This window comes from Aminobacter sp. J44 (assembly GCF_007829415.1).
Taxonomy (GTDB): Bacteria; Pseudomonadota; Alphaproteobacteria; order Rhizobiales; family Rhizobiaceae; genus Aerobium.
On sequence record NZ_VLJG01000067.1, the window covers coordinates 57,672 to 145,772 of the forward strand.

General features: G+C 63.4%; 88 protein-coding genes, 2 tRNA genes and 1 other RNA gene (1 of these 91 cut by a window edge). 38 read left to right on the forward strand and 53 right to left on the reverse strand.

All coding sequences use genetic code 11. The annotated features are described in order from the left end of the window. Positions 1 to 371: the 3' end of a peptidase domain-containing ABC transporter gene (locus tag L610_RS17990; RefSeq protein ID WP_034329660.1), read on the forward strand. Its footprint begins 1,762 nt before the window's first position; the window shows 371 of its 2,133 coding nt (coding positions 1,763-2,133); its start codon lies off the left edge, out of view; it ends in the stop codon at positions 369 to 371. Then, positions 368 to 1,732, forward strand: a complete 1,365-nt coding sequence (locus L610_RS17995; RefSeq protein WP_024847709.1) for an HlyD family type I secretion periplasmic adaptor subunit — start codon at positions 368 to 370, stop codon at positions 1,730 to 1,732. Before L610_RS17990 ends, L610_RS17995 begins: the two co-directional genes overlap by 4 nt. A gap of 375 nt (positions 1,733 to 2,107) precedes the next feature. Here L610_RS17995 and L610_RS18000 read toward each other — a convergent pair whose 3' ends face one another. Continuing rightward, positions 2,108 to 3,136, reverse strand: coding sequence for a PAS domain S-box protein (locus L610_RS18000; protein WP_144706762.1), 1,029 nt, complete (start codon positions 3,134 to 3,136; stop codon positions 2,108 to 2,110). A 327-nt stretch (positions 3,137 to 3,463) separates the two neighbouring features. Between L610_RS18000 and L610_RS18005 the strand changes: the two genes are divergently transcribed. From L610_RS18005 to L610_RS18015, 3 genes are read left to right on the forward strand one after another with little or no spacing between them, the layout of a single operon-like run. Continuing rightward, positions 3,464 to 4,882, forward strand: coding sequence for an efflux RND transporter periplasmic adaptor subunit (locus tag L610_RS18005; RefSeq protein WP_024847711.1), 1,419 nt, complete (start codon positions 3,464 to 3,466; stop codon positions 4,880 to 4,882). 4 nt (positions 4,883 to 4,886) lie between these two features. Continuing rightward, positions 4,887 to 5,600, forward strand: a complete 714-nt coding sequence (locus L610_RS18010; RefSeq protein ID WP_144706764.1) for an ABC transporter ATP-binding protein — start codon at positions 4,887 to 4,889, stop codon at positions 5,598 to 5,600. Continuing rightward, positions 5,600 to 6,808 carry an ABC transporter permease gene (locus L610_RS18015; RefSeq protein ID WP_024847713.1) on the forward strand — a complete coding sequence of 403 codons (1,209 nt, stop codon included), beginning with the start codon at positions 5,600 to 5,602 and terminating at the stop codon, positions 6,806 to 6,808. The genes L610_RS18010 and L610_RS18015 overlap by 1 nt, the downstream gene beginning before the upstream one ends. Here L610_RS18015 and L610_RS18020 read toward each other — a convergent pair. Both L610_RS18020 and L610_RS18025 read right to left on the reverse strand, forming a co-directional pair. Further along, complete coding sequence (locus tag L610_RS18020) at positions 6,794 to 7,531, reverse strand: NUDIX hydrolase (RefSeq protein ID WP_144706766.1); 738 nt, start codon at positions 7,529 to 7,531, stop codon at positions 6,794 to 6,796. The two genes, L610_RS18015 and L610_RS18020, sit on opposite strands and share 15 nt — an antisense overlap. Continuing rightward, the gene (locus L610_RS18025; protein WP_024847715.1) at positions 7,528 to 8,643 is read right to left on the reverse strand and encodes an endonuclease/exonuclease/phosphatase family protein; all 1,116 of its coding nucleotides are present in this window, start codon (positions 8,641 to 8,643) and stop codon (positions 7,528 to 7,530) included. The genes L610_RS18020 and L610_RS18025 overlap by 4 nt, the downstream gene beginning before the upstream one ends. Before the next feature lie 151 nt (positions 8,644 to 8,794). Here L610_RS18025 and L610_RS18030 point away from each other — a divergent pair, with 151 nt between their 5' ends. Continuing rightward, positions 8,795 to 9,235, forward strand: a complete 441-nt coding sequence (locus tag L610_RS18030) for a BA14K family protein (RefSeq protein WP_024847716.1) — start codon at positions 8,795 to 8,797, stop codon at positions 9,233 to 9,235. 62 nt (positions 9,236 to 9,297) lie between these two features. Here L610_RS18030 and ilvC read toward each other — a convergent pair whose 3' ends face one another. The 4 genes from ilvC to L610_RS18050 form a co-directional block, all read right to left on the reverse strand. Then, positions 9,298 to 10,317, reverse strand: a complete 1,020-nt coding sequence (ilvC, locus tag L610_RS18035; RefSeq protein WP_024847717.1) for a ketol-acid reductoisomerase — start codon at positions 10,315 to 10,317, stop codon at positions 9,298 to 9,300. Between the two features lie 26 nt (positions 10,318 to 10,343). Then, complete coding sequence (locus L610_RS18040) at positions 10,344 to 10,997, reverse strand: TetR/AcrR family transcriptional regulator C-terminal domain-containing protein (protein ID WP_024847718.1); 654 nt, start codon at positions 10,995 to 10,997, stop codon at positions 10,344 to 10,346. A 96-nt stretch (positions 10,998 to 11,093) separates the two neighbouring features. Next, positions 11,094 to 13,004, reverse strand: coding sequence for a potassium transporter Kup (locus tag L610_RS18045; protein ID WP_144706768.1), 1,911 nt, complete (start codon positions 13,002 to 13,004; stop codon positions 11,094 to 11,096). A gap of 70 nt (positions 13,005 to 13,074) precedes the next feature. Then, entirely contained in the window at positions 13,075 to 13,815 is a 741-nt protein-coding gene (locus tag L610_RS18050; RefSeq protein WP_144706769.1) for a pyridoxine 5'-phosphate synthase, read from the reverse strand. Positions 13,816 to 13,926: 111 nt separating this feature from the next. Between L610_RS18050 and L610_RS18055 the strand changes: the two genes are divergently transcribed. After that, the gene (locus tag L610_RS18055) at positions 13,927 to 14,328 is read left to right on the forward strand and encodes an STAS/SEC14 domain-containing protein (protein ID WP_024847721.1); all 402 of its coding nucleotides are present in this window, start codon (positions 13,927 to 13,929) and stop codon (positions 14,326 to 14,328) included. On the opposite strand, the gene L610_RS18060 is transcribed toward L610_RS18055, so the two are convergent. From L610_RS18060 to L610_RS18080, 5 genes are all read right to left on the reverse strand, one after another. Then, on the reverse strand, positions 14,325 to 15,452 hold the full coding sequence (locus tag L610_RS18060; protein WP_024847722.1) for an ATP-dependent RecD-like DNA helicase: 1,128 nt from the start codon (positions 15,450 to 15,452) through the stop codon (positions 14,325 to 14,327). The genes L610_RS18055 and L610_RS18060 overlap by 4 nt on opposite strands. Positions 15,453 to 15,508: 56 nt before the next feature. Beyond that, the gene (locus tag L610_RS18065) at positions 15,509 to 16,006 is read right to left on the reverse strand and encodes a hypothetical protein (protein ID WP_034329710.1); all 498 of its coding nucleotides are present in this window, start codon (positions 16,004 to 16,006) and stop codon (positions 15,509 to 15,511) included. Positions 16,007 to 16,052: 46 nt separating this feature from the next. Then, the gene (locus L610_RS18070) at positions 16,053 to 16,649 is read right to left on the reverse strand and encodes a LysE family translocator (RefSeq protein WP_024847724.1); all 597 of its coding nucleotides are present in this window, start codon (positions 16,647 to 16,649) and stop codon (positions 16,053 to 16,055) included. A 67-nt stretch (positions 16,650 to 16,716) separates the two neighbouring features. Next, positions 16,717 to 17,295, reverse strand: a complete 579-nt coding sequence (gene ilvN, locus L610_RS18075; protein ID WP_024847725.1) for an acetolactate synthase small subunit — start codon at positions 17,293 to 17,295, stop codon at positions 16,717 to 16,719. Positions 17,296 to 17,342: 47 nt separating this feature from the next. Continuing rightward, a complete protein-coding gene (locus tag L610_RS18080) occupies positions 17,343 to 19,133 on the reverse strand; it encodes an acetolactate synthase 3 large subunit (RefSeq protein ID WP_245263681.1) in 1,791 nt (596 codons plus the stop codon). A gap of 327 nt (positions 19,134 to 19,460) precedes the next feature. Between L610_RS18080 and L610_RS18085 the strand changes: the two genes are divergently transcribed. Further along, complete coding sequence (locus L610_RS18085; RefSeq protein ID WP_024847727.1) at positions 19,461 to 21,305, forward strand: ATP-binding protein; 1,845 nt, start codon at positions 19,461 to 19,463, stop codon at positions 21,303 to 21,305. 9 nt (positions 21,306 to 21,314) lie between these two features. On the opposite strand, the gene miaA is transcribed toward L610_RS18085, so the two are convergent. Beyond that, positions 21,315 to 22,244, reverse strand: coding sequence for a tRNA (adenosine(37)-N6)-dimethylallyltransferase MiaA (miaA, locus tag L610_RS18090; RefSeq protein ID WP_144706850.1), 930 nt, complete (start codon positions 22,242 to 22,244; stop codon positions 21,315 to 21,317). Between miaA and serB the strand changes: the two genes are divergently transcribed. Continuing rightward, the gene (gene serB, locus L610_RS18095) at positions 22,243 to 23,130 is read left to right on the forward strand and encodes a phosphoserine phosphatase SerB (protein WP_144706771.1); all 888 of its coding nucleotides are present in this window, start codon (positions 22,243 to 22,245) and stop codon (positions 23,128 to 23,130) included. The genes miaA and serB overlap by 2 nt on opposite strands. Next, complete coding sequence (locus L610_RS18100; RefSeq protein WP_024847730.1) at positions 23,127 to 23,696, forward strand: GNAT family N-acetyltransferase; 570 nt, start codon at positions 23,127 to 23,129, stop codon at positions 23,694 to 23,696. The genes serB and L610_RS18100 overlap by 4 nt, the downstream gene beginning before the upstream one ends. 7 nt (positions 23,697 to 23,703) lie before the next feature. Here the strand turns inward: L610_RS18100 and L610_RS18105 are convergent, their stop codons facing one another. The 7 genes from L610_RS18105 to L610_RS18135 all read right to left on the reverse strand — a co-directional run bounded on the left by L610_RS18105 (position 23,704) and on the right by L610_RS18135 (position 30,115). Beyond that, positions 23,704 to 25,167: a DegQ family serine endoprotease gene (locus L610_RS18105; protein ID WP_144706852.1), complete on the reverse strand. Its 1,464-nt coding sequence runs from the start codon at positions 25,165 to 25,167 to the stop codon at positions 23,704 to 23,706. A 207-nt stretch (positions 25,168 to 25,374) separates the two neighbouring features. Continuing rightward, positions 25,375 to 25,560 carry a DUF2065 family protein gene (locus L610_RS18110; RefSeq protein WP_024847732.1) on the reverse strand — a complete coding sequence of 62 codons (186 nt, stop codon included), beginning with the start codon at positions 25,558 to 25,560 and terminating at the stop codon, positions 25,375 to 25,377. Beyond that, positions 25,557 to 26,516: a protease modulator HflC gene (gene hflC / locus L610_RS18115; RefSeq protein WP_024847733.1), complete on the reverse strand. Its 960-nt coding sequence runs from the start codon at positions 26,514 to 26,516 to the stop codon at positions 25,557 to 25,559. Before hflC ends, L610_RS18110 begins: the two co-directional genes overlap by 4 nt. Continuing rightward, the gene (gene hflK / locus L610_RS18120; protein ID WP_024847734.1) at positions 26,516 to 27,610 is read right to left on the reverse strand and encodes an FtsH protease activity modulator HflK; all 1,095 of its coding nucleotides are present in this window, start codon (positions 27,608 to 27,610) and stop codon (positions 26,516 to 26,518) included. The genes hflC and hflK overlap by 1 nt, the downstream gene beginning before the upstream one ends. Positions 27,611 to 27,767: 157 nt before the next feature. Continuing rightward, the gene (locus tag L610_RS18125) at positions 27,768 to 28,271 is read right to left on the reverse strand and encodes a dihydrofolate reductase (protein ID WP_144706773.1); all 504 of its coding nucleotides are present in this window, start codon (positions 28,269 to 28,271) and stop codon (positions 27,768 to 27,770) included. Positions 28,272 to 28,284: 13 nt separating this feature from the next. Beyond that, complete coding sequence (locus L610_RS18130) at positions 28,285 to 29,289, reverse strand: DUF4424 domain-containing protein (protein ID WP_246659054.1); 1,005 nt, start codon at positions 29,287 to 29,289, stop codon at positions 28,285 to 28,287. A gap of 31 nt (positions 29,290 to 29,320) precedes the next feature. Continuing rightward, on the reverse strand, positions 29,321 to 30,115 hold the full coding sequence (locus L610_RS18135; RefSeq protein ID WP_144706778.1) for a thymidylate synthase: 795 nt from the start codon (positions 30,113 to 30,115) through the stop codon (positions 29,321 to 29,323). Between the two features lie 226 nt (positions 30,116 to 30,341). On the opposite strand from L610_RS18135, the gene L610_RS18140 reads away from it, so the two are divergent. The 5 genes from L610_RS18140 to L610_RS18160 all read left to right on the forward strand — a co-directional run bounded on the left by L610_RS18140 (position 30,342) and on the right by L610_RS18160 (position 32,133). Next, on the forward strand, positions 30,342 to 30,557 hold the full coding sequence (locus L610_RS18140) for a hypothetical protein (protein WP_144706780.1): 216 nt from the start codon (positions 30,342 to 30,344) through the stop codon (positions 30,555 to 30,557). A gap of 122 nt (positions 30,558 to 30,679) precedes the next feature. Next, positions 30,680 to 31,036, forward strand: a transfer-messenger RNA (tmRNA) gene (gene ssrA / locus L610_RS18145). Positions 31,037 to 31,173: 137 nt separating this feature from the next. Then, entirely contained in the window at positions 31,174 to 31,710 is a 537-nt protein-coding gene (locus L610_RS18150; protein ID WP_144706782.1) for an SspB family protein, read from the forward strand. 7 nt (positions 31,711 to 31,717) lie between these two features. Next, positions 31,718 to 31,915 (forward strand): DUF4169 family protein, encoded by a 198-nt coding sequence (locus tag L610_RS18155; protein ID WP_144706784.1) that lies wholly within the window; start codon positions 31,718 to 31,720, stop codon positions 31,913 to 31,915. After that, positions 31,912 to 32,133 carry a ribbon-helix-helix domain-containing protein gene (locus tag L610_RS18160; protein ID WP_024847741.1) on the forward strand — a complete coding sequence of 74 codons (222 nt, stop codon included), beginning with the start codon at positions 31,912 to 31,914 and terminating at the stop codon, positions 32,131 to 32,133. The genes L610_RS18155 and L610_RS18160 overlap by 4 nt, the downstream gene beginning before the upstream one ends. A gap of 19 nt (positions 32,134 to 32,152) precedes the next feature. On the opposite strand, the gene L610_RS18165 is transcribed toward L610_RS18160, so the two are convergent. The 3 genes from L610_RS18165 to L610_RS18175 all read right to left on the reverse strand — a co-directional run bounded on the left by L610_RS18165 (position 32,153) and on the right by L610_RS18175 (position 37,272). Then, positions 32,153 to 34,720 carry an EAL domain-containing protein gene (locus tag L610_RS18165; protein ID WP_144706786.1) on the reverse strand — a complete coding sequence of 856 codons (2,568 nt, stop codon included), beginning with the start codon at positions 34,718 to 34,720 and terminating at the stop codon, positions 32,153 to 32,155. A 330-nt stretch (positions 34,721 to 35,050) separates the two neighbouring features. Continuing rightward, positions 35,051 to 35,125, reverse strand: a tRNA-Val gene (locus tag L610_RS18170). A 101-nt stretch (positions 35,126 to 35,226) separates the two neighbouring features. Continuing rightward, positions 35,227 to 37,272: a murein L,D-transpeptidase gene (locus L610_RS18175; RefSeq protein ID WP_144706788.1), complete on the reverse strand. Its 2,046-nt coding sequence runs from the start codon at positions 37,270 to 37,272 to the stop codon at positions 35,227 to 35,229. Positions 37,273 to 37,528: 256 nt separating this feature from the next. On the opposite strand from L610_RS18175, the gene L610_RS18180 reads away from it, so the two are divergent. Genes L610_RS18180 through L610_RS18190 form a run of 3 tightly spaced genes read left to right on the forward strand, consistent with a single transcriptional unit; the run spans position 37,529 to position 40,020 of the window. Then, the gene (locus tag L610_RS18180) at positions 37,529 to 39,148 is read left to right on the forward strand and encodes a fumarate hydratase (protein WP_144706790.1); all 1,620 of its coding nucleotides are present in this window, start codon (positions 37,529 to 37,531) and stop codon (positions 39,146 to 39,148) included. An 18-nt stretch (positions 39,149 to 39,166) separates the two neighbouring features. Continuing rightward, complete coding sequence (locus L610_RS18185; protein ID WP_144706854.1) at positions 39,167 to 39,565, forward strand: rhodanese-like domain-containing protein; 399 nt, start codon at positions 39,167 to 39,169, stop codon at positions 39,563 to 39,565. Further along, positions 39,562 to 40,020 carry a MarR family winged helix-turn-helix transcriptional regulator gene (locus L610_RS18190; protein WP_144706792.1) on the forward strand — a complete coding sequence of 153 codons (459 nt, stop codon included), beginning with the start codon at positions 39,562 to 39,564 and terminating at the stop codon, positions 40,018 to 40,020. Before L610_RS18185 ends, L610_RS18190 begins: the two co-directional genes overlap by 4 nt. On the opposite strand, the gene L610_RS18195 is transcribed toward L610_RS18190, so the two are convergent. Beyond that, entirely contained in the window at positions 40,021 to 40,473 is a 453-nt protein-coding gene (locus L610_RS18195; RefSeq protein WP_144706794.1) for an Rrf2 family transcriptional regulator, read from the reverse strand. A 617-nt stretch (positions 40,474 to 41,090) separates the two neighbouring features. Here L610_RS18195 and L610_RS18205 point away from each other — a divergent pair. The 3 genes from L610_RS18205 to radC all read left to right on the forward strand — a co-directional run bounded on the left by L610_RS18205 (position 41,091) and on the right by radC (position 44,223). Beyond that, the gene (locus L610_RS18205; RefSeq protein ID WP_144706798.1) at positions 41,091 to 42,530 is read left to right on the forward strand and encodes an aldehyde dehydrogenase family protein; all 1,440 of its coding nucleotides are present in this window, start codon (positions 41,091 to 41,093) and stop codon (positions 42,528 to 42,530) included. Between the two features lie 90 nt (positions 42,531 to 42,620). Beyond that, positions 42,621 to 43,454, forward strand: a complete 834-nt coding sequence (map, locus tag L610_RS18210; protein ID WP_144706800.1) for a type I methionyl aminopeptidase — start codon at positions 42,621 to 42,623, stop codon at positions 43,452 to 43,454. Between the two features lies 1 nt (position 43,455). Next, positions 43,456 to 44,223: a DNA repair protein RadC gene (gene radC, locus L610_RS18215; protein ID WP_144706802.1), complete on the forward strand. Its 768-nt coding sequence runs from the start codon at positions 43,456 to 43,458 to the stop codon at positions 44,221 to 44,223. Between the two features lie 76 nt (positions 44,224 to 44,299). Here the strand turns inward: radC and tig are convergent, their stop codons facing one another. Beyond that, positions 44,300 to 45,784, reverse strand: a complete 1,485-nt coding sequence (tig, locus tag L610_RS18220) for a trigger factor (protein ID WP_144706804.1) — start codon at positions 45,782 to 45,784, stop codon at positions 44,300 to 44,302. 911 nt (positions 45,785 to 46,695) lie between these two features. On the opposite strand from tig, the gene L610_RS18225 reads away from it, so the two are divergent. The 5 genes from L610_RS18225 (at position 46,696) to L610_RS20770 (ending at position 49,966) form a co-directional block, all read left to right on the forward strand. Next, the gene (locus tag L610_RS18225; RefSeq protein WP_144706806.1) at positions 46,696 to 48,795 is read left to right on the forward strand and encodes a hypothetical protein; all 2,100 of its coding nucleotides are present in this window, start codon (positions 46,696 to 46,698) and stop codon (positions 48,793 to 48,795) included. Positions 48,796 to 48,798: 3 nt separating this feature from the next. Continuing rightward, complete coding sequence (locus L610_RS18230) at positions 48,799 to 49,044, forward strand: hypothetical protein (RefSeq protein WP_144706808.1); 246 nt, start codon at positions 48,799 to 48,801, stop codon at positions 49,042 to 49,044. Further along, positions 49,041 to 49,280: a hypothetical protein gene (locus L610_RS18235; protein ID WP_144706810.1), complete on the forward strand. Its 240-nt coding sequence runs from the start codon at positions 49,041 to 49,043 to the stop codon at positions 49,278 to 49,280. The genes L610_RS18230 and L610_RS18235 overlap by 4 nt, the downstream gene beginning before the upstream one ends. 108 nt (positions 49,281 to 49,388) lie before the next feature. Further along, positions 49,389 to 49,835, forward strand: a complete 447-nt coding sequence (gene terL / locus L610_RS18240; RefSeq protein ID WP_186441604.1) for a phage terminase large subunit — start codon at positions 49,389 to 49,391, stop codon at positions 49,833 to 49,835. Then, positions 49,832 to 49,966 carry a hypothetical protein gene (locus tag L610_RS20770; protein ID WP_256366567.1) on the forward strand — a complete coding sequence of 45 codons (135 nt, stop codon included), beginning with the start codon at positions 49,832 to 49,834 and terminating at the stop codon, positions 49,964 to 49,966. Before terL ends, L610_RS20770 begins: the two co-directional genes overlap by 4 nt. A 543-nt stretch (positions 49,967 to 50,509) precedes the next feature. Here L610_RS20770 and L610_RS18245 read toward each other — a convergent pair. The 6 genes from L610_RS18245 to L610_RS18270 all read right to left on the reverse strand — a co-directional run bounded on the left by L610_RS18245 (position 50,510) and on the right by L610_RS18270 (position 55,089). Further along, the gene (locus tag L610_RS18245; protein WP_144704471.1) at positions 50,510 to 51,154 is read right to left on the reverse strand and encodes a plasmid pRiA4b ORF-3 family protein; all 645 of its coding nucleotides are present in this window, start codon (positions 51,152 to 51,154) and stop codon (positions 50,510 to 50,512) included. After that, positions 51,151 to 52,734 carry an IS66 family transposase gene (locus tag L610_RS18250; RefSeq protein WP_244650305.1) on the reverse strand — a complete coding sequence of 528 codons (1,584 nt, stop codon included), beginning with the start codon at positions 52,732 to 52,734 and terminating at the stop codon, positions 51,151 to 51,153. Before L610_RS18250 ends, L610_RS18245 begins: the two co-directional genes overlap by 4 nt. A 92-nt stretch (positions 52,735 to 52,826) precedes the next feature. Then, a complete protein-coding gene (gene tnpB, locus L610_RS18255; RefSeq protein ID WP_144704475.1) occupies positions 52,827 to 53,174 on the reverse strand; it encodes an IS66 family insertion sequence element accessory protein TnpB in 348 nt (115 codons plus the stop codon). Beyond that, a complete protein-coding gene (locus tag L610_RS18260) occupies positions 53,171 to 53,572 on the reverse strand; it encodes a transposase (protein ID WP_024850032.1) in 402 nt (133 codons plus the stop codon). Before L610_RS18260 ends, tnpB begins: the two co-directional genes overlap by 4 nt. 220 nt (positions 53,573 to 53,792) lie before the next feature. Then, a tRNA-Arg gene (locus L610_RS18265) sits at positions 53,793 to 53,869 on the reverse strand. A 56-nt stretch (positions 53,870 to 53,925) separates the two neighbouring features. Continuing rightward, positions 53,926 to 55,089, reverse strand: coding sequence for a M20 aminoacylase family protein (locus L610_RS18270; RefSeq protein ID WP_144706812.1), 1,164 nt, complete (start codon positions 55,087 to 55,089; stop codon positions 53,926 to 53,928). Positions 55,090 to 55,282: 193 nt separating this feature from the next. Between L610_RS18270 and L610_RS18275 the strand changes: the two genes are divergently transcribed. Next, complete coding sequence (locus L610_RS18275) at positions 55,283 to 56,368, forward strand: D-alanyl-D-alanine carboxypeptidase family protein (RefSeq protein WP_024848841.1); 1,086 nt, start codon at positions 55,283 to 55,285, stop codon at positions 56,366 to 56,368. A 3-nt stretch (positions 56,369 to 56,371) separates the two neighbouring features. Further along, complete coding sequence (locus L610_RS18280) at positions 56,372 to 57,511, forward strand: GTP-binding protein (protein WP_144706814.1); 1,140 nt, start codon at positions 56,372 to 56,374, stop codon at positions 57,509 to 57,511. 43 nt (positions 57,512 to 57,554) lie between these two features. On the opposite strand, the gene L610_RS18285 is transcribed toward L610_RS18280, so the two are convergent. The 4 genes from L610_RS18285 to L610_RS18300 all read right to left on the reverse strand — a co-directional run bounded on the left by L610_RS18285 (position 57,555) and on the right by L610_RS18300 (position 61,123). Beyond that, positions 57,555 to 57,791, reverse strand: a complete 237-nt coding sequence (locus tag L610_RS18285) for a sulfurtransferase TusA family protein (RefSeq protein WP_371713070.1) — start codon at positions 57,789 to 57,791, stop codon at positions 57,555 to 57,557. Between the two features lie 4 nt (positions 57,792 to 57,795). Next, the gene (locus L610_RS18290) at positions 57,796 to 58,968 is read right to left on the reverse strand and encodes a murein L,D-transpeptidase family protein (protein ID WP_024848838.1); all 1,173 of its coding nucleotides are present in this window, start codon (positions 58,966 to 58,968) and stop codon (positions 57,796 to 57,798) included. Between the two features lie 192 nt (positions 58,969 to 59,160). Beyond that, positions 59,161 to 60,111, reverse strand: a complete 951-nt coding sequence (locus L610_RS18295; protein WP_024848837.1) for an acetyl-CoA carboxylase carboxyltransferase subunit alpha — start codon at positions 60,109 to 60,111, stop codon at positions 59,161 to 59,163. A gap of 97 nt (positions 60,112 to 60,208) precedes the next feature. Continuing rightward, complete coding sequence (locus tag L610_RS18300; protein WP_024848836.1) at positions 60,209 to 61,123, reverse strand: site-specific tyrosine recombinase XerD; 915 nt, start codon at positions 61,121 to 61,123, stop codon at positions 60,209 to 60,211. Positions 61,124 to 61,238: 115 nt separating this feature from the next. On the opposite strand from L610_RS18300, the gene L610_RS18305 reads away from it, so the two are divergent. Next, positions 61,239 to 61,571 carry a hypothetical protein gene (locus L610_RS18305; RefSeq protein WP_144706816.1) on the forward strand — a complete coding sequence of 111 codons (333 nt, stop codon included), beginning with the start codon at positions 61,239 to 61,241 and terminating at the stop codon, positions 61,569 to 61,571. A 78-nt stretch (positions 61,572 to 61,649) separates the two neighbouring features. Further along, complete coding sequence (locus tag L610_RS18310) at positions 61,650 to 61,904, forward strand: hypothetical protein (protein ID WP_024848834.1); 255 nt, start codon at positions 61,650 to 61,652, stop codon at positions 61,902 to 61,904. A gap of 67 nt (positions 61,905 to 61,971) precedes the next feature. Here the strand turns inward: L610_RS18310 and L610_RS18315 are convergent, their stop codons facing one another. From L610_RS18315 to xylF, 3 genes are all read right to left on the reverse strand, one after another. Then, on the reverse strand, positions 61,972 to 62,772 hold the full coding sequence (locus tag L610_RS18315; RefSeq protein ID WP_024848833.1) for an ATP-binding cassette domain-containing protein: 801 nt from the start codon (positions 62,770 to 62,772) through the stop codon (positions 61,972 to 61,974). Between the two features lie 10 nt (positions 62,773 to 62,782). Next, a complete protein-coding gene (locus L610_RS18320) occupies positions 62,783 to 64,093 on the reverse strand; it encodes a sugar ABC transporter permease (protein ID WP_144706818.1) in 1,311 nt (436 codons plus the stop codon). Positions 64,094 to 64,201: 108 nt separating this feature from the next. Next, positions 64,202 to 65,245 carry a D-xylose ABC transporter substrate-binding protein gene (gene xylF, locus L610_RS18325; protein WP_144706820.1) on the reverse strand — a complete coding sequence of 348 codons (1,044 nt, stop codon included), beginning with the start codon at positions 65,243 to 65,245 and terminating at the stop codon, positions 64,202 to 64,204. 171 nt (positions 65,246 to 65,416) lie between these two features. Here xylF and L610_RS18330 point away from each other — a divergent pair, with 171 nt between their 5' ends. Continuing rightward, positions 65,417 to 66,682, forward strand: coding sequence for an ROK family protein (locus L610_RS18330; protein WP_144706822.1), 1,266 nt, complete (start codon positions 65,417 to 65,419; stop codon positions 66,680 to 66,682). Here L610_RS18330 and L610_RS18335 read toward each other — a convergent pair. Together L610_RS18335 and betI are read right to left on the reverse strand one after the other, a co-directional pair. Next, positions 66,676 to 67,719 carry an extracellular solute-binding protein gene (locus L610_RS18335; RefSeq protein ID WP_144706824.1) on the reverse strand — a complete coding sequence of 348 codons (1,044 nt, stop codon included), beginning with the start codon at positions 67,717 to 67,719 and terminating at the stop codon, positions 66,676 to 66,678. The two genes, L610_RS18330 and L610_RS18335, sit on opposite strands and share 7 nt — an antisense overlap. A gap of 93 nt (positions 67,720 to 67,812) precedes the next feature. Then, on the reverse strand, positions 67,813 to 68,493 hold the full coding sequence (gene betI / locus L610_RS18340; RefSeq protein ID WP_144706826.1) for a transcriptional regulator BetI: 681 nt from the start codon (positions 68,491 to 68,493) through the stop codon (positions 67,813 to 67,815). Between the two features lie 405 nt (positions 68,494 to 68,898). Here betI and L610_RS18345 point away from each other — a divergent pair, with 405 nt between their 5' ends. The 4 genes from L610_RS18345 to L610_RS18360 all read left to right on the forward strand — a co-directional run bounded on the left by L610_RS18345 (position 68,899) and on the right by L610_RS18360 (position 73,850). Beyond that, on the forward strand, positions 68,899 to 70,518 hold the full coding sequence (locus L610_RS18345) for an NAD(P)/FAD-dependent oxidoreductase (RefSeq protein WP_144706828.1): 1,620 nt from the start codon (positions 68,899 to 68,901) through the stop codon (positions 70,516 to 70,518). Further along, on the forward strand, positions 70,505 to 72,070 hold the full coding sequence (locus L610_RS18350; protein ID WP_144706830.1) for an NAD(P)/FAD-dependent oxidoreductase: 1,566 nt from the start codon (positions 70,505 to 70,507) through the stop codon (positions 72,068 to 72,070). Before L610_RS18345 ends, L610_RS18350 begins: the two co-directional genes overlap by 14 nt. Before the next feature lie 312 nt (positions 72,071 to 72,382). Beyond that, positions 72,383 to 73,603, forward strand: a complete 1,221-nt coding sequence (locus tag L610_RS18355; protein ID WP_144706832.1) for an aminomethyltransferase family protein — start codon at positions 72,383 to 72,385, stop codon at positions 73,601 to 73,603. Between the two features lies 1 nt (position 73,604). Next, positions 73,605 to 73,850, forward strand: coding sequence for a hypothetical protein (locus L610_RS18360; protein WP_144706834.1), 246 nt, complete (start codon positions 73,605 to 73,607; stop codon positions 73,848 to 73,850). Here L610_RS18360 and L610_RS18365 read toward each other — a convergent pair. The 8 genes from L610_RS18365 to L610_RS18400 all read right to left on the reverse strand — a co-directional run bounded on the left by L610_RS18365 (position 73,847) and on the right by L610_RS18400 (position 82,190). Next, positions 73,847 to 75,352 (reverse strand): tripartite tricarboxylate transporter permease, encoded by a 1,506-nt coding sequence (locus tag L610_RS18365; RefSeq protein WP_144706836.1) that lies wholly within the window; start codon positions 75,350 to 75,352, stop codon positions 73,847 to 73,849. The genes L610_RS18360 and L610_RS18365 overlap by 4 nt on opposite strands. A gap of 1 nt (position 75,353) precedes the next feature. Beyond that, entirely contained in the window at positions 75,354 to 75,836 is a 483-nt protein-coding gene (locus L610_RS18370) for a tripartite tricarboxylate transporter TctB family protein (RefSeq protein ID WP_144706838.1), read from the reverse strand. Between the two features lie 74 nt (positions 75,837 to 75,910). Continuing rightward, the gene (locus L610_RS18375; protein ID WP_144706840.1) at positions 75,911 to 76,888 is read right to left on the reverse strand and encodes a tripartite tricarboxylate transporter substrate-binding protein; all 978 of its coding nucleotides are present in this window, start codon (positions 76,886 to 76,888) and stop codon (positions 75,911 to 75,913) included. A gap of 202 nt (positions 76,889 to 77,090) precedes the next feature. Next, a complete protein-coding gene (locus L610_RS18380) occupies positions 77,091 to 78,428 on the reverse strand; it encodes a sigma-54 dependent transcriptional regulator (RefSeq protein ID WP_024848821.1) in 1,338 nt (445 codons plus the stop codon). Next, positions 78,425 to 80,272, reverse strand: a complete 1,848-nt coding sequence (locus tag L610_RS18385) for a sensor histidine kinase (protein ID WP_051473267.1) — start codon at positions 80,270 to 80,272, stop codon at positions 78,425 to 78,427. Before L610_RS18385 ends, L610_RS18380 begins: the two co-directional genes overlap by 4 nt. A 60-nt stretch (positions 80,273 to 80,332) precedes the next feature. Next, a complete protein-coding gene (locus L610_RS18390) occupies positions 80,333 to 80,629 on the reverse strand; it encodes a GNAT family N-acetyltransferase (protein WP_024848819.1) in 297 nt (98 codons plus the stop codon). Continuing rightward, positions 80,626 to 81,252, reverse strand: coding sequence for an alpha/beta hydrolase (locus L610_RS18395; protein WP_024848818.1), 627 nt, complete (start codon positions 81,250 to 81,252; stop codon positions 80,626 to 80,628). Before L610_RS18395 ends, L610_RS18390 begins: the two co-directional genes overlap by 4 nt. 2 nt (positions 81,253 to 81,254) lie before the next feature. After that, positions 81,255 to 82,190 (reverse strand): ring-cleaving dioxygenase, encoded by a 936-nt coding sequence (locus L610_RS18400; RefSeq protein ID WP_024848817.1) that lies wholly within the window; start codon positions 82,188 to 82,190, stop codon positions 81,255 to 81,257. Positions 82,191 to 82,397: 207 nt separating this feature from the next. Between L610_RS18400 and L610_RS18405 the strand changes: the two genes are divergently transcribed. Further along, on the forward strand, positions 82,398 to 83,951 hold the full coding sequence (locus L610_RS18405; RefSeq protein WP_144706842.1) for an alkaline phosphatase family protein: 1,554 nt from the start codon (positions 82,398 to 82,400) through the stop codon (positions 83,949 to 83,951). 63 nt (positions 83,952 to 84,014) lie between these two features. Here L610_RS18405 and L610_RS18410 read toward each other — a convergent pair whose 3' ends face one another. After that, positions 84,015 to 85,043 carry a PRC-barrel domain-containing protein gene (locus L610_RS18410; protein ID WP_144706844.1) on the reverse strand — a complete coding sequence of 343 codons (1,029 nt, stop codon included), beginning with the start codon at positions 85,041 to 85,043 and terminating at the stop codon, positions 84,015 to 84,017. Between the two features lie 186 nt (positions 85,044 to 85,229). Between L610_RS18410 and L610_RS18415 the strand changes: the two genes are divergently transcribed. Then, positions 85,230 to 86,141 carry a diacylglycerol kinase family protein gene (locus L610_RS18415; protein WP_144705121.1) on the forward strand — a complete coding sequence of 304 codons (912 nt, stop codon included), beginning with the start codon at positions 85,230 to 85,232 and terminating at the stop codon, positions 86,139 to 86,141. On the opposite strand, the gene L610_RS18420 is transcribed toward L610_RS18415, so the two are convergent. From L610_RS18420 to L610_RS18430, 3 genes are all read right to left on the reverse strand, one after another. Then, positions 86,138 to 86,335 (reverse strand): hypothetical protein, encoded by a 198-nt coding sequence (locus L610_RS18420; protein ID WP_024848813.1) that lies wholly within the window; start codon positions 86,333 to 86,335, stop codon positions 86,138 to 86,140. The two genes, L610_RS18415 and L610_RS18420, sit on opposite strands and share 4 nt — an antisense overlap. Positions 86,336 to 86,400: 65 nt before the next feature. Then, entirely contained in the window at positions 86,401 to 86,856 is a 456-nt protein-coding gene (locus L610_RS18425) for a hypothetical protein (RefSeq protein ID WP_024848812.1), read from the reverse strand. A gap of 9 nt (positions 86,857 to 86,865) precedes the next feature. After that, entirely contained in the window at positions 86,866 to 87,204 is a 339-nt protein-coding gene (locus L610_RS18430; RefSeq protein WP_024848811.1) for a YqjD family protein, read from the reverse strand. Between the two features lie 259 nt (positions 87,205 to 87,463). Here L610_RS18430 and L610_RS18435 point away from each other — a divergent pair, with 259 nt between their 5' ends. Continuing rightward, positions 87,464 to 87,853, forward strand: a complete 390-nt coding sequence (locus L610_RS18435) for a response regulator (protein ID WP_024848810.1) — start codon at positions 87,464 to 87,466, stop codon at positions 87,851 to 87,853. On the opposite strand, the gene L610_RS18440 is transcribed toward L610_RS18435, so the two are convergent. After that, positions 87,831 to 88,101, reverse strand: a 271-nt coding sequence (locus L610_RS18440; RefSeq protein WP_246659055.1) for a sigma factor-like helix-turn-helix DNA-binding protein, incomplete at its 5' end; no start/stop codon positions are given. The two genes, L610_RS18435 and L610_RS18440, sit on opposite strands and share 23 nt — an antisense overlap.

The following is an 88,101-nucleotide window of genomic DNA, read 5'->3' on the forward strand; positions in this document are numbered from 1 at the left end:
TCATCTCGCGTCTGCCCCGCGGGCTGGATACGGTGCTGGAGGAAGGCGCCACGAATCTTTCCGGCGGGCAGCGCCAGCGCATCTCGATCGCCCGCGCGCTGATCACCAATCCTAAGATCCTCATTCTCGACGAGGCGACCAGCGCGCTCGACCCGGACAGCGAGGCGATCGTCCGCGAGAACCTGCGCCAGATCGCGGAAGGCCGAACACTGATCATCGTCTCGCACCGGCTCTCCACGCTGGTCGACGCCGACGCGATCATGGTGATTGACCGCGGCCGCATCGCCGAGATCGGCAAGCACGAGCATCTCGTCACCAACTGCGTGCCCTACCGGCACCTGTGGAACCAGCAGATGAGGATCGTCGCATGAGCCATCAGGTCGAGCCCAATGCTGGTAAGGAACAACGGGAAATTCCGGTCGCCACCGAGTTTCAGAGCGACTCGATCGAGATCGAACGCAGGCCACCGCCGGTGGTGTCGCGGGTCACGCTTTACGGCCTCACTCTGCTTATCATCAGCGCGGTCACCTGGGCCTCGCTGTCGCAGATGGACGAGATTGTCACCGCGCAAGGCGAGCTGGTCACCACGCAGCCGACGATCATCATCCAGCCGCTCGAGACCTCGATCATTCGCTCGCTCGACGTGAAGCCCGGAGATCTCGTGCGCAAAGGCCAGACGCTGGCGACGCTCGACCCCACCTTCAGCGAAGCCGACTTCAACCAGAAGCGCGCTCGGCACGCTACGCTCAACGCACAGATCGCGCGGCTCGAGGCGGAACTAAGCGGCACGGACTACGCGGGGATTGCGGAAAACAGCACGGAGGCGCAGCATGAAGTCGAGCTTTTTCGCCAGCGCCGCGCCTTCTACGACGCGCAGATGCGCAATTTCGACGAGCAGATCGCGACCCAGCAGGCGGCGCTCGAAAGCAGCAGGAATGAGGAAGCAGTTCTCGTTGCTCGCCGGGACAATCTCGGCCGCATCGAGGACGCGCGCAAGGCGCTCTACGAGCGCGAGACGGGCTCGCTCCTCAACCTTCTCGGCTCGCGCGACGCGCGGCTTGATGTGGACGCAAACCTGTCACGTGTGACGGGCGCTGCAATGGTGGCATCGCGGACGCTGGCCAAGCTGCAGGCCGACCGGCAGGTGTTCATCGAGGACTACCGCCGTGCGACAATGGAACAGCTCAGCGAATTGCGCAGCGAGCGCGAAGGCGTCCGCGAGGAATTGAAGAAAATGGAGCTGCGGCACAATATGGTTGCGCTGAGCTCCCCAGCCGACGCGGTAGTGCTGCAGACGGCGGACCGGTCGATAGGGTCAGTGGTCAAGGATGCGGAACCGCTGATGACGCTGGTGCCGCTCGATGTGCCGCTTGAGGCGGAGGTCTACATTCATCCCCGCGACATCGCCCGCGTCGACAAAGGAAGCCTCGCCCGGATCAAGTTCGATGCCTTCCCGTTCCAAAAGTATGGTGCGGCCCATGGCAGTGTGCGCACGGTCAGCCACGGCACCTTCGCCAAGCCGGGGGCTCAGCCGGCCGAAAGTGCCCCCCACCAGTTCCGCGCGCATGTGGAAGTCGACTCCTCGCTGCTGAAGAGCCCGGGCGGCGACGCGCCGGTTCTGCTGCCGGGTATGACCGTCACTACCGAAATCAAGGTCGGGCAGCGCAGTGTGATCAGCTATTTCCTCTATCCGCTGATCAAGGGTCTCGACGAGAGTATTCGCGAGCCCTGACTTCAAAGGAGTGCAGGCGGCTCCCATGGCAGCCGCCTGCACCTTCCAAAAGCCCCCCGCGGTTGGCTTCTCACACGCTTGTGATCCCAGGAGGTTCGTCAGGGGCCGCTTCCACCCTATGCGTCGCAACGAAGATGGCCGGAGGCCGAAAAGGGAACTTCTGCCTCATCCGTGCATTGTTCTGCAACAACAGTATTAGAGCGAGAACAACATGCTTCGTGGCGGACTACTCTGGTTGATCGGCATCCCGATTCCCGTAATCATCGTGCTGTGGCTGCTCGGTTTCCTGTCGTAGGACGATAGCAAACTAATCTGGCGCCCCTTCCCTGGCGAAGGGGCGCTTTTTATTTGCGCTCAGCGGAAGCACGACGAGATCTATGATCTCGGGTTGATGACGTTCTTGGCCGGGGCGGTCAGGGTCCAGGCCACGCGCGAAGCACCGGACTCGTAAGTTGCCGATCCGCCCAGCGCCTGGGGCGTTACCCGCTTGAGGATTACGGTTCCGAATCCCTGTCCTTGCGCGCCCTCGATGATGCCTTCGAGGAAGGGCTCGGAGAAAGTCTCGATCCATTCCAGGCGAAACTCTGCTTCCTCGTTCGGACGCAGCGCTATCGCCCACTGGATGACGATGCTTCCGGCTCCTGACGCCAGCACGCCATGCTTGGCCGAGTTGGTCGCAAGCTCATGAAACGCCATTGCGAGATGCTGAACGGCATTGGGCGAGACCGTGACGATCGGGCCGTTGATAAAGATGCGGTTCTCGTTCGGAAACGCGCGCAGCTGGTCGGCGGCGAGTTGCGCCAGCTCGGCCCCTACCCAGTCGCCCAGAACCAGCAGGTCATGGGCATTCGACAGCGACATGATGCGCTCGCGCAGGCGCGCCTCATAGTCACCAATGCTCTTCGAGCGCTTTCCCGTCTCGCGGATGATCGACAGGATCACCGCATACTGGTTCTTCACCCGGTGGTTCACCTCGCGCAGCAAAAGGCGGATCTGCCGCTCGGCGTCCTTGGCCTGCGATATGTCTCGGGCGATCTTGGAGGCACCAACGATCTGGCCCTGGCTGTTGCGAATGGGAGAAACGGTGAGCGATACAGGGACGTACGAACCGTCTTTGCGTACCCGCACGGTCTCGAAGGTGTCTACCCGCACACCCGCCTTGATGCGGTTGATGATCGAGGTTTCTTCGCCGCGCCGGCTTTCCGGAATCAGCATCAGGATCGACTTGCCGATTGCTTCTTCAGCGCTGTAGCCGAACAGCGTTTCGGCCGCCGCATTCCAACTAACGATGATGCTGTTGAGGTCCTTGCTGATGATCGCGTCGAAGGATGAATCAACGATAGCGGCGAGCCGGGCATCGGAGATGCCGTCGCTTTCGGGCCGCTGATAGATCTTGCTGCTCATCTGTGTTCCATGGGACGCGCACCAACTCCCGGGCAGCCTCAAGGTTCCGATGACAGGAGAAGGATTTTTTGGTGGTCCCGCTGCCCAAAAGCAGCGGGACCTGTTGCCCGAGACGCCACCCGCCCTAAGAGGGCAGAGGCGCGTAACAATGTTTTAGAAGAAGATGAAGTTGCGTTTACGCAACGGCAACTTTTTTAACGAATCGCAACGGATTACGGTGCCCGAGCACTTTCGCCCGCAAAACATGGCCAAACTTTAATTTGAAATCCCCTCCCCGTTTCACGATTTGTGCGCCGAAGGGATTCTTTTTCAGGACTGGACGAACGCATGGACCAGATCGTCGAGCGCGCGGAAAGTGCGCGGGAGACCGGTGCAGAATCGATAGAGCAGGTTCTTGATCTCAACGACAAGGGCAAGCCTCGCTTCCGGTTCAGGCGTTGGCGGGGTGCAGCCGTCGTGCTTGCAGCGGTCGGCGGACTTGCCTGGTGGCAGCTCGGCGGATCCCAGCAGCAGCAAACGGTCTTCTATCGCACCGTCGAGGCACAGCGCGGGCCGATTACGGTCGAGGTGTCGGCCACCGGTACGTTGGAGCCGCTGACGCAGGTCGAGGTATCGAGCGAGCTTTCGGGCATCGTGCGCGCTGTCGCCGTCGAGGAGAACCAGCGCGTCGCCAAGGGCGACGTGCTGGCGGAGCTCGACACGGTGCGTATCCTGGCACAGATCGAACGCGCGGAAGCCAACGTCGCCGCCGCCAGGGCAAAGCTCATGGATGCGCAGGTAACCGTGCGCGAAACCGAACAGACGCTCGCCCGCACGCGCCAGCTCAAGGCCCGCGGCAACGCGACGGACCAGTCGGTCGAGACGGCGGAGGCCGCCTACGACCGCGCCGTCAGCGCGGTGGCCAGCGCGGAAGCCTCGCTTGCTGTCGCTGAAGCCGATCTCAAGCTGCAGCAGGCTGACCTTGCCAAGAGCACCATCTACGCACCGATCGACGGCACGGTGCTGAGCCGCTCGGTCAACCCCGGCCAGACGGTCGCCTCATCCATGCAGGCGCCGGTGCTATTCGTGATTGCCGAGAACCTCGAGAGGATGGAGCTCAAGGCTGCCGTCGACGAGGCTGACATTGGCGCCGTTCAGGCGGGCCAGAACGCGCGCTTCACCGTCGATGCCTTTCCTGACCGCACGTTCAACGCGACGATCCGCGACGTCTCCTATGCCTCGACCGTTACCGACGGCGTGGTGACCTATCAGGCACGCCTCGATGTCGACAATCGCGAACTGCTGCTGCGCCCCGGCATGACGGCAACGGTTGAGATCGTCACCCGCGAGGACGACGGCGTCCTCCTCATTCCGTCGGCTGCATTCCGGTTCAGCCCGCCGCAGGAGACCGCGAGCCAGAGCAGCTGGTCGATCCAGCAGCTTTTCATGCCGCGCCCGCCGATGCGCCAGCAGCGTGGGCAGGGCACGCGCGGCAGCGTTGGCGAGGGTCGCCCTCTCTACGTCCTGCGAGATGGCAAGCCCGAACAGGTGCGTGTCGTTACCGGCGCGACCGACGGCGAAAAGACAGAAATCCTGTCCGGTCTCGAGGAAGGTGACCGCGTCATCATCGGCACCGGTGCGGGCCCACAGCGAGCCGGACGGGGCAACGGCGAGGGCCGTGGCCCGGGCAGCGGCCCCGGTGAGACTGCCGGGCCCAGCAACAACGCACGGTCCGACGCGCCGCCCCCTCCGCCTCCCGGAGAATAAGCAGATGAACGTGCACAGCGAACCGCCTCTCCTGCGCTTCGAGAGCGTGTGGAAGACCTACGGCACGGGCGAGGCGCGGGTGAACGCGCTGGCGGGCGTGAACGTCACCATCACTCGCGGCGAGTTCGTGGCGATCATGGGCCCCTCCGGCTCGGGCAAGTCGACGTCGATGAACATCATCGGCTGCCTCGACACGCCAACCGATGGCACCTACCGCTTCCTCGGCGCGGATGCCGGCCGGCTTGACCGGACGCGCCGCGCGACGCTGCGCAACCGCTACATCGGCTTCGTCTTCCAGGGCTACAACCTACTGCCGCGCACCACCGCGGTCGAAAACGTCGAGCTGCCGCTGATCTATCGCGGCGTGCCGGGGCGCGAGCGCCGGGCGCTGGCAATGCAGGCGCTGGCCGAAGTCGGGTTGAAGGGCCGAGAGCACCACACGCCGGCGGAACTGTCCGGCGGCCAGCAGCAGCGTGTCGCGATCGCCCGCGCGATCGTGGCCCGCCCCACCCTGCTCGTCGCTGACGAGCCCACCGGCAACCTCGACACGGCGCGCAGCCACGAAATCATGAATCTGATGACCCGCCTCAACAAGGAACAGGGCCTGACGATCGTCCTCGTCACCCATGAGGCTGACATCGCAGCCTATGCCAGCCGCGTCATTACCTTCGTCGATGGCAAAATCGCTGCCGACGAGCTTAACCGGGAGGCTGCGTGATGCTCTGGGAGACGATCAAGCTCGCCCTGCGCTCCGTGCGACGCAACGCTCTGCGCTCATTCCTGACGCTGCTCGGCATCGTCATCGGCGTCGCAGCGGTGATCGCGATGCTGACCATCGGCTCGGGCACGACCGAGAAGGTGAAGCAGGACATTTCCAAGCTCGGCAGCAACCTGCTGACGGTCCAGGCGATGCGCCCCCAGCGCGGCGGCGACACCAACTTCACTCCACGCCCGCTGAGCAACATCGACGTCCAGGCGCTGGTTGCCGAACTCGAGAACGTCGATGCGATCTCGGCGGCCGCCCAGCGTACGGTGCGCGTCGTCTACGGCTCCGACAACATGTCCCTACAGGTCACCGGTACCGACAACGAGTTTTTCGTTGCCCGCAACTGGTCGATCGTGTCGGGACGCGAATTTACTGAATCGGAATTGCGCGGGGGTGCCAATGTTTGCGTCATCGGCCAGACGGTCCGCAGCCGTTTCTTTGGCGACGGCGACCCGACGGACGCCGCGATCCGCGTCGGCCGCATGAGCTGCCGCATCATCGGCATTCTCGAAGCGAAGGGCACGTCCGGCTTCGGCCAAGACCAGGACGCCGTGGTGATGATGCCGCTGACGACGTTCCAGCGCCGCATTGCCGGCAACCGCGACATCGGCCAGATCTACATCGCCGTAAAGGACGGTGCCTCGACCACGCAGGCAGTGGCCAACGTGCAGAATATCCTGCGGGATTCGCGCCGCATCGGCCCCGACCAAGAAGACAATTTCGACGTCCGCGACATGACCCAGATCGCCGACGCGATGACCAGCACAACCCAGGTCATGACCGGCATGCTGGGCGCGCTCGCCGGCGTGTCTCTCCTGGTCGGCGGCATCGGCATCATGAACATCATGCTGGTGTCGGTGACCGAGCGTACCCGCGAGATCGGCATCCGCCTTGCCATCGGCGCTCACGAAAGGCACATCCTCGTCCAGTTTCTGGTGGAGGCGACGGTGCTATCGCTGCTCGGCGGCCTGATCGGGATCATCATCGGCCTGAGCCTCGCAGGCGTCGCCTCCCTGGCGCTGTCGATCCCGTTCGTGCCGAGCGTGTCGGTGATGCTTCTCGCCGTCGGATTCTCTGCCCTGATCGGCATGGTGTTTGGCTTCTTCCCGGCGCTGCGCGGTGCCCGGCTCGACCCGATCGAAGCTCTACGTCACGAGTGACGAGACATCCGCTGGCGTCGCAAAGTGCCAGCGGACAAGCTCGTGCATGTGGTCGGCCATGTTGGTTGGCACGTCGTCGGCCGAGCGGATCACGACCGGCCCCTCTATCTCTGGCTCGTCTTCCGCCGCCACATGGGCGCGGATCGCTTCCTCGATTTCCTCTGCGGTGCGATCGAGGAAATAGCGCCGAAACAGGACGGTGCCACTCACCTTCGACAGGAGATGGTAGCGGGGTTCGCGCGGCGTGCCGTCAAGCTCCAGCCCAGTCTCCTCCTTCACCTCGCGATGCATGTTTGCGAGCGGGTCCACATAACCATCGCGGAAATCGGAGGTATCGAAGGTGCCGGATGCGAAGTAGACCCTGCCCGGATTCGCGGTTTTCAGCCCCATGCGCGCGGCAATAAGCGCGTTGTCGGAGCTGACCAGCATCGCGCTGGCATACGCGTGGCCGGCATGCGGGATCGGCCGCAGCGAGCGCCAGTAGAGGAAGGTCGCATAGCGGACAAGATGGCAGCGCCCATCGAGCAAGCCGTCGCGCAATGACAGGCGCGCCAACAGCGCGACCCTACCGTCGAACAACGCCGGATTGGCTGCGGCGGTCTTTGCCCAGAATTCCTCGATCGTCGGAAGGTTTTGCAGCTCGAACGGGTGCGGACCTTCGTCAAGCGCGATCCTCAGGTCTCGGAGCGGGATGATCGCGTCCGCAGGAAGGTCGAAGCTCATATGATCGCGATCTCCACCACGACGGGGCAGTGATCCGACGCCTTTGGCCGATCCCAGCCGACCCGGGGAAAATGCGGGACCTCCTGCCCGGGCGGGAACGGCGTGCGCATCGGCTGGCCGTTTCGGACGATTTCCGGGACAGCCATGGAATTGGACTGCGCCCAGGACTTCGACAGCAGGATGTAGTCGAGCTGGCACAGATGCCGCTCGGCAGGTCCGCGCGTGTGGTAGAGCGTCCAGCGGTCGAGTTCCGGCCGCCGCTCCACCACGTTCTCGCAGAAATCTCCCGCAGTCAGGACATCGACGCAGGAAATACCCTCCTGCACCGGCCTGAAGTCGAAGTTCGAAAAGATGTCGCCCTCGACGAGGACCCTTTCGCGGTAGTCGTTGAGGTCGCCACAGATCGCCCAGCGCTTGTCCGGCGCATGCTCGCGCCCGAACCGGTTCTCGATGATCTTTCGCACGGCCGCAGCTTCCGCCATGCGGATCGGCATGGTCGACATGCGGCTGTCCTTGCCGTTGCGCGGCGGGCCGCCCATCGACTTGAAGTGAACGCTGTAGATCGTGATCGGCTTGCCGCCGACCTTTAGGTCGAGCTCAAGGCAGTCGCGGCGAAAGATGCGCTCGTGCGGCTTCTCGCCGAGCTGGGCAAGATCGTCGTCGTAGAGATCGAGATCGTCGTAAGTCAGATGCGCGTGGCTCTGCATGCGCACGAACTCGATCGGCTGGCCGTGCGAGGTCTCCGCGCGCACCATGACGGCAACGTCGATGCCGCGGCCATCATTGCCGGGCGTCGTGTACTTGTCGCGGTAGCCTTGCCCGACCATCTTGAACAGGTATCCATATTCGAAGGCACGTAGCGCCTCCATGTTGTCGACCTCCTGCAGGCAGAGGATGTCCGCGCGCGTCGCGGCAATTGCGAGTGCACTGAGTTGCCGGGCATCGTCCGTGTGCGCGATCGTGCGGGCAGCCTCGTATTGCCTGTACTCCGCCTCGTCCTTGATCTGGTACAGCGACAGCACCCGATCCTGGTTGAGCGCGTTGCGGAAGCCGGAGAAGTCGAACCTGTTCATCAGGTTCTCGACGTTGAAGGTGGCGAGGCGAAGGGACATGCGCGGCATGTGACCAACATGGCCGCCAAAACGCAAGCGCCGCCGCATGCATTGTCACGTTCATCCCACATTCATGCGCAGTTTCGCAGAATGGGACCATCAGACATGGGGGCTTCGGTCTGAGGCAAGGTACTGGACGAAGGAGCACGTCATGAAAAGCACATTGTCAGCCCTCGCCGTTCTGGCTTCGCTCGCAGTGGGCGTGGTGTCGCAGACCTCCACTGCGTCGGCTGCGGGGCCGGCCGGAATGAGCTTTGCGCAACCCTCAGTCAGCACGGCCAGCGACGTTCAGCTGGTCGAAAACCGCTGGGGCGATCGCCGCTGGCACCGGCGCCACTGGGATCGTCACGACAGAAGGTGGGACCGCTGGGATCGTCACCGGCCGCCGCGGTTCTTTGGTCCGCGCTCGGGCTTCTACTTCGAGTTCGGAACGGCCCCGCGCGTCTATCGCACGCTGCCGCGCCGCCACTACGGCCTGTCGCAGGCGCACGTGAACTGGTGCTACAACCGCTACCGGTCCTACGACGCTTACACGAACACATTCCAGCCCTACAACGGCCCGCGCCGGGCGTGCATCTCGCCCTACAGCTGAGGGCAAAAAATAAAGGCCGGCGGATCGCTCCGCCGGCCTCATCATTTCAGCCTCGCGGCTGATTAGTTGCGGGCCTTGTCGACCAGCTTGTTCTTGGCGATCCACGGCATCATGCCGCGCAGCTTCTCGCCGACTTCCTCGATCTGGTGAGCGTCGTTCATGCGGCGGATACCCTTGAAGCGGGCTGCACCCGACTTCCACTCCTGCATCCATTCCGAGGTGAACTTGCCGGTCTGGATGTCGTTCAGGACGCGCTTCATCTCGGCCTTGGTCTCGGCGGTGATGATGCGCGGGCCAGTGACGTACTCGCCCCACTCAGCGGTGTTCGAGATCGAGTAGTTCATGTTGGCGATGCCGCCCTCGTAGATGAGGTCGACGATCAGCTTCACTTCGTGCAGGCACTCGAAGTAGGCCATCTCCGGAGCATAGCCAGCCTCAACCAGCGTCTCGAAGCCGGCGCGGATCAGCTCGACCAGACCGCCGCAGAGAACGACCTGCTCGCCGAACAGGTCGGTCTCGCACTCTTCCTTGAAGGTGGTCTCGATGATGCCCGAACGGCCGCCGCCGACGCCGCAGGCGTACGACAAAGCGAGGTCAAGGGCGTTGCCCGAAGCGTCCTGGTGGACAGCGACCAGGCACGGCACGCCGCCGCCCTTCTGGTACTCGCCGCGCACGGTGTGGCCCGGGCCCTTCGGCGCGATCATGACGACGTCGATGGTCGACTTCGGCTCGATCAGGCCGAAGTGGACGTTCAGGCCGTGCGCGAAGGCGATCGCAGCGCCGTCACGGATGTTCGCAGCGATCTCGTTCTTGTAGATGTCAGCCTGCAGCTCGTCCGGTGCAGCCATCATGATGAGGTCGGCCCAGGCAGCAGCCTCGGCAACCGACATCACTCGCAGGCCGTCGGCCTCGGCCTTCTTCACGGTCGGGGAGCCCGGACGCAGCGCGACGACGAGTTCCTGCGCACCCGAGTCCTTCAGGTTGAGCGTGTGAGCGCGGCCCTGCGAGCCGTAGCCAACGATGGCAACCTTCTTGCCCTTGATCAGATTGAGATCGGCGTCGCGATCATAGTAAACGCGCATTTTGGGGTCCTTCCCTTCCGTTGATCCTAACCGGCTTCCGCCGGCAGCTGACTTGCTCCATAAAGAGCGAAGAACTGACGCGTCGCCTCGGCGGCATCGCGCTCGATATCCTGTTTGCTGAGATTCAGCGTTGTGTCGCCAAGCAGGAGGCGGATCTGCACGTCGCGACCTGCCAGGCCGAAAAAGGTGCGAAACGCCTCTTCGGCGTCGTTAAACCGGAGCAGCCCCGCCTCACGCGCATCTTCCAGCAGCGGCTTCAGGCGCTCGCCGATGGCGAAGCGGCCGTTCTCCAGCACGATGGCACCGAGATTGCTCTTCCCGGAGCCGGCGTCGGCAATGGCGACGCGATTGAGCGCAATCGAAGTGCGGGACGAAATGACGGCGAGCCAGTTGGCGGCGAACTGCTCGAGGCTCTCGCGCAGCGCCGCGGTGTCCAGCTTCTGGCGCTCGTAGTTGCCGGCGCGCACGCGCGATGCCTGCCACTGCACGGTGGCGCGCAGGAGGCCGTCGCGGTCGCCGAACCACTTGTAGAGCGTCTCCTTCGAGCAGCTGGCGCGCCGGGCAACCGCGTTCATGGTCAGCGCGCTGCCCTCCACCAGCAGGTCAAGCACGGCATCAAGGACCTCACCCTGACGGGTGGTCACGTCCTCTCCTGCCTCTATGCGAGCTGCGGTGTTCATCCTGCGGGGTCGCCGTACCGTACGTTACGGTTCGGCTTATCGCGCACATTCATCATCCGCGCAAGAGCGCGTTGAGAAAAACCTTCTGACGAACGGTCAGATGATGACTTGGGTGCCGATTTCGACCACCCGACCCGTCGGGATCTGGAAGTAGGCGGTCGCTTCCGACGCATTTCGTGCCATCAGTATGAAGAGCCTGTCCTGCCAGATCGGCATTCCGGAGGCAGCGGACGCCTTCAGCGTGCGGCGCGACAGGAAGAACGACGTGGTCATGATGTCGAACTTCAGCCCCTTCTTGCGCAGCTGCGCCAGCGCCTTCGGCACATTCGGCTGCTCCATGAAGCCGAACTTCAGGATCACCTTGGAGAAGAGTTCGTTGATCTCCTCGATTTCGGCGCGCTCCGACTCAGGTACGCGCGGGCGGTCCTCGGTCACCAGCGAAAGGATGATGTTGCTCTTGTGAAGCACCTTGTAGTGCTTGAGGCTGTGCAGCAGCGCCGTCGGCGCGCTCTCCGGATCGCCGGTCAGGAACACCGCGGTGCCGTCAACGAGATACATCTCCTTCTTGGCAAGGCTCGTCGTCAGCACGGTGAGCGGCACTTCGCTCTTGCGTGTCTTCTCGAACAGGTACCGGCTGCCTTGGCGCCAAGTGTAGATGATGACAAACGCGGCGGTGGCGATAGCGATAGTTGCCCAACCGCCATCCTTCACCTTGAGCAGGTTCGAGCCGAAGAATGACAGCTCGATGAACAGGAAGGGAAGCATGCCGCAAATAGCGAGCCAGAGCGGCTTATGCCAAACCTTCCAGATCACGAAGAACAGCAGCAGGCCGGTCACAACCATCGCACCGGACAGCGCAATGCCGTAGGCGGCCGTAAGGGCGCTTGAGGAGCGGAACGCGAGGGCCAGGATGACGACGCCGATCAGCAGGAACATGTTGATCTGCGGCACATAGATCTGGCCGGACTGCTCGGCGGACGTGTGCTGGACATCGAGACGCGGCAGGAGGCTCAGCTGAATCGCCTGGCGGGTCAGCGAGAAGGCGCCGGTAATGGCCGCCTGCCCCGCGATCACGGTCGCAAGCATGGCGAGGAGCACGAACGGCAGCGCCCCCCACTCGGGCAGCATCTCGAACAGAGGCTGGCGGGAGTCGTGGTTGTGAAGGACGTAGGCGCCCTGCCCAAAATAGTTCAGTAGCAGCGCCGGGAAGACCAGGATGAACCAGGCCAGCATGATCGGCCGGCGGCCGAAATGGCCGAGGTCAGCGTAAAGCGTTTCGGCACCGGTGATTGCGAGAAAGATCGCTCCGAAGACGGCCATCGCGACCCCGGAATGTTGAAACAGGAAGTAGAAGGCGTAGTACGGATTGATCGCGATGAGGACGTAGGGGTTGAGGATGACGTGATACAGGCCGATCACCGCCAGAACCACGAACCAGACCGCAGTGATTGGGCCGAAGACTATCGCCACCCGCCCGGTGCCGTACTTCTGGACGAAGAAGAGGCCTATCAGGATCGCGACGGCGATCGGCACGATCCAGTTACTGAGCGCCGGAGTGACGACCTCCAGGCCCTCGACCGCCGACAGCACCGAGATTGCCGGAGACACCACGGCGTCGCCATAGAACAGGGCGGCACCAGCCATGCCGAGCATGACGATCAGCCCGGTGAAGCGGCCCGCATCATGGCGGGCCAAGGCCATCAGGGAGAGAACACCGCCCTCGCCGCGGTTGTCGGCACGCAGAACGATGAGCATGTACTTCACGGCCACGATCAGGATCAGCGACCACAGGATCAGCGACAGGATGCCGAGGATGTCGTAGTCGGTGTTCGGACCATCGCCGGCTGCGGCGCGGACGGCCTCCCGGAAGGCGTAGATCGGGCTGGTACCGATATCGCCGTAGACCACGCCGAGTGCGCCCAGCGTTAGCGCAGCTGTGCTGGAAGCCGGCGGTTCGCACTCCTGCTCCGGTGGTGTTTCAGCCGCGTCGTGCCGCTTTTCGTCCATGCGCCGCTCTCCTGCGCCAAATGGACGGCGCTAATACACGCTCCCTTGCGTCACTGGCAATGGCCTGCGGTTACCATCCGCAGGCTTTGAGGAAGCGCGTCACTGTAGTCGCCATACCATATTCCAGCGCATCGGCAGTCAGGCCATGGCCAATCGACACTTCAGCGAGGTGAGGAATATGCCGAGTCAGTGCCGGAAGATTGGCCACCGTCAGATCGTGCCCGGCGTTGACATCAAGCCCTGCCGCGCGTGCGGCCTCAGTCGCGACAGCAAGCTTCTTCAGCTCGCGCTCGGCAGCGACGGGATCGCTATGGGTGGATCCATAAGGCCCGGTGTAGAACTCGACCCTGTCCGCCCCTGTTGCCTTTGCTTCGGCCATTCCTGCCGGGTCCGGCTCCGCAAACAGCGACACCCGGAATCCGCCCTTCTTCAACCTCTTGACGATTGGTGTCAGGAACGTCTGCTGCTCGACAAAGTTCCAGCCGTGGTCCGAGGTAGGCTGTGCCGGGTCGTCCGGAACGAGGGTGACCTGATCCGGCTGGTGTTCCTCGACGAGGTTGAGGAAGGCCTCGTCCGGATAGCCCTCGATGTTGAACTCTGCCTGCGGGAACTCATCATCGATCAGCGCGCGAAGTGGAGCCAAGTCGCTGCGGCGGGTGTGACGCTGATCCGGACGAGGGTGCACCGTCAAGCCATGCGCACCGGCCTGCAGCGCAATACGACCGAGGTGGATCACGCTCGGCCACGGCAAATCGCGGCGATTGCGCAGAAGAGCCACGGCATTGAGATTTACGGAGAGCTTGGCAGGCATGGTCGCGACGGTCCGATTCTTGTATCCTGACCGATATATCGCCTCCGGCGGGAACAGGCACCGCCTTTCATGTGTTCCAGGAACTGGACTGAAGCAACTGGAGGGACACACTTGCTTCCGCTGGATCGCATCCCGGCCGTCAAGCGCGTTGGCACGAGCACGCTGCAGGTCTTTGCACTCGAGATCTCCGACGATTTTTCTTCCGCTGACGCGGAGAACATGCTCGGGCTTCTGGAAGGTGCCTACACCATCAGGGACCGCATCAATCTGCTGATCCGCATCGTCGGGTTGCAGAGCTTCGACGTCTCGGACCTTTCGGGCGACACGGCGCGGCTCCTCCGGGAAGAGACGTCAGAGCACGTCGCCCGCTGCGCGATAATCGGAGAAAGTGGCTGGGCGAGCGACATCGCCTCGCTGCTCAGCCCGAGAATCGAGATCGAGACGTTCGACCCCGATGACGAAGAACGCGCCTGGGCGTTCGTCGGGGCAGTCGAGGCCGCCGGAAAGGCCTAGCGGACGACGGTAAGCCGCTCGGCCGCACGGGTGATGGCGGTATAAAGCCATCGCTGGCGCGTTTCGCGGAAAGCGAAGCTTTCGTCGAACAGCACCACCTCGTTCCACTGCGAGCCCTGCGCCTTATGGACGGTCAGGGCATAGCCGTAGTCAAAGTCGTCAAAGCGCTTCTTCTGCTGCCACGGAATTTCCTCGTCCGGGTTCTCGAACGCGGCCTTCAGCAGCTTGATCTTGGCAACGCCGCGATCCGGATCATCCTCTTCCGGCGACACCAGCAGGTTTATGCCCGGCTTCACCGTCTCGCGTGATGAGGTCATGACCTTCCACAGCGAGCCGTTCAGCAAGCCCTTGGCCGGATCGTTGCGCAGGCACACCAGCTTGTCGCCCGCCTGCGGATAGGACGCATCGAAACCCTTCAGCTGGCGCAGGCGCTGGTTGTAGCGGCGGCGGGTACGATTAGTGCCCACAAGCACCTGGTCGGCCGACAGGACGAGATCCTGGTTGACCTCGTCGCGGCCAATCACTCTTGCGGCACCGTATTCGCCGTACTCAATCTCCCTGCCCTCGCGCACCTCAAGTGCAAGACGAATGATCGGATTGTCACGCGCCTGGCGATGGATTTCGGTCAGCAGGTGATCCGGTTCGTGCTCGGTAAAGAAGCCGCCACCGCTGATCGGCGGCAACTGGGCAGGATCGCCGAGAACGAGGATCGGGGTGCCGAAGCTCATGAGGTCACGGCCGAGCTGCTCGTCAACCATCGAGCACTCGTCGACGACGACGAGCTTGGCCTTGGCGACCGGGCTCTGGCGGTTCAGCGAGAAGGTCGGCGCAATTGAGGTCTTGCCGGTGGTCTCGTCCTCGACCGCTTCCTCGCCGCGCGGGCGATAGATCAGCGAGTGGAGTGTGCGGGCATTGGTCGCGCCCTTCGAGCGCAGCACCTGAGCCGCCTTGCCGGTGAAAGCGGCGAACTGGACAGAACCGTCGACATGCTCGGCGAAATGGCGCGCGAGCGTCGTTTTGCCAGTGCCGGCATAGCCAAACAGCCGGAAGATCGGCTTGCGGCCTTCCTTCAGCCACCGATCGACCGCCTTCAGCGCCGCGTCCTGTTGGGGAGAAAACTGCATGCGCTTTCAGTGGGGGATTCGGAGGCGAGTTACAAGACCCAGCCCTGCATGGCTGCTCAGTCGTCAAGTTCGGGGTTCTTCGTGTAACCCGGACCGATCGTCAGCGGCTTCTCGGGCACGAACGAGCCATCCAGCTGGCTGGTGAAGTGCGTCTTGTACTCCCAGATCGTCTGCGTCTCCTCGCGGTCGAGGATGCGAAGCGAAACCTCGTAAGGCTGCTTCGCCTTGACGCCGTGTACGGTGGGCGAGCGCATCGAGAATCGCGTCATGTCCGGCCCGCCCATGCGCTGGCGTACGACGAACGGCTCGCCCCCTTCGGGATTTTCGAATTTCGCCTCTACGATCGTGCCAGTAGGCAGCGGCCGCTGTACGATCGCCGTGAAGCCATAATACATGTCGGCGACGCGGTAGTTGATAATGAAGCCACCGCCCATGACCCGCAGATAAGGCTTATCTGCAGGATCCTCACGGGTGTACCACCCCACAGCAAATAACAGCGCCAGAAGAATGCATGCAGCGCCAATTATCCGCTTGATGGAAATACGCTCCAACATGAGCGCCATCCAACATTACTTTACGTCACCCGGCTTGAACCAAGGACTACTGAAGCATCGGCCACAGACTTGCGGCGAGCGCGATGCCCATGGCGATGTTGAACCACTTCAGCCGGGTGGGTTCAGACAGGAAGCCGCGCAACGCAACGCCGAACGCCGCCCAGGTCGAGACGCACGGAAGGTTCACCAGCGCGAAGGCAACCGCCACCAGGATCACCGACAGAAACGGCGAGGTCGACGAGGAGTAAACGGAGATGCCGGTGATCGCCATCACCCAGGCCTTGACGTTCACCCATTGGAACGCCGCGGCCTCAAGGAAGGTCATGGGGCGGGCCGAGCCGCCCTTCCCTTCACTGATCGACCGCGTCATCGCCACACGCCAGGCGAGGTAAAGCAGGTAGGCTCCGCCCGCGATCTTCAGCGCGACATGCGCGGCCGGAAACGCGGTCAGCAAGGCGCCAAGGCCGAAGCCCACGCCCAGCAGCAGGCTGAGGAAGCCGATGCCGATGCCAAAGATATGCGGAAGGGTACGCCGGAACCCGAAGTTCACGCCGGACGCCATCAGCATCACATTGTTCGGGCCGGGCGTGATCGACGTGACAAACGCGAAGACGACCAGCGCGAAAAAGACATCCCACGTCACGAACTTCACCCGCGCCGGGAGCGCCTGGCTCCCGGTCCTGTCTCAGATGATGAAAAAAGGATCGGTTTTAGCGATCCATGCCCTGCGGTCCACGGTTGAGCGCGGCGATACCGGTACGGCATACCTCGATCAGGCCGAGCGGCTCCATGATCGCGATGAACTGGTCGATCTTCGAGCTCTTGCCGGTGATCTCAAAAATGAAGTGTTCGGTCGTCGCGTCGGCCACCTTCGCCTTGAACGCTTCCGCGAGACGCAGCGCCTCGACGCGAGCTTCGCCGCTTCCAGCCACCTTCACCAGCGCCAACTCGCGCTCCAGCGGATGGTCCTGTCCCATCTCCTTGGCGTTTACTGTCAGGTCGTTGACCTTGTGGACCGGCACGATGCGCTCCAGCTGGGTCTTGATCTGCTGCAGCACGTGCGGCGTGCCGCGCGTCACGATGGTGATGCGCGACAGGTGTTTCTCGTGCTCCGTCTCGGAGACCGTAAGGCTGTCGATGTTGTAGCCTCGACCGGAAAACAGACCGATGACGCGGGCCAGGACACCCGGTTCGTTGCTTACAAGGACTGCTAGCGTGTGACGCTCAGCGGCCGCCGTTTCCTTCGACATAAAGTAAGCGGAGCCAGTGGGTTGCAGTTGGGCGTTCATGTCAAATCTCTTCCTAGGAATGATGCTCGCGAGCGCTTTTGCACGTCTTAGACAAGCTGGCGCCCAGCTGCGTCGATCGCATTCGCAACCGCCTCGTCTGTGGCCTCGTCAGGCAGCAGCATTTCGTTGTGCGCCTTGCCGGACGGGATCATCGGGAAGCAGTTGGTGAGGTTCGCCACGCGGCAGTCGAACAGGACCGGCTTCTTCACGTCGATCATCTCCTGGATCGCCTCGTCGAGGTCGGCCGGCTTGTCGCAACGGATGCCGTGCGCGCCGAACGCCTGAGCCATCAGCACGAAGTCGGGCATCGCCTCGGTGTACGAATGCGACAGGCGGTTGCCGTGCAGCAGCTGCTGCCACTGGCGCACCATGCCCATGTACTGGTTGTTCAGGATGAAGATCTTGATCGGCGCGTTGTACTGAACGGCCGTCGCCATCTCCTGCATCGTCATCTGCACCGAAGCATCGCCGGCGATGTCGATGACCAGCGAGTTCGGATGCGCGATCTGAACGCCCAGCGCCGCCGGCAGGCCATAGCCCATCGTCCCGAGACCGCCGGAGGTCATCCAGCGGTTCGGCTTCTCGAAGCCGTAGTACTGCGCCGCCCACATCTGGTGCTGGCCGACTTCCGTCGTGATGAAGGTGTCGCGGTCCTTGGTCAGCTCATAGAGCCGCTGGATCGCATACTGCGGCATGATCACGTCGTCGTTAGGCTTAAACGCAAGCGAATTGCGCGCACGCCAGCGATCGATCTGGTCCCACCACGGCTTCAGCGCGGCCTTGTCGCCCTTCACGCTCGCGCGCCACAGGCGCACCATGTCTTCCAGCACGCGGCCGACATCGCCTTGGATCGGCACGTCAACGTGGACGTTCTTGTTCAGCGACGAGGGGTCGATGTCCACATGGATCTTGCGCGAGTTCGGCGAGAAGGCGTCGAGGCGGCCGGTGATGCGGTCGTCGAAACGAGCACCCAGGCACAGCATGACGTCGCAGTCATGCATCGCCATGTTCGCCTCGTAGGTGCCGTGCATGCCCAGCATGCCGACCCAGTTCTTGCCGGAAGCCGGATAGGCGCCGAGGCCCATCAGGGTCGAGGTGATCGGGAAGCCAGACAGTTCGACCAGCTCGCGCAGCAGCTGGCTCGCCTCCGGACCGGCGTTGATGACGCCGCCACCCGAATAGATGATCGGGCGCTTGGCGTTCGCCATCAGCGCGACGGCTTGTTTCACCGCTTCCATGTCGCCCTGGAGCTTTGGCGCATAGGTGGTGCGACGAACTTCCTGCTTCGGCGTGTAGATGCCCTTGGCGAACTGGACGTCCTTCGGGATGTCGACGACCACTGGGCCCGGACGGCCGGTGGTGGCAACATGGAACGCCTCGTGCAGGATCGCGGCGAGGTCGTTGACGTCCTTCACCAGCCAGTTGTGCTTGGTGCAAGGGCGCGTGATGCCGACGGTGTCGCACTCCTGGAACGCGTCCGAACCGATCAGCGAGGTCGGAACCTGCCCGCTGATGCAGACCAGCGGGATCGAGTCCATGAGCGCGTCCTGCAGTGCGGTCACGACGTTGGTCGCGCCCGGACCCGAAGTCACCAGGACAACGCCGGCCTTACCGGTCGAACGGGCATAGCCTTCGGCGGCGTGGCCGGCGCCCTGCTCGTGGCGGACCAGGATGTGCTGGATCGCGTCCTGCTGGAAGAGTTCGTCATAGATCGGAAGGACCGCCCCACCAGGATATCCGAAGATGTGCTCTACGCCGTTGTCGATCAGCGCCTGCACCACCATCTCCGCACCGGTCATTTCGCGTCTGCCGGCTTCGTGTCCTGCGTTGGTATTCATCGGTCTCTTCCCGTTTTATCTCGGTCGTGGCTGTCGTTTATCGATGTTCAGGGCAATAAAAAAGGCCCCTTGGAGGAGCCTCGGTTTCGCGCATGGGGTGCTGTCGCCCGGCGGCTACGCCGCCTTGCCCATACGCGTTCGTACTACAAGAATGGTGCTCTTGATCATGGCGCGGACAATAAGTACCGCCGCGCTCGCATGTCAACAGAAAAGCGACGCGGCGTAAGCGGCTGTCTTCTTTCTTTACGCCCGATCAACCATTGCGTCACACGCGCCCTTAACTTGCCCCGCCTATGGTGACCTCCACAACGCGGGGTATCGCCATTGATGTTTGTCGAACGTGAGAAGCTCGGCGAGGTCACGAACCAGGAACGGCGTGACGCAACGCAGCCGGATTCGCGCATAATCGGCCGGGTCGTCGGCTGCGATGGTTCCCGCGCCACGCTTGCGGCCTTTGCCGCAGCAGACGCAGCTGCCAATCCCGGCGCCTGGTCAGTCGGCCGGATGATCTCGATCAACCTCGGCAGCATCCGCACGGTCGGTCTCGTCTATCGCGTCGAAACGCCGGTCGAGCAGTGGGACGACGAGGGCATGGTACCGATCAAGGTCCATGTCGAGCTGGTCGGCGAAGTCCGTGACCAGGAAGGCAACAAGCCGCTCTTCGACCGTGGCATCACCGTCTATCCGCATGTCGGCGCGGTTGCTCACCGTATCCGCCAGCGCGACCTCGCCGCCATCTACGATCTCGGCGGCCGCGAGACGATCACAATCGGCCACTTGTCGCAGGACGCGGCGATTGCAGCAAATATCGCCATCGACACCACGCTCAGCCGCCATTTCGCCGTTGTCGGCACCACCGGTGTCGGCAAGTCAACAGCCGTTTCGCTGCTGATCCGCAAGGCGGTCCAGGCGCGTCCTGAACTGCGCGTGCTGATCCTCGACCCGCACAACGAATTTTCCGCAGCATTTCCGAACGACTCGATCCGCATCGATATCAAGACGCTCGACCTGCCCTTCTGGCTGTTCCAACTCGAGGAGCTGGTCGAGGTGCTCTATCGCGGCCGCGAGCCGGTCGGTGAGGAGGTCGACCTTCTGCGCGAGCTGGTCCCGCTCGCCAAGCATGCCTATCGGAGCCCGCAGCAGACCCTGGTGCGCCGCTATGGCGATGCCGCGGGCCTGACCGCCGATACGCCGGTGCCTTACCGCATCGCGGACGTCATCCGCATCATTGACGAGCGTATGGGCCAGCTCGAGGCCAAGAACGATCGCCCGATCTACCGGGCCCTGCGCGCTCGTATTGAGGCGGCGGTGGCAGATCCGCGCTACCGCTTCATGTTCGCGCCGCGCATGGTGGACGACAACATCCACGAGACGGTCGGGCGCATCTTCCGCATTCCGCATCAGGGCCGGCCGATCACCTGTCTCGATCTGTCGGGCCTGCCGTCGGAAGTGGTGAACTCGGTCTGCGCCATCCTTGGCCGGCTCGCCTTCGACGTCGCCGTGAACAGCCGCGGCAGGCTGAAGCTGCTGGTGCTGTGTGAGGAAGCGCACCGCTACATGCCGGCCGATCCAAAGCTCGGCTTTGCGCCCACCCGCTACGCGCTATCGCGTATAGCGAAGGAAGGCCGCAAGTACGGTTGCTATCTGGGCGTCGTCACCCAGCGCCCGGGCGAACTCGATCCGACAGTGCTGTCGCAGTGTTCCACCGTGTTCGCAATGCGCCTTGCAAACGAAACCGACCAGGACATCGTCCGCTCGGCAATCGCCGACAGCTCGGCTTCGACTCTCTCGTTCCTGTCGTCGATGGGCCAGCGCGAGGCGATCGCCTTCGGCGAGGGTGTTGCCACGACGATGCGCATGAAGTTCGAGGAGCTGAAGCCGGAAGAGCTGCCGATGACGGATCATGGCTCGGCCGACGATCCCGCCCTCGACAACGACGAACTCCAGCTGCACCAATTGGTACAGAGCATGCGCAGCATCGACCGAAGCGAGTCCATCCCGTTTCCCGGCAGCCCGGTTCGGTCGATGGATTTGGGCGCCCCTGAGCGCGCCGATAACTATCCGCCGTTCGGCGCGCCGCGGTTCGGGTCACGGGCGACCGAGCGCACGTCGTTAGAGGACAGGCCAAGCCGGCGCTGGGACGACGATACGCTTCGCCGCCTCTACGAATGATATCGCTGCCTAGTCCGGAAGCTCGTTCGCGTCCCTGATCCGCAGCCATGAATCATCGAGCTGGGTGCGAAACCAGGTCGACTGCCGCTTGGCGTATTGTCGGGTCAAGGTCTTTGCCTGTTCGACGGCCTCGTCCAGCGAAAGCGCGCCGCGCCGGTATTGGATCAGCTCGCGCACGCCGATCGCCTTCATCGCCGGCAGCGTCGGGTCCAGATCGAGCTTCGCCATTTCATCGACTTCATCAAGCGCGCCGCCCGCCACCATGCCGTCGAAGCGGTCACTGATGCGCTGAGCGAGCAGCGGCCGTTCCGGTTCCAGCACGATCTTCCTGGCGTTTTCGGCATCGACCAGCGGGTTGCCGCGCTTGGTCTGCCACCATGAAATCGGCTTGCCCGATGCTTCCTCGACTTCCAGCGCGCGAACGATGCGCTGGCCATCGCTCGGGCGAATGGCAGCGCCCGCCACCGGATCGCGCCGGACAAGCAGCGCATGCAGAGAAGCGGGCCCCTGTTCCTGCAGCCGCTCGCGCCAGCGCTGGCGAATTTCCGGCGCGACTTCCGGCATGGAAGAGAGACCTTTCGTCAACGCGCGGAAATAAAGGCCTGTGCCACCGACAAAAATCGGCGTTCGCCCGGTAAATTCGTCGCCGCGAATGAGTGGTTCGACGGCACGCGCCCATTCGCCTGTCGAATAGGAAACAGACGGCGGCACATGGCCATAGAGGCGGTGCGGCACCATGTCCATGTCGGCATCGCTTGGCCGTGCCGTGAGCAGACGCAGCACGGAATAGACCTGCATCGAGTCTGTGTTGACGATGATGCCGTCATGTTTCTGCGCGAGACGGATTGCCAGCGCCGACTTGCCGCTGGCGGTGGGGCCAGCTATCAGGATCGCGTTCTTCAAGGGCTCCACGGGAGCCGCAGTTCCGGAAACGTCCATGTCACTCGTCGCCACGCTTATCGCCAATCCCGCAAGCCCAGTTCTTTCCGCATCGCTGGCTGATAAGGCTTCGGGCGCACTGCATGCAAGCCGCATCGACTGGCTTGCCACGGACGTTGCTGTCGATCTCTTCCTGCCGGAGGGCATCGAAGAAGCCGAGGCGCAGAGCATTGCACGGGAAGCAGTCGGCGGCGAGCCGGTCGATGTGGTCGTGCAGGAAGCCGAAGGACGGCGCAAGAAGCTGCTCATTGCCGACATGGACTCGACGATGATCGACCAGGAGTGCATCGACGAGCTCGCTGACGAGGTCGGGCTCAAGGAGCACGTCGCGGCGATCACCGCCCGCTCGATGAACGGCGAGCTCGCATTCGAACCGGCGCTGCGCGAGCGCGTTGCCCTCCTCGCGGGCCTCCAGACCGCGGTCATCGACCGCCTGATCGAGACCCGCCTGACGCTGGCCTCAGGCGGCCCCACTCTTGTTGCAACGATGAACAAGGCCGGCGCCTATACCGCGCTCGTCTCAGGAGGCTTCCTGTCGTTCACCGGTCCGATCGCAAAGAAGCTGGGCTTCCAGGAAAACCGCGGCAACACACTGCTCGAAAAGGATGGCAAGCTGCTCGGCCAGGTCGCCGATCCAATCCTTGGCCGCGAAGCCAAGGCGAGCGCGCTGATCGAGATCTGCGAAAAGCTTGGCATCACCCCGCAGGACGCGATTGCCGTCGGCGACGGCGCCAACGATCTCGACATGCTGAAGTTGGCGGGCGCGGGCGTTGCCCTGCATGCAAAGCCGACAGTGGCCGCGCAGGCGCGTATCCGCATTGACCACGCCGACCTCACCGCCCTGCTCTACCTGCAGGGCTACAAGCGCGACGAATTCGCTGCATGATCCGACTGGAAACGCAACGCCTCGTCATCCGCAACTGGGAAGATCGCGACCGCGACCTCTTCCACCTGATCAATTCGGACGACGAGGTGATGCGCTTCTTTCCCTTCCGGCGCACCCGCGAACAGGCGGACGCCATGATGGACCGGCTGCGCGCCGACAATGAAGCGCGCGGCTACGGCTTTGCGGCGCTAGAACTCAAGGCAACGGGCGAAGCGATCGGCTTCGTCGGCCTCCACCGCGACAATATCCCAGAAGCGCAGCCAGAACCCTTCATAGAGATCGGATGGCGGCTCGCTCGCGAGAACTGGGGCCACGGTTTTGTGACCGAAGCAGGGCGGGGACTTCTGCGCTTCGGCTTCGAGGGGCTGGGCCTGCCGGAAATCGTTTCCTTCGCAGTTCAGGACAATGATCGGTCGATCGCGGTAATGAAGCGGCTGGGCTTCACGCACGATCCGTCGTGCGATTTCGATCATCCGCGCGTGCCCGACACGCACCCGCACCTGAAGCGGCACGTGTTCTACAGGCTGAAGCGTGAGGAATGGCGCCGCCAGATTGACGGCGCCTGAAGTCCGATCAATCCATCCGGATCGTCACGAAGCGCAGCTCGCCGTCGGGCGAGGAGAGCATCAGCAGCGCGTTGCGGCGGCCTTGCTTCTTCAGCTCGGCAAGACGGTCCTTTACCTCTTGCGGGGACGTCACGGCTTCCTGGCCGATCTCGGTGATGACCGTTCCCGGAACGACGCCACTCTCGGCCGCAGTCGAACCGTCCTCGACGGCGGTAACGACGACACCGGTGAGGCTCTCGTTGATGCCGTATTCCTCGCGGCGGGCATCATCGAGCTCGCCGAGAGTCATACCAAGAACATCAACCGTCGCGGCTTCAGCATCGTCCGGCGCTGCCTCGGACTCCGTGCCCGCCGCCTGTGCCGCGTTTTCCAGCCGACCGAGGGTGACCTTGACGGTGACCTCGCCACCCTTGCGGAAGACGACGACGTCGACCGCCTTGCCGACCGGGCTTTCGGCAACGATGCGCGGCAGGTCGCGCATCTGGCGAATTTCCTTGCCGTCGAAGCTCAGGATGACGTCGCCCGGCTGGATCGAGCCGTCGTCAACCGGTCCACCCTTGATGACACCGGCCACCAGCGCGCCGCGGGAACGGTCGAGGCCGATGCTTTCAGCAACCTCGTCCGTCACCGGCTGAATGCGAACACCGAGCCAGCCCCGTCGTGTCTCGCCAAACTCAAGCAGCTGGCTGATGACGCCAACCGCAAGCTGCGACGGGATCGAGAAGCCAATGCCGATCGAGCCACCGGAGGGCGAGATGATCGCCGTATTGATGCCGATGACCTGGCCGTGCATGTCGAACAGCGGGCCACCCGAATTACCGCGGTTGATCGCGGCGTCAGTCTGGATGAAGTCGTCATACGGGCCGGAATTAATGTCGCGGCCGCGCGCCGAGACAATGCCGATCGAAACCGAGCCGCCAAGGCCGAACGGATTGCCGATCGCCATGACCCAGTCGCCGATGCGGATCTTCGAAGAATCACCGAATTCCACCTGCTTCAACTCGCGCAGGGTTGGATCGACCTTGAGGACCGCAAGGTCCGTCTGTGGGTCTGTGCCCACAAGCTCGGCCTTCAGCTTGCCGCCATCGGCGAAGTTGACTTCGATCTCGTCCGCGTCGGTGATGACGTGGTTGTTGGTGACGACGATGCCTTCCTTGGCATCGATGATGAAGCCGGAACCGAGCGACTGAACCTTGCGGCCGCTGCGGTCGTTGTCGCGGCGTTCATTGAAGAAGTCGTCAAAGAATTCCTGGAATGGCGAGCCTTCCGGCAGGSCCGGCTGCGGCGAGCCGGGKGTGCGGCGCGCCGGTCGGCCATTCTGGGTCGTCGAGATGTTGACGACCGCCTCCAGCAGCGGCTCGGCAAGGTCAGCGACCGATGCCGGCCCATGAACCGGCGGCGTCTGCGGCGTGGGCGTGACTTCCTGCGCCCACGCGACTGAAGGTGTCAGGCCCGAAGACGTCCCCAGCATCACCAGCGCGAGCGCTGTGCAGGCAGAACGCTTGGAAAAGAGGGATGCGATCAGCGACGTCTTCATGAGCATTCTACCAGGATCAGGAGTGGGTTGGAGCCCCGGAGGCCTCACCACGGATGATGACAAACAATACGGCACGTTTGCGACCGCGCGGGAACCATTTCCTGTCAATCCCGCGTGACGGTGCGGATTCGACAGCCGAGATCAGCCTCGCACAAGCCACACGATCGCAACGCCAAGCGCCATGGCGAAAAGCCCCGCCACGCGCATTGCCTGTTCTGGCATGGAAAGCACTTCGGCGGCCAGCCTTCTCGCAAGGTTCGGCAGGCCGCCATAGAGCACGCCCTCGATGACGAGGACGAGCCCTATTGCCACTAGGAGATCACTCACTCGGTCGCGCCGGTGGTGATTCCGCCCGTCGGAGCCGGCGTCGCGTTCGGCGCGGTCGCAGGACCGTTGGCCGGCGCGTTGCCGTCAATGCTGCCGAAGTAGCGGAAGAAGTCCGAATCCGGCGAGAGGACCATGGTCGTTCCCGTACCCTCGAGCGCCTTCGCGTAGGCTGCCATCGAGCGGTAGAACTCGAAGAAGCCGGGGTCACGCTGGAAGGCATCGGCGAAGATCGCGTTGCGCTGGGCTTCGCCCTCGCCTCGCAGGATCTCCGACTCCCGGCGCGCATCGGCGACGATCTCGACGACCTCGCGGTCGGCCCGGGCCCGGATACGCTGTGCAGCCTCACGGCCACGGGCACGCAGGCGCTCGGCCTCGGCCAGACGCTCGGCGCGCATGCGCTCATAAGTCTGCTGCGAGACCTCTTGCGTCAGGTCGGTGCGGCGGATGCGGACGTCGACGATCTCGAGACCGAGCGACGTCGCGTCCGGACGCAGCTGGTCGCGAACCTCACGCATCATCGACGAACGCTCTTCCGACAGCGCAGCCTCAAAGCCGCGCAGACCGTAGACGCGGCGCAGGGCAGCGTCGAGGCGGGTACGCAGGCGCTGCTCGGCGAGCGGCACGCTGCCCGAGACGGCCAGACGGAACCGGCGCGGATCGGAAATGCGATAGGCGATGAAGGCGTCCACTTCGTAGAAGCGGCCGCCGGATACCTGCACGCGGATGTCATCGAGGTCGAAGCGCAGGACGCGGTCTTCGATCAGCTGCACATTGTCAGCCTCCATGAAGCCGAAGGGCAGCTTGAAGTAGATGCCGGGCTCAGACTTCACATCGACGATCTCGCCGAAACGCAGGACGATCGCCTGCTGGCGCTCGTTGACCACGTAGATCGACGACCACAGCAGGAAGAGGAGGATGGCGCCGATGACAGCGAAGATTGGAATACGGTTTGCCATCAGTTGTTACCTCCCTGCTGACCGGCGGGGCGCAGTTCAGGCAGCGGCAGGTATGGGATCACGCCCTGCCCGTTGCCCTGCCCGACGATGACCTTGTTCGAGCCCTGGAGAACGTTTTCCATGGTCTCAAGGAACAGGCGGCGGCGTGTCACGTCTGGTGCCTTGGCATATTCTTCGTAGACGGAGACGAAGCGCTGGGCTTCACCTTCGGCTTCCTGCACGACCCGCGTCTTGTAGGCGGCAGCCTCTTCGCGGATCTGCGCGGCCTCACCGCGGGCGCGGCCAAGTTGCTGGTTGGAGTACTGGTTGGCTTCTTCGACGAAGCGGTCCTCGTCCTGCTCGGCGCGCTGAACCTCTTCGAACGCGTCCGCCACTTCGCGCGGCGGTGCCGCGTCCTCGATTGAGATCGCGGTGATGGCAAGGCCGGCCTGGTAGTCGTCGATCGTCGCCTGGATAATCTCGCGGACGTCCTCGGCGATACCCTGGCGGTCATCGCGGAAGATGTCCTGGGCCGGGCGGCGGCCGACAACCTCGCGCATCGCGCTCTCTGCAACCTGGCGCAGCGTGGCATCCGGATCGGAGACGCGGAAGAGGTAGTCCATAGGGTTCGCGACCTGGTAGGCCACGGAGAAGCGGACATCGACGATGTTCTGGTCGCCCGAGAGCATCAGGCCCGAAGCGCCGCCCGCGCGGCTGTCGCCGATGTTGATGAGGCGCTCGGCCACGGTCGCCTTCTCGACAGTTTCGACCGGCCACCAGTGGAAGTGCAGGCCTGGCTCGGACACTTCTTCCTTCGGCTTACCGAAGCGAAGCTCGACGGCCAGCTCATCCGGCTGGACCGTGTAGATCGCCTGGAAGAACCAGAGCACGACCAGCACCAGGCCGATGAGGCCCAGCATCGCCGGGTTCACGCCGCCGCCACCGGGCAGCGCCTGCCTCAGACGGTCCTGGCCGCGGCGAATAATATCTTCAAGATCAGGAGGATTGCCGCCCGGACCACTCGGTCCTCGCGGCCCCTGCCCCCAGGGGCCTCCTCCTCCACCGCTGCCGCCGCCCCAAGGGCCGCCGCCGCCGTTCTGATTGCTCCAGGGCATGAATTTCCTCTTTCTAGGATATCGTGTCGTTGGAAATCGCGACGTGCAGAGGAACTACCCCCCGCGTGTTGCCATTGTATCGCGTTATAGGGATGCGATCAGGTGCTTTCAATGCGAAGCGCCCTCCTTTCGCGCGTGCGCAAGCCTTTGTGCGGCCTTATGCGCCAGGGATTCGCTCATAGATGACGTGGCGCGTCGCGTGGCTGTCGTTCTCGCCGGCAGGATAGTCCTGGCTCGACACGACCTTCCAGACATCGGGGTCAATGTTCGGGAAGAACGTGTCCCCATCGATCGAGGCGAGGACGTGGGTGACGTCGAGCCGGTCGGTGAACGGGAGTGCGTCCACGAAGATCTGACCGCCGCCAATGATGCTCGCACCCTCCGCACCCGACCTTTTGGCCAGCGCGATCGCCTCCTCGAGCGAATGAACGACGTCCGCACCTTCCGCGGCATATTTCGCATCGCGTGTGATGACGATGTTCTGGCGGCCGGGCAGCGGCTTCTTCGGCAGCGACTCCCACGTCTTACGGCCCATCAGGATGGGCTTTCCCATCGTGGTTTGCTTGAAGCGCTTGAGATCGGTCGACAGCCGCCATGGCAGGCCGCCGTCGCGTCCGATTACACCATTCTCCGCGACACCCACCACAATGGTCACGATCATATGCGGATCTCCGTCACTGCTCGATCTTCTTCAGGAGCAGCACATTGATGTCCTGCTGCGGATAAAAGTCCTCGGCCGTCATCTCGAACGTCGTTTCGCCGGTCTTGCGAACGCCGGTCCCGCAGAAGCTGACGAGGTTTTCAGCCGCGCCTTTGTCGATCACCAGCCGGAACTTCTTGATCGGACCTGCCCAGTTGGCGCCGGTGGTCAAGACGTAGGAGATCCAGTTCTCGTAGAAGGGCGCAACCTTGTCCGGGTTTTCCGCCGCGCGGCGCTCGACGCTCTTTAGGAAGGCATCGTCGACGCAATATTTGTCACGATATTCTGTGAGGCTCTCACCGGTCGCCTTGCCGTCCTCCATGAAGGTGACGGCGACCGTGCCGCCTACGCTGGGCTGATAGCGGTGGCGCACGGAAATACGCTCGCCGCGCGGGAACTTTGCCCGCCACCAGTAGGTCGCCCGCAACGACCAGATCGGCACGTCATGCTCCTGCATCCCCTCGCCCGCATCCCAGCTTTCGCGCACCAGCATGCCGCGCGCGAGCCAGTCCTGCTTCACCGCTTCCGTCAGCTTCGCGACGGCCTCGACTGTTGCCTCGGCAAAAGGGTTGAGCGGAACGTTGTGCTGACGCAGCAGCTCGGTCACATCGAGACCGACGGCGTAAGCCTTCCGCTCGAGTTCAGGCTCGAACGGCTTTCCATCGACCTCGACTGTGAAGTGGAACATGTTGTCGGCCTCGCGGTCGGGGATCGCGACATCCGACCACGGGTTACCCTCGATCTCCGGCATCGGGAATGCGACGATGCTTTCGACGTCTGCGCCACCCGTGTTGCGGAAGACGTAGTCGACGCGCACTTCGTCCTCGGAGATGTAAAGGTCCTCGCTCTCCATCTCGACCGCATCGGAGCGGACGAACACCAGTCCGCCGGTCTTGAGTTCGGCCATTGTGTCGTTGGCGCGGGCCGGCGCGGCACCGAGCAGGGATGCGGCGGTCGCCGCGAGCAAATACTTCTTCAAAGTGCCCCTCCCTATCAATTCGCCTGCCGCATCAGACCGCGATCGGCGCCTTGATGCTTGGATCTGCGACATAGTTCTCCAGCGTGAAATCTGAAAACTTGAACGCGAAAAGGTCCGTGACCTCCGGGTTGATCCGCATGTCCGGCAGCGGCTTGGGGGTGCGGGTCAGCTGCTCGCGCGCCTGGTCGAAATGGTTGGAATAAAGATGAGCATCGCCGAGGGTGTGGATGAACTCGCCGGCCTTCAGTCCCGTCACCTGCGCGACCATCATCGTCAGCAGCGCGTAGGAGGCGATATTGAAAGGCACGCCAAGGAAAATGTCCGCCGACCGCTGGTAGAGCTGGCACGACAGCTTGCCGTTGGCGACATGGAACTGGAACAGGCAGTGGCACGGCGGTAGCGCCATGTTGTCGACCTCAGCCGGGTTCCAGGCCGTCACCACCAGGCGGCGCGAGTTCGGATTGGTGCGGATCTGCTCGACGACATTTGCGATCTGGTCGATCGAGCCGCCGTCCGGCGTCGGCCACGAGCGCCACTGCGAGCCGTAGACAGGGCCGAGATCGCCATTCTCGTCGGCCCACTCGTCCCAGATCGTCACGCCGTTGTCGTTGAGGTACCGAATGTTCGTATCGCCGGCGAGGAACCACAACAGTTCATGGATGATCGAGCGCAGGTGCAGCTTCTTCGTCGTCAGGACGGGAAGGCCCTCGCTGAGGTCGAACCGCATCTGGTAGCCGAACACGCCGCGCGTGCCGGTGCCGGTGCGGTCGCCGCGGTCGACGCCATTGTCGAGCACGTGTTGAAGAAGGTCGAGGTACTGCCGCATCGTCCGCCATCCATGAGATTCTGGAGCGATCCTAGCCGATCCGTGCTGACGAGTCTTTCGTCGGAAGCCCCTTGTCAACGGATTGAGCCGTCCACGCACAGCCGGGAGCCCGCTATACGGCCGTCACCCCATAACTGGTCAAAATTGACTTAAATGCGATCGGTTTCGTTCACCATCTGTAGGCGAGACTCATTTACCCAATCGGTCATCCGAACCGGGGAATCTCATGAACTGCGAACTCGATCTCGCACGCTGGCATCTTGCCCGCGCGGCTCAACACTTGGCTGGAGAAGACGAATTCAGGACCAATGCGCGGCTGGCGATCGACCTGCTGATCTCGGGTATCATGACGGTAAAGGCTCCACTGGAAAGTTCTAACGTCATTCCTTTTCCGGGCCCCGCGACGCAGCGCGATGCTGATCCGCAACGGAGCGGAAGGTAAGCAGCCGCCCGAAGGGCGCACTTGACCATGCCCCCTCCTGAACCGACCTCCCAACCCCTCTTCACCGCCCTTTGTAAATCCGCGACGTCACGGCGAAAAATTCCCGCGAACGGCATGAACGGACCCTTCCAATCGCCGACGAGACTACCTATATTCGCGGCGTCGGTTTCGGCCGACTATGGAAATAAACGGGCGGTGTAATAAGCCTATCGGACCCGGGGGCGGTACCCGGCGCCTCCACCAGGAACAGCGGTTCGCCGCTGTTGCTGATGGGGGCGAAACAGGATCGACGAGGGTGTAAAGATCGACCTTTTTCCCGGCATTGTACCACCGTTATCGGGCTACCCTTATAGTTGCCAACGACAACTATGCTGAGGCACGTCTCGCTGCTTAATGCGGCGCGATAGTCTCGAATCAAGCCCTGTGGGATAGCACCTTCAGGCGGGGTTCGGAGGTACCTGGCAACAGAAACCTCCACTTCCCTTCCAGCCTTCAATTTCACGTATCCGCATGTGGTTTGTCTTTGCTGCTATCGCTGCAAAGCGCTATATCCGGTTTACGCAAGCCTCGCGCTTGACTACACCAAGCGGGTTCGATTCACGGAAACCCTACGCCTATGGCTGACGACCACATTCGCTACGACATTCTCGTCCAGGAAGCCCTGCGCGGCGTGATGCGCAAGGTGCTTGGAGAAGTTGCGAAGACGGGGCTGCCTGGCAACCATCACTTCTTCATTACCTTCCTGACCAACGCCCCGGGCGTGCGGATTTCGAGCCGCATCCGCGAGCGCTATCCGGAGCAGATGACCATCGTGCTCCAGTACCAGTACTGGGACCTGAAGGTCACCGAGACCGGGTTCGAGGTGGGCCTCTCCTTCTCCGACATCCCGGAAAAACTGGAAGTGCCGTTTGCCGCCGTGCGCGGCTTCTATGATCCGTCGGTCAACTTCGAGCTGGAGTTCGACGTGCCGGTGCCAACGCCGGTCCAGAACGCGCCGGAAGCACCGGTGGCCACGCTGCAGCCCGCTCCCGCTGCTCCCGCCCCTGCCCGCGAGGCCCCGGTCGCCGAGACGAAGGCACCTTCCGCCGAGGAGCCGAAGGAATCCGGCAAGGGCGCAGACGTCGTCTCCCTCGACGCGTTCCGTAAGAAGTAGCCTTCACATGGGTGAGGTCGTCAACCTTCGCATGGCGCGCAAGCACAAGGCGCGCGGCGAGAAGGAAAAGATCGCCGACCAGAACCGCACCCTGCATGGCCTGACCAAGGCAGAGCGCACGCTCGCGCGGGCCAAGCGCGAGCACGAGATCGCGCGCATCGAAGCGCACCGGCGCGAACGACCAGATCAGTCCGACGAGTCATGAGCACGGTCGAAAAGCGGTCGATCTCGATCCGCGGACACCGGACCAGCTTTTCCCTCGAAAAACCCTTCTTCGACGAACTGTCGCGCATCGCTGCTGAGCGCGGGCTCTCGGTCGCGGCCCTCGTCGCCGAAGTCGATGAAACGCGCCCGAGGGACACGAATCTGTCCTCAGCACTCAGGGTGTTCGTGCTGGAGGAGGTGAAACGCGGAACGCGTTAGCATCCGCGTTCGACGCTGCTTATGCAGCCGCGGACTTCGTCTGTTCAACAGACGAGGGGCGCCCGAACAGATAGCCCTGACCAAAGTCGCACCCCCATTCCGCAAGCTGTCGGGCCTCGCTTAGAGTTTCAACGCCCTCGGCGACAGTGACCAGTCCTAACGCCTTGGCAAGCCCCAGCATTGCCTGAACGATGACACCTTCGTTCGCCTTCGTTCCCAGCCCGGAGACAAAGGACCGATCAATCTTGATCTCATCCACCGGAAGGGACTGAAGGTGAACGAGAGACGCATATCCCGTCCCAAAGTCATCGAGGGAAATTCCGATCCCGCTCTCGCGCAGCTCATTGAGATTTTCGATAACCCTGCTTCCGAGTTCATTCATCAGAACGCGCTCGGTGATTTCGAGCTTGATAGACTTCCTTGGCAGTTTGCGGCTTGCGAGAAGACGCTGCAGGTTGGAAACGAAGTCCTGATTTACGAGGTTCTCCGTAGCGAGGTTGATCGATATCTGCCCGTACGACATTCCCCTTTCCGCCATCGACGCCATGTCATCAATGACCAGGCTGATCATTCGCGTACCGATGGCATCTGCCAGACGGGGGTCGTCCAGCGCATCCATAATGGCCGCAGGTGCCAAAATGCCCTTCTCCGGATGCCCGATACGCAGCAACGCCTCATAGCCCCGGACGCTTTGGTCCTTGAGGTTAACGATGGGCTGATAAAAAGGCACGACCCAGTTCTCTCGCAGCGCTGTGCGGGCGAGATCGAACGCTTCGCTTCGTCGGGAGGCGGCACTGCGGATGCTTGGATCGAACAGCTTCACGATGCCCTTGCCGGCCCCCTTGGCCGCGTAGAGCGCGAGATCTGCGCGCTTGAAGACCTCATCAGGGTTGTCCCCGGGACGGCCGATCGCACATCCGATGCTCGGACGGCATGACCGCGTCTTTTTGTTCGTTTTCAGATACGCTTCGAGCTTGTCTTCAATTTCGCGGGCGCGCGCCAACAGGCAGGACTCGTCACGCACGTGCTCACAGATGATCGCAAACTCGTCGCCGCCCAGACGGGCAACGAACTCATTCTCGTCCTTCAGCCGCTGCAAATAGCGGGCAAACAGGCGGAGTACCGCATCTCCGGTCATGTGCCCGTATCGGTCGTTGACGAGCTTGAAGTCGTCGAGGTCAAGCACCATCAGCGAGATGAAGCCACCGGCGGCTTGCAGGCGGCTGTTCAGTTCCTCAACGAATTTCCGTCGGTTCGGAAGCTCCGTTAGCTCATCATGGAACGCCTGGCGCTTGAGCTTCTCGTTCGCGAGATACTGTTCGTGAATATCCTCAACTGTGCCGTACCACCGTATAATCGCGCCGAGTTCATCCCTTCGAGCTGTTGCCCTGGCACGGATCCAGCGAAATTCCCCGGATCTCAGGCGTATGCGATAGTTCATGTCGTAGGGCTGTCCGGAGGCCAGCGCGCGCTGCCACGTGGCCACCGTGGCTTCGACATCATCGGGGTGCAAAGCTTCCAGCCAACCTTGCCGGAGGGCATCCGCCTGAGCGATGCCGGTTTTCCCAGTCCAGCGGGAGGACACGCTGAGGATGTTTCCATGTCGGTCGGCTGTCCACGGTATCTGCGGATTCTGCTCAACCGTGTGGCGGTAGTGCTCCTCACTCTCCCGTAGAGCCTCAAGGATCCTCGCTCGTTCGATCGCAAGAGTTGCAAGGCCGCGAATTCGAGCAAGCTCCCGCATTTCCGCAGGCGTCGGAGAGCGATTTTCCTGGAAGTAGAAACCGAATGCAGCGATTACCTCACCGCTAGATGCGAAAACCGGCTGAGACCAGCAGGCGCGAAACCCGAGAGGGAGCACCCACCTTCCCCATTCGACCCATAACGGGTCAGTGGCGATATCCGTGGTAATGACATCGCGCCTTTCGAAAGCAGCGGTACCGCACGAACCAACTCCGGTGCCGATCCGGACCCCGCGCAGCATATTGATGAGGGTGCTGGGGAGATTGGGTGCGTTTCCGGTGACGAACTTACCCTCTTCGGCGTCCACCAGTAATATGCTGCAGGTCGCACCGGGTATCTGACGCTCGGCAGCCCGGCAAAGTTCGTTGAGCAGATGCGACAGTTCCGCTCCGGAGATCACCATCTCCAGGATCGCGCCCTGTGTTGCATCCCGAAGTTCCGTCGTGAGCCAGTCGTGGGCGTCTATTGCGCATCCGACCCACTTGCCTCCTCGAACTCGGTGAACCCGCAGGACATGGCGATGGTACATACCATCAGAACAACGGAGACGAATTTCCTCCTGAATGTTGTCCGTGCCGCGCTTGCCCAACGATATCCGGGCGCGAAAAGCCGCCGCGTCAGCCGGATGAATGACATCCAGCCAGCCATGGGCCATCGCCTGTTCCTGGGCAAGCCCTGTGAACGCCGACCAGTGGGAATTCATAAACTCGACGCGCCCTTCATCGTCGCACACCCAGACGAGACCAGGGGCAGCACATGCGAGTGCATCGAAAAGCGACTGATCCCCGCCGACAGGTGAGCAAATCGTATTACGTGGAGAGTCTTCGTCCTGAGGTCGGACCATCAAAGCCGTGTCCACTGATTGAGTATATTAGCGCAATCTTCTTCAAACACATTAAGGTTTCATTGCGCCATATCAAAAGCGACCGGACGCTCTATAATGCGTTTCCGCTACGTAATATCAGACCAGGAGCGTGCTTGAAGAATAGATCTCGCTCACCAGAGGATTTCTCGAAGCCGTGCAGTTCAGCAGGAGCGGAACCACAAACATCCCGGTCCTTGCGCAACGGCGACTACAGATCTTGCTGTGACCAGAGTGTGACCAGCAGCCGCTTCTTCTGTCCGGTGAATTTGCGGATCTGGACCAATCCATTGAAAACTCTGAGGCTTTCAATGGTGGGCGCGACAGGGATTGAACCTGTGACCCCACCCGTGTGAAGGGTGTGCTCTCCCGCTGAGCTACGCGCCCTGCGCCGACCGAACCGGCGAAGTGGGGCGATATAACGAGTGCCCCGTGATCAAGTCAAGCGCGGAAGATGCACCTTCCGCGCTTTCTTCCCCAGGGGTCTTTCAGACACCCGCGGCGCGCAGCGCACCCACCTTGTCGAGCGCCGCGCGAACCTTTTCGTCGCGACTGTAAACGTCGTTGAAGTAGCGGACCTCGCCGGATTCATCCGGCCATGCGGTGAAATAGGAGACGTAGACCGGCACCTTCACCTTGAGCGTCTCGCGGCCGTGCGGCGCCTGCAGGCGCTTTGCCACCTGTTCCTTGTCCCACCCGAGCACGGCGGCGGCCATCGCCCTCGGATCGGACAGGCGGATGCAGCCGTTCGACAGCGCGCGATTCTCGCGGGCGAAGAGGTGCTTTTCCGGCGTGTCGTGCATGTAGATGGCGTGCGGGTTTGGGAACATGATCTTCATTTCGCCGAGCGCGTTGTTGGCGCCCGGACGCTGGCGCACGTCGAACGGGATGTTGGCACCGTAGGCCGACCAGTCGATCGCGGTCGAGGAAACAACGCGGCCGTTGCGGTCGACGACCTCGTAGCCATTGCGGTCGAAATAGCTCGGGTCCTTGAGGACGCGCGGCAGGTAGGTGTTGACCAGGATCGAGCGCGGCATGCCCCAGTAGGGGTGGAACTCGACGTAGCTGATCTCGTTCTGGAAGAAGAAGGTCTGCGTCTCGATGCGGCCGACGACCGTGCGCATCGACAGCTTCTGCTTGCCGTCCTCGACGTAGTACGCCTCGAAGGCAGGCGTGTTGATGAAGACGTAGCGGTCGGTGAAGTCGGACGGGAGCCAGCGGATCTGCTCCATCGCGATCCTCACCTTCTCGATCGACGAAGTCTTCGATTCGCCGGCGATCGCGAGCACCGTACGCGGACCGATCACCCCGTCGTCGCCGATGCCGACCATACGCTGGGCGGCCTTGATGACGGGAACCAGCTCCTGCGCATAGGTGTCGCTGCCGAGATGGCGCGTCAGGACGTCGCCGTGCTCAAGCCGAAACGTCTCGTCGGCACGTCGGCTGATCAGCGTCAGGATTTTTGCGAATTCCGGATTGGTTTGGCCGGGCTTCACCACCGTCTTCGGGTCAACGATGATGTCGTTCTCGGCGCTTTCGCGCAGGCGGACAAGCTCCGCGCGCAGCGCCTTGTAATAGGCGTTTTGCGGGTGCAGCCCATCGAGGAACGCGGCGACATCCGTGCTGGCGCGCATATCGCGCAGGAGTTTTACGCCGTCGAACTCCTTCGGCTTGAAGTCGTGGTAGCCGGAGATGCGGTTCGGGTCGATCCGGCCATTGCGGGCATCGCGCGCATAGCGCAGCACGCGGGCCGACAGCTCCATCTCGAAGGCGGTCAAAGCGCCCTCACCCGCGTCCGATCCCGGCACCGTTACGGCATAGTCGTGCGGGTCGAGACCCTCCTGGTCAGCCTGCGACAGCGTCTTCAGGACGGCCTGCGCCTTTTGGGTGATCGCGCCGTCGGCAACCCAGATGAAGCTCGGCTCCTGGCTGTAATACGCAACCAGCGCCTCGGCGACGTTCTTTTCCGCCAGCAGCGCAAAGTCCTGCAGGCTGCGGATTTGCTCTTCGGTCAGCGGCTGAGCGGCAGGTGCCTCTGCCTGGACAGTGATTTCGGTCTGGGTTTCGGTGGACGGCGGTGTCGATGCAGCGTCGGAGGCCGACTCAGGCGACGCAGCCGGGCTCGCAGCGCCTTCTGGCTGGCTTGAGACCTCGGTTGCCTTGGCGTCCTCCAGCACTTCCTCGATCCGGTCCTCGATGGTGCCGACGGTGGTGTGGTCGATGCCGGGCGCCGAAAGTGATGCACCGTCGCGCTGGCGCTGCGGCACGATCGCCGAGAAGTCGACCCGGACCAGCGGGTCCGTCTTGTAGGTGTAGTACTGTGGGCCGGCGACCTTCGGCGGCGTCACCACCTTCTTCGGCTGCTCGGCGGGAACCATGACGGCCGGTGGCTGTTGGGGCGCATGGCGCGGCCGGTCACGGAACAGCATGTCGAACAGCGTCTGCGCCGAAGCCGGTGCCGTGCAGGTAGCGAATGCGGTCAGCGTGGCCGCGGTCGAAAGCGCCAGCAACCTGGCGTAGCGAGTGGTCGTCATAAATATTCTACCTGCGCGAGTTCCCCGAACATGTCCCGACTATAGTGATTCAGCCTGAATCCGTTAAGTCGCGCCGGCGAATGCGGTCACACGGAGCGTCGTGTGCGGCCTTTGGGCCACAGGCACAACCCGACGCAGGGTCATGCGGCATTCAACCGCCTTCCAACGCTGCGGAATGAGTCGAATCCCCTTTTTACTTTTCAGGACAATGGTCTAAGAGGCTGCCATCGACGAACCTTACTCGGGACGCATAGCCATGGCCAATCCGGCAGCAGCCAATCTCTTCCCTCTTGCTTCCGACGATACTCCTTACCGCAAACTGACTTCCGACTACGTCTCCGTGGATACCTTCCGCGGCCAGGAAGTCCTGACGGTGGAGCCGGAAGCGCTGCGCCTGCTATCCGAAACCGCGTTTTCCGACATCAACCACCTGCTGCGTCCCAGCCACCTGAAGCAGCTCGCCTCGATCCTCGAGGATCCGGAGGCAACCGACAACGACCGCTTCGTGGCCTATGACCTCCTGAAGAACGCGAATATCGCCGCTGGCGGCGTGCTGCCCATGTGCCAGGACACCGGCACGGCGATCATCATGGGCAAGAAGGGCCGCCGCGTCTGGACCGAGGGCGGCGACGACGCCTGGCTCGGCCAGGGGGTGCTGGACGCCTACAACCGCAAGAACCTGCGCTACTCGCAGCTCGCGCCGCTTTCGATGTTCGAGGAGCAGAACACCAAGAACAACCTGCCGGCGCAGATCGACATCTACGAAGAGGGCGAGGACGCCTACAAGTTCCTGTTCGTCGCCAAGGGCGGCGGCTCGGCCAACAAGACCTTCCTCTACCAGGGGACGCCGTCGCTGCTGACGCACGACCGCATGATCGACTTCCTGAAGGAAAAGATCCTGACCCTCGGCACGGCGGCCTGCCCGCCCTATCACCTCGCCATCGTCATCGGCGGCACCTCGGCCGAGATGAACCTCAAGACCGTGAAGCTCGCCTCGACCCGTTATCTCGACGGCTTGCCCACCCAGGGCAGCCCGGAAGGCCACGCCTTCCGCGACGTCGAGATGGAAGCCGAGATCCACAAGCTGACGCAGCAAATGGGCGTCGGCGCCCAGTTCGGCGGCAAGTACTTCTGCCATGACGTCCGCGTCATCCGCCTGCCGCGCCACGGCGCATCGCTGCCGATCGGCCTCGGCGTCTCGTGCTCGGCCGACCGCCAGGCCAAGGGCAAGATCACTCGCGACGGCGTGTTCATCGAGGAGCTGGAGACCAACCCGGCGCGCTTCATGCCCGACATCGACGATGAGAAACTGACCTCGCATGTCGTACGCATCGACCTCAACCAGCCGATGGAGCAGATTCTCAAGACGCTGTCGCAACACCCGGTAAAGACGCGTCTTTCGCTCACGGGCCCGATCATCGTGGCACGCGACCTCGCGCACGCGAAGATCCGCGAGCGCCTTGAGCGCGGCGAGCCGATGCCGGACTACTTCAAGAACCACCCGATCTACTATGCCGGCCCGGCGAAGACCCCGGCTGGCTATGCTTCGGGTTCGTTCGGCCCGACGACTGCCGGCCGCATGGACTCCTATGTCGACCAGTTCCAGTCGTTCGGTGGCTCGATGGTCATGCTCGCCAAGGGCAACCGCTCACGCCAGGTGCGCGAGGCCTGCGCCAAGCATGGCGGGTTCTACCTCGGCTCGATCGGCGGTCCGGCCGCGCGTCTCGCGCAGGATTGCATCAAGAAGGTAGAGGTGGTCGAATATCCGGAACTCGGCATGGAGGCGATCTGGCGCATCGAGGTCGAGGACTTCCCCGCCTTCATCGTCATCGACGACAAGGGCAACGACTTCTTCAAGGAACTCAACCTCGGCTAGGAGATCTGCGGCATGGCGATGAGGAAAGGCTACAAGCAACTACTCGAAGAAGCCAATGCCGCGATCAGCGCTGTAACGCCCGAAGAGGCGCATCGTCTGGCGCAGTCGGACGATGTCGTCCTGGTGGACATTCGCGATCCGCGCGAGCTGGATCGCGAGGGCCGCGTACCCGGAGCATTCCACGCGCCCCGTGGGATGCTCGAATTCTGGATCGATCCGGAAAGCCCCTATCACAAGCCGATCTTCGCCAGCGGCAAGACCTTCATCTTCTTCTGCGCTGGCGGGCTGCGCTCAGCGCTTGCCACCAAGACCGCGCAAGACATGGGGCTTGAACCCGTCATGCATATCGAGGGTGGTTTTGGCGCCTGGAAGAAGGCGGAGCTTCCGGTCGACACGGCCCCGCGCGAGCGGGCATGAGCGAAACCGGCGCCCTCCCTTGGGACAATCCGCGCTTCCGCAACTGGATTGCGCTGGTGCGGGCGGAAAAAGCGGTTGTGCGTGCGCTTACCCGCGAGCTTGCGGCGCTCGACCTCAAGGTCGGCCAGCTCGACGTGATGATGAACATCTTTCGTCACCCCGGCATGTCGCAGCACGAAGTGGCGCGAAAGCTGCTCGTCGGCCGCTCGAACATCACCATGCTGGTACCGCAGCTCGAGACGCAAGGGCTGGTCCGGCGCGAGGGCGACCCTAAAGACAAGCGCATCATCCGCCTCTACCTGACCGACACAGGCACCCAGAAGCTGATGGAGGCGTTAAAGGTCTACACGCAGCTGCTCGACAAGGTGATGGCGCAGTCAACGCCTGCCCAGTGCGATGCGCTCGGCGATCAGATGCGGCGAATCGAGCAGATGCTGGATACCGGCGAAGACTGATCAGCCCTGCGAACGCAGCAGCACCGTCGCCACGTCGTCATTGGCCGCGTCGCGCATCTCGGCAAGGCTCCGATTATCGAGCACCATTGCGACGGCCTGCCGAACCTCCAGCATCACATGCCGGACCTGGCAGGTAGCCTCGTCGCAATCCTCACAGCGCTGGTAGCCGGTCTGGCTGGCGCAGGGAATCGGAGCCAGCGGGCCATCCAGCACGCGGATGACATGACCGACCTTGATCTCGGAAGCTGGCTTGGCGAGCCGGTAGCCGCCATCCTTGCCCTTGCGGCTATGGACGAAGCCGGCGTTGCGCAGCTCGCCCAAAATCGCGTCCAAAAACTTCTTCGGGATGTTGTTGGCGATTGCGATCTCGCTGACGAACTCGAACTGACCAGGCGGCAGATGCGCCAAGTGCATTAATGCCTTCAGCCCGTATTTGCCCTTTCTGGTGAGCATCGCTCGCGCCCTGCAGACAGTCGGCCCCGCCGACTGGTTGTGGCGGCTGCCGAGTATTTCCCGAGCCGCACCCGTTGCTTGTCTGATAGGCCCGGCGCCTCTCACATACAACAGCAAATGCGACAGAATTGCGCGTTTGCCTTATGGATATGCGGACCCGCGGCAGCTGGCCTACTTGCCGGTTGGCTGCGAAGACATCTGTCCCCTTTTGCTCGGTCTTGGCTGAGCCGGGAAACCGATGATCGTCGCGCTCCTCCGGGGCGCACGATACTCGGCAGCAAGGAGCGCATCTATGAGGATATCAAGAGCCTGACGCGTTCTTTCGCTCAGTTCATCGTTCCCACCGAGCAGGCGATAGGCTTCCTCCAAATGGCGGCGTACGGCCGGAAAGGTCGTGGTCACAGGCATCTCTCCATGTCGCCCCCCATGTGCGACGGGTTTGCGCCCGCAACCGTTTCCATAGGTAAAACGGGAAAGCCCGCATTTTAATGATCGGGTGGCGGTCCACATATGTGGTTTACGCACATGATGAATCACGTGTCGCACCGGCAGGTGCCGTAGCCTTCGAAACCGGCTATGAACTGTCAGGCGTGCAGAGTTTTTGAGGAGGCAGCGGAATGTTGCGACGGACGGATTTCTACATTGACGGCAAGTGGGTCCCGCCGGTGAAGCCGTGGGAATTCGAAGTCATCAATCCCGCCGACGAGCAGCCCTACGCGATCATTTCGCTCGGTTCCGAAGCGGATGTCGACATCGCGGTCGAAGCAGCGCGTCGCGCCTTCCCTGCCTGGGCGGCAACGCCGCACGAGGAGCGAGTCGCCCGGGTCGAGAGGCTACTAGAGATCTACAAGCGTCGCGCGCAGGAAATGGCCAAGGCGATTTCCGAGGAAATGGGCGCCCCGATTCGCCTCGCGATCGAGGAGCAAGCGGCTGCGGGCAGCTACCACATCCGCAACTTCATCTACGCTCTCAAAAGCTTCCAGTTCGAGTATCCACTGAACGACCGATTCCAGGATGAGCGGATCATCCGCGAGCCGATCGGCGTCTGCGGCCTGATTACGCCGTGGAACTGGCCGATGAACCAAGTGGCGCTGAAAGTGGCGCCGGCCGTCGGCGTCGGCTGCACGGTCGTGCTGAAGCCCTCCGAAATCGCGCCGATTTCCTCGATCATCTTCGCCGAGATGATGGACGAGGCTGGCTTCCCCGCCGGCGTGTTCAACATGGTCAACGGCGACGGCCCGACCGTCGGCGAGGCCATGTCGCGCCATCCGGGCATCGACATGATGTCGTTCACTGGCTCAACCCGCGCCGGCGTCGCCGTCACAAAGGCCGCGGCCGACACAGTGAAGCGCGTTGCGCTCGAACTTGGCGGCAAGTCGCCAAATCTCGTCTTTGCCGACACGGATGTCGAAGATGCAGTGGTGCGCGGTCTCAACCACTGCTTCGAGAACACCGGCCAGTCCTGCAACGCGCCGACCCGCATGCTGGTCGAGCGTCCAGTCTACGATCAGGCTGTCGAAGTCGCCGCACGTCACGCCGCGAAGGTGCGCGTCGGCAACCCGGCCGAGGATGGCGACCACATCGGTCCGCTGGTTTCACAGACCCAGTTCGACAAGGTCCAGCGCCTGTTCGAAATTGCGATAAAGGAAGGCGCGCGACTCGTCGCCGGCGGTCCGGGCCGCCCGGAAGGTTTCAATCGCGGCTACTATGTCCGGCCAACCGTCTTTGCCGACGTGACCAACGACATGACGATCGCCCGGGAGGAAGTGTTCGGGCCGGTGCTGGCGATGATTCCCTTCGAGACCGAGGAAGAGGCGATCGCCATCGCCAACGACACGCCCTACGGCCTGTCGAGCTACATCCAGACCGGCGATCCGGAGCGTGCGCGCCGCGTTGCCCGCCAGCTGCGCAGCGGCATGGTCAATCTCAATGGCAAGTCGAATGCTCCCGGCAGCCCCTTCGGCGGCTACAAGCAGTCGGGCATCGGCCGCGAAGGCGGTGTCTTTGGCCTCGAGGAGTTTTTGGAGATCAAGGCAGTGTCGGGCTGGCCGGCGTAAGCACGGCAGCCTTGCACCCGCACCCCTTGAACCCGAGCGCCTTCGGTGCGAAATGAAGGGCTGGTAAATTTCTAGGATGGCAGCGGCCAAATGGTCACTTATCTCGATGCGGAGACGGCACCGCTTCGCAATACCGGTCAGATCCGTCTCTACAACGCGGAAGCCTTTGAAGGCATGCGCAAGGCCTGCCAGGTTACCGCGCGCTGCCTCGACGAACTCGTCTCATTCGTGAAACCCGGCGTAACGACGCTAGAGATCGACCGTTTCGTGTTCGAGTTCGGCATGGACAACGGCGCTCTCCCGGCCACGCTGAACTACCGCGGCTATACGCGCTCGGTGTGCACCTCGATCAACCACGTCGTCTGCCACGGCATTCCGGACGACAAGCCGCTGCGCGAGGGTGACATCGTCAACATCGACGTCACCTACATCGTTGATGGCTGGCATGGCGATTCCAGCCGCATGTACCCGGTCGGCCAGATCAAGCGTGCTGCGGAACGCCTGCTCGAAGTCACACACGAATGCCTCATGCGCGGTATTGCTGCCGTGAAGCCCGGCGCACGCACCGGCGCGATCGGGGCGGCGATCCAGGCCTACGCCGAGGCCGAGCGCTGCTCGGTGGTTCGCGACTTCTGCGGCCACGGCGTCGGCCGGCTGTTCCACGATGCGCCGAACATCCTGCACTACGGCCACGCCAATGAAGGCGTCGAGATGCGCCCAGGCATGATCTTCACGATCGAGCCGATGATCAATCTCGGCAAGCCGCATGTGAAGGTGCTGTCGGACGGCTGGACGGCTGTCACCCGCGACCGTTCGCTTACCGCGCAGTATGAGCACGCGGTGGGTGTCACCGAGACTGGCTGCGAGGTCTTTACCCTCTCCCCGGCGGGCCTGTTTGCCCCCGGCATCACAACCGGGAAGTGACATGACGGGCGGGGAAGAAGACGAACGCGGCTTCTTCTCCGAGTTCCCGGTTGCCATGCCGCAACCGCCACTTCCGGTGCACAACAAGAAGGCGGACAAGCCACACTATCTCGGCCATCGCGATCGCCTCCGAAACCGTTTCCTTGAAAACGGGGCCACCACCCTCGCCGACTATGAGCTCCTCGAGCTCCTGCTCTTCCGCTCGATCCCGCGCGCCGACACCAAGGGAATAGCCAAGGCGCTGATTAACCGCTTCGGCTCCTTTGCGGAGGTCTTGGGCGCACCGCCGCACCTGCTGCGCGAAGTGCGCGGCGTAGGCGACAGCGTCGCGCTGGACATCAAGGTGATCGCCGAAGCCGCGCGCCGCATGACGCGTGGCGAGATCGCAAAGCGCCCCCTACTCGGCACCTGGCAGCAGGTTCTCGACTATTGCCGCACGGCAATGGCGTTCCAGGAACGCGAGACGTTCCGCATCCTCTTTCTCGACAAGAAGAACGTGCTGATCGCCGACGAAGTGCAGCAAGTCGGCACGGTCGACCACACGCCCGCCTATCCGCGCGAGGTGGCTCGCCGCGCGCTGGAACTGTCGGCGACCGCCATCATCCTCGTCCATAATCATCCCTCCGGCGATCCGACGCCCTCGCGCGCCGATATCGAGATGACGAAGCTCATCATCGAGGCCGCGCGGCCGCTGAACATCGTCGTCCATGACCACATCATTATCGGCAAGCACGGCCATGCGAGCCTGAAGGGCTTGCAGCTGATATGACCAGCGGCTCCTCGGAACTCCACGCAAACAAAAAGGCCGCCCGGAGGCGGCCTTTTCGATTCCTTGCCAGGAGCGCTTACTCGGCAGCGTCGTCCTTGGCAGCCTTCTTCTTCGGAGCGGCCTTCTTCTTGACCTCGCCCTCGCCTGCCTCATCGGCAGCCTTGGCCTTCGAAGCAGCCTTCTTGGCCGGCTTCTTCTCTTCCTTGGCCTCGCCCTCGCCTTCCTCGTCATCAGCGAGCAGCTCGTCCTTCGAGACCTTCTTGTCGTCGACGGAGATGACGGTCAGCAGGTGGTCGACAACCTTCTCCTCGAACAGCGGCGCGCGGATGCTTGCGAGCGCGTTCGGGTTGCTGCGGTAGAACTCGTAGACCTGCTGCTGCTGGCTCGCCGGGACGCGGCGGATCTGGTCGAACAGGGCGCGCTGCAGCTCCTCGTCGGTGACCTGGACGCCGGCCTTCTCGCCGATGTCGGCCAGGACCAGGCCGAGGCGGACGCGGCGCTCTGCAAGGCGCTGGTACTCGTTGCGAGCCTCGATCTCGGTGGTGCCTTCGTCAGCGAAGGTGCGGCCAGCGCGAGCGAGGTCGTTGTTGACCTGGGCCCAGATGTTGTTGAACTCAGCGTCGACCAGCTTCGACGGAGCCTCGAACTTGTAGGCCTCATCCAGCGCGTCGAGCAGCTGGCGCTTGGCCTTCTGGCGGGTAACCGCGCCGTACTGGCTCTCGATCTGGCCCTTCACGACTTCGCGGAGCTTCTCGAGGCTCTCAAGACCGAGCTGCTTGGCGACTTCGTCGTTCAGCTCGAGCTCGGCCGGCTTGGCGACAGCCTTCACCTTGATGTCGAAAGTGGCTTCCTTGCCAGCGAGATGAGCGGCCGGGTACTGCTCAGGGAAGGTGACAGTGATGACCTTCTCTTCGCCGGCCTTGAGGCCGACCAGCTGGTCCTCGAAGCCCGGGATGAACTGGTTGGAGCCAAGGACGAGATCGGCATCCTCGGCAGCGCCGCCCTCGAAGGCCTCGCCGTCGATCTTGCCGAGGTAGTCGAAGGTGACCTTGTCACCCTGCTCGGCCTTGCCCTTCTTCTCCTCGTAGGTGCGCGCGGAATTCGCGACCTGTTCAACGTGCTCGTTAACTTCCTCTTCCGGAACGTCGTAGACGAGGCGGGTGATCTTGAGCGTGGACAGGTCCTTCTGCTCGATCTCCGGCAGAACCTCGTACTCGAGCGAGAACTCGAAATCGGCAGCGCCGGCGAGGATCTTCTCGGCCTCGGCCTCATCCTCGGTCATGATGACTTCCGGCTGCATCGCAGCCTTCTCACCGCGCTCCTCCAGGATCGAGCGGGTCGAGTTGTTGAGGATCTCGTTGACGACCTCCGCCATGAACGACTTGCCGTACATCTTGCGCAGGTGCTGGATCGGCACCTTTCCGGGACGGAAGCCGTTGATGCGTGCCTTATCCTTAGCCGCGAAAAGCCGCTCAGTGAGCTTGGCTTCCAGGTCGGAGGCTGGGACGATCACCTTGATCTGGCGCTTCAGCCCCGTGTTGAGCGTTTCGGTAACCTGCATCTCAAAACCTTTGTCTTCGTCTAGCCGCCGGGTCCGGCGGCTCGCCGTTCAGCGTGCGGGAATAGCGTGCCGGGGAACGGGATGGTAGGGAAATTTTTGCCGGCCAACTTGTTGGAGGGCCTGCTTAATTCCGTCACTGACCAGCCTGTACCCGGATTGGCGCCGCGTTCAGGCAGCACAAATCGCGCCCCTATATAGCCAGTTTTAGGGCAAACGCCAGCGTTTCTGGCCAAATTGCTTTACAGAAGGGCGAATTCCGCAGCCTGTGCGCTTTTGAGGACTTTTCGCCCACCGCTTCGGTTGCTTGCACCTGCTCAGCGGCCAGTCGGCCAGGCACCGCGACGGCGAGGAACTCCCGCTTCAGGTCTAACCTGCTTGCATCTGGGTAGCCGCAATTGGCCACTTGCGAGTGCCGGCATTATATCATAGTGACAGCGCCGTTGCGGGTGTGGCGAAATTGGTAGACGCACCAGATTTAGGTAGCGATAGATAGCCCATCCATCCACGGATAGTTGATTGAAAACAGCTGCGGATTATCCCGAAAATCCGCGGCTTTTCTTAACTCAACAGCTATCCACTCATGGATATATTATCGGCAATACGATGTGGTGCGCGCCACATGATGTGGCGTGGCAGTCCCTCAGTTCTGATGGAAGTGGCGGAGATCATTGACGCCACAAACGCCACACGCGCCACATGCCGGGAGAGGCCCTCGGCCTCGGGGTGGATGGATTACCCCCCACAATAAGACGCACCGACCGTGCGCCAATTACCCCCCGCAATAGGACACCCCCCGGATGCCCTCCCCCTAGGTTTCACCCCTAGGTTTTCACCTATGGTTATCCCCATAGGACCACCTCTGGTTCGTCCGTGGTGTTCCCGTTGCCGGGGTCTTTCAGGAGACCTCGAAGATGGAAAACCTCACCGACATCACCTTCATCGCAGCCCATGGCATCAAGCCGTCTGAGCACCCCATGTGGGAGCAGCAGCTTGAGCTTGAGGCTGAGATGCGTTCGGCTGGTATTGCCCGTTTCCGTGCCGCTCTTGAGGCGGCGAGGGAGAAGCAGCGGATGACGCAGACCACCTCTGTTCGTCGTCTGATGATCCATGCCCATGCCAAGACGGTCGAGGCGTACAATGCCTTCCTTGCCGAGGCGGCGTCCTCGAAGGCTGGTCGTCGCCATGTGGCCGCAACCTATCTGGCCGAGGCTGACCCGGATGTGGCCTGCCACCTCGCCATCCGTGCCCTGCTGGACACCGTGTCGCAGCAGATGAAGCTCGCCAATGCAGCTTCCCGTATCGCTACCCTCATCGAGGATGAGCTTCACTTCAACGCCTTCCGCGAGCAGAACGAGGGAGCCTACAACTGGTCGAAGAAGGCCATCCTCGAACGGTCTCAGAACCGCAACTACCAGCGCCGGGTGATGAACAAGCTCGCCCGCAACCGGCAGATCGTTTGGGAGGACTGGTCGGACGAGATCAAGGTCCGAGTCGGCACGAAGATGATCGAGCTGGTCATCGAGGCCACCGGCATGTTCGAGCTTCGCCGCATGACGGACGGAAAGAACTTCACCAACGTCTACGTGGTGGCGACTCAGGAGACCCTCGAATGGATCAAGACGGAGGACGCCCGACTGGAGCCGATGTCTCCGATCTACCTCCCCTGCCTGATGCCGCCTCGCCCGTGGACCTCGCCGGTCAGCGGAGGCTACTGGTCGGGCCGGGTGCGGAACCTCCGGCTGGTCAAAACACACAACCGGGCATACCTCGAAGACTTGGAGAACGCCGACATGCAGACGGTCTACGATGCCGTCAATGCGATGCAGAACACCGCGTGGCAGATCAACCGCCCGGTGTACGAAGTCATGCGTACTTTGTGGGACAATCAATCCACCCTCGGAAACCTTCCCATGAGCGAAGACGAGCCGCTCCCGGAGGCTCCCCTCTGGCTGGAGCCGGGGATGACCAAGGAAGACATGACCCCTGACCAGCTGGAGCAGTTCATGCGCTGGAAGGCGGAGCGCGCAGCGATCTACGAGGCGAACGCCAAGGCGGTCTCGAAGCGCCTCCAGTTCTCCCGGATGCTTTGGGTGGCCGAGCGGTTCAAGGACGCGGAAGAGTTCTACTTCCCGTACCAGCTGGACTTCCGTGGCCGCGTCTACGCTGTCCCGCTGTTCCTCAACCCGCAGGGCAACGATGCCGCCCGTGGTCTCCTGACGTTCGCCAACACCGTACCGATCAGCGATCAGGAGGGAGCTGACTGGCTGGCTATCCATGGCGCTGGCATGTGGGGCGTGGACAAGGCCATCACCGGGGACATCAAGATCGGTGGTGGTAGGGTAGGCAAGATCAGCTACCAGATCGTCCCGTATGCCCCGACCGTTCAGGTGGGCGCATCGGTGACGGCCTACACCCGCGTCAGGTCTAACGGCCCCTCATACACTATCCCGATGGAGTTCGGTTCCGGTGAAGGCTCCAACATCATTGCCTTCTGGAGCAACACCACCGGGAACGCAGCATCGACCCTCGCGGTTGGAGGTACGCCGGTCACGTTCCTCGCGGGCAACTCGCCCCTCGTGTCGGGAAGCGTCTACAACTGCTACTGGCTCTGCCACGTCGCCGGGAAGCAGGGAGTGCAGAACGTCACATGCAATGCGGCGTCGTCCTTCGCCTCCAACTGCATCAACATCGCCGTGTGGCGGGTGACGAACCTCCAATCCGTTACCCCCACTCAGGCATACGCGACGCAGGCAGGGTGGCCTCACTCCTTCAACATGACCGCCGAGTCCGGTGGAGCCATCTTCGGGGTGGCCTCATCGGGCCGCGCTTTGGACGGAGTGACCAACTCTTGGGGCGGTATGGAGTACGTGCAGGGCTTCGGTGGCGGTAACAACGGCTACTTCCCCGCCATCTTCGGGCACCGCCACATGCCGGATGGTGGCACCGTCACACTGTCTGTCTCGGCCAACAACGTCTACTTCCCCGTCTGCGCTGCCATCGCATTGAGATAACCAATGAACGACGAAATCCTCATCGCCCTTGGCCGGGTGGAGGGTAAGGTGGACACCATCGGTTCCACCCTCGGAAGCCACTTGGCCCGCATCGAGCGACTGGAAGACCGTCAGACGGCCACGGAGAACGTGGTCTCCGGTCTCGTCGCGAAGAGCAACTCGAACGTCAACTGGATCACCCAACTCCTTACGGCCTTCGGCGTCCTAGTGGCGCTGGGGGCCGCCCTCTATGAAAGGCTGCCGATATGAGCAACCTGAACAAAGTCCTCGAACAGCTTCACACGGAACTCGCGGAGACCCTTCTCGCGAAGATCAGGAGCGGAGAGGCCACGGCCTCCGACCTCAGTGTCGCCCGCCAGTTCCTCAAGGACAACGGCATCGACGGTGCCCGGAAGCCTAACAGCCCCATCGACAACCTCGCGAAGGAAATCCCCTTCACCGAGATCGATGATCTGGATGAACGGGCTGGCTACCTTCCCAACTAATTAGCCCCGCAGCGGCGCACAGAAGCTCGCCTACGGCTATCCACGGGTGGATGGGTGTATACCCTCCGCCCATTTTTTTCGCGCCCTGCGGGCCTCCTAGAGGCCGAAATGAGCAACGGTAATCTAAAGACCACGACCTCCCTCTCACCCATCCTCTCCGACTTCCGCAACTTCCTCTACCTCGTCTGGAAACACCTCAACCTCCCGGAGCCTACGGCGGTCCAGTACGACATCGCCGTCTACCTCCAGAAGGGACCGAAGCGTTGCGTCATCGAGGCGTTCCGAGGCGTGGGTAAAAGCTGGGTCACGTCAGCCTTCGTCTGCTGGCTCCTGCTGAACAACCCCCAACTGAACATCCTCGTCGTCTCTGCATCGAAGGACCGCGCTGACGCCTTCTCGACCTTCACCAAGCGCCTCATCGCGGAGATGGACATTCTGGCCCACCTCAAGCCGGGAAAGGGTCAGCGTGACTCGAACATCGCCTTCGACGTTGGCCCTGCCCGAGCCTCTCACTCGCCCTCGGTGAAGTCGGTGGGCATTGGGTGGAACACATGAGCCGGGACACCCTCCGCGCCCATGAGGAACACCTCGAAGAGCTTCGGGAGAAGGAGTTCCAGAAGTTCATCGAAGACTTCCACCGGCAGTTCGGGGAGGAGCCGAAGGAGGACAGCTGGATTTATGACTAGTTGTCGTATAGAAAGACCATCCCCTCGGTCATTACATTACGGACTAGCTCTTATCTCCGTTAGAGCTACCCGTTGGAGGTTAGCTTAGTCCCCAACCCGAGCCGCCTCTCGATGGCCGAGGGACCTTTCCGACAGCGAAAAATTCGATAGGGAACCCTTCTGGGGTTTCTAGATTACTTCCCGTGTGTGCTGTAAAGCACCCGCCCTCGGTCATCTATGGGATGGGCCTAGCTTCACCCCTGAGCTACTCGTGGATGACCGAGTCCCCACCCCCAACATCTGGTAGGTAAGAACGCATCCAAGCCCCTAGGATTGGTATGTCAATTACCCCCCACAATAGGAGGGGACCCCCCTATGCCCCCCATGGGTGAACCTATAGTTATATCTCTCTTAGGTTCTCCTAATGATACAGACTAGGATTTCCTCATGAGGGTCTTAGGTTAGACCGAGGTTATTGCCTGTCATCATCATCCCTCCTATCATTCCCCCATCCCCAACCCTGATAGTAACCGTCCGGTGAGGACCGCGGTTATGGCGGCGTGATCAGTTATCGGGTTTCGGCGGGGCTTTGTTGATCAATCGCGCCTTGGCTGGGTTTCGTCGGTTCGCGATGCGCAAGAGCGCGTATTTGATCGGGAGTTCGTCGATGGTGTCGGGATCGTAGTCGTCGGCCCATTCGGTTGCGTCGGCATGGTTGGGGTGGTCGGGGTCGGCCAGCGCGTCGAGCATGTCGTAGAAGCCTGGAATGCCACCGCAATCCTCGGGTGGGGCGTTCCTCTCGCCGCCGAGATAGCGCGGATAGGAGGTCTCGGGATGGCCGGCCCTGACGCCGGTCACGGTGAGCCGAAGCTCCCAGCTGTCGCCGAAGTCGTAGAGGTAGTCGATCGTCGTCCTGCGCGGCTTGAGCACATCGCGCAGGCGCACTTTGGCGGCGTCCTTGCGCGGCGCCGTTCCCCAGTCCTCGTCCATCGGCAGGCCGTATCTCTGCTTGCCGATGGTGAACTCCCACAGATGGTAGTCGAACCAGCCCATCACGGCCTGGATGATGTCGTGCAGCACCTTCAGCGTGATCGAGGTCAGCACCTCGACCTCGCGCCAGATCAGGGGATCGGTGTCGCGCAGTTCGACGCGGACCGTGGCGATCTCGTTGAGGCTGTCGGATGCGGCGATCTTCGGGGACGGGCTCATGCGGCCAGTCTTGCAGATTGCGCCTTCCAGTTCCACGGCAGGAGATCGGCCAGGCGGCCCTGCGGCGTGTCGGCGATGCGGGCGAGCACGTCGGCCAGCCAGGCCTGCGGGTCGACGTCGTTGAGCTTGGCGGTTGCGATCAGCGTGTACATGATCGCCGCGCGATCGGCGCCGCGGTCCGACCCGGCGAAGAGCCAGGACTTCCTGCCCAGTGCCAGACCGCGCAGCGCCCGTTCGGCCGCATTGTTCGTGAGGCAGACGCGCCCGTCCTGGAGGAAGCGTGTGAAGCCATTCCAGCGCTTGAGCATGTAGTCGATCGCCTGGGCGGCGGGCGCATGGCGCGAGAGCCTGGCCCGCTCGCCACGCATCCACTCTTCCAGTTCGGCGACGAGCGGCGCACTCCGTTCCTGACGCGCGGCAAGACGTTGCTGGGCAGGCAGCCCGTTGATGTCGCGCTCGATGTCGAACAGGATATCGATGCGCCTCACGGCCTCGAAGGCGATCGGTGAGATCGGCGGCGCGGTCTTGCCGCGACGCGCGTTGGCGGCGATGTCGGCGAGCACGAAGAACTTGCGCCGCGCATGGCTCCAGCAGAGCGCTTCCATCACCGGTCCGGGCTTGCGGTCGACGAGGTAGAGCCGGTTGTAACCGGCATAGGCATCGGCCTGCAGAATGCCGGTAAACTGCTTCAGGTGCCGCTCGGGGTGATCGCCAGACCGGTCGCGCGATGCGTGGAACAGGGCTGCAGGTGGCGATGTCCCGCCGAAGGGCCGATCGTCGCGGACATAGACCCAGGCCCGGCCGGTGTCGGTCTTGCCCTTCGCCAGGATCGGCACCGTCGTGTCGTCGCCGTGAAGCCGTTCCGCCGAGAGCACATGCTCCTCGATGAGCGCATGCAGCGGACGCAGCACCGCCGCGCATGCGCCGACCTGATCGGCCAGCGTCGACAGGCTCAGCTCGACACCTTCGCGGGCATAGCGCTCGCTCTGCCGGCTCAGCGGCTGATGCTGGCCGAACTTCTCGAACAGCACCATCGCCAGCAGGTTCGGCCCGGCGAAGCCGCGCGGCGTGACGTGGAACGGCGCCGGCGGCTGGGTGATCGTCTCGCACTGGCGGCACGAGAACTTCTCGCGCACCGTCTGGATGACCTTCCACCGACGCGGGATCACCTCCAGCGTCTCGGTCACGTTCTCGCCTAGCTTCGACAGCCTGGTCGAGCCGCAGCAGGGGCAGCTCTCGGGTGCGGCGATCACGACGCGCTCGCGCGGCAGGTGCTCCGGGAACGGCTTGCGCGACGGGCGCCGGCGCTCGAACGAGCGGACCGTCTGTGACCGGGAAGCCGCCCTTTCGGCAGAAAGTTCGTCCTCAACAGCATCAGCTTCCAGATCCTCGAGCTGAAGCTCCATCTGCTCGAGCAGCCGGGCCTTGCGCTCCGAGCGGCTGCCGTAGAGTTCGCGCCTGAGCTTCTCGATCTCCAGCTTCAGTCGTGCAATCAACGCCTCCGTTCCGGAGCTGACCGCCGCCGCGTGGGCGGCAAGAGCTTCGGCCTCGATGCGTGCGGCGCGCTCCGCCAGGATCATCGCGTGGGCGGCGGCGAGGTCGGAAGGGAGCGATTCAGCGTCGGGCATATGGAAATGGAATCATATCCACCGCCATGTGCAAGACCAAATCGTCAGCCGGTCGCCGTCGGCCGCCAGGTCTTCTGCGGCATGCGCCAGTCGATGCCTTCGAGTAGATAGCCGAGTTGGGCCGGCGTGATCGTCACGACGCCGTCGGCCGGCGATGGCCAGATGAAGCGCCCCCGTTCCAGCCGCTTGCAGAACAAGCAGGCGCCCTGGCCGTCGTGCCAAAGCACCTTGATCAGATCGCCGCGACGACCACGGAAGACGAACAGGTGACCATTGTGCGGATCACGCTTCAGCGTCTCCTGCACTACCAATGCCAGGCCCGGAAAGCCCTTCCTCATGTCGGTGTGACCCGTCGCCAGCCACACCCGCACGCCGCTCGGAACCGGGATCATCGCAACCCGAGCGCGTCCAGCACGCGCCGCAGCGCCTCGCCATCCACGTCGCGATCAACACGGACACGGCGCCCGCCGCCAAGCTCGATCTCGATGATGCCGCTCTTGCGGCGACGTCGGTTGGGAGACGCCGATGATGCCGGCGTCTCAACGACGGGCGGCTGGGCGGCAGGGACGATCTCGACCGGGACCAATTGCGTGGCGCCAACATCGACCCGATCACACAGCTCCTTGCGCCATCGGAAGAGCTGGCTGACGTGAATGCCCGCCGATCGCGCGACCTCCGAGGCCGTCACGCCAGGCTCGAAAGATGCCACCACCAGGCGCTCCTTCTCCTCACGCGACCAGCGGCGCCGTCTCTCGACCGACGTGATCACCTCCACTCGCGGCATCGTCATAGGGCTACTCCTAGGATTGTCCCTAGGACTTCCGACGTTCGCCCTCAGACCGCAAGGCGGCCGTCACCGGAGGGATACGGGTTAAACCCGAGGATGACGAAGCTCGAGGGGCGCCGAGGGGAGGAAAAGGGGGAGGGGCCCCAAACTGCTAGAGAAAGAAGCAGGTGTGTGCGCAGCTGGAGCTTGATGAGCTAGGGATCTACGAAACCGCTGAGAATGCTGGTGATCCCGACAGGATTCGAACCTGTGACCCTCAGATTAGGAATCTGATGCTCTATCCTGCTGAGCTACGGGACCGCCGATTGCGGATATAAACGCTTCGGTCGCGTTCGCCAACCGTTTTGACGCCCAGCTCAACGCCCGAGCGCCTGTTCTGCGAGGCGGACCCAGTAGGAAATACCGTGGGGCAGGGCGTTGTCGTTGAAGTCGTAGGCGGGGTTGTGAAGGTTCGCCGTGTCCCCGTTGCCGACGAAGATGAAGCAGCCGTGGCGCGCCTCCAGCATGTAGGAAAAATCCTCGCTCGCCATCAGGGGACGAAGCTGCGGGTCGACCTTTCCGGCACCGGCGATTTCCTCCGCGACCCTGATCGAGAATTCGGTTTCGTCGGCGTGGTTCACCGTCACCGGATAGTTGATGATGATCTCGACGTCGGCGCTTGCGCCGCAGGCGGCAGCGATGCCTTCGGCGATCTCGCTGATGCGGSGGTAGGTGGCGTCGCTCACTTCCTGCCGCAGCGTGCGAATCGTGCCGCCGAGGAAGGCGGAGGTCGGGATGATGTTGTGGGTATCGCCGGCGTGGAACTGGGTCACCGAGACGACGGCGGCATCAAGCGGGTCGGTGCCGCGCGAGACGATCGTCTGCAGCGCCTGGACGATCTGCGCGCCGACGACGATCGGGTCGATTGCCTTGTGCGGCATGGCGGCGTGACCGCCCTTGCCGTTGACGGTGATCCGAAACTCAGCGGTCGCCGCCATAATCGGGCCGTGGCAGATCGCAAACTCACCGACGGGCAGGCCCGGCATGTTGTGCATGCCGAAGACGCTGGTGATGCCGAAGCGGTCCATCATGCCGTCCTCGACCATCGCCTTGCCGCCGGCGCCGCCCTCCTCGGCCGGCTGGAAGATCGCCGCAACCGCGCCCCGGAAATTGCGGGTCTCGGCAAGATATTTTGCCGCGCCGAGAAGCATTGCTGTGTGGCCGTCATGGCCGCAAGCGTGCATGACGCCGGGCTTCTGCGAGGCATAGGGCTTGCCAGTGACTTCGGTGAGGGGCAGCGCGTCCATGTCGGCGCGCAGGCCCACCACCGGGCCGTCGCCAAGTCTGCCGCGGATGATGCCGACGACGCCGGTGCGGCCGATGCCGGTGACGACCTCGTCGCAGCCGAATTCGCGCAACTTGTCGGCAACGAATGCAGCGGTCTGGTGAACGTCGTAGAGGAGCTCCGGGATCGTGTGGAGGTGGCGGCGCCATGCGGTTACTTCGTCATGCATTTCGGCGACGCGATTGATGATCGGCATGAGAGCATCCTCTTCAGAAAGCCATGGAGGCGCGCGCAGAGTGCGCCGCAGCATCGGCAGGTTCTTTGCCTTCTTGGCGTCACATAGGTTAAATAGCAAGAACGGACTTACGGTCCGGGCGCAGAGGCGGCGGGAGGTCCCTGGCTGCCCGCATTGTTATTGTGCCGGACGGCGCGACAAGGGCGGTTTCGCAATGAAGTTCAGGACAATGGTCATCGCGGGTCTCCTGCTGTCCCTGACATCGGGCAGCAGCCTGGCAGGCCCGGCGATGCTGGTCGACCTCGATACGGGCAAGGTGCTCGAACACGAAGATGCGTTCGCACCCTGGTATCCGGCTTCGCTCACCAAGCTGATGACGACGCTGGTGGTGTTCCGCGCCATCAAGGCGGGCGAGATCACGATGCAGTCGCCGGTCAAAATCTCCGAGCGGGCGGCGAAGGAGCCGCCGAGCAAAATGGGCTACAAGCCCGGCACCGTGATCTCCTTCGAAAATGCCATCCGCATCCTGATGGTAAAGTCGGCGAACGACGTCGCCACGGCTGTTGCCGAAAGCCTCAGCGGCTCGCGCCAGGCCTTTGCCGAGCGGATGAATGCGGAGGCGAAGCGCCTCGGGCTCGCGGCCACCAAGTTCGTCAACCCGCACGGGCTTCATGCCGACGAGCAGACGACTTCGGCGCGCGATCTTGCGATCATCGCCATGGCAGTCTGGAACGAGTTTCCCGAATATCATCATTTCTTCGGCATCGAGGCGTTGAAGACCGGCAAGAAGACGATCGACAACCACAACGACCTCATCATGCGCTTCGAGGGCGCGAACGGGATGAAGACCGGCTACACCTGCCCGTCGGGCTTCAACCTGATCGCGACAGCGGAGCGGGGCGGGCGCACATTGATGGCCGTCGTCGTCGGCGAGCCCACGGTCGAGGCGCGTGCAGACAAGGCGGCAAACATGCTGGCGCGCGGTTTTGAGACGAAGGGCGACAATGCCCCGTTCATCGCCCAGCTGCGCCCGAGCGGCAAAGAGCCGGCGGCTGCGGTGAACCTTCGCCCCGTGATCTGCACGCCGGAACACTGGAAGTCGGTCGAGGCGCTGCGGGGGCCGGAAGGCAAGCCGCGCTATACCTCGCCGCATCTGAAGGAGCCGCAGCGCGAGCGGGTCGCAGTTGCGATCACCACCGGTGCGAGCGGTCCGGAATCGAAGGCGCCGCGCTATGCGGACGTGCCGATCCCGACGCCGCGCCCGGACTACAATCCCACAAACGTCGCGGAAGGCGGCTGATACATGCCAAATACGCCCATTGCGGTTTCGATCCTCACCGGCTTTCTCGGTGCCGGAAAAACGACCCTGCTCAACCGGCTCCTGAAGGATCCGGCGCTCGAGAGTACGGCCGTCATCATCAACGAGTTCGGCGAGGTCTCGGTCGACCACATGCTGGTCGAGCAGGCTTCGGACGGCGTCATCCAGCTTGCGGATGGGTGCCTCTGCTGCACCGTGCGCGGTGAGCTCGTCGACACGCTGGCCGAGCTGATCGAGAAGTCGCAGCTGGGAAAGATCCAGCCGCTCAAGCGGATCATCGTTGAGACGACGGGATTAGCGGATCCGGTGCCGGTGCTGCATTCGGTGATGGGCGATCCGGTGCTGGTGCGCATGCTGCGCCTAGACGGCGTGATCTGCGTGGTCGATGCCGTGAACGGCGCTGCGACGCTCGACGCGCATGAACAGGCCGTGCGGCAGGCGGCGGTCGCGGACCGCATTGTCTTCACTAAGGCGGACCTGGCGGAAGAGGGCGGGGAAGCCGGACTACGCGCGCGGCTGCGGGCGATCAATCCGACGGCCGAGATCATCGATGCCGGAAGCGGCGAGGCAGGCGTGGCGGCACTGTTCGAGTGCGGCGTCTACAATCCGGAGACCAAGTCGGCGGACGTGCGCCGCTGGCTTGGCGAGCAAGAGCACGCCGGGCATCACCACCACCATCACGACCATCACGATGACCATGAGTGTGAGGGCCATGGCTGCACTCATCCGCACCATCACCATCATCACCACGATGAGCGGGTGAAGAGCATTTCGCTCGTTCATGACAAGCCGGTCTCGTTCTCGACGGTGGAGATGTTCCTCGACCTTCTGCGCTCGACGCAGGGCGAGCATCTGTTGCGCATGAAGGGGGTGATCGAGGTCGTCGAGGACATGGAGCGACCGCTCGTCATCCACGGCGTGCAAAAGCTCCTGCATCCGCCCGCATGGCTGCCAGAGTGGCCGGAGGGCCCGCGCGGAACGCGCATCGTCTTGATCGGCTATGATTTGTCCGAAGACTATACGCGCCGCCTGTTCTCGGCATTTGTCGGCGAGCCGATGATCGACACTGCCGACAGCGCGGCGCTCTCCGACAACCCGCTGGCGATCGCGGGCTTTCGTCCCTGAACTGGAGTGAGATGCCGGATCGCGATTGCGGTCCGGCTAACGCTCAGGCGCGCTCGATCAGAAAGCGGTGTCCGGCGCCATCTACCTGCTCGCTGGAGATCAGCTTGTGACCCGCCTCGTGGCAGAAGGCGGGAATGTCGATGACGGCGAGCGGATCGGTGGTTTCGACCCAGAGCCTTGCGCCAGCCGGCATACCGGAAAGACGCTTGCGGGCACGCAGGACCGGCAGCGGGCAGTTCAGCCCCCTGAGGTCATAGATTTCGGCATTCTCGTCGTTCAACAGATCAGCCGCCGAACATTCCAAGCAGACGGCTGCGCAGGCCGGGCTTTTCCGCAACCGCGGTTTCCGGCTGGACAGTGCCGGTTGCCTCGGCAATGGCGCCCTCGGCGCGGGCGTTGTCAGCCGGCGTCGGCACGACGGCGACCGTCGCCGGAGCCTCGGCAGGCTTCGGGGCAGGCTTTGACTCGGCGACAAGGACCTGCGGCTGGTCGAGTGTCGGCGGCTCGCGCGTCACCCGCTCACCACGAGCGCGGCGGCGCGACCAGTCGGACACAAGCAGAGCCTCCTGATAGCCCTTGATCGAAGGCGAAGGCGCCTTGTCGCTCTTCTTGTTGAGAGCAGCGTCGAAGGCCGACTGATAGGTCTTGAGATAGCTCTGGTAGGCGGCTTCAAGTGTCGCCGACCGGCTCATTGGCGGGCAGGCCGCGACCGGATTGAACGTCTTGCCGGCTTCTGGCATCGCGTTGAAGACGTAGCGCTTGCCGCAGACGTCGACCTTCGGCGGCACCTTCGTGAGCTCGAAGTGGTCGTAGCCCTCCTTCAGCATGGTCCAGAACTCGTAGTTCGGATCATCCTTGTAGCGGGCCATGTTCCCAGCGGTCATGCGGAACGGGAAGGCCTGGATCTGGAACGCTTCCTGGCCGCCCTTGAAGGCGTCGCGGGCGAAGGCGTAGATCTCCTCGACCTGCTTGTCGGTCATCGAGTAGCAGCCGGCGGACGAGCAGGCGCCGTGTACCATCAGGTGCTGGCCGGTGCGGCCGTGCGCACGGTCATAGTTGTTCGGGAAGCCGATGTTGAAGGACAGGTGGTACGAAGAGCGCGGGTTCATCTGGTACGGACGCACCGTATAGAACCCTTCAGGTGCCTGACGGTCGCCCTCGACGAATTTCGGCCCGAGCCGGCCCGACCACTTGCAGATATCATAGGTGGCGGCGAGGTCGTAGCGGCCGTTGTCCTTCTGCTTCCAGACTTCCAGCACCGCCTCTTCCTTGAAGATGCGGATCATGATCGGCGAAGTGGTAGACATGCCCTTCGCCTTGAGGGTCTGGACGACCTTGGCGGGCAGCGGCTTGTTGGCCTTTTCGCTCGTCGGGGAGATGTCCTCGAGCGTCTCGTTGCAGCCCGAGATGAACAGGGCCGCGATCAAAAGGCCTACAGTGGCAAATTTGGTCGTCATGGATCGATCTGCTCTGGTTCCGGACACCAGTCCGACGCTTGGGCTCGCACGCCCTGGCAGCGACAATAGACGGGTTAACCTTGCAAAAACCTTACTGCAATCTTTACCTAATGGCACGCAAGCAAAAACGGCGCGCACAGGCCGTACGCGCCGATATGCTGAGAGCCAGTTGTGGCAAAAGCAGGGCTGCAGTTAGAGGTTGCGGCCCATCGCCAGGAACTTTTCGCGGCGATGCTCGCGGTAGTCGATCGGCGTTGCGGCGAGCTCGGCAAAGCCCTTTGCGATCTGGTCGCCGGTCGCCTTGATGACGACTTCCGGCGAACGATGCGCACCGCCGAGCGGCTCGCCGATGATGCCGTCGATGATCTTGAGCTCCAGCAGGTCCTGCGCGGTGATCTTCATGCTGGTCGCGGCGTCCTTCGAACGGGTCGTGTCGCGCCAGAGGATCGAGGCCGCGCCTTCCGGCGAGATCACCGAATAGATCGCGTGCTCGAGCATGTAGACCTTGTTGGCGACTGCGATCGCGATCGCGCCGCCCGAGCCGCCTTCGCCGATGACGACGGCCACGTTCGGAACCTTGAGGCCAAGGCAAGCGGAGGTCGAGGTGGCGATCGCCTCAGCCTGGCCGCGCTCCTCGGCGCCGATGCCCGGATAGGCGCCTGCCGTGTCGACAAGGCTGACGACCGGAATGCCGAAACGGTCGGCCAGCTCCATGACGCGCACGGCCTTGCGGTAGCCTTCTGGACGGGCGCTGCCGAAATTGTGCTTGAGGCGGGTCTGGGTGTCGTTGCCCTTTTCAAGGCCGAGCACCGCGACGGACTCGCCGCGGAAGCGGGCGAAGCCCGCAACCATCGCCTGATCCTCGCCAAAGGCGCGGTCGCCCGCGAGCGGCGTGAAGTCCGTGAACAGAGCGCGCACATAGTCGAGGCAGTGCGGGCGGTCGGGATGGCGTGCCACCTGAACCTTCTGCCAGGGCGTCAGGTTCTTGTAGGCATCGCGCAGGGCGTCCTGGGCGCGCTTCTCGAGCCGGGCAACCTCGTCGCCCACATCAACGGCCTCGCCGCTCTCGGAAAGCTTCTTCAGCTCGAGAATCTTGCCTTCGAGGTCGGCAACGGGTTTTTCGAAATCGAGATAATTGAACATTCGCCGTGTCGTGTCCGAAGGATGGTCTAGGAGCGAAGATGCCCCGGAAAATGCCATGCGCGGGCGCAAACGCACGCTTCACATAACGGTCATAAGACTAATCGGCAAGCGGATGATGCCTTGTGACCAGTTCGATGAGCCGGTTTTCGAGCACATGGGTGTAAATTTGCGTCGTCGATATGTCCGCGTGGCCCAGCAGTTGCTGCACCGCGCGCAGGTCCGCGCCGTTCTGCAGCAGATGGCTGGCAAAAGCATGGCGAAGTACGTGCGGCGACACCTTTGCGGCGGGAATGCCCGCGCGTGCCGCCAGCGCCTTCAGCTCGCGCGCGAAAACCTGGCGCGGCAGGTAGCCGCTTTCGGAGTCGGCCGGGAACAGGTACGGGCTTTCCGCCCATGAGGGGTTCCTGTCGCGGGTCGCAATCCAGTCGCGCAGCGCTTCCTTTGCCTTCGGCGACAGAGGCACGATGCGGTCCTTGCCGCCCTTGCCTCGGACGGTGAAGAAGCGCTCGTTGCGCAGCGCCACCGTCACCGGCAGAGAGACGAGCTCGGAGACGCGCAGGCCGGTTGCATAGAGCGTTTCGACGAGTGCATGCAGCCGGCAGGCCATGAAGCGGGCGGCATCGGTTGCTGCCTCGCGCTTCTCGGCTTCGGCGCGCGCAAGAAGCTTCAGGACGGCGTCCTCCTGCATCGTCTTCGGCAGCCCGGCCAGCTTCTTTGGCGCGTCGATCACGCCGGTGGGGTCGTCCTCGCGGATACCTTCGGCGTGCAGGAACTTGAAGAACTGGCGCAGCGCCGAGAGTTTTCGCGCCTGTGAGGATGCCGCGAAGCCGCGCGCCGCGATGTCGTCGAGCCAGCTGCGGATTTCCGCCGAAGACACGTCATCAAGCCGGCCGCCGAAGAACTCGGCCGCATCTTCAAGGTCGCGCCGGTAGGCCGCGAGCGTGTTTTCGCTCGCGCCGCGCTCGGCGCTCATCATCTCGAGAAATGTTTCCAGCCGGACGGCCGCCTTCATCGCTGTCACTCCGTCCCCCTCCGGGCGACCCTAGCCAGAACAGCCTTTCTGAATGGTGAACCGCTCGGAACCGTGGTGAAGGCGCTGCGTTGAAATGGCGAAAGGTGAACACGCCATGGAACACATCGCAGCATTCATTCTCGCAGTCACATGCTCGGGCGACCTCAAGGATTGCCGCGAGCTGCCCGCGCCTTTGCCGGTGTACGAGCTCTACGAGGATTGCGCTGCGGACCTTCCGGCAGTCCGTAAGCGCTACGGCAAGCACGAGAACCTCTATGTCGAATGCATCGAGGTCGATCCGATGCTGGCCGAGGTCGATTCGGAAATCGTGTGGGACGTGACGCCCGAACACGGATTAACGGCCTCCGTGGAACCGATTGACGACGAAGAGGTTCTTGTAGCGTCGAGGCAATCGCGCAACGAAGAATCGAGATCACTACAGCCTTAGGTAGTGGCGCTCTTGATGCTGGCGTTGCGATAAGGCATCGTTCCCGGAAGGGGCGGGTCCAACACCTAGGAGGTATGTATGAGGAATATGTTGTTCGCGGCCATTGCCGCTCTGACGATGGCAGGCTGCACGACCGCAGAACAAGCGGGTACCGTTGGCGCGATCGGTGGCGGCCTCGTCGGTGCAGCCGCTGGTGGCACTGAAGGCGCACTGATCGGCGTCGTTGCCGGTGGTGCTGGTGGCTACCTGCTTGGTCGTATGGCGGACCGCCCGGGTTACTGCCAGTATCGCCACGCACGCACCGGACAGGTTGTCGTCGATCGCTGCTACTGATCCGCAGCAAGACAAACAAAAAGGGCTCGGTTTTCCGGGCCCTTTTTTGTTGCCATACGGGCCTTTTTCAGGCGAAGGCGCGCATGGCTCCGGGGCCCGGAACGGCGCCGGGGGGGCACTTGCCCATGATGATCATGCCCAGCACCTCGTCCTTGGTGACGTCCTGGGTGCGGGCGGTTCCGACAACCTGCCCATTCTTCATCACGCAGACGCGGTCGGCGAGGTCGAACACGTCATGGATATCGTGGCTGATCAGGAAGATGCCGATGCCGTCGGCCTTGAGCTGCTTGACCAGCTCGCCGACCTGGGCCGTCTCCTGCGGACCCAACGCTGCCGTCGGCTCGTCCATGATCAGGATCTGTGCATTGAAATAGATGGCGCGGGCGATCGCTACCGACTGGCGCTGGCCGCCGGACAGCTTGATGACCGGCTCCTTGAAGCGCTGGAAGCGCGGGTTGAGACGGCCCATTACCTTGCGAGTTTCCGACTCCATTGCAACGTCATCCAGCGTGCCCCATTTGGTGCGCAGTTCGCGACCCAGGAACAGGTTGGCGGCGGCGTCGACGTTATCGGCGAGCGCCAGCGTCTGGTAGATCGTCTCGATGCCGTACTTCTTGGCGTCGCGCGGATTGTTGATGATCGCCGCTTCCCCCTTCACGAAGATCTCACCCGCATCGCGCTTGTAGGCGCCGGAGAGGATCTTGATCAGTGTCGACTTGCCGGCGCCGTTGTGGCCGAGGAGGGCGACCACCTCACCTTCGTAGAGATCGATCGAGGCATCATCGACCGCGTGGATACCACCGAAGGCGATCGAGATGTTGCGCATTTCGACAAGCGGGGTGCCGGAAGGAGTGCCATTGTTTGCCATGATCATCTCCTCAGCCGATGCGGCGGCGATAGAGGGTGTCGAGCCAGACGGCGATCACGAGCGCGAGGCCGACGACGATGTTCTGCAGCGGCGTGTCGACGCCGAGCAGGATCATGCCGGTAGCAAGCGATTGCATCAGCACCGCGCCGAGCATCGCGCCAGCAATGGTGCCGACACCACCTGACAGTGACGTGCCGCCGATGACGGCCGCCGCGATGACCAGCAGCTCGTCGAGCGTGCCCTGGGCATTTGTCGCTGCGTTCAGGCGCGCGGTAGATATCAGCGAGCCGACGGCGGCCAGGCCGCCCATCAACATGAAGATCTTCATCGTCACCCAACGGGTGTTGATGCCGGCGAGCGTCGCGGCCTCCGGATTGCCGCCGATGGCGAAGACATAACGGCCGAAGCGGGTACGGTTGGTGACGAAGGTCATGGCAATGCCGACCGCGAGCGCCATCAGCACCGGAATGGCGATGCCGTGAGCGATGTAGGCACCCTCCGGCACCTCCTGGCCAAGGCTCTGAAAGTAGCGACGCACGATGCCGACCGGCCATGGATAGGAGTTCGCCACCAGCACGAAGGCGAGGATGAGGGCGCAGGCGAGTACCGCGAGGAACACCTCGGCCCAAAGGGGACGCAGCGGGAAGCGGAAGCGCTTGCGCTGGGTGCGGGCGTTCATCAGCAGCCAGATGACGGCAAGGCAGGCAACGATACCGACGATCCAGCTCCAGGTAGAGCCGATCGCGCCGTCAGGCCCGCCGCCCATCAGGCGGAAGGTCGCGTCCATCGGCGCGACGGTGCGTCCGCTCGTTACCCACCAGGCCGCGCCGCGCCAGACAAGCAGGCCGCCGAGCGTGACAATGAAGGCGGGAACGCCGAGATAGGCGATGACGTAGCCGTGCAGTGCGCCGATGGCGACGCCGACGCAGAGGCCGACAAGAGCGGAAATGATCCAGATGGTCGGGTGGCCGAAGCCAAGATATTGCGGCAGGAATTCTGCCTGCGTCACGCCCATGATCATTCCGGTGAAGCCGAGGATCGAGCCGACCGACAGGTCGATGTTGCGCGTGACGATGACCAGCACCATGCCGGTCGCCATCACCGCGACCGAGGACGACTGGACTGACAGGTTCCAGAGATTGCGCGGGGTGAGGAACAACCCGCCGGAAAGCGCGTGGAACACCAGCCAGATGATCAGCAATGCGCCGACCATGCCGAGCATTCGCGTATCGAGTTCGGTGTCCTGGAGAAATCGTGCAACTGGGCCAAGTTCGCTAGCGCGTGCCCGGTCGACGGGCGTCTGAGCAGCCGCGTCCGACATGGTATCCTCCCGTTTCCGACTATCCTTCTGCGGGACGCGCCGGATCATTCACTTGATCAGACGCCGCGGCTGCAGTCAAACCGCGGCGCCTGTGGCAAGGCTGTCAGATCAGCCGCAGACGTCGACCGTGCCCGGCTTCACGCCCTGGCAGACGACGTCCTTGGACACCCAGCCAGCGTCGATGACGACGTTGAGGTTGTCCTTGGTGATCGGGACCGGCTTGAGGAAGATCGCGTTCATCCCGACGCCGTTCGGGCCGTCCGACCACTTCGTGGCGCCCTCGACCTGGTCGAGCGCCTTGCCGTCGGCGAGCTGGTTGGCGATCTCCGCGGCGGCCTTGCCGAGTTCGCGAGCGTCCTTCCAGACTGAGACGGTCTGGGTGCCGAGCGCGATGCGGTTGAGCGCGGCATGGTCGCCGTCCTGTCCGGAGACCGGAACGGTACCGGCGAGGCCCTGCGCCTCAAGCGCGGCGATGGCGCCGCCGGCGGTGCCGTCGTTGGAGGCGACGACCGCATCAACCTGGTTGTTGTTGGCGGTCAGGAACTGCTCCATGTTGCGCTGGGCATTCGCCGGCAGCCAGCCATCGGTGTAGGCTTCGCCAACATTCTTGATCTTGCCGCCGTCGATCGCTTCCTTCAGCACTTCCATCTGGCCGGCGAAGAGGAAGTCGGCGTTCGGGTCGGCGCCGTTGCCCTTGATGAAGACGTAGTTGCCTTCCGGCTTGACGTCGAACACGGCCTTGGCCTGCAGGCGGCCAACTTCCTTGTTGTCGAAGGTGAGGTAGAAGGCGTCGGGGTTCTCGATCAGGCGGTCATAGCCGACGACCGGAATGCCCTCGGCAACGGCCTTCTCGACGGCCGGGCCGATCGCGCTGGCGTCCTGCGCGAGGATGATGAGGGCGTCGGCGCCCTGGGCGATCAGCGCCTCGACGTCGGTCAGCTGCTTGGCAGCAGAGGACTGCGCGTCAGCGGAAATGTACTTGTTGCCCGCGGCTTCGAGCGCCGCCTTGATTGCCGCCTCGTCAGTCTTCCAGCGCTCCTCCTGGAAGTTCGACCAGGAAACACCGATGGTCTTTCCCTCTGCGAGGGCGCTTGCAGCCATCGTCAGCGACAGCGCAGCACCCGCAAGCAATGCGGTTGCAAATCTTCTCATAATGTTCCTCCCATTCGGGCCGTTAGGCACCAAGACGAAACTCTTTTTTTCGAGCTTCGAAAAAATGAATGACTCAGCATTTGGGTCATGTCAATATCTTCGCGCCCGCTCTGTCCTTTCGGGATGAGGAAAGCTAAACCCGCTCGCGTCCAATACATGGAGGAAATTGGTATGACGGTCGGTGTGCGGCACGACGATCTGCGCCGGAAGAACCGGGCGATGGTAATCGCCTCGGTGCGCCGCGCCAGCCAGCCGTCGCGTACCGAGATCGCCGCGGTCACGGGCCTGAGCAATTCCACCATCTCAACGATCTCCGCCGACCTCATCTCGGAAGGCATCCTGACCGTTGCGCAGTCCGGCGAGTCGGGCGTGCTGAAGCGCGGGCGGCCGCAGGTGGCGCTGGCGCTGCAGCCGCGCGCAGCTTCCGTCGTCGTCATCACGCTGTCGCTCAACTCTCTGGCGGCGGCCGTCATCGACTATTCCGGCCGCGTCATCGTCCACGAATTCTCGAAGCCGCCGACGCTCACGATGAGCGAGCAGGAGTTGCAGGAAGCGGTGGCGGATGCGGTGGAGACGGTGATCGGCCGCGCCGGCGACGAGGTTGGGCCGCTGCTGCGCATGACGATGGCCGTGCAGGGCATCACCGACTCCGACAAGCGCACGCTTCTTTGGTCGCCGATCACGCCGCATAGTGACGTCCGTTTCGCGGACCTCCTCGAGAACCGCTTTCGGGTGCCGGTCACGGTCGAGAACGACTGCAACATGATCGCGGTCGCGCTACGGGCGCGCGATCCGGAACGCTACGGCGAGAATCTGATCGCAGTGCTGCTTTCGAATGGCATCGGCATGGGGCTGATCCAGCGGGGGCAGCTGTTCACGGGTTCGCACTCGTCGGGCGGCGAGTTCGGTCACATGATCCACATTCCGGATGGAGCGCAGTGCCGCTGCGGTCGGCGCGGCTGCGTCGAAGCCTATGCCGGCAACTATGCGATCTTCCGCCATGCTCGTGGGGAGAGCGAGTTCGCCCAACCGGCGGCCGACATCGACGATCTGACGATGACGGCGATGGCGGAAGCCGCGCGTGGAGGCGACGGCCTTGAACGCGAGGCGTTCAGGCGGGCCGGGGAGGCGCTGGGATTTGCGCTGGGCAGCCTGTTTGCGCTGTTCGACCCCGCGCCCGTCGCCTTTGTCGGCCTCGGCACCTCAGCCTTCGACGTGATCGAGCCGGCGATACGTGATGCGCTCGCCCGCACCGCGGGCGGCCAGCACAATGCCGAGATCGACTTTGCGATGCAGCCGGACGAGGCGCCGCTGATCCGTGAGGGCTGCGCCTACCAGGCGCTCACCCACGTCGACCAGGAAGTGTTTGCCGCCGGCGCAGCGGTGCCCGCATCAGCGCCGCGGCGGCGGAAGGCAAGGGTTCTGGCGGCTCAGTAGCCGGCCTTGATGCGCTCGAACTCGGCGATCAGCTTGGCCTTGGTTTCGGCCGGCAGCGGATTCGAGAACAGGGTCTTGTCGATGAACTTGTCGATATCGTCGTAGCCGAACTCGCTGAGCTTCTCGGGATCGGCGGCTTCCATCGACTTCGAGTTGCTGTGCCCGTAGCCCCAGTCGCTGACGAGGTAGGTGCCGACGTCGGGCTTCATGAGCGCGTTGAGGAAGTCGTAGGTCTTGTCGACATTGCCCGGTGCGTCCTTGAGGTGGACGTAGCCGCAGACCCAGGTCGACAGGCCTTCGTCGGTATCGCGCTTCATCGCGACCGGCACGCCGTCAGCCATCAGCGTCGTCGGTGTTTCGGCCCAAGCCCAAGCGAGATCGACCTCACCGCCGGCCATCGCCTGGCTGAGCTCGGTGTTGTCGAGCCAGTAGAGACGTACGTTCTTGTGCACCTCGCGCAGGAATGCCGACGCCTTGTCCCAGTCGGCATCGGTCATCTTCGTCCAGTCGGTAAAGCCGGTGGCGAGCGCCGCGAGCGCATAGGCGTCATCGACATTGTCGGGTATCGAAACGCGGCCCTCGAACTTCGGGTCCATGAACGCCTTCAGAGACTGGATATCGGCCTCCTGCACCTTGTCGGTGCGGTAGACGACGAGGGTGTTGCCCCATTCGAAGGGCAGGAACCACGCCTTGCCCTCGGCATCCGTCATCAGGTCCTTCATGTTCTTGAGGCCCGGCAGGATGTCGTTCCACGCCTCGATGCGCGAGGTGTCGAGCGGCTGCAACAGTCCGGCGTCGCGCCATTTGACGATGTTCTGGGAGCAGGGATGGGCAAGGTCGGCCTTGAAGCCGGCGCGCAGTTTCTCGAATGCTTCGTCCTCATCGCCGAAGAAGGAGAATGACGGCGAATCCCCGTGCTTCTCGACATATGCCGGATGGAAGCCGGGATCCTCGTAGCCGGCCCAGTCGAAGACGCTGACGTCACTGTCGGCCGCAAATGCGGTGCCGGTGAGCGTCGTGGCGGCTGCCAGCGCGATGGCGGTGCCGTTGCAGCCGGCTGCCTGAAATGCCTTTCCTCATCGTCCTCACTCCCATTCTTCCTCTGGTTCGCCCCATCCGGGTGGGTCGTCTTACGCGGCCCTTGCCGGAAAATGCTTCGGGAACAGCGATGTCAGCATCGCCTTCGCCGCTTCGTGCGCCTTCTCGCGCGTCATGTCCTGACCGCGCATCATGATCCGCAGCCACAGGCCTTCCAGCATCGCGTCGAGCGCGAGCGCGGTGTGGCTGGCATCGAGCGGATAGCCCCCGGCTTCGATGAGTTCGGCGCAGAGGTCGGTCAGTGTCTGCTGGTAGACTTCGTCACGCGCGCCGCAGAGCGCCTGATAGGTCGGCCGCGACTTCGCCTCGCCCCAGAAGGCGCACCAGGCGGCGATCTTGCGGCGGCTGGCAACTGAGCGGTCAAAGTCAGCGGCAACAAGCGCTGCAAGGCGCTCCGCCGGGTCGTCGCCCGCCTTCGCCAGCGCATTGCGCCAGTGCGCCGCATATTCATCGGCCATGTACTGGAGCGTAGCGATGAGCAGCTTTTCCTTGCTCTCGAAATGGAAGTTGACGATGCCGCGCGACAGGCCCGCACCATCAGCGACGTCCGCCAGCGTGGTTTCCGAATAGCCGCGCTTTGAAAGCGAATCGATCGTTGCCTCGATCAGCTGCTGGCGGCGGGCTTCCTTGGAGGCCTTGCGTCCGCGCTTTTCAGTTTCGGGCGCCACTTCCGCCGCCATCGTCTTTCTCATGATGTCGTTCTGCTCCAGCATGGCCGGTCACTCCGGCTTTCGTCCGCGCAGATCAGGGGGACGGCGCTCACCTAAGTCAAGGACCTTCCGCATGGCCGTCCAGGTGCAGGCTCTTTCCTCCGGCCCGCCGGGAGAGAGGTACCCGTCACCCCACAGCGCCCCGAGGAAGCGGATGGCGGTGTCGTCGTATTCGGCTCATGCAACTGCGTGTCTGCCATGCTGCATTCCCGTTGCCTGCTCGTGCCGGCCGCAGCCGGGACACCATTGCCGAAGCCTAGCGCACATTGGCGAAAACACAAGAATACTTGCTGAACATTCATTCAAAATCTTGAACGGGAGCTCTGGACAGGCTGCCTGCCTCCGTGGCAGGCTTGGGCCAATAACAAGGGGAATCCCATCGGCGTTCTTCGGAGGACGGGCCGCCGCATGAAGACCTACGACGCCATCGTCATCGGTGCCGGCCATAACGGCCTTGTCAACGCGTGCTACCTGCAGCGCGCGGGGCTCGACGTCCTTGTCCTCGAAAAGAATGACTGGATCGGCGGCGCGGCAGTGAGCCGGGAGCTGACGCCGGGCTTTATTTATTCCAATTGCTCCTATGTCTGCTCGCTGTTCCGGCCCGAGATCATGCGCGATCTCGAACTGCCGAAATACGGGCTGCAGGTCATTGCATACGAAGGCGGGGCGGTGCTGACGCAGGATGGCGACTATCTTGTGAGCTATCGCGACCACGAGGCGCACCGGCGCGAGTTCGCGCGCTGGTCGCCGCGCGACGCGGAAGCCTATGAGCGATATTCGCGCGACGTGACGCGCCAGTGCCGTTTCATCCAGCCGCTGCTGATGCGCACGGCGCCGGACCCAACCAGTTTCAGGCCACGGGACGTATCGGAGCTCGTCTATCTCGGCCGGAAGTTCGCGGGGCTGACGGCGTACGAGATGGCTGAGATGCTGCGCTTCTGGACCATGTCGATCTCCGACTTCCTCGAAGAGTATTTCGAGACCGAGGTGATCAAGGCCTATCTGGCCCTGTCCGGGATCATCGGCACGGCGCTGGGGCCGATGTCGCCCGGAACCGCCTACGTTCTGCTGCACCACTACATGGGCGAGGTCGACGGTTCCGTCGGTGCATGGGGGTATGCGCGGGGGGGAATGGGGGCGGTCACGCAAGCGCTGGCCGCCTCCTTTCGCGCCTCCGGCGGCACGATCCGCACCGAAGTGGAGGTCGAGCGGGTGCTGGTCCGCGACGGCGAGACCAAGGGCGTGGTGCTCGCGGGCGGCGAGGAGGTTCATGGCCGGCTCGTCGTTTCGAACGCGGACGTCAAACGTACCTTCCTCAAGCTGGTCGACGATCGCGAGCTGCCGGAGCCGTTCCTGCGCCGGGTGCGCAATTTCAAGATTCGCGGCTCGTCGGGCAAGGTGAACATTGCTCTCGACTCCATGCCGGAATTTCCGGCGCTGCCGAAGGACAGCCCGTGCCTGCGCGGCGACCTGCACTTCACCGACACCGTGGAACGAATGGAACGCGCCTATGACGGCTGGAAGGCCAGGCGCTGGTCGGCGGATCCATTCCTCGACATGGTAATCCCTACACTGCTCGACCCCACCATGGCGCCGCCCGGCAAGCATTTCATGAGCTGCTTCGTGCAGTACTGCCCGCCGAAGGTGGAAGGGCGCGACTGGACCGACGCCGACCGCGACGCATTCGGCGAGACGGTCATCTCGCAGGTCGCCGACTATTCGCCGGGCTTCCGCGACCGCATCGTCCACATGGAAGTGCGCACGCCGCGCGAACTCGAGGCCGAGGTCGGCCTCACAGAGGGCAACATCTTCCAGGGCGAACTCACCTTCGACCAGCTGCTGTTCAACCGGCCGGTGCCCGGCTACGCGCAGTACCGCTCGCCGATCAGGGGGCTCTACATCTGCGGCTCGTCCACGCATCCGGGCGGTGGTGTGATGGGAGCGCCCGGCCGCAACGCCGCCGCGGAGATCCTGCGCGACCTGAAGAAGCCCGCCAGCCACATGAGCGACGCCCATGACGTCCTTTGATGCGATCGTCATTGGCGGGGGGCACAACGGACTGGTGGCAGCCGTCACGATGGCGCGTGCGGGGCGCAAGGTGGTCGTTCTGGAAGCCGCCAGCGAGATCGGCGGCGCGGCGCGGACGGAAAACTTCCATCCCGGCTTTCGTGTCTCGTCTCTCGCGCACGTCCTCAACCGACTGCATCCGGCGGTGATCCGCGAGCTTGAGCTCGACAAGCTTGGGATGACATTCGAGGGGCGCTCGATGCCGACGGTGGCGCTGTCCCCCACGGGTGAGCACGCCGTCCTGCGCGGGGCCTATGGCAGCGCGGTAGACGGTGTCAGTCCGACCGATGCTGCCGGGTGGAAGGAGTTGCGCGAACTGCTGCTCAGCCAGGTCGAGGTGCTGAAGCCGCTGCTCGCACGCCGGCCGCCAGACCTCGAGAACATGGCGATCGTCGAGAAGCTGGCGCTGGGTGGTCTTGCGCTGTCGCTGCGCCGTCTCGGCAAGGAGGGCATGCGCGACCTCCTGCGCATGCTGCTGATGAACGTCGACGACGTCTCCGGCGAATATCTTCAGAACGATGCGCTGCGCGGGTTGCTTGCCTTCGACGCGGTGCTTGGCAGCCATCTCGGGCCGCGTTCGCCAACCTCGCTGATCGGCGGCCTCTACTACCGGCTGGCAGGCGAGATCGACGGCCAACCCGGCGGGCAGATGCTGCCTAAGGGCGGCATGGGCGCGGTGATCGCGATGATGCAGCGCTCGGCCGAACGGCGGGGCGTTACGATCCGCACCGAAGCTGCGGTGGCCCGGATCCTGATCGAGAAGGGCAGGGTGGTGGGCGTCGTGGTGGCAAACGGCGAGGAAATTCGCGCCCGCACGATCCTCTCGGCCATCAACCCGCGCACGACCTTCGTTGATCTCGTCGGCCCGCGGGAACTCGACACCGGCTTCCTGCGCAAGATCCTGAACGTACGCATGAAGGGCAATGTCGCAAAGCTGCACCTAGCCCTCGACCGCGTGCCGGAATTCACCAACGTATCGGCCGAGGATCACAAGGGCCGCATCGTCATCGCGCCGTCGAGCGATGCGGTCGAAAACGCGTTCAACCCGGCCAAGTATGGTGAGTTCTCGTCCGAGCCGGTGATGGAGATCGTGCTGCCGAACATGTCGGACCCGATGCTCGCGCCGGATGGGGCGTGCGTGTTGTCGGCCTGCGTCCAGTTCGCGCCATATGCGCTCAGGGAGGGGTGGGAGACCGGCAAGCCGCGGCTGCAGGCAGCGATCGTGGCGCAGCTCGAGCGGTATGCGCCGGGCATCGGCAAGTCTGTTGTGGCGAGCGAGTTGCTCACACCGGCCGACATCGAAGCGCGCTTCCGCATGCTAGGCGGCCACTGGCATCACGGCGAGCTCCAGCCCGACCAGATGCTGATGTCGCGCCCCGTCTTCGGCGCCGGCGGCTATGACACACCGCTCGATGGGCTGTACCTCGCTGGTGCCGGCTCGCATCCCGGCGGCGGCATCTCGGGCGTCCCCGGCCTCAACGCCGCCAAGCGGGCGATTGCGGTAGAGAGGTAGGATGATGAGGAGGCTGAGATACGGCGGCGTTGGGCCCCGACAATCCTCTGACAGCAGGGCTGCTGGGCTGTCCCCACCCCTAGCCCCTCCCCACAAGGGGGAGGGGGACTTCAGGGAGGGATGGTCAGGCGCAGAGGTGCCAGTCCTCCGCAGTCGCAACGACGCTTGCTTGGTTTCCACCAAATCGTTGCTCACAACGTCCTGACCGATGCGGTTCGAACCGCTGACGAGCAGGCCGAGCCCTTCACGGGCAACGCTTCCCCCCTTGTGGGGAGGGGTTAGGGGTGGGGGTACCAATCCCGGGAGGTTGCCATGCACGTGAACGCAAGCGCCCGGAAACAATCCCAGTCCCACATCAACCAGCTACGGCGAGAAACGCCGTTCCATCCGCGCCTTACTGCGCTGTCGCAGCAGAACGACTGGTATTCATGGGCGGGCTACAAGGCGCCGCATTCGCTTTGGGACGAGGAGCTGGAATATTTCGCCATCCGCAGCCAGGCGGCGGTGTTCGACATCTCGCCGATGACCAAGTACCGCATCACCGGACCTGACGCCGAACCCTATTGCAATCGTCTCACGCTCCGCAACGTCGCTAAACTGCGGCGGGGACGGGTGCAGTACACCGCCTGGTGCGACGAGCAGGGGCATGTGCTCGATGACGGCACGCTGTTCCGGTTGTCGGCTGAGGACTTCCGCCTCTGCTGCCAGGAGCGGCACCTGCCGTGGCTGCTCGACTCGGCGATCGGCTTCGGTGTCTCGGTGCGCGAGGAGGCGGACGAGATCGCCGGTCTCGCCCTGCAGGGGCCGACCTCCTATTCGGTGCTGAAGGCGGCGGGGTTCGATGGCGTCGAGCGGCTGAAACCGTTCGACCTCGCCGAGTTCCCGCATGAGGGCGCCACAGTCACAATCTCGCGCACCGGCTTTACCGGCGATCTCGGCTACGAGCTGTTCGTTGCGAAGGACGCGGGGCTAGCATTGTGGGACCGTCTGTTCGAGGCGGGAAACCTCTTCGGCATCCGGGCGATCGGCTACACGGCGCTCAATCGCGCCCGCATCGAGGCGGGGTTCATCGTCGCCAATGCCGATTTCGTCACCGCCGAGCATGCGATCCGCGCCGACCGCGTGCGCATGCCAGAAGAGATCGGGCTTGGCTGGATGGTCGATCCGGACAAGGGCCATTTCAACGGCCGCCGCGCGATTCTCAAGGCGCGCGAAATGGGCAACTTGCGCCATGTCCTCGTCGGGCTGGAGATCGAAGGCAACGTCCCGGCCGAGCACGCGATCGTCTACCATCGCGGCAAGCGCGAGGCCGGACTGGTCACCGCCGGCATCTGGTCGCCGGTGACAAAGCGCAACATCGCGATCGCATCGCTGAAGCGACCCTATGGCGTGACCATCACCGATGATCTCTGGGTCGAGATCTATGCCATGCGCGAGCTGCAATATGTGAAGCTGATGAAGCGCGCGAAGATTGTCGAGCGGCCGTTCATCTCGCTCGAACGGCGCACGGCAACGCCGCCTGGCGCATTCTGAGATGGAACGGGACGCGGAGTGGGAAGAAAACTGGGCGCTGGTGAACACGCCCCTCGGGGAGCCGTGGTCCGGCCGGGCGCGCTATGCCGCCGCCATGTATTTCTATCGCAAGGGTGTGCTCAGCGCCGAGGCGCTCGAGGTCTACCGCGTGTGCTCGCGGCTCGACAATGAGGATCCCTTGCCGGTCATCCGCGAGCGCGGCGCCGGCAAGGGATGGCTGGAGCTGTTCGGGAAGGGTGGGGGCTAGTCCTCCTCGACGAACACCTCCTCGCGCTTCTTCCGGACCGACGGCATCAGCACCACCACGAGCACGATCACCGACATGACCAGCAGCGTCGCGCTGATCGGACGGGTGAGGAATACCGACGGGTCGCCCTTAGAGATGATCATCGCGCGGCGCAGGTGCTCTTCCAGCATCGGGCCGAGCACGAAGCCGAGCAAGAGCGGCGCCGGCTCGCAGCCGAAGCGGACGAGCGCGTAGCCAAGCGCGCCGAACAGGGCGAGCGTGTAGAGGTCGTAGGGGTTCGAGTTGATCGAGTAGATGCCGATCGCGGCGAAGGCCATGATTGCCGGGAACAAGAGGTAATAGGGGATCGTCAGCAGCCGCACCCACAGGCCGATCAGCGGCAGGTTGAGCAGCACCAGCATCAGGTTGCCTGCCCACATCGAGGCGATGATGCCCCAGAACAGTTCCGGGTTCTGGTTGACGACGTTCGGGCCCGGCACGATGCCCTGGATTATCATTGCGCCGATCATAAGCGCCATCACCGGGTTGGCGGGAATGCCGAGGGTGAGCATCGGAATGAACGAGGTTTGCGCGCCGGCATTGTTGGCTGATTCCGGTGCTGCAACGCCTTCGATCGCGCCCTTACCGAACTCCTGCGGTGTGCGCGAGATGCGCTTTTCCACAGTGTAGGAGGCGAAGGAGGCGAGGATCGCGCCGCCGCCGGGAAGCACGCCGAGGATCGAGCCCAGAGCCGTGCCGCGCACGACTGGCATGAACATGCGGCGGAAGTCTTCGCCCGATGGCCAGAGGTTCGTGACCTTCTTCACCATCACGTCCCGGTCGGTTTCGTTCTGCAGGTTGCGCAGGATCTCGGCAATGCCGAAGACGCCGACTGCAACGGCGACGAAGTTGAGCTCGTCAGAAAGCTGCGGGATGCCGAAGGTAAAGCGCTGGGCGCCCGAGTAGAGGTCAGCGCCCACAAGGCCGAACAGCAGGCCAATGATAATCATCGCAGTTGCCTTGAGGATCGAGCCGTGGGCAAGCGCGATGGCGCAGACGAGGCCAAGCACCATCAGCGAGAAATACTCAGGCGAGCCGAAGTTGAGGGCGGCCCGTGCCAGCGGCGGCGCGAATAGCGCGAGGATCACGGTTGCAACGGTGCCGGCGAAGAACGAGCCAAGTGCTGCGGTGGCGAGTGCAACGCCCGCGCGACCGCGTTTCGCCATCTGGTAGCCGTCAATTGCCGTGACCGCAGAGGAGGACTCACCCGGCAGGTTGATGAGGATCGCGGTGGTCGAGCCTCCATACTGCGCACCGTAGTAGATTCCGGCGAGCATGATCAGCGAGGTCGACGGGTCGAGGCTGAGCGTGATCGGCAGCAGCATCGCAATGGTCGCGGTTGGCCCGATGCCGGGCAGCACGCCGACCAGCGTACCGAGCAGGCAGCCGAGAAAGCAGAACATCAGGTTATGCGGCTGCAGGGCGATCGAGAGACCGAGATAAAGGTTCGATAGCAGGTCCATCTCAGCGCACTCCGAAGATCGGTCGGGTCCACGGCTCGACCAGCGGCCCGAAGACGCGCAGTGGCAGGCCGAGGCCGATCACGAAGACAAGGACGCAGAAGATGGTGAGCCCCAGCGACAGGCCGATCGCCGCACGGGGTGACATGCGCCGGCTGGCGAAGGACGTGATGAAGGTGGTGATGAGCAGCACCGGCGCGATGCCGAGCGGGCGGATGAGCAGGCCGAAGATCACCGGGACACTGAGCAGGATGGCAATACCGCGCCATGGAAGCGGCCCGCGCTCGACATCCTCGTAGCCGATGCCTTTGACGATTGTCGCGATGCCGAAGACGATGAGAAGGCCGGACAGAACGATCGGGAAATAGCCCGGCCCCATGCGGCGGGCAGTGCCGATGTCGAGCCCGTAGAGGGTCATGAGTCCGAAGAACAGGCCGATGCCGACGAAGATCGCTCCGGCTCCGACATCACTTCTGTTGAAGGTCATCGTTCCTCCCTAGCGAAGAAGGTGCCGACGCGACGGGGCCACGTCGCGCCGGCGAGGTCTGCCGAGGCAGAAAATCAGTCGGCGTAGACGCCAGCGGCCTCGATCAGCGGCTTCCAGCGCGCGATCTCCGACTCAACCTTCGCCTTGAGGGCGGCCGGGGTGGCGTTCTCTTCCGGCTCCGGCTTCGTGGCGAGGGCGGCGAAGCGCTCGATGACGTTATTGTCCTTGAGCGCACCCTGCAGCGACTTGCTCAGGCGCTCCACGATCGCCGCATCGGTGCCCTTCGGGGCATAGAGGCCGTGCCAGATACCAAACTGCATCGAGGCAAGACCACCCTCGGCCGCGGTCGGAAGGTCCGGAAGCTGCTCGAGACGCTCGCCGCTCGTCACCGCGTAGGCCTTCACCGCCTTGGCCTGGATCTGGCTGGTGGTATTGGTGGTCTGGTCGCACATGAAGTCGACCTGGCCGCCGAGCAGGTCGGTCATCGCCGGACCGGTGCCCTGGTAAGGCACGGTGGTGAGCTGCGTTTCGATCTCGCTCATGAACAGCATGCCGCACAGGTGCGAGGCGGCGCCGATGCCGGCATTGGCGTAGGTGACGTCGTCCGCGTTCTCCTTCAGATAGGCGATCAGGCCCTGGAGATCGTCAGCCGGGAAATCTGGGCGGGCGATGATCGTCATCGGAACCTCGGTGACGAGGCCGGCATACTCGAATGACTCGAGCGGGTTGTAGGAGAGGTTGCGGTAGAGCGTGGCGCTGGTGGCCATGCCGATGTGGTGCAGGAGCAGCGTGTAGCCATCCGGCTCCGCCTGTGCGACGCGCGCCGCGCCAACCGTGCCGCCAGCACCGCCGACGTTTTCAACGATCACCTGCTGACCGAGGTCGCGGCTCATGGCTTCTGCGACGAGGCGAGCGACCGTGTCGGTCGGGCCGCCGGCCGAGAACGGCACGACCATGGTGATGGTGCGCTCCGGATAGGTCTGGGCGCTGGCGAACTGCGGCAGCACCGCCAGGGCGGCGGCGATCGAAAGCGACGCAAGCAAGTTCTTCATGTTTTCCTCCCAGGGATCTGGTTTGTACGGCCGGCGCTCGATTCCCCCCGAGCCGGCCTTGGGGCGCAGTAGGAAACGCCGTTACATGTAGTTCAACGCTCACGGCGGCGTCCGGATGCGTCTTCCGGATTCAAATGCTCTCGATGGGTGGAATCCGTAACATCAGGCCGGGTGGATGTGTGGAGACCTACACATCCGGGCTTCATTCGGCGGAGTTGCGGCGGTCAAGGCGGTAGCGCTGCATCTTCTCGTAGAGCGTCTTTCGCGAAATTCCGAGCTCTTCATAGACGGGCTTCAGCGCGCCGCCATGCGCCTGCAGCGCGCTGGCGATGACGGATCGCTCATAGCGCGCGACGCGCTCGGCAAGGCTCAAACCTTCCTGTTCCTCGTCAGGATCTAGCCCGTCGACGCCAAGGCCGAGCACATAGCGGTCGGCGGCGTTGCGCAGCTCGCGGACATTGCCAGGCCAGTCGCGGCGCGCGATCGCTTCGAGGATGTGGGCTGGCGGCTCAACCGGCTCGCGGCGGTAGCGGCCGGCTGCCTCGCGTAGCAGCTGCAGGAACAGGATCGGCACATCTTCGCGCCGCGCCGCCAGGGGCGGCACCTTCAGCGTCACAACGTTCAGCCGGTAGAGCAGGTCGGCGCGGAAGCGGCCCGCTGCCACCTCTTCTTCAAGCTCGATCTTGCTGGTGGCGATGAAGCGAATGTCTAGCGGGATCGGCTCGTTGGAGCCGAGACGGACGATGACGCGATCCTCGATAACGCGCAGAAGCCGTGCCTGAAGGACGAGCGGCATCTGGCCGATCTCGTCGAGCAGGATGGTGCCGCCGCGCGCATGCTCAAACTTGCCGTAGCGAGCGCGGAGCGCGCCGGGAAAGGCGCCGGCCTCATGGCCGAACAGCTCGCTCTCGATGAGATTTGCAGGCAGCGCCGCGCAGTTGATGACGACGAAGGGCCGGTCAGCCCGTCCGCTGATATCGTGCAGCGCGCGCGCCGCGACCTCTTTGCCAACGCCAGTCTCGCCGATGATCAGCACGTCGGCGTCGGTGCCGGCGACGGCGCGCAGGCGATAGCGCAGGTCTATCATCGCCTGCGAGCGACCGGGCAGCCGGCTTTCAAGATCGTCGCGCTTGCCGGCGGCTGCGCGCAGCAGGCGGTTTTCGAGGACGAGACGACGCCGGTCGAGCGCGCGGGCGACGACGTCGGCGAGGTGCTGAGCGGAGAACGGCTTTTCAATGAAGTCGTAGGCGCCTTCGCGCATGGCGCGCACGGCGAGCTGCACGTCGCCATGACCGGTGACGAGAATGACCGGCACGTCGGGATCGATGTCCCGCACCCTGGTCAGCAGCGTCATGCCGTCCATTCCGGGCATACGGATGTCGCTGACGATGACGCCAGCAAAGCCGGGTGTGACGAGATCGAGGACAGCCTCGGCCGAGCCGAGTTCGCGGACGTCGAAGCCGGCAAGTTCAAGCGACTGACAGGTGGAGCGACGGATGTCTTCCTCGTCATCCACCAGCAGCACGGACGGATGTTTCATTCAGCAGCCTCGCGCGACTCGGCGGGGACATCCTGCTGCAGGACGATCTTCGCGATGGTACCGCCCTCGGGGTGCTGCTCCACGGAGAGCGTCCCGCCAAAGTCCTTGATGATGTTGTAGGAAATGGAAAGGCCAAGGCCGAGGCCCTTGCCTACGCCCTTGGTGGAGAAGAACGGGTCGAAGATGCGGCCAGCGATTGCGTCGGGAATGCCGGGGCCGTGGTCGCGCACCGTGATGGCGACCTTGCCCCGGCTGACGCGCTCGGCGGCAAGGGTGATGGTGCGGTTTTCGGTTCCCTCTACCGCGTCGGCCGCGTTGGAGATGACGTTGACGAGGACCTGCTGCAGCCGCACCGCTCCCGCCTTCACCCAGAGCGGCGATGGGCCCAGCTTCACCGCAAGCGCGGCATCGGCGGCTTTCAGGCGCCAGCCGACGATTTCCAGCGTGTCGCGGACGATATCGTCGAGGAGGACCGGCCCCAGCTTCTCGTTCGGCTTGCGGGCGAAATTGCGCAGGTGGCGGCTGATCGAGGCCATGCGCTCGGTCAGGCTGACAATGCGCTGGACGGCTTCCGCAGCTTCGTCCGTGCGCCCGCGCGCGATCAGCAGGCTGGCATTGTCGGCATAGGTGCGGGCGGCGGCAAGCGGCTGATTGAATTCGTGCGACAGGGCAGCCGCCATCTGACCGAGCGCGGCAAGCTTTGCAGCCTGGACGAGATCGGCCTGTGTCTTGCGCAGCGCGCGTTCAGTCGCGCGGCGCTCGGCGACCTCAGCCTTCAGCAGCCGGTTGACGTTGGCGAGGTCCGCGGTGCGTTCGACCACGCGGCGCTCAAGCTCTTCCTGCGCCTCCTGCTGGACCTGCAAGCGCTCGGCAAGCCGCGCCCGCCGCTCGAGCCACACGGCAAAGCCCATGGCGCCGAGCGCGACGAGCAGGACTAGCGCGGCAATAGTTGTCAGCACCTGGGTGCGCACGGAAGCCGTGTCGAGAAGCACCCGTACCGTCCAGTCGGCTTCTGGCATCTCCTCCGTCACCGTCAGGTGCTGGCGTTCGCCCTTGGCGTCGGAGATCGTCAGGAGATCGTGCCCGTCCTGCGAGGCCGAGCGGGTGACGGGAAGCTCCTTGAGGTCCGCATTGGCGTAGCGGCGGGTGGCGGCGGTGCGGGCAAGGCGCTCCTCGGTCAGCGGCTGGATGGCAGTAAACAGCCAGTCCTGCCGGCCGGACATGAAGACAATGCCTTCCGGATCGGTGACGATGATTTCGTAGTCACTGCCGCGCCAGCTGCTTTCAATGGCGTCGAGGTCCACCTTGAAGGCGACGACGCCGGCTATGCCGCCGTCGGTGTGGATTGGTGCGCCGAAATAATAGCCGCGCTTGAGGGAGGTGGTACCAAGGGCAAAGAACCGGCCCTTGCCGCGGTCGCGCGCGTCATAGAAGTAGGGCCGATAGCTGAAGTTTTCGCCGATGAAGGTGGGGTTCTGGTCGAAGTTGGAAGCGGCGATGGTGACGCCGTCATTCAGCATCACATAGACGTCGGACGATTCCAGCAGCGTGTTGACCTGCTTGAGGTAGAGGTTGATCTCATCGACCTTGGCGCGGTCCTGCGGATTTGACACCAGCTCTTTTATGTCCGGGTCGTCAGCCAAAAGTTCGGGCAGCTTTTCGTAGCGGGCAAGCTGGCCGCGCAGCGCGGTGACCGCGAGGCCGAGCGTGTTGTGCCCGCGCGCGGCGGCCTGGTCGAGATAGAGCGAGGTGGCGTAGCGATGGCCGAAGCTGGCGATCAGCAGGCAGAGCACGCACGCCACCGCCCCCAGGATGATCAGATGTCGCCGCCGGTACCGGTTCATGCGCGCCCACGTTCCTCCCGGGACGATCATAGACCGGCTTTTGACGCGGAGTCGAATGGCTTACTGGCGCAGGACGTCGCCCCATTCGGGATGGCGTTTGAACTGGGTCGCCGCAAACGGGCAGAGCGGGATAATCTTCTTGCCGGCAGCGCGCGCGTCCTCGACCGCCTGCGCCACCATCCGCACACCGATGCCCTGGCCGCGGAACTCCTCCGGGACGTGGGTGTGGTCGATGATGATCTGGCTTTCGCCGATGCTGGTGTAGGTCATCTCCGCCTCAGCGCCGTCCGGACCACGGACGACATAGCGGCCCTTGGCCCCGTTGCTTTCGCGGTTGATCGGCAGGTCGTCGGTCATGAGGCGGCTCCTGTCTTGTCGCGGGTGAGGAAGCGCTGGGCCGCCTCCATTTCTGCCGGGCGGACTTCGTGCCCGCCGTCGTGCCAGAGCATCTCGACCGTAGCTCCTTGCCGGGCAAAGTCGCCTGCGAGGCGCTCGGTGACCGGGGCTGGGCAGATCGGGTCGTGCCGACCGGCGGTAATCAGAATGCGTGTGCCTTCAAGCGTGCCGGCAACCTCCGGCTCAAACGGGATCAGCGGGTGCATCAGCACCGTTGAGTCGAACAGGCCGGGGCGAGCGAACAGCACGGAAGCGAGGATGTTGGCGCCGTTCGAATAGCCGAGGCCGACGATAGCCGACGGCTTCTTTTGGTCCCGATGCGCCTCGATGAACGCGGCCATCTTCTCCGTCGCTCGGGCAAGGTCTTCCATGTCGTAGACGCCTTCGCCGGTGCGGCGGAAGAAGCGGGCGGCACCATGTTCGGAGACGTCGCCGCGCGGAGAGACGATGGTTGCGTCCGGCATCAGATGGCGGCCGAGTCCGAGGAACTGGTTCTCGTCGCTGCCGGTGCCGTGGAAGACGAACAGGAGAGGGCCGCCGGGCGCGCCGGCGACCTCCTTGTGAATGAAGCTGTCCCTGGTCATGGTCAGTCCCTGATCGGCTCGAGGTGGCTTTCGAGGAAGCTGCGCAGATGCTCATGCTGCCTCGGCAGCTTCAGCGCCTCGCCGAGATGCGCCGTGTCCTCGTCGCGGTCGAAGCCGGGCTCGTTGGTCGCAACCTCGAACAGGACGCCGCCCGGGGTGCGGAAGTAGATCGCCCAGAAGTAGTCGCGGTCGATGACGGGAGTTACCTGGTAGCCGGTGTCCATCAGCGCCCTGCGCACTTCGAGCTGCTTCTCGCGGTTCTCGACCGCGAAGGCGACGTGATGGACCGATCCCGCGCCCTGCCTTGCATGGTTGATCAGCGGCAGCGTCTCGATGTCGATGAAGTTGGCGCCGTTGCCTTCTCCCTTCACCGCGTAGCGGCGGATGCTGCCCTCGCGGTCGATTTCCTCGTAGTTCATGAACCTGAGGAGCTCGGCAGTGGCGTCGCCGTCCTGCAACCGCATGGCCACGGAATGGAAACCACGGATGGCCTCATCGTTGCCGACGCCGCCATTGGTCCAGGGAGCACGGTTGTCGTCAGCCGTTTCGACGAGGACGAAGCCGTCGCCGTCCGGTCCATCGAAGGCGAGCCGCTTCTCGCCAAAGCGCTCTTCCGGGCGAAGGCCGGTGACGCCATTCTCGACCAGCCGCTGTTCCCAGTACTTAAGCGTGCCCTGTGGCACGGAAAAGGCAGTGACGCCGACTTCGCCAGTGCCGGGCTTGCCGCGCGCAGCATGCGGGAACGGGAAGTAGGTCATCACCGTCCCGGGCGTGCCAACCTTATCGGCATAATAGAGATGGTAGACGTCAGGCGCGTCGAAATTGACGGTCTTCTTCACGCGGCGCAGGCCGAGCTTGCGGGTGAAGAACTCGTTGTTCTCGGATGCGTCGCGGGCGAGCGACGTGACGTGATGAAGGCCCCTGATCTGCTCGAGCATGGTCTGCTCCTTTCTCCTCGCGCCGTCGGATGGCGGCTGTCCCCGCCATATTTCGTGCATTCGTCTCGCGGCGGTAGAGCGGGCCGACGCTAAGGACTGTTCTGAAAAAGTGAACGACTGAACTGATATTGTTCAATACGCCCTGGAGTGACTTCCATACCGGCAATGCTATTGCTGTCGCCGCATGAACTAAAGCGCGAGCGCATAATGTCCACCTCGGCAACCAGACCAAACATCCTCCTCATCACCTGCGACCAGTGGCGCGGCGACAGTGTCGGCCTTGCTGGTCATCCCGTCGTACAGACTCCGAACACGGATGCGCTGGCACGCGACGGCGTCGCCTTCCTGCGGCATTATGCAGGCACCGCGCCCTGCTCGCCGGCGCGCGCGTGCATCTATACCGGCCTCTACCAGATGACGAACCGGGTCTGCTCGAACGGCACGCCGCTCGACGACCGCCACGATAACATCGCCCGCGCGGCTCGTCGCGCAGGTTACGATCCGACGCTGTTCGGCTACACGGACGTGTCCCCCGATCCGCGCCAGCATCATCCGAACGACCCGTTCCTGCGCAGCTACGAAGGCGTCCTGCCGGGCTTCACCACGCGTGTGCTGCTGACCGAGCATCAGAAGACGTGGCTCTCCTGGCTTAAAGCGCGCGGGCACGACGTGTCGAAGGGCTCGCCCGCGATCCACGTCGCACCGGGCACCGAGGGCAAGATCACCAACGCCGCGCCCGTCTACTCCAAGGACGAGACCGAGACGGCCTTCATTACCGACGAGTTCATCCGCTGGCTCGGCGAGCAGGAGGGGGCTGCCCCGTGGTTCGCGCATGTCTCGTTCATCCGCCCGCATCCGCCGTTCGTCGTGCCGGCACCGTACAACACCATGTACGATCCGGCCTCAGGTCCGGGCTTTGCCCGCGCGCAAGGTCGCGACGAGGACGCGGCTATCCATCCGCTGCATGCGCTGGCGATGTCGTCGCAGAAGGCGCGCAACTTCGTGCCGAGCGCCGATGCGAAGGTGTCTGACCTTACCGAAGACGACTTCCGCCTGATCCGCTCGATCTACTGGGGCATGATCACGGAGATGGACTTCCAGCTCGGCCGCATCTGGCAGGCGATCAAGGATGCCGGCATGTGGGACAATACCGTGATCGTTCTGACCAGCGACCACGCAGAGATGATGGGCGACCACTTCATCCTCGGCAAAGGCGGCTTCTTCGACGGCAGCTATCATCTGCCGCTCGTCGTCCGTGACCCTCGCCAGAAGGCACGCGGCGTAAAGATCAACAAGTTCACCGAGGCGGTCGACATCATGCCGACCCTGATCGAGGCGATGGGTATGGAGGTGCCAGCCCATCTCGACGGGCGCGCGCTCACTCCGTTCCTCGCAGGCGAGGAGCCGACGGACTGGCGCGACGCTGCCCACTGGGAGCATGACTTCCGCTCCGTCGAGAGCCGCAAGATGGAGGCGCATTTCGGCGTCGACTCCCGGGGCCTCAACCTCGCGGTCATCCGCACCGAGCGCTACAAATACGTCCACTTCGGCGGCGGGCTGCCGCCGGTCATGTTCGATCTGGTCAACGATCCGCAGGAGACGCGCAACGTCGCCAACGATCCGGCGTACCTCTCGGCGCGCGTCGAACTTGCCGAAAAGCTGCTCGAATGGCGGGCGCGCCATCTCGATCAGTCGCTGGCCCTGTCGGCCCTGACCGACGGCGGCGTCGCCGGCACCTTTGCGCTAGCACATCGCGCCTAAGACAAACGAAAAGCGGGCCCGCATCCTGGAATGCGAGCCCGCTTCAGGTCCGCCGCTCGCGGATTACTGTGCCGGGACTACCAGCAACTGGTCGTCACGATGCTCGGCGAAGGTGCCTTCATCGTAAGCCGGCTGGGCTTCCAGCTGTTCCTGGGTCATCGAAGTGTAGAGGTAATGGTTGCCGTCGCCGTCAGCCATGAAGGCGAGATTGTCCATGCTGACCGCCACCGACTTCTCGCCGACGCCAAGGAAGCCGCCCACATCGACGATCACCGCCTCAACCTTCCCGTCTTGCGACAGGACGACGTCGCTGATCTCGCCAACGTTCTCGTCGTTCTGACCGTAGACCGTGGTGCCGATGATGTTGTCGGCGCTCAGCGAACCGGCATCAACGTCGCTGAGGGTCGAGCGGTCGATAGCGGCAGTCTCGGTGCTGTCGGTGCCAAGATTGGTGGCAGCAGTGTCGTTGGCGGCGCCGGTGGTGGCATTATCGGAGTCGGTCATCGGAGCGGCGGCCGTCGTGTCGGAAGAACCGGCGGCATTGTCCGTACCGGTAGCGGGAGCGGCTGTGTCGGTCGCCGGTGCTGCTGCGCCGGACGACGAGTTTGTTGCTACGCCGATGTCCTGGCCGGTGGCCGGAGTGGTGTTGCCAACCTCAGCGGTCGCATCCTGCGGCGTAAAGGCAGAGCGGTCGAAGTCAGGCAGCGCCTCGAGCGCCTCCTTGTTGGTCGGGATCACGAGCCATTCGTCGCCGTCACGCTCCGCCCATTCGGCAACAGCGAACTCAAGGGCAACGTCCTTCTGGCCGATGCCAAGGAAGCCTCCAACACCCACAACCAGGGCTTCGACCTGGCCGTCCTGCTTGATGACCAGATCGGTGACTTCGCCGATCTTCTCGGCGTCGTCGCCGGTGCCGTTGTAGACGGTCTCACCCATCAGGTTGCTGGCGAGGTAGCCTTCGGCATGCTTGACCTTCGGAGCAGCCTGCTCGGTTTGGGCCATCGGTTCGGTGGTCGTGGTCGCCTGCGCGAATGCGCCGGAGGTGGCGACGAGGGTGGCAATTGCGGTAGTCGCCAAGAGATTGCGGATCATGTTAGAGTCTCCTTGTGCATGTTCCTTTGCACGACCGCGTCCCGGCCAAACTTTCGCAGAGGGAGGCCCGGGGCGCGGCCTTCACAGGTCGACAACGTTGACCGGCCCATCAAGTTCCGCCGCAACTTCAATCGTTCCCGCCATTCGTGCGGAGGAACGAAATGATCGTGGCAACGTTGCTGGCGAATGCGTTTTCAGGTGATCCTCAACAGGGACGGCGGCGCGCTGCGGACCCTTGATCTTGTGCGGTTCGAGGACGAGCTGCGCGAAGCGTTTCAGTCAGCGGGTCACCAAGCTGATGTTTCGATTATCGAGGGCAAGGATCTCGAGGAACACCTCGACCAGGCGCTTGCCAGCAACTGCGACGTCATCATGGTGGGCGGTGGGGATGGCTCGGTGTCGACGGCCGCAGGAAAGCTGATGGGCAGCGACAAGGCGCTGGCGATCCTGCCCGCGGGAACCATGAACCTTTTCGCTCGCAGCCTGGGCATTCCGCAAAACCTCGATCTAGCAGTGGCGGCCTTCGCAACCGGCGTCATTCGCAAGGTTGACCTTGCGACCGCCAACGATCGCATCTTCGTCCACCAGTTCTCGATTGGTCTGCATGCCAAGGTCATCCGCATTCGCGAACAGCACGTTTTCAATTCGCGGATCGGCAAAATCTGGGCGTCGGTACGCGCCGGGCTGAAGGCGATGTTCAGGCCGCCTCGGCTGCGCGTCGAGCTCGAACTCGATGGCGTGGGGATCGGACGAAAGACGGCCGGAATCGGTATTAGCAACAATGTGTTCGGGGAGGGGCATCTGCCCTATGCCGACGATCCGGCAGGCGGGGTGCTCGGCGTCTATGTCACCCGCGCGCGGCGGCCGGGCGACATCTTTCGCATGGCGATCCAGGTAGCGCTCGGGCGCTGGAAGGCCATCGATACGATCGAGGTGATGCAGGCGCATGAGGTAGTGCTGCGCCTGCTTTCCCCGCACAAGCGCTACGGCTGTGCCATTGATGGAGAAATCTGCCCCATCGATACCGTGACGCGCCTGAAGATATTGCCGGGGGCACTCTACGTTCTGGTGCCCTCCGAGGCGCTGTCGGCCAGTTAGTTGGTCGGCGTTGCGGGAGCCGGGGCTTGGCTCGGATCGCCGCCGACGGTGTTGGAAGGCTCGATCGCCTCGCCGAAAAGTTCGACGCCAACCCAGCCGATCGCCACGAGCACCAGCGCGCAGATCAGGATCATCAGAACCGGCCAGCCGCTGCGGCCCTGGCGGGCCTTGTTCGGCTCAATTTTTCTTTCCATGTAAAAAACTCCGGGTGACTAGTGGTCTCCCGGAGTGAATGCGCGGCTCTCACGCTTGTTCCGGCTCACAGCCCCTCGCGGCTCATTTTCCGGCGGCTGCGGGTGTTCTCTCGCCAGATTGCCCAGCCGAGAGCCGCAAGTGCAGGCGCCAACAGCGCCGCCGAGCGGCCCTTGCTGCTCGACAACAGCGTCGGAAGCGCAGCGACCGCAGCTGCGCTCGCAACTGCCGCCATCTCGCTCTGGCGCCGCTGGGCGGCTTTCTTTGCCTTCGACTTTGCCGATAGACGATGGATCAGCAACACCAGCAGCGCGACCAGTACGAATGCGCCGCCGAAGCCAAGCGCCGCTTCAATGGCACCGAATCTGCGCGCCGCGGCAATGAAGGCCGCGAGCAGCAGGAAGGTGACGCCGCACAGCAAAAGAGCGCCGGCGATGATGTACATCACCAGCGCCTTGCGCATGCGGCCAAGCGACTCCGCTGCCTCGCCTGAGACAAGGCCGGTAATGAGTGTGGTCAGCATGGGGCGGCCCTAGCGACGCAGGACCGCGAGGAGGTAGCCAATGCCGGCCGCTATCGCGAGCGCAGTGATCGGCTTCTCGCGCACGGCCTCGGCGATCTGCTGTTCGATTTCGCTGGCGTTGGACTTGAGCGCGTCGATCGCCGCCTCGCCTTTCGCACGCAACTGTTCTGCGCCTTCGCTCGCAACCCGCCGCGCTGCCGAATAGGTATGTTCTCCGGTTCGGGAGAGCTGCTCTGCCAGCGCCGCAACGTCTGCGCGAAGCCGTGCAATTTCGGCTTCCAGGTCGGCTACTGACGTGGTGGTGTTTTCGGCGCCGGCTCCGGCAGCCGCCCGTGGTCCTGTTGCCATTGCAAACTCCTTGACTGCTAAACGGTGATCAACGCACGGGTGAAGCCGGGGTTCCGGCGCCCGCCAACGACAGGCTAGCTCAACGCCGTCGGTAGATGAAGCAAAGAAGAAGGTCGTGCCTCTGCCGGGAGATCTTCAACTTCCGTTGCGTCATCCGAGAATTTATTCTTAATGATCGACAAGCGCTGCCTGCTGCGCCACAACTTAACCCAGCACAGGGAGGCTTAACCCAGCACAGGGAGGCGCTCAGTTGAACACGATGCCGCTGAACGGGCTTCATGTTCTCGTCCTAGAGGACGAGTTCCTGATTGCCATGGATGTGGAGGATCTGTGCCGGGAACAGGGGGCGGCCAGCGTCTCGATCGTCCGTAATTTCAATGATCTCAGGGCGTTCGCCGACGTCAGGATCGACGCGGCAGTGCTCGACGTGATGCTGTCCGGAACGCCAACCTTCGACTTTGCGAAGGAGTTGCGGGAGCAGAACGTGCCGTTCGTGTTTGCCACCGGCCATGCGGACGATGCGCAAATGTTCAGCGAGTTTTCGGGTGTCGAAGTGGTGGGCAAACCCTTCGCCGGTCCCGACCTTATCCGCGCGCTGGAAGCAGCAATCGCCTCCAGTCGCGATATCAGGCTGCACTCGAGCCCATGACTTGGGCCGATATCGAATCGGGGCCATAGTCAGCCTCGCCTGAGACGCCCAAAATTTCCTGCAGGCGGCTGCGCGCGCGGCTGACACGGCTCTTGATCGTGCCGACGGCCACACCGCAGATCAACGCCGCCTCTTCATAGGAAAAGCCGGAGGCACCGATCAGGATGATCGCCTCGCGCTGATCCTCGGGGAGCGTTTCAAGCGCGGTGCGGAAATCGTCGAGGTCCATCGAGCCGTGCTGGCTGGGG

What these genes read in the sequence shown, in the direction of transcription:
- L610_RS18225 (WP_144706806.1), top strand. Translation starts at nt 46,696, where the DNA reads ATGGAAAACCTCACCGACATCACCTTCATCGCAGCCCATGGCATCAAG.
- L610_RS18280 (WP_144706814.1), top strand. Translation starts at nt 56,372, where the DNA reads ATGCCAAATACGCCCATTGCGGTTTCGATCCTCACCGGCTTTCTCGGT.
- L610_RS18000 (WP_144706762.1), bottom strand. Translation starts at nt 3,136, where the DNA reads ATGAGCAGCAAGATCTATCAGCGGCCCGAAAGCGACGGCATCTCCGAT.
- L610_RS18405 (WP_144706842.1), top strand. Translation starts at nt 82,398, where the DNA reads ATGTCCACCTCGGCAACCAGACCAAACATCCTCCTCATCACCTGCGAC.
- L610_RS18045 (WP_144706768.1), bottom strand. Translation starts at nt 13,004, where the DNA reads ATGGACGAAAAGCGGCACGACGCGGCTGAAACACCACCGGAGCAGGAG.
- L610_RS20770 (WP_256366567.1), top strand. Translation starts at nt 49,832, where the DNA reads ATGAGCCGGGACACCCTCCGCGCCCATGAGGAACACCTCGAAGAGCTT.
- serB (WP_144706771.1), top strand. Translation starts at nt 22,243, where the DNA reads ATGTCACTCGTCGCCACGCTTATCGCCAATCCCGCAAGCCCAGTTCTT.
- L610_RS18140 (WP_144706780.1), top strand. Translation starts at nt 30,342, where the DNA reads ATGAACTGCGAACTCGATCTCGCACGCTGGCATCTTGCCCGCGCGGCT.
- xylF (WP_144706820.1), bottom strand. Translation starts at nt 65,245, where the DNA reads ATGAGAAGATTTGCAACCGCATTGCTTGCGGGTGCTGCGCTGTCGCTG.
- L610_RS18030 (WP_024847716.1), top strand. Translation starts at nt 8,795, where the DNA reads ATGAAAAGCACATTGTCAGCCCTCGCCGTTCTGGCTTCGCTCGCAGTG.
- L610_RS18400 (WP_024848817.1), bottom strand. Translation starts at nt 82,190, where the DNA reads ATGCTCGAGCAGATCAGGGGCCTTCATCACGTCACGTCGCTCGCCCGC.
- L610_RS18235 (WP_144706810.1), top strand. Translation starts at nt 49,041, where the DNA reads ATGAGCAACCTGAACAAAGTCCTCGAACAGCTTCACACGGAACTCGCG.
- L610_RS18310 (WP_024848834.1), top strand. Translation starts at nt 61,650, where the DNA reads ATGAGGAATATGTTGTTCGCGGCCATTGCCGCTCTGACGATGGCAGGC.
- L610_RS18010 (WP_144706764.1), top strand. Translation starts at nt 4,887, where the DNA reads ATGAACGTGCACAGCGAACCGCCTCTCCTGCGCTTCGAGAGCGTGTGG.
- terL (WP_186441604.1), top strand. Translation starts at nt 49,389, where the DNA reads ATGAGCAACGGTAATCTAAAGACCACGACCTCCCTCTCACCCATCCTC.
- L610_RS18395 (WP_024848818.1), bottom strand. Translation starts at nt 81,252, where the DNA reads ATGACCAGGGACAGCTTCATTCACAAGGAGGTCGCCGGCGCGCCCGGC.
- L610_RS17995 (WP_024847709.1), top strand. Translation starts at nt 368, where the DNA reads ATGAGCCATCAGGTCGAGCCCAATGCTGGTAAGGAACAACGGGAAATT.
- radC (WP_144706802.1), top strand. Translation starts at nt 43,456, where the DNA reads ATGACGGGCGGGGAAGAAGACGAACGCGGCTTCTTCTCCGAGTTCCCG.
- L610_RS18065 (WP_034329710.1), bottom strand. Translation starts at nt 16,006, where the DNA reads ATGTTGGAGCGTATTTCCATCAAGCGGATAATTGGCGCTGCATGCATT.
- L610_RS18190 (WP_144706792.1), top strand. Translation starts at nt 39,562, where the DNA reads ATGAGCGAAACCGGCGCCCTCCCTTGGGACAATCCGCGCTTCCGCAAC.
- L610_RS18360 (WP_144706834.1), top strand. Translation starts at nt 73,605, where the DNA reads ATGGAACGGGACGCGGAGTGGGAAGAAAACTGGGCGCTGGTGAACACG.
- L610_RS18185 (WP_144706854.1), top strand. Translation starts at nt 39,167, where the DNA reads ATGAGGAAAGGCTACAAGCAACTACTCGAAGAAGCCAATGCCGCGATC.
- L610_RS18125 (WP_144706773.1), bottom strand. Translation starts at nt 28,271, where the DNA reads ATGATCGTGACCATTGTGGTGGGTGTCGCGGAGAATGGTGTAATCGGA.
- L610_RS18175 (WP_144706788.1), bottom strand. Translation starts at nt 37,272, where the DNA reads ATGACGACCACTCGCTACGCCAGGTTGCTGGCGCTTTCGACCGCGGCC.
- L610_RS18020 (WP_144706766.1), bottom strand. Translation starts at nt 7,531, where the DNA reads ATGAGCTTCGACCTTCCTGCGGACGCGATCATCCCGCTCCGAGACCTG.
- L610_RS18150 (WP_144706782.1), top strand. Translation starts at nt 31,174, where the DNA reads ATGGCTGACGACCACATTCGCTACGACATTCTCGTCCAGGAAGCCCTG.
- L610_RS18410 (WP_144706844.1), bottom strand. Translation starts at nt 85,043, where the DNA reads ATGATCCGCAATCTCTTGGCGACTACCGCAATTGCCACCCTCGTCGCC.
- hflC (WP_024847733.1), bottom strand. Translation starts at nt 26,516, where the DNA reads ATGGCAAACCGTATTCCAATCTTCGCTGTCATCGGCGCCATCCTCCTC.
- L610_RS18155 (WP_144706784.1), top strand. Translation starts at nt 31,718, where the DNA reads ATGGGTGAGGTCGTCAACCTTCGCATGGCGCGCAAGCACAAGGCGCGC.
- L610_RS18305 (WP_144706816.1), top strand. Translation starts at nt 61,239, where the DNA reads ATGGAACACATCGCAGCATTCATTCTCGCAGTCACATGCTCGGGCGAC.
- L610_RS18180 (WP_144706790.1), top strand. Translation starts at nt 37,529, where the DNA reads ATGGCCAATCCGGCAGCAGCCAATCTCTTCCCTCTTGCTTCCGACGAT.
- L610_RS18345 (WP_144706828.1), top strand. Translation starts at nt 68,899, where the DNA reads ATGAAGACCTACGACGCCATCGTCATCGGTGCCGGCCATAACGGCCTT.
- L610_RS18290 (WP_024848838.1), bottom strand. Translation starts at nt 58,968, where the DNA reads ATGACGACCAAATTTGCCACTGTAGGCCTTTTGATCGCGGCCCTGTTC.
- L610_RS18040 (WP_024847718.1), bottom strand. Translation starts at nt 10,997, where the DNA reads ATGAACACCGCAGCTCGCATAGAGGCAGGAGAGGACGTGACCACCCGT.
- betI (WP_144706826.1), bottom strand. Translation starts at nt 68,493, where the DNA reads ATGCTGGAGCAGAACGACATCATGAGAAAGACGATGGCGGCGGAAGTG.
- L610_RS18380 (WP_024848821.1), bottom strand. Translation starts at nt 78,428, where the DNA reads ATGAAACATCCGTCCGTGCTGCTGGTGGATGACGAGGAAGACATCCGT.
- L610_RS18365 (WP_144706836.1), bottom strand. Translation starts at nt 75,352, where the DNA reads ATGGACCTGCTATCGAACCTTTATCTCGGTCTCTCGATCGCCCTGCAG.
- L610_RS18420 (WP_024848813.1), bottom strand. Translation starts at nt 86,335, where the DNA reads ATGGAAAGAAAAATTGAGCCGAACAAGGCCCGCCAGGGCCGCAGCGGC.
- L610_RS18375 (WP_144706840.1), bottom strand. Translation starts at nt 76,888, where the DNA reads ATGAAGAACTTGCTTGCGTCGCTTTCGATCGCCGCCGCCCTGGCGGTG.
- L610_RS18080 (WP_245263681.1), bottom strand. Translation starts at nt 19,133, where the DNA reads ATGAATACCAACGCAGGACACGAAGCCGGCAGACGCGAAATGACCGGT.
- L610_RS18425 (WP_024848812.1), bottom strand. Translation starts at nt 86,856, where the DNA reads ATGCTGACCACACTCATTACCGGCCTTGTCTCAGGCGAGGCAGCGGAG.
- ilvN (WP_024847725.1), bottom strand. Translation starts at nt 17,295, where the DNA reads ATGAACGCCCAACTGCAACCCACTGGCTCCGCTTACTTTATGTCGAAG.
- L610_RS18435 (WP_024848810.1), top strand. Translation starts at nt 87,464, where the DNA reads ATGCCGCTGAACGGGCTTCATGTTCTCGTCCTAGAGGACGAGTTCCTG.
- L610_RS18085 (WP_024847727.1), top strand. Translation starts at nt 19,461, where the DNA reads ATGTTTGTCGAACGTGAGAAGCTCGGCGAGGTCACGAACCAGGAACGG.
- L610_RS18350 (WP_144706830.1), top strand. Translation starts at nt 70,505, where the DNA reads ATGACGTCCTTTGATGCGATCGTCATTGGCGGGGGGCACAACGGACTG.
- L610_RS18275 (WP_024848841.1), top strand. Translation starts at nt 55,283, where the DNA reads ATGAAGTTCAGGACAATGGTCATCGCGGGTCTCCTGCTGTCCCTGACA.
- L610_RS18415 (WP_144705121.1), top strand. Translation starts at nt 85,230, where the DNA reads ATGCGTTTTCAGGTGATCCTCAACAGGGACGGCGGCGCGCTGCGGACC.
- tig (WP_144706804.1), bottom strand. Translation starts at nt 45,784, where the DNA reads ATGCAGGTTACCGAAACGCTCAACACGGGGCTGAAGCGCCAGATCAAG.
- L610_RS18160 (WP_024847741.1), top strand. Translation starts at nt 31,912, where the DNA reads ATGAGCACGGTCGAAAAGCGGTCGATCTCGATCCGCGGACACCGGACC.
- L610_RS18205 (WP_144706798.1), top strand. Translation starts at nt 41,091, where the DNA reads ATGTTGCGACGGACGGATTTCTACATTGACGGCAAGTGGGTCCCGCCG.
- L610_RS18300 (WP_024848836.1), bottom strand. Translation starts at nt 61,123, where the DNA reads ATGAAGGCGGCCGTCCGGCTGGAAACATTTCTCGAGATGATGAGCGCC.
- L610_RS18260 (WP_024850032.1), bottom strand. Translation starts at nt 53,572, where the DNA reads ATGACGATGCCGCGAGTGGAGGTGATCACGTCGGTCGAGAGACGGCGC.
- L610_RS18100 (WP_024847730.1), top strand. Translation starts at nt 23,127, where the DNA reads ATGATCCGACTGGAAACGCAACGCCTCGTCATCCGCAACTGGGAAGAT.
- map (WP_144706800.1), top strand. Translation starts at nt 42,621, where the DNA reads ATGGTCACTTATCTCGATGCGGAGACGGCACCGCTTCGCAATACCGGT.
- L610_RS18390 (WP_024848819.1), bottom strand. Translation starts at nt 80,629, where the DNA reads ATGACCGACGACCTGCCGATCAACCGCGAAAGCAACGGGGCCAAGGGC.
- L610_RS18060 (WP_024847722.1), bottom strand. Translation starts at nt 15,452, where the DNA reads ATGCAGTTTTCTCCCCAACAGGACGCGGCGCTGAAGGCGGTCGATCGG.
- L610_RS18370 (WP_144706838.1), bottom strand. Translation starts at nt 75,836, where the DNA reads ATGACCTTCAACAGAAGTGATGTCGGAGCCGGAGCGATCTTCGTCGGC.
- ilvC (WP_024847717.1), bottom strand. Translation starts at nt 10,317, where the DNA reads ATGCGCGTTTACTATGATCGCGACGCCGATCTCAATCTGATCAAGGGC.
- L610_RS18015 (WP_024847713.1), top strand. Translation starts at nt 5,600, where the DNA reads ATGCTCTGGGAGACGATCAAGCTCGCCCTGCGCTCCGTGCGACGCAAC.
- L610_RS18355 (WP_144706832.1), top strand. Translation starts at nt 72,383, where the DNA reads ATGCACGTGAACGCAAGCGCCCGGAAACAATCCCAGTCCCACATCAAC.
- L610_RS18165 (WP_144706786.1), bottom strand. Translation starts at nt 34,720, where the DNA reads ATGGTCCGACCTCAGGACGAAGACTCTCCACGTAATACGATTTGCTCA.
- L610_RS18050 (WP_144706769.1), bottom strand. Translation starts at nt 13,815, where the DNA reads ATGCCTGCCAAGCTCTCCGTAAATCTCAATGCCGTGGCTCTTCTGCGC.
- L610_RS18245 (WP_144704471.1), bottom strand. Translation starts at nt 51,154, where the DNA reads ATGAGCCCGTCCCCGAAGATCGCCGCATCCGACAGCCTCAACGAGATC.
- L610_RS18430 (WP_024848811.1), bottom strand. Translation starts at nt 87,204, where the DNA reads ATGGCAACAGGACCACGGGCGGCTGCCGGAGCCGGCGCCGAAAACACC.
- L610_RS18005 (WP_024847711.1), top strand. Translation starts at nt 3,464, where the DNA reads ATGGACCAGATCGTCGAGCGCGCGGAAAGTGCGCGGGAGACCGGTGCA.
- L610_RS18230 (WP_144706808.1), top strand. Translation starts at nt 48,799, where the DNA reads ATGAACGACGAAATCCTCATCGCCCTTGGCCGGGTGGAGGGTAAGGTG.
- L610_RS18135 (WP_144706778.1), bottom strand. Translation starts at nt 30,115, where the DNA reads ATGCGGCAGTACCTCGACCTTCTTCAACACGTGCTCGACAATGGCGTC.
- L610_RS18250 (WP_244650305.1), bottom strand. Translation starts at nt 52,734, where the DNA reads ATGATCCTGGCGGAGCGCGCCGCACGCATCGAGGCCGAAGCTCTTGCC.
- miaA (WP_144706850.1), bottom strand. Translation starts at nt 22,244, where the DNA reads ATGGACGTTTCCGGAACTGCGGCTCCCGTGGAGCCCTTGAAGAACGCG.
- L610_RS18315 (WP_024848833.1), bottom strand. Translation starts at nt 62,772, where the DNA reads ATGGCAAACAATGGCACTCCTTCCGGCACCCCGCTTGTCGAAATGCGC.
- L610_RS18330 (WP_144706822.1), top strand. Translation starts at nt 65,417, where the DNA reads ATGACGGTCGGTGTGCGGCACGACGATCTGCGCCGGAAGAACCGGGCG.
- L610_RS18320 (WP_144706818.1), bottom strand. Translation starts at nt 64,093, where the DNA reads ATGTCGGACGCGGCTGCTCAGACGCCCGTCGACCGGGCACGCGCTAGC.
- hflK (WP_024847734.1), bottom strand. Translation starts at nt 27,610, where the DNA reads ATGCCCTGGAGCAATCAGAACGGCGGCGGCGGCCCTTGGGGCGGCGGC.
- L610_RS18025 (WP_024847715.1), bottom strand. Translation starts at nt 8,643, where the DNA reads ATGTCCCTTCGCCTCGCCACCTTCAACGTCGAGAACCTGATGAACAGG.
- L610_RS18195 (WP_144706794.1), bottom strand. Translation starts at nt 40,473, where the DNA reads ATGCTCACCAGAAAGGGCAAATACGGGCTGAAGGCATTAATGCACTTG.
- L610_RS18295 (WP_024848837.1), bottom strand. Translation starts at nt 60,111, where the DNA reads ATGTTCAATTATCTCGATTTCGAAAAACCCGTTGCCGACCTCGAAGGC.
- tnpB (WP_144704475.1), bottom strand. Translation starts at nt 53,174, where the DNA reads ATGATCCCGGTTCCGAGCGGCGTGCGGGTGTGGCTGGCGACGGGTCAC.
- L610_RS18385 (WP_051473267.1), bottom strand. Translation starts at nt 80,272, where the DNA reads ATGAACCGGTACCGGCGGCGACATCTGATCATCCTGGGGGCGGTGGCG.